General features: G+C 39.1%; 110 protein-coding genes, 1 tRNA gene, 1 riboswitch and 1 other annotated feature (2 of these 113 only partly in view). Of the genes, 16 read left to right on the top strand and 95 right to left on the bottom strand.

Annotated features, from left to right (window positions below):
- From dprA to IGI66_RS06120, 16 genes are all read right to left on the bottom strand, one after another.
- Positions 1 to 124, bottom strand: partial view of a DNA-processing protein DprA gene (gene dprA, locus IGI66_RS06195; protein WP_438848077.1) — the 5' end (the start) only. 731 nt of this gene lie to the left of the window's left edge; only the first 124 of its 855 coding nucleotides appear in the window; it begins with the start codon at positions 122 to 124; the stop codon falls past the left edge of the window.
- 56 nt (positions 125 to 180) lie between these two features.
- Positions 181 to 945 (bottom strand): ribonuclease HII, encoded by a 765-nt coding sequence (locus IGI66_RS06190; RefSeq protein ID WP_438848075.1) that lies wholly within the window; start codon positions 943 to 945, stop codon positions 181 to 183.
- A complete protein-coding gene (ylqF, locus tag IGI66_RS06185; protein ID WP_086304300.1) occupies positions 945 to 1,793 on the bottom strand; it encodes a ribosome biogenesis GTPase YlqF in 849 nt (282 codons plus the stop codon). Before ylqF ends, IGI66_RS06190 begins: the two co-directional genes overlap by 1 nt.
- Before the next feature lie 381 nt (positions 1,794 to 2,174).
- On the bottom strand, positions 2,175 to 2,723 hold the full coding sequence (lepB, locus tag IGI66_RS06180) for a signal peptidase I (RefSeq protein WP_010780942.1): 549 nt from the start codon (positions 2,721 to 2,723) through the stop codon (positions 2,175 to 2,177).
- A 45-nt stretch (positions 2,724 to 2,768) separates the two neighbouring features.
- Positions 2,769 to 4,187: a S41 family peptidase gene (locus IGI66_RS06175; RefSeq protein WP_010780943.1), complete on the bottom strand. Its 1,419-nt coding sequence runs from the start codon at positions 4,185 to 4,187 to the stop codon at positions 2,769 to 2,771.
- 81 nt (positions 4,188 to 4,268) lie between these two features.
- Positions 4,269 to 4,490, bottom strand: coding sequence for a YozE family protein (locus IGI66_RS06170; RefSeq protein ID WP_010780944.1), 222 nt, complete (start codon positions 4,488 to 4,490; stop codon positions 4,269 to 4,271).
- Between the two features lie 34 nt (positions 4,491 to 4,524).
- Entirely contained in the window at positions 4,525 to 5,139 is a 615-nt protein-coding gene (locus IGI66_RS06165; RefSeq protein WP_010780945.1) for a YpmS family protein, read from the bottom strand.
- Positions 5,139 to 5,990 carry an SGNH/GDSL hydrolase family protein gene (locus tag IGI66_RS06160; RefSeq protein ID WP_010780946.1) on the bottom strand — a complete coding sequence of 284 codons (852 nt, stop codon included), beginning with the start codon at positions 5,988 to 5,990 and terminating at the stop codon, positions 5,139 to 5,141. The genes IGI66_RS06165 and IGI66_RS06160 overlap by 1 nt, the downstream gene beginning before the upstream one ends.
- Before the next feature lie 50 nt (positions 5,991 to 6,040).
- On the bottom strand, positions 6,041 to 6,880 hold the full coding sequence (locus IGI66_RS06155; protein WP_438848071.1) for a DegV family protein: 840 nt from the start codon (positions 6,878 to 6,880) through the stop codon (positions 6,041 to 6,043).
- Positions 6,881 to 6,990: 110 nt separating this feature from the next.
- Positions 6,991 to 7,485, bottom strand: coding sequence for a dihydrofolate reductase (locus tag IGI66_RS06150; protein ID WP_010780948.1), 495 nt, complete (start codon positions 7,483 to 7,485; stop codon positions 6,991 to 6,993).
- Between the two features lie 98 nt (positions 7,486 to 7,583).
- Complete coding sequence (locus tag IGI66_RS06145) at positions 7,584 to 9,458, bottom strand: ABC-F family ATP-binding cassette domain-containing protein (protein WP_438848070.1); 1,875 nt, start codon at positions 9,456 to 9,458, stop codon at positions 7,584 to 7,586.
- An 80-nt stretch (positions 9,459 to 9,538) separates the two neighbouring features.
- Positions 9,539 to 10,123: a MarR family winged helix-turn-helix transcriptional regulator gene (locus IGI66_RS06140; RefSeq protein ID WP_316406152.1), complete on the bottom strand. Its 585-nt coding sequence runs from the start codon at positions 10,121 to 10,123 to the stop codon at positions 9,539 to 9,541.
- Positions 10,124 to 10,320: 197 nt separating this feature from the next.
- The gene (locus IGI66_RS06135; protein ID WP_010780951.1) at positions 10,321 to 10,773 is read right to left on the bottom strand and encodes a hypothetical protein; all 453 of its coding nucleotides are present in this window, start codon (positions 10,771 to 10,773) and stop codon (positions 10,321 to 10,323) included.
- A gap of 72 nt (positions 10,774 to 10,845) precedes the next feature.
- Positions 10,846 to 11,208, bottom strand: a complete 363-nt coding sequence (locus IGI66_RS06130; protein WP_314577858.1) for a thioesterase family protein — start codon at positions 11,206 to 11,208, stop codon at positions 10,846 to 10,848.
- On the bottom strand, positions 11,205 to 12,422 hold the full coding sequence (locus tag IGI66_RS06125; RefSeq protein ID WP_010780953.1) for a CCA tRNA nucleotidyltransferase: 1,218 nt from the start codon (positions 12,420 to 12,422) through the stop codon (positions 11,205 to 11,207). Before IGI66_RS06125 ends, IGI66_RS06130 begins: the two co-directional genes overlap by 4 nt.
- Entirely contained in the window at positions 12,419 to 12,769 is a 351-nt protein-coding gene (locus IGI66_RS06120; protein WP_086304311.1) for a nucleotide pyrophosphohydrolase, read from the bottom strand. Before IGI66_RS06120 ends, IGI66_RS06125 begins: the two co-directional genes overlap by 4 nt.
- Positions 12,770 to 12,932: 163 nt before the next feature.
- Between IGI66_RS06120 and IGI66_RS06115 the strand changes: the two genes are divergently transcribed.
- Positions 12,933 to 13,823 (top strand): YitT family protein, encoded by an 891-nt coding sequence (locus tag IGI66_RS06115; protein WP_010780955.1) that lies wholly within the window; start codon positions 12,933 to 12,935, stop codon positions 13,821 to 13,823.
- A 44-nt stretch (positions 13,824 to 13,867) separates the two neighbouring features.
- Here IGI66_RS06115 and IGI66_RS06110 read toward each other — a convergent pair whose 3' ends face one another.
- The 11 genes from IGI66_RS06110 to IGI66_RS06060 form a co-directional block, all read right to left on the bottom strand.
- A complete protein-coding gene (locus IGI66_RS06110; RefSeq protein WP_438848066.1) occupies positions 13,868 to 14,413 on the bottom strand; it encodes a YpiB family protein in 546 nt (181 codons plus the stop codon).
- A 13-nt stretch (positions 14,414 to 14,426) separates the two neighbouring features.
- On the bottom strand, positions 14,427 to 15,674 hold the full coding sequence (locus IGI66_RS06105) for a tetratricopeptide repeat protein (RefSeq protein ID WP_438848064.1): 1,248 nt from the start codon (positions 15,672 to 15,674) through the stop codon (positions 14,427 to 14,429).
- Positions 15,675 to 16,727 carry a hypothetical protein gene (locus IGI66_RS06100; RefSeq protein ID WP_438848062.1) on the bottom strand — a complete coding sequence of 351 codons (1,053 nt, stop codon included), beginning with the start codon at positions 16,725 to 16,727 and terminating at the stop codon, positions 15,675 to 15,677.
- A gap of 157 nt (positions 16,728 to 16,884) precedes the next feature.
- Positions 16,885 to 17,604: a hypothetical protein gene (locus IGI66_RS06095; protein WP_438848061.1), complete on the bottom strand. Its 720-nt coding sequence runs from the start codon at positions 17,602 to 17,604 to the stop codon at positions 16,885 to 16,887.
- A 186-nt stretch (positions 17,605 to 17,790) separates the two neighbouring features.
- On the bottom strand, positions 17,791 to 18,066 hold the full coding sequence (locus IGI66_RS06090) for an HU family DNA-binding protein (RefSeq protein ID WP_010780960.1): 276 nt from the start codon (positions 18,064 to 18,066) through the stop codon (positions 17,791 to 17,793).
- A gap of 228 nt (positions 18,067 to 18,294) precedes the next feature.
- Positions 18,295 to 19,605: a ribosome biogenesis GTPase Der gene (gene der / locus IGI66_RS06085; RefSeq protein WP_438848059.1), complete on the bottom strand. Its 1,311-nt coding sequence runs from the start codon at positions 19,603 to 19,605 to the stop codon at positions 18,295 to 18,297.
- A 265-nt stretch (positions 19,606 to 19,870) separates the two neighbouring features.
- Positions 19,871 to 21,094, bottom strand: coding sequence for a 30S ribosomal protein S1 (gene rpsA / locus IGI66_RS06080; protein ID WP_086304323.1), 1,224 nt, complete (start codon positions 21,092 to 21,094; stop codon positions 19,871 to 19,873).
- A gap of 146 nt (positions 21,095 to 21,240) precedes the next feature.
- Positions 21,241 to 21,912 carry a (d)CMP kinase gene (gene cmk, locus IGI66_RS06075; protein WP_086304325.1) on the bottom strand — a complete coding sequence of 224 codons (672 nt, stop codon included), beginning with the start codon at positions 21,910 to 21,912 and terminating at the stop codon, positions 21,241 to 21,243.
- Positions 21,913 to 21,972: 60 nt separating this feature from the next.
- Positions 21,973 to 22,638: a LysM peptidoglycan-binding domain-containing protein gene (locus IGI66_RS06070; protein ID WP_010780964.1), complete on the bottom strand. Its 666-nt coding sequence runs from the start codon at positions 22,636 to 22,638 to the stop codon at positions 21,973 to 21,975.
- A gap of 68 nt (positions 22,639 to 22,706) precedes the next feature.
- Positions 22,707 to 24,101 (bottom strand): RecQ family ATP-dependent DNA helicase, encoded by a 1,395-nt coding sequence (locus tag IGI66_RS06065; RefSeq protein ID WP_114524228.1) that lies wholly within the window; start codon positions 24,099 to 24,101, stop codon positions 22,707 to 22,709.
- Positions 24,092 to 25,078: a helix-turn-helix domain-containing protein gene (locus IGI66_RS06060; RefSeq protein ID WP_438848056.1), complete on the bottom strand. Its 987-nt coding sequence runs from the start codon at positions 25,076 to 25,078 to the stop codon at positions 24,092 to 24,094. The genes IGI66_RS06065 and IGI66_RS06060 overlap by 10 nt, the downstream gene beginning before the upstream one ends.
- Positions 25,079 to 25,108: 30 nt before the next feature.
- Between IGI66_RS06060 and IGI66_RS06055 the strand changes: the two genes are divergently transcribed.
- Complete coding sequence (locus IGI66_RS06055) at positions 25,109 to 25,321, top strand: ferredoxin (protein ID WP_086304331.1); 213 nt, start codon at positions 25,109 to 25,111, stop codon at positions 25,319 to 25,321.
- A gap of 57 nt (positions 25,322 to 25,378) precedes the next feature.
- Here the strand turns inward: IGI66_RS06055 and IGI66_RS06050 are convergent, their stop codons facing one another.
- From IGI66_RS06050 to IGI66_RS05995, 12 genes are all read right to left on the bottom strand, one after another.
- Positions 25,379 to 25,972: an ECF transporter S component gene (locus IGI66_RS06050; RefSeq protein WP_010780968.1), complete on the bottom strand. Its 594-nt coding sequence runs from the start codon at positions 25,970 to 25,972 to the stop codon at positions 25,379 to 25,381.
- Positions 25,973 to 26,093: 121 nt separating this feature from the next.
- Positions 26,094 to 26,212, bottom strand: a riboswitch (FMN riboswitch).
- 67 nt (positions 26,213 to 26,279) lie between these two features.
- Positions 26,280 to 26,996, bottom strand: a complete 717-nt coding sequence (locus tag IGI66_RS06045) for a pseudouridine synthase (protein ID WP_114524226.1) — start codon at positions 26,994 to 26,996, stop codon at positions 26,280 to 26,282.
- Between the two features lie 2 nt (positions 26,997 to 26,998).
- The gene (scpB, locus tag IGI66_RS06040; RefSeq protein WP_010780970.1) at positions 26,999 to 27,577 is read right to left on the bottom strand and encodes an SMC-Scp complex subunit ScpB; all 579 of its coding nucleotides are present in this window, start codon (positions 27,575 to 27,577) and stop codon (positions 26,999 to 27,001) included.
- Between the two features lie 74 nt (positions 27,578 to 27,651).
- Positions 27,652 to 28,404 carry a segregation/condensation protein A gene (locus IGI66_RS06035; RefSeq protein ID WP_438848051.1) on the bottom strand — a complete coding sequence of 251 codons (753 nt, stop codon included), beginning with the start codon at positions 28,402 to 28,404 and terminating at the stop codon, positions 27,652 to 27,654.
- Between the two features lies 1 nt (position 28,405).
- A complete protein-coding gene (locus IGI66_RS06030) occupies positions 28,406 to 28,771 on the bottom strand; it encodes a GNAT family N-acetyltransferase (protein ID WP_438848050.1) in 366 nt (121 codons plus the stop codon).
- A gap of 14 nt (positions 28,772 to 28,785) precedes the next feature.
- Positions 28,786 to 29,676 (bottom strand): site-specific tyrosine recombinase XerD, encoded by an 891-nt coding sequence (gene xerD / locus IGI66_RS06025; protein ID WP_010780973.1) that lies wholly within the window; start codon positions 29,674 to 29,676, stop codon positions 28,786 to 28,788.
- A gap of 113 nt (positions 29,677 to 29,789) precedes the next feature.
- Positions 29,790 to 30,245 carry a ferric iron uptake transcriptional regulator gene (gene fur, locus IGI66_RS06020; RefSeq protein WP_010780974.1) on the bottom strand — a complete coding sequence of 152 codons (456 nt, stop codon included), beginning with the start codon at positions 30,243 to 30,245 and terminating at the stop codon, positions 29,790 to 29,792.
- Positions 30,246 to 30,357: 112 nt separating this feature from the next.
- Positions 30,358 to 31,215, bottom strand: coding sequence for a CvfB family protein (locus tag IGI66_RS06015; protein WP_438848047.1), 858 nt, complete (start codon positions 31,213 to 31,215; stop codon positions 30,358 to 30,360).
- A gap of 127 nt (positions 31,216 to 31,342) precedes the next feature.
- Positions 31,343 to 33,043, bottom strand: a complete 1,701-nt coding sequence (locus IGI66_RS06010; RefSeq protein ID WP_438848045.1) for a cell division site-positioning protein MapZ family protein — start codon at positions 33,041 to 33,043, stop codon at positions 31,343 to 31,345.
- 267 nt (positions 33,044 to 33,310) lie between these two features.
- Positions 33,311 to 34,420, bottom strand: coding sequence for an RNA polymerase sigma factor RpoD (gene rpoD / locus IGI66_RS06005; RefSeq protein WP_010780977.1), 1,110 nt, complete (start codon positions 34,418 to 34,420; stop codon positions 33,311 to 33,313).
- Between the two features lie 22 nt (positions 34,421 to 34,442).
- Complete coding sequence (gene dnaG, locus IGI66_RS06000; RefSeq protein WP_086304339.1) at positions 34,443 to 36,263, bottom strand: DNA primase; 1,821 nt, start codon at positions 36,261 to 36,263, stop codon at positions 34,443 to 34,445.
- A 150-nt stretch (positions 36,264 to 36,413) separates the two neighbouring features.
- Positions 36,414 to 37,049, bottom strand: coding sequence for a lysozyme family protein (locus tag IGI66_RS05995; RefSeq protein WP_438848043.1), 636 nt, complete (start codon positions 37,047 to 37,049; stop codon positions 36,414 to 36,416).
- Between the two features lie 184 nt (positions 37,050 to 37,233).
- Here IGI66_RS05995 and IGI66_RS05990 point away from each other — a divergent pair, with 184 nt between their 5' ends.
- The 3 genes from IGI66_RS05990 to IGI66_RS05980 all read left to right on the top strand — a co-directional run bounded on the left by IGI66_RS05990 (position 37,234) and on the right by IGI66_RS05980 (position 41,726).
- Positions 37,234 to 37,956: an alpha/beta fold hydrolase gene (locus tag IGI66_RS05990; protein ID WP_367377840.1), complete on the top strand. Its 723-nt coding sequence runs from the start codon at positions 37,234 to 37,236 to the stop codon at positions 37,954 to 37,956.
- Between the two features lie 4 nt (positions 37,957 to 37,960).
- Positions 37,961 to 40,540 carry a bifunctional lysylphosphatidylglycerol flippase/synthetase MprF gene (gene mprF, locus IGI66_RS05985; RefSeq protein WP_086304341.1) on the top strand — a complete coding sequence of 860 codons (2,580 nt, stop codon included), beginning with the start codon at positions 37,961 to 37,963 and terminating at the stop codon, positions 40,538 to 40,540.
- 448 nt (positions 40,541 to 40,988) lie between these two features.
- Entirely contained in the window at positions 40,989 to 41,726 is a 738-nt protein-coding gene (locus IGI66_RS05980; protein WP_438848041.1) for a hypothetical protein, read from the top strand.
- Positions 41,727 to 41,804: 78 nt separating this feature from the next.
- On the opposite strand, the gene IGI66_RS05975 is transcribed toward IGI66_RS05980, so the two are convergent.
- The 9 genes from IGI66_RS05975 to IGI66_RS05935 form a co-directional block, all read right to left on the bottom strand.
- Positions 41,805 to 42,785, bottom strand: coding sequence for a plasmid pRiA4b ORF-3 family protein (locus tag IGI66_RS05975; protein WP_438848039.1), 981 nt, complete (start codon positions 42,783 to 42,785; stop codon positions 41,805 to 41,807).
- Between the two features lie 90 nt (positions 42,786 to 42,875).
- Positions 42,876 to 44,036 carry a molecular chaperone DnaJ gene (gene dnaJ, locus IGI66_RS05970; RefSeq protein WP_010780984.1) on the bottom strand — a complete coding sequence of 387 codons (1,161 nt, stop codon included), beginning with the start codon at positions 44,034 to 44,036 and terminating at the stop codon, positions 42,876 to 42,878.
- Between the two features lie 149 nt (positions 44,037 to 44,185).
- Positions 44,186 to 46,015 carry a molecular chaperone DnaK gene (gene dnaK / locus IGI66_RS05965; RefSeq protein WP_010780985.1) on the bottom strand — a complete coding sequence of 610 codons (1,830 nt, stop codon included), beginning with the start codon at positions 46,013 to 46,015 and terminating at the stop codon, positions 44,186 to 44,188.
- Between the two features lie 57 nt (positions 46,016 to 46,072).
- Complete coding sequence (grpE, locus tag IGI66_RS05960; RefSeq protein ID WP_010780986.1) at positions 46,073 to 46,609, bottom strand: nucleotide exchange factor GrpE; 537 nt, start codon at positions 46,607 to 46,609, stop codon at positions 46,073 to 46,075.
- A gap of 33 nt (positions 46,610 to 46,642) precedes the next feature.
- Entirely contained in the window at positions 46,643 to 47,683 is a 1,041-nt protein-coding gene (gene hrcA, locus IGI66_RS05955) for a heat-inducible transcriptional repressor HrcA (protein ID WP_010780987.1), read from the bottom strand.
- A gap of 121 nt (positions 47,684 to 47,804) precedes the next feature.
- Positions 47,805 to 48,953, bottom strand: a complete 1,149-nt coding sequence (gene hemW / locus IGI66_RS05950; RefSeq protein WP_438848036.1) for a radical SAM family heme chaperone HemW — start codon at positions 48,951 to 48,953, stop codon at positions 47,805 to 47,807.
- Positions 48,954 to 49,226: 273 nt separating this feature from the next.
- Positions 49,227 to 50,111, bottom strand: coding sequence for an LPXTG cell wall anchor domain-containing protein (locus IGI66_RS05945; protein WP_438848034.1), 885 nt, complete (start codon positions 50,109 to 50,111; stop codon positions 49,227 to 49,229).
- A 212-nt stretch (positions 50,112 to 50,323) separates the two neighbouring features.
- On the bottom strand, positions 50,324 to 51,217 hold the full coding sequence (locus IGI66_RS05940) for an LCP family protein (RefSeq protein WP_010781071.1): 894 nt from the start codon (positions 51,215 to 51,217) through the stop codon (positions 50,324 to 50,326).
- Between the two features lie 475 nt (positions 51,218 to 51,692).
- Entirely contained in the window at positions 51,693 to 51,968 is a 276-nt protein-coding gene (locus IGI66_RS05935; protein WP_438848032.1) for a hypothetical protein, read from the bottom strand.
- A gap of 254 nt (positions 51,969 to 52,222) precedes the next feature.
- Here IGI66_RS05935 and IGI66_RS05930 point away from each other — a divergent pair, with 254 nt between their 5' ends.
- Positions 52,223 to 52,903 carry a DUF1003 domain-containing protein gene (locus IGI66_RS05930; protein WP_438848030.1) on the top strand — a complete coding sequence of 227 codons (681 nt, stop codon included), beginning with the start codon at positions 52,223 to 52,225 and terminating at the stop codon, positions 52,901 to 52,903.
- Between the two features lie 87 nt (positions 52,904 to 52,990).
- On the opposite strand, the gene IGI66_RS05925 is transcribed toward IGI66_RS05930, so the two are convergent.
- Positions 52,991 to 53,524 (bottom strand): PadR family transcriptional regulator, encoded by a 534-nt coding sequence (locus IGI66_RS05925; RefSeq protein WP_086304355.1) that lies wholly within the window; start codon positions 53,522 to 53,524, stop codon positions 52,991 to 52,993.
- An 11-nt stretch (positions 53,525 to 53,535) separates the two neighbouring features.
- Positions 53,536 to 54,384, bottom strand: coding sequence for a sialate O-acetylesterase (locus tag IGI66_RS05920; protein WP_438848027.1), 849 nt, complete (start codon positions 54,382 to 54,384; stop codon positions 53,536 to 53,538).
- A 443-nt stretch (positions 54,385 to 54,827) separates the two neighbouring features.
- Between IGI66_RS05920 and IGI66_RS05915 the strand changes: the two genes are divergently transcribed.
- Positions 54,828 to 55,553 carry a MurR/RpiR family transcriptional regulator gene (locus IGI66_RS05915; RefSeq protein ID WP_438848026.1) on the top strand — a complete coding sequence of 242 codons (726 nt, stop codon included), beginning with the start codon at positions 54,828 to 54,830 and terminating at the stop codon, positions 55,551 to 55,553.
- Here IGI66_RS05915 and IGI66_RS05910 read toward each other — a convergent pair.
- The 11 genes from IGI66_RS05910 to IGI66_RS05860 all read right to left on the bottom strand — a co-directional run bounded on the left by IGI66_RS05910 (position 55,550) and on the right by IGI66_RS05860 (position 70,294).
- Positions 55,550 to 56,926 carry a gluconokinase gene (locus IGI66_RS05910; protein ID WP_438848024.1) on the bottom strand — a complete coding sequence of 459 codons (1,377 nt, stop codon included), beginning with the start codon at positions 56,924 to 56,926 and terminating at the stop codon, positions 55,550 to 55,552. The two genes, IGI66_RS05915 and IGI66_RS05910, sit on opposite strands and share 4 nt — an antisense overlap.
- Positions 56,927 to 57,133: 207 nt before the next feature.
- On the bottom strand, positions 57,134 to 58,465 hold the full coding sequence (locus IGI66_RS05905) for a 6-phospho-alpha-glucosidase (RefSeq protein WP_438848022.1): 1,332 nt from the start codon (positions 58,463 to 58,465) through the stop codon (positions 57,134 to 57,136).
- A gap of 2 nt (positions 58,466 to 58,467) precedes the next feature.
- Positions 58,468 to 60,081 carry a PTS transporter subunit EIIC gene (locus IGI66_RS05900; protein WP_114524209.1) on the bottom strand — a complete coding sequence of 538 codons (1,614 nt, stop codon included), beginning with the start codon at positions 60,079 to 60,081 and terminating at the stop codon, positions 58,468 to 58,470.
- A gap of 183 nt (positions 60,082 to 60,264) precedes the next feature.
- A complete protein-coding gene (locus IGI66_RS05895) occupies positions 60,265 to 61,353 on the bottom strand; it encodes a YncE family protein (RefSeq protein ID WP_438848020.1) in 1,089 nt (362 codons plus the stop codon).
- Positions 61,354 to 61,581: 228 nt separating this feature from the next.
- Positions 61,582 to 62,055: an IS200/IS605 family transposase gene (gene tnpA, locus IGI66_RS05890; RefSeq protein ID WP_438848018.1), complete on the bottom strand. Its 474-nt coding sequence runs from the start codon at positions 62,053 to 62,055 to the stop codon at positions 61,582 to 61,584.
- 627 nt (positions 62,056 to 62,682) lie between these two features.
- On the bottom strand, positions 62,683 to 64,518 hold the full coding sequence (locus IGI66_RS05885) for a hypothetical protein (protein WP_438848016.1): 1,836 nt from the start codon (positions 64,516 to 64,518) through the stop codon (positions 62,683 to 62,685).
- The gene (gene qatD, locus IGI66_RS05880; RefSeq protein WP_438848014.1) at positions 64,515 to 65,243 is read right to left on the bottom strand and encodes a Qat anti-phage system TatD family nuclease QatD; all 729 of its coding nucleotides are present in this window, start codon (positions 65,241 to 65,243) and stop codon (positions 64,515 to 64,517) included. The genes IGI66_RS05885 and qatD overlap by 4 nt, the downstream gene beginning before the upstream one ends.
- On the bottom strand, positions 65,230 to 66,516 hold the full coding sequence (gene qatC / locus IGI66_RS05875; RefSeq protein ID WP_438848013.1) for a Qat anti-phage system QueC-like protein QatC: 1,287 nt from the start codon (positions 66,514 to 66,516) through the stop codon (positions 65,230 to 65,232). The genes qatD and qatC overlap by 14 nt, the downstream gene beginning before the upstream one ends.
- The gene (locus IGI66_RS05870; protein ID WP_438848011.1) at positions 66,509 to 67,231 is read right to left on the bottom strand and encodes a hypothetical protein; all 723 of its coding nucleotides are present in this window, start codon (positions 67,229 to 67,231) and stop codon (positions 66,509 to 66,511) included. Before IGI66_RS05870 ends, qatC begins: the two co-directional genes overlap by 8 nt.
- Positions 67,232 to 67,233: 2 nt before the next feature.
- Positions 67,234 to 69,093, bottom strand: a complete 1,860-nt coding sequence (locus tag IGI66_RS05865; RefSeq protein WP_438848009.1) for a KAP family P-loop NTPase fold protein — start codon at positions 69,091 to 69,093, stop codon at positions 67,234 to 67,236.
- A 379-nt stretch (positions 69,094 to 69,472) separates the two neighbouring features.
- Positions 69,473 to 70,294, bottom strand: a complete 822-nt coding sequence (locus IGI66_RS05860) for a helix-turn-helix domain-containing protein (protein ID WP_438848007.1) — start codon at positions 70,292 to 70,294, stop codon at positions 69,473 to 69,475.
- Positions 70,295 to 70,481: 187 nt separating this feature from the next.
- On the opposite strand from IGI66_RS05860, the gene IGI66_RS05855 reads away from it, so the two are divergent.
- The 3 genes from IGI66_RS05855 (at position 70,482) to IGI66_RS05845 (ending at position 73,419) form a co-directional block, all read left to right on the top strand.
- Positions 70,482 to 71,774 (top strand): replication initiation factor domain-containing protein, encoded by a 1,293-nt coding sequence (locus tag IGI66_RS05855; protein WP_438848005.1) that lies wholly within the window; start codon positions 70,482 to 70,484, stop codon positions 71,772 to 71,774.
- Positions 71,775 to 71,827: 53 nt separating this feature from the next.
- A complete protein-coding gene (locus tag IGI66_RS05850) occupies positions 71,828 to 72,103 on the top strand; it encodes a DNA-binding protein (RefSeq protein WP_438848003.1) in 276 nt (91 codons plus the stop codon).
- Between the two features lie 95 nt (positions 72,104 to 72,198).
- A complete protein-coding gene (locus tag IGI66_RS05845; RefSeq protein ID WP_438848001.1) occupies positions 72,199 to 73,419 on the top strand; it encodes a tyrosine-type recombinase/integrase in 1,221 nt (406 codons plus the stop codon).
- A gap of 32 nt (positions 73,420 to 73,451) precedes the next feature.
- On the opposite strand, the gene IGI66_RS05840 is transcribed toward IGI66_RS05845, so the two are convergent.
- The 6 genes from IGI66_RS05840 to IGI66_RS05815 all read right to left on the bottom strand — a co-directional run bounded on the left by IGI66_RS05840 (position 73,452) and on the right by IGI66_RS05815 (position 79,919).
- A complete protein-coding gene (locus IGI66_RS05840) occupies positions 73,452 to 73,718 on the bottom strand; it encodes a type B 50S ribosomal protein L31 (RefSeq protein WP_010781083.1) in 267 nt (88 codons plus the stop codon).
- 99 nt (positions 73,719 to 73,817) lie between these two features.
- Positions 73,818 to 75,113 carry a transcription termination factor Rho gene (rho, locus tag IGI66_RS05835; RefSeq protein ID WP_010781084.1) on the bottom strand — a complete coding sequence of 432 codons (1,296 nt, stop codon included), beginning with the start codon at positions 75,111 to 75,113 and terminating at the stop codon, positions 73,818 to 73,820.
- Positions 75,113 to 76,384 (bottom strand): UDP-N-acetylglucosamine 1-carboxyvinyltransferase, encoded by a 1,272-nt coding sequence (locus IGI66_RS05830; RefSeq protein ID WP_438847998.1) that lies wholly within the window; start codon positions 76,382 to 76,384, stop codon positions 75,113 to 75,115. The genes rho and IGI66_RS05830 overlap by 1 nt, the downstream gene beginning before the upstream one ends.
- 236 nt (positions 76,385 to 76,620) lie before the next feature.
- Positions 76,621 to 77,490, bottom strand: coding sequence for a class II fructose-bisphosphate aldolase (locus tag IGI66_RS05825; protein ID WP_010781086.1), 870 nt, complete (start codon positions 77,488 to 77,490; stop codon positions 76,621 to 76,623).
- A gap of 178 nt (positions 77,491 to 77,668) precedes the next feature.
- Complete coding sequence (locus IGI66_RS05820; RefSeq protein ID WP_114524207.1) at positions 77,669 to 79,279, bottom strand: CTP synthase; 1,611 nt, start codon at positions 79,277 to 79,279, stop codon at positions 77,669 to 77,671.
- Between the two features lie 190 nt (positions 79,280 to 79,469).
- On the bottom strand, positions 79,470 to 79,919 hold the full coding sequence (locus IGI66_RS05815) for a YueI family protein (RefSeq protein WP_288226834.1): 450 nt from the start codon (positions 79,917 to 79,919) through the stop codon (positions 79,470 to 79,472).
- Between the two features lie 225 nt (positions 79,920 to 80,144).
- Between IGI66_RS05815 and IGI66_RS05810 the strand changes: the two genes are divergently transcribed.
- Entirely contained in the window at positions 80,145 to 81,764 is a 1,620-nt protein-coding gene (locus IGI66_RS05810) for a SulP family inorganic anion transporter (protein ID WP_438849279.1), read from the top strand.
- Positions 81,765 to 81,821: 57 nt separating this feature from the next.
- On the opposite strand, the gene eno is transcribed toward IGI66_RS05810, so the two are convergent.
- From eno to rpoN, 6 genes are all read right to left on the bottom strand, one after another.
- Positions 81,822 to 83,135 carry a phosphopyruvate hydratase gene (gene eno / locus IGI66_RS05805; RefSeq protein ID WP_086304371.1) on the bottom strand — a complete coding sequence of 438 codons (1,314 nt, stop codon included), beginning with the start codon at positions 83,133 to 83,135 and terminating at the stop codon, positions 81,822 to 81,824.
- Positions 83,136 to 83,247: 112 nt separating this feature from the next.
- A complete protein-coding gene (tpiA, locus tag IGI66_RS05800; RefSeq protein ID WP_086304373.1) occupies positions 83,248 to 84,003 on the bottom strand; it encodes a triose-phosphate isomerase in 756 nt (251 codons plus the stop codon).
- 107 nt (positions 84,004 to 84,110) lie between these two features.
- Positions 84,111 to 85,301 (bottom strand): phosphoglycerate kinase, encoded by a 1,191-nt coding sequence (locus IGI66_RS05795; protein ID WP_010781119.1) that lies wholly within the window; start codon positions 85,299 to 85,301, stop codon positions 84,111 to 84,113.
- 156 nt (positions 85,302 to 85,457) lie between these two features.
- The gene (gene gap / locus IGI66_RS05790) at positions 85,458 to 86,459 is read right to left on the bottom strand and encodes a type I glyceraldehyde-3-phosphate dehydrogenase (protein WP_010781120.1); all 1,002 of its coding nucleotides are present in this window, start codon (positions 86,457 to 86,459) and stop codon (positions 85,458 to 85,460) included.
- A gap of 35 nt (positions 86,460 to 86,494) precedes the next feature.
- A complete protein-coding gene (locus IGI66_RS05785; protein ID WP_010781121.1) occupies positions 86,495 to 87,538 on the bottom strand; it encodes a sugar-binding transcriptional regulator in 1,044 nt (347 codons plus the stop codon).
- A 175-nt stretch (positions 87,539 to 87,713) separates the two neighbouring features.
- Positions 87,714 to 89,021, bottom strand: coding sequence for an RNA polymerase factor sigma-54 (rpoN, locus tag IGI66_RS05780; protein WP_438847993.1), 1,308 nt, complete (start codon positions 89,019 to 89,021; stop codon positions 87,714 to 87,716).
- Positions 89,022 to 89,073: 52 nt separating this feature from the next.
- On the opposite strand from rpoN, the gene IGI66_RS05775 reads away from it, so the two are divergent.
- Positions 89,074 to 89,145: transfer RNA gene (locus tag IGI66_RS05775), tRNA-Arg, on the top strand.
- 423 nt (positions 89,146 to 89,568) lie between these two features.
- Here IGI66_RS05775 and IGI66_RS05770 read toward each other — a convergent pair.
- From IGI66_RS05770 to IGI66_RS05760, 3 genes are all read right to left on the bottom strand, one after another.
- Positions 89,569 to 90,828: a cytochrome P450 gene (locus tag IGI66_RS05770; protein WP_438847991.1), complete on the bottom strand. Its 1,260-nt coding sequence runs from the start codon at positions 90,826 to 90,828 to the stop codon at positions 89,569 to 89,571.
- Between the two features lie 117 nt (positions 90,829 to 90,945).
- The gene (rpoE, locus tag IGI66_RS05765; protein WP_010781124.1) at positions 90,946 to 91,554 is read right to left on the bottom strand and encodes a DNA-directed RNA polymerase subunit delta; all 609 of its coding nucleotides are present in this window, start codon (positions 91,552 to 91,554) and stop codon (positions 90,946 to 90,948) included.
- A 73-nt stretch (positions 91,555 to 91,627) separates the two neighbouring features.
- Entirely contained in the window at positions 91,628 to 92,062 is a 435-nt protein-coding gene (locus IGI66_RS05760; RefSeq protein ID WP_010781125.1) for a DUF1934 domain-containing protein, read from the bottom strand.
- Between the two features lie 144 nt (positions 92,063 to 92,206).
- Here IGI66_RS05760 and IGI66_RS05755 point away from each other — a divergent pair, with 144 nt between their 5' ends.
- Both IGI66_RS05755 and IGI66_RS05750 read left to right on the top strand, forming a co-directional pair.
- Positions 92,207 to 93,016, top strand: a complete 810-nt coding sequence (locus IGI66_RS05755; RefSeq protein WP_431388983.1) for a lipoate--protein ligase family protein — start codon at positions 92,207 to 92,209, stop codon at positions 93,014 to 93,016.
- On the top strand, positions 93,006 to 94,355 hold the full coding sequence (locus IGI66_RS05750; protein ID WP_010781127.1) for an HD domain-containing protein: 1,350 nt from the start codon (positions 93,006 to 93,008) through the stop codon (positions 94,353 to 94,355). Before IGI66_RS05755 ends, IGI66_RS05750 begins: the two co-directional genes overlap by 11 nt.
- 21 nt (positions 94,356 to 94,376) lie before the next feature.
- On the opposite strand, the gene IGI66_RS05745 is transcribed toward IGI66_RS05750, so the two are convergent.
- Positions 94,377 to 94,820, bottom strand: coding sequence for an NUDIX hydrolase (locus tag IGI66_RS05745; RefSeq protein ID WP_010781128.1), 444 nt, complete (start codon positions 94,818 to 94,820; stop codon positions 94,377 to 94,379).
- Between the two features lie 139 nt (positions 94,821 to 94,959).
- Between IGI66_RS05745 and gloA the strand changes: the two genes are divergently transcribed.
- Positions 94,960 to 95,328: a lactoylglutathione lyase gene (gloA, locus tag IGI66_RS05740; RefSeq protein ID WP_086304381.1), complete on the top strand. Its 369-nt coding sequence runs from the start codon at positions 94,960 to 94,962 to the stop codon at positions 95,326 to 95,328.
- Positions 95,329 to 95,377: 49 nt separating this feature from the next.
- On the opposite strand, the gene IGI66_RS05735 is transcribed toward gloA, so the two are convergent.
- The 9 genes from IGI66_RS05735 to IGI66_RS05695 form a co-directional block, all read right to left on the bottom strand.
- Positions 95,378 to 96,010 (bottom strand): V-type ATP synthase subunit D, encoded by a 633-nt coding sequence (locus IGI66_RS05735; protein ID WP_010781130.1) that lies wholly within the window; start codon positions 96,008 to 96,010, stop codon positions 95,378 to 95,380.
- A gap of 4 nt (positions 96,011 to 96,014) precedes the next feature.
- Positions 96,015 to 97,391 carry a V-type ATP synthase subunit B gene (locus IGI66_RS05730; protein ID WP_438847988.1) on the bottom strand — a complete coding sequence of 459 codons (1,377 nt, stop codon included), beginning with the start codon at positions 97,389 to 97,391 and terminating at the stop codon, positions 96,015 to 96,017.
- On the bottom strand, positions 97,384 to 99,165 hold the full coding sequence (locus IGI66_RS05725; protein WP_438847987.1) for a V-type ATP synthase subunit A: 1,782 nt from the start codon (positions 99,163 to 99,165) through the stop codon (positions 97,384 to 97,386). The genes IGI66_RS05730 and IGI66_RS05725 overlap by 8 nt, the downstream gene beginning before the upstream one ends.
- A gap of 13 nt (positions 99,166 to 99,178) precedes the next feature.
- Positions 99,179 to 99,490, bottom strand: coding sequence for a V-type ATP synthase subunit F (locus tag IGI66_RS05720; RefSeq protein WP_010781133.1), 312 nt, complete (start codon positions 99,488 to 99,490; stop codon positions 99,179 to 99,181).
- On the bottom strand, positions 99,480 to 100,475 hold the full coding sequence (locus IGI66_RS05715) for a V-type ATPase subunit (protein WP_438847986.1): 996 nt from the start codon (positions 100,473 to 100,475) through the stop codon (positions 99,480 to 99,482). Before IGI66_RS05715 ends, IGI66_RS05720 begins: the two co-directional genes overlap by 11 nt.
- 95 nt (positions 100,476 to 100,570) lie before the next feature.
- Positions 100,571 to 101,164, bottom strand: coding sequence for a hypothetical protein (locus tag IGI66_RS05710; protein WP_438847985.1), 594 nt, complete (start codon positions 101,162 to 101,164; stop codon positions 100,571 to 100,573).
- Positions 101,165 to 101,253: 89 nt separating this feature from the next.
- Complete coding sequence (locus IGI66_RS05705) at positions 101,254 to 101,724, bottom strand: V-type ATP synthase subunit K (protein WP_010781136.1); 471 nt, start codon at positions 101,722 to 101,724, stop codon at positions 101,254 to 101,256.
- A gap of 18 nt (positions 101,725 to 101,742) precedes the next feature.
- The gene (locus tag IGI66_RS05700; RefSeq protein WP_438847984.1) at positions 101,743 to 103,704 is read right to left on the bottom strand and encodes a V-type ATP synthase subunit I; all 1,962 of its coding nucleotides are present in this window, start codon (positions 103,702 to 103,704) and stop codon (positions 101,743 to 101,745) included.
- Positions 103,691 to 104,014: a hypothetical protein gene (locus IGI66_RS05695; protein WP_288227708.1), complete on the bottom strand. Its 324-nt coding sequence runs from the start codon at positions 104,012 to 104,014 to the stop codon at positions 103,691 to 103,693. Before IGI66_RS05695 ends, IGI66_RS05700 begins: the two co-directional genes overlap by 14 nt.
- A 45-nt stretch (positions 104,015 to 104,059) precedes the next feature.
- Positions 104,060 to 104,107: a sequence feature (sodium ion sensor (DUF1646 type); this cis-regulatory element may regulate processes involved in with the transportation of sodium ions), on the bottom strand.
- A 217-nt stretch (positions 104,108 to 104,324) separates the two neighbouring features.
- Here IGI66_RS05695 and IGI66_RS05690 point away from each other — a divergent pair.
- Positions 104,325 to 105,050, top strand: coding sequence for a gamma-glutamyl-gamma-aminobutyrate hydrolase family protein (locus IGI66_RS05690; RefSeq protein WP_087654084.1), 726 nt, complete (start codon positions 104,325 to 104,327; stop codon positions 105,048 to 105,050).
- Between the two features lie 394 nt (positions 105,051 to 105,444).
- Here IGI66_RS05690 and IGI66_RS05685 read toward each other — a convergent pair whose 3' ends face one another.
- From IGI66_RS05685 to IGI66_RS05645, 9 genes are all read right to left on the bottom strand, one after another.
- Positions 105,445 to 106,893, bottom strand: coding sequence for an alanine/glycine:cation symporter family protein (locus IGI66_RS05685; protein WP_010781140.1), 1,449 nt, complete (start codon positions 106,891 to 106,893; stop codon positions 105,445 to 105,447).
- A gap of 137 nt (positions 106,894 to 107,030) precedes the next feature.
- Complete coding sequence (locus tag IGI66_RS05680) at positions 107,031 to 107,846, bottom strand: aldo/keto reductase (protein WP_367377813.1); 816 nt, start codon at positions 107,844 to 107,846, stop codon at positions 107,031 to 107,033.
- Between the two features lie 98 nt (positions 107,847 to 107,944).
- A complete protein-coding gene (locus IGI66_RS05675; RefSeq protein ID WP_438847983.1) occupies positions 107,945 to 109,204 on the bottom strand; it encodes an ABC transporter permease in 1,260 nt (419 codons plus the stop codon).
- Positions 109,197 to 110,096 carry an ABC transporter ATP-binding protein gene (locus IGI66_RS05670; RefSeq protein WP_316407185.1) on the bottom strand — a complete coding sequence of 300 codons (900 nt, stop codon included), beginning with the start codon at positions 110,094 to 110,096 and terminating at the stop codon, positions 109,197 to 109,199. The genes IGI66_RS05675 and IGI66_RS05670 overlap by 8 nt, the downstream gene beginning before the upstream one ends.
- A gap of 88 nt (positions 110,097 to 110,184) precedes the next feature.
- Positions 110,185 to 110,652 (bottom strand): hypothetical protein, encoded by a 468-nt coding sequence (locus IGI66_RS05665; protein WP_086305752.1) that lies wholly within the window; start codon positions 110,650 to 110,652, stop codon positions 110,185 to 110,187.
- Positions 110,649 to 110,855, bottom strand: coding sequence for a helix-turn-helix transcriptional regulator (locus tag IGI66_RS05660; protein WP_010781146.1), 207 nt, complete (start codon positions 110,853 to 110,855; stop codon positions 110,649 to 110,651). Before IGI66_RS05660 ends, IGI66_RS05665 begins: the two co-directional genes overlap by 4 nt.
- An 87-nt stretch (positions 110,856 to 110,942) precedes the next feature.
- Positions 110,943 to 112,718, bottom strand: a complete 1,776-nt coding sequence (gene uvrC / locus IGI66_RS05655; RefSeq protein ID WP_438847981.1) for an excinuclease ABC subunit UvrC — start codon at positions 112,716 to 112,718, stop codon at positions 110,943 to 110,945.
- A 428-nt stretch (positions 112,719 to 113,146) separates the two neighbouring features.
- Positions 113,147 to 113,461, bottom strand: coding sequence for a thioredoxin (gene trxA, locus IGI66_RS05650; protein WP_010781148.1), 315 nt, complete (start codon positions 113,459 to 113,461; stop codon positions 113,147 to 113,149).
- Between the two features lie 113 nt (positions 113,462 to 113,574).
- On the bottom strand, positions 113,575 to 115,343 hold the 3' portion of the coding sequence (locus IGI66_RS05645) for an endonuclease MutS2 (RefSeq protein ID WP_086305751.1). It continues 592 nt past the right edge of the window; the window shows 1,769 of its 2,361 coding nt (coding positions 593–2,361); the start codon falls outside the window, past its right edge; it ends in the stop codon at positions 113,575 to 113,577.

Genomic DNA, 115,343 nt, shown 5'->3' with positions numbered 1-115,343 from the left:
GTCGAATCTCTAGTCCATCAAAATGCCAACGTTGATGACGCTTTGCGAATTGGTACACACGATGCTTGCCAAAAGCACCGATACCTTTTGTTAAACTCAAACGTAATAGAAAATTATTTTTCAAAAAAATCCCTCATTTCATATCTTTACTAAAAAGATACGAAAAAAAAGGGATATTCTTTATTTATTTTTAATTGGTGCAAAAGTTTTTCTATGGATGGGTAAAATTCCTTGTTCATCAATTGCCTTCAAATGTTCTTTGGTCCCGTAACCTGCATTTTTTGCAAATCCATATTCAGGATACCGCTCTCCGTAATTTGCCATCCACTCGTCTCGATAAACTTTGGCAATAATACTTGCAGCAGCTATTGATACTGAACGGGCATCACCTTTGATAATTTTTTCCTGTGGAAGGCCGTTATCTAAAACCATTGCGTCAATCAGTAAACAATCCGGAGCAATTTCCAAATGATCAATTGCTCGCTGCATAGCAACTTTAGTCGCCTGATAAATGTTTAGCTGATCAATTTCCTCAGCAGTTGCTTCACCAATTCCAATGGCACGAGCATTTTTTTCAATCTCTTTCACCAGCTCCTCTCTTTTATGAGAAGAAAGCTGCTTAGAATCATTTAAACCAAGTATTGCATGTTCATCATTCAAAATAACCGCTGCAGCGACTACCGGACCGGCCAGTGGACCACGTCCCACTTCATCAATACCACAAATCGCTCGAAAACCGGCGGCTTTTTTCTCTTCTTCAAAGAGAGACATTTCTTTATATTTTTTTTCCAGCGCTAGGTACTTATCTTTCTTTCTTTGCCATTGTGATACGGCAAGCTGTACGCCTTTTCGTGTATCCTTCTGAAACTCGATTAAACGTGGATCATCAGGAGTGGTGATTTCTTTCAGTATTTCCTTAATTTTACTTACTGCTATTTTTTCCATTAGTCATTATGCTCCTCAAAACGATCCAAAGTAAAGCGCCCTAATCTGCCTTGTCTCAATTCAAGAATCAACATCTCACTTGCTCGCTCATAATCTTCTTTGAAGCCACGCTTCTCAGAAATTAACATTAATAATTCAGGCAATTCCATAAATAAATCTTCCTGTGTTAATTTATAACGTTCTTTTAATTGCTCTGGGTAAAAACGGCAAAATATTTCTAGTTCATAAAGTGCTAAGTCATCTAAATGAAGAAGATCATCTTTAATCGCTCCAGTCAGAGCCAGCTTTTTCCCAACAGAAGGATCTTCAAACTTAGGCCATAAAATCCCTGGTGTATCCAATAATTCTAATTGTGATCCAAAACGAAGCCATTGTTGCCCTTTCGTAACACCTGGGCGATTTCCCGTACTCGCAACTTTTTTACCAGCCAGATGATTCAGTAACGTTGATTTGCCTACATTGGGGATTCCTAAAACCATTGCGCGAATCGCCCGCGGTTTTAGTCCTCTTTCCTTGTCACGCGTAATTTTATCTGCTAGAACCTTCTTACTAGCAGGAACTATTTGCTTTACACTTTTATCATCTTTTGCAGTTAAAGCAAGAACGTGATGTCCTTGCTCACGAAAATAATTCACCCATAAGTTGGTTTGGCTTAAATCAGCCAAATCTGATTTGTTTAGCAAGATCAATCGTGGTTTATTTTGTACAATTTGATCTAACATGGGATTGCGAGATGATAAAGGGAGTCTAGCATCAATTAATTCAAAAACGATATCGACAAATTTTAATTTTTCAGAGACCTCACGTCTCGCCTTGGCCATGTGACCAGGAAACCATTGAATGGTCATAAACAGTTCCTCCTTAGCACACTCTCACTGAGCGTATTGAATCTAAAACTTAAAAAGCAGGTATTATTTAATACTAAAAATAAGAGCCTGCATTCAATTGCACACAACAATCTTTTGTTTTTTTATTTCAACTATTATTCCACACGCTATTGTAACACAACTCTTCTTTTAATGTTTTTCTATAAAAACTTTTGAATAATCATTGATCAAAAATTATTATCCAAATTCCAGTGTTTTTGACAAACGGCTTCATTTTCTTTTGTTAACTTAAAGGGTATGATGCTCCCTTTTTTCACTGAATCTGCAATTTACTAATGTTTGAGAAGACGCGAATACTTTCTCAAATATATTCAAAATAAAAAGACGGTTCGAACCATCTTTTTACGAAATAATTTTAATATGTTTTATCGGATAGTAGACTGCCTGCGCTTTCCCTAAAATATCCTTACTTTGAACAGTTCCAAAAGAGCGGCTGTCTTTCGAAATTCTCCGATTGTCCCCTAAAACAAAATACTCATTGGGGGGCAACTTCTTTTCACCGATCAATTCTTCTAATTGAAAATCTGTCGTATACGGAGAAACTTGGTGGTCATGATTTCGATTGTTGGTAAGAAAAGACTCAGATATTTTATTTCCATTGATATAAAGTTGATCTTTTTCATATCGAATTTCATCACCAGGGAGTCCTATCACTCGTTTTATATAAATCGTCCCATCGGACTGTTGAAAAACAATAACATCAAATCGTCTTACCTTACTAAACTTTTCCATCAAGACCATGTCCCCTTGACTCAAGGTTTGATCCATTGAATTGCCTGTCACCGGAACAGGAATTAATAAAAATCCACGAATCACCACACCAATAAAGAGGGAAATTAATAAATATTTCACGGCCAACCATAAATGACCTTTGGTTAATAAAGATTTCAATTGTTTCCCTCCCTGTTCTCTAGAACACCAGAGTCCACTTTAAAGCTATTTTTTTAATGTTTCTAAAGCTTTTGCATAAGCAACATCATTGGTTTTAACAAGCTTGAAGACTTTTTCTTGCAAAACATCAACTGTTTTGTCATCCAACGCACCCGTAGCAGACAAATTGTTTTCTGTCTGAATTTTTAGGACAGCATCTCGTGTCGCTTCATTAAACACATTGCCCTCTGTTGGATACCCCAACGCGTTTAATATCGTATTGATATTCTTCACTACATCCCCAGTGTCCCCAATACGCCAATTAGATTGCTTAGAAATGGGTGGAAGTTTTGCATACTCAGGGTAATCTGCTTCTATCGTTGGAGCTACTCCTTTGCCTTCGACGGATGAACCATCTGGAGCAAACCACTTCATGATAGTTAACTGGACGTAATTATCCTTTCCAATGGGGCTAATACTTTGAACACTGCCTTTGCCAAAAGTATTTACCCCGATGATAGGATAGTTCTTATTTTTGACTGCTGCTGCTAAAAGCTCAGCACCATAGGAGCTCTCTTGATCAACCAGGAAAACGGTAGGTTCCTTTACTTTAAATCCTTGATCAATCTTTTTTCCTGCTTTATCAATGGAAATAATTTTTTTATTATTTGAAAACTGAGCGATCGTATCGCCATTTTCTAAAAAGTAACTTGCTACACGTTCGGCTTCAGCGATCAATCCACCAGAATTTTGGCGCAAGTCTATAATAAATGACTTCGCACCTTCTTTTCTTAGCTGTTCGATTATTGTTCGAAATTCAAGTGCAGTGGTTTCCCTAAAGTTATCAATTTGAATGGAACCAATTGATTTATCCTCTGGATCTAAATTGCCTTTGACTGTATCTTCTGGAACAATATCACGCTCTAACGTTACCTCAAAATCTTCATCACCGCGCTTAATAAGTAACTTGACCTGAGTCCCTTTGTTTCCGCGAATCATACTTGAAATTTGATCTAACGATTTATCTTTTGTTTTCTGCCCATTGACTTCTAAAATAACATCCTCTGCCTTCAATTTGGCTTTTTCAGCAGGAGAATTTTTTACAGGAACACGGTCAATAACTGGCAAACGATTTTCTAATTGCAAATTGGCTCCGATTCCTTCAAAGCTTCCAGCAACTTTTGCATTCAGTTCCTTTGTTTCTGTCGCCGTAAGAAACTCTGATTCAGGATCTTTTAAAGATTCCGTCATTCCATTTAAAGCACCTTGAATCAATTGTTCTTTATTCACTTTATCTACATAATTGGTACTAATCAAATCATATAAATCTTGGACATCGTCCAAATCATTTCTCGTGATTTTAACGACAGAGTCATTATCCATTGCCTGTTTCTGCTCAATAAAATGAGTAACAACAGCAGTGATCACGACAGTACATACGATCGATATTAAAAAAATCGATACTGGTAACGTTTTTTTCTGCAAGGCGCATTTTCCTTTCACCCTTTTTTTCATGATAGCATGCTAGAAAAAAAAGGAAAAGCCTTCTACAACTTTTCCTTTTTTTTATTTATTGTTTTCTAAATATTTATCCCAAAGTTGATCAAAAAGATCCATTGAGTCTAAATAATCCACACTTAGTTCCAAGTAATCCGTAATCTCATGATAGTCATCTGAATGTTTAGGAAACATGATGTCTTTTGCAACAGACTCTGCAAAAGCCTCAACAGGATCATTCGGACGATGACCACGCTGAGTCAAAATATAATGGTAAAAGCTTCTTCTCAATTTAATGCCACCTCAACGATCACTAGTAATTCTTTTAGTCATTTGCCTTTTTTTCTTTTGGTAAATACAAACTAAATTGAATGTCATCACCTACAAGATCAATATGATTTGCTTTGATAAACATTCCATTACTCATTTTAAATTCATTCAATTTCAGAACGATAGTTTGCTCTTCCGGATCAATTGCTACCCATTTGGGGAATTTATAGCCTCGCTTTACGGTAGCCATAACTTGACTCACGGGTAAGTTTAAAGATCCTATAGACAAATCTCGGGCTTTCAATTGGACATTGCCATTATCCATAACATACGGATCAAAGTAAAGATAAAAATCCACTTTCGCTCCTAATATTTTGAATTCACCTTTTAGCATGGCTTGATTTTCTAAATAAAACTCATACTTAATATCGGAACCCTTTTGAAGATCATTTAAAAAATATTCCATGACCGTATTCAATTTCTTTTTATTGGTGTTCATTGTTAAAACAGGAGAACCTTTCGGTACCGTCGTTTCAGCGCTTGAAGGCAGATTCGTTTCTCGAGCTGTAAATATACGGACAGTAGAAAAAATGACGCCTCCTAAAATAACACCGATCAACACGAGGAAGGCCACTTTCCAGCCGTTGATTTTTTTCATTTTTTCCTTCATTAATTGCTCTCCTTTATTAACCACAAATCTTTAGTCTCTACTATTTTTTCTTGAATTGCTGTAGCCATTAATTGATATCCTAAATTGTTAGGATGAAAATTGTCTTCATCGTATAAGGCATTGTTTTTAACCTCAGAATTTGAGCTTTCATTTGTTTGTCCACTGTCCTTTGTTGCAATCCCTTTGTAAAGAAGATCGTTAACGGGAACAAAAAAGCAGTTTTTCGTCTCTTTTGTTAAACTCTGAGTTTCGTCATTCCAATTATCAACGACAGTCTGCATGGCTTTTATATCTGGGAAATTCAAGAAATAGGGATTGTAAATTCCTATAATGTAAATAGGGGCGTTGGGATTTAATTCCCGCATCTCTTCTAAAATATTTTTGACATGCTCCCCATATTTTTTAATAGGCCGGTCAAATTGCTTCGCATTTTTCGCAGTAAGGTTTTTCTGAAACGCTTGAAAGAGATCGTTTCCCCCAACCGTCATCGTAATAAAATCTGCACTTGCTAAACTACTTCGCAAATCTGTATCTTTTTTTACACGCTTTAATATTTGATCACTGCGCTCGCCAGAAACACCATAATTATTTTTTTCGATTGAAGTTAATCCATATTTTTGTTGTAAGGCATCCGCTACTAAAGGTACATAGCCACCACGTTTTGTCTGGTCGCCGACTCCTTCTGTAAGTGAGTCTCCCACAGCTACAAAGTGAACAGATTTCTTATAATTTTGACTTTCATCCCGAACAACGCGGATTCTAGATTCGGCTTTCGGAATTGTTAAGAAGAGAATAAGCAAAGTAACTACTGCTGTAACTAAAGGAACCACTATTATTGAAAATCGTTTCATTCATCTACTCCTTTGTAAAAAAACGCCTCTATTTCTAGAGGCAAGTTCGACTACTCTGTATAATACATGATCGCAAATGCGCCCGGCCCCGTATGCGTGGCAACGATTGGATTCGTATGCAGCACAGGTATATGCATATCTGGGAACATTTCTTGAAGTGCTAGCTTGGCTTCTTCGATAAACTCAAGTTTGCCAGCATAAGAAATACCAATTTGTTTTACATTGACTTTTGTTAGCTCATCTTTAAATGCCGTGAACCATTTACTAAATGTTTTCTTCCCGCGGCCTTTCGTAATGGGTAATAATTCACCCTCTTCAAGCTCCATGACCACTCGCATATTCAATACACTTGAAATAACCCCTGCGACTCGACTAATGCGCCCGCCTTTCACTAAGTTATCAAGTGAAGAAATACCGATAAATAGTTTGCTGTGATTTTTTACTTGTTCGACACCTGCCAAGACCTCATCTAGACTTGCCCCTGACTGTGCCAATTTTGCAGCTTCGATCACTTGAAAAGCTTGGGATTGGTCAATAAATCCGCAATCAATAACTGTTACATTACTGCTACTTAAGAAAGTTGCTTGTCTAGCAGCTTCAGCGGTTCCGCTTAAAGTATGAGACATGTGGATCGAGACGATCGAGCTGCCATCTTTGCCTAATTCATCATAAAGTTCGGCAAAATATCCAATTGGAGGTTGGCTAGTCTTCGGTAAATTTTTAGCTTGTGCCATCATGGCCATAAACTTTTCACCGGTTAACTCATCATCGTCAGGATAGACCACGTCATCAATCATGACAGATAGTGGAATTACAGTAATATTTAATTCATCTCGCACCGATTTTTCAATCGTACAAGAAGAGTCGGTTACAATTTTAACATTTGGCATTCTGATCCTTCTTTCCATACCTAGTTTCAAATTAATTTTAGTATATCAAACCTTATGAAATAAATCATTCTTGAAACTATTTCTTTATAAATCTTGAAAAAACCGTGCCATTAAGACCCGGTTCTTTCATACGTTTCAAAATAATAGCGATAAGGATTTTTGTCATCTCTTTGTCCTTGTCTTCGCTCAGTCAGCTGCCACTCGTCCCAATTCGTATTAGGAAAATAGGCATCGCCTTCAAAACTAGCTTCGATGAACGTTCGATAGATTTTCTTACAATGGGGCATGAATTCGGTATAGATTGCAGACCCTCCTGCAATAAAAATGTTCCCATTATTTTTTTTATCGAAATCGAGCACTTCCTCTAGTGAGTGCATGATTAAAACATTTTCAGCATGATAGTCTTTATCATGAGTCAATACAATTGTCTTCCTACGTGGCAAGGGGCGTCCACCCATTCCCTCAAATGTTTTACGTCCCATCACTAAGGTGTGCTCTAATGTCATTTCCTTGAAGAAACGCAAATCATTTGGCAAATGCCAAGGCAAATGGTTATCCTTGCCAATCAAGCCATTTTTATCCTGTGCCCAAATCGCAATCAGCATTGTTTCCCTCCAAACTTAATAGCATCGTTTTTTTATAAATACAACGAGATACTCGTAAAAAATCTCTCTTGATTAAAATTAATATTAGAATCACAGAATTACTGATCTTCTAAAATCTCACTGAGATATTCCCAGCGATTCATCATCTCCTCAAGTAATTGTTCGTTTTTTTCAATTTCTTTTTGTACATCTTGCAGCTTCGTGAAGTCGTCCCCTTGATGGTTCATTTCTTCTGTTAAGTCTTCTATTCTGCTTTCTAGAATAGAAATGTCCTCTTCGATTGTATCCCACTCTTTTTGTTCATTATAGGAAAGCTTTTTCTTTCGTTCCTTTGTTTGACTTTTTTGTTTGACTTGCTTTTCTTCTTTTATTGGAGACTGCTGGGCCAAGAAATCCATAATGGAACCGAAGTAAGGACTGATCCTGCCGTTCCCTTCAAAAATAAGTAACTTTTCCGCAACTTTATCTAGGAAATAGCGATCATGCGAAACCGTAATAACCGCTCCTGAAAATTCTGCTAAATAATCCTCTAATACAGTCAACGTAGCAATGTCTAAGTCATTCGTCGGTTCATCTAAGAGCAATACATTCGGCTGTTGAATCAATAATTTTAGCAAATACAGCCGTCGTTTTTCCCCACCAGACAATTTTCCAATCAATGTCCCGTGCATAAAACGTGGGAATAAAAAACGCTCCAATAGTTCTGCTACGCTAATTTGAGAGCCGTCTCGCTGTTTCACTTCTTCCGCAGATTCTTGTAAATACGCAATCATACGCTTGTTCGGGTCTAATGTTTCATTTTGTTGTGTGTAATAAGCCAAACGAACCGTTTCCCCAACTTCAAATAAACCATCGTCTAATTGTAGACGTCCAGCTAGAATATTCAGCAGTGTTGATTTACCTGCACCGTTTTTCCCAGTGATACCTAACCGTTCTCTAGTTTGAATGAGCAAATCAAAATGGTTCAAAATTACGTTTTCACCAATGCTGTACTCTGCTTCCTTCAACTCTAAAACTTTTTTTCCAAGACGAGTAGTTGCTATATTCATTTCAAGCTGTCCGTCAGTCTTTACTTGATGAAGATTTTCTTTCAAATCTTCAAAACGGTTTATACGCGCCTGTTGCTTTGTCGTTCGCGCTTTTGCTCCAGCTCTCATCCAAGCGAGTTCTTGTTTATATAATTGCTTTCTTTTTCCCTCTTGCTCCATGTCCACGCGATCGCGCTCCGCTTTTTCCACTAAATAAGACTCATAATTTCCTTGATATTCAAATAGTTTCCCAAAAGAAAGCTCAAAAATGCGATTCGTCACATGATCCAAGAAATACCGATCATGGGTAACCATTAAAAGAGAACCTGTATACGCTTTTAAGTAACCCTCTAACCACTGAATGGCATCATAATCAAGATGATTTGTTGGTTCATCCAATAATAATAGATCGGGTGCATCGATTAGAACTTGAGCTAAGGCCACTCGCTTAATTTGACCACCAGAAAGCTCGCCAATCTTTTTCTCTAATTCATGGATTCCAAGTTTATTTAAAATCGCTTTTGCTTCGCTATCTGCAGTCCATGCATCCTGCTTATTCATTGCTTCTTCTGCCAGGGTAAATTGACGCTGTGATTCTCTATTATTCTCATACTCTAAACGTAACAACGCTTTCTCATAATCCCGAACAGTCTGCATTAATGGATTATCTCCCTGGAAAACAGCATCGAGAACTACTAACTCTTGAGAAAAATTTTGCTCTTGCGGCAAATAGCCAATTCGATAATCGCTCGCCTTGTCGATTGCTGAAACATCCCCATCGCCACTGTCTCTCCCAGAGAGTATTGTCAGTAAACTTGATTTCCCTGTTCCATTTACACCGATCAGACCGATTCTATCCTTTTCATGGATTAGAAAGGAAATACGATCAAATAAAGTTTTATCGCCAAATGTTTTATAAAGATCCGTAACTTTTAATTCTTTCATTCTGAACCATCCTCAAATTTCTCTCAGTTATTGTAACAAAAAAAAGCCATAAAGGAAATTTTTCCTTTACAGCTTTCTCATTACCAGTTAAATCCACTAAATTCATCAAAGTGGTGAGGATGTCCAGGCCCTCTACCATGAGGACCTCTGAAGCCATGGGGGCCATGTTCATGGGGGGAATGAGGACCGGCAAAATCGCCACCGCCGCCAAAGGACTCTTCTGAATCTTCTTCACCTAATTGATTCTTCAACGTTTCACTTAGTTTCTCAACTAAACGTGACCACTCTTCTTTTTCTTCATCTGTAAAATCTGCAAACAACTCTTCGCCAAAATCAGGTCTTTCTGAAATTTTTTCGGCTTCTTCTTTTCCGACATCTGTTAATCGAATAATCATGATTCGACGATCTTGGTCGGACGCTTTTCGAGTGATTAATTCTTTGTCCTCAAGTTTTTGTAGCAGCTCTCCGACAGATTGTGGTCTCATTCCTAAAACAAACGTAAGGTCTTTTTGACTGATCTCTGGATTCATCTTCAACAAAGTTAAGACGCGACCTTGACCTCGATGAGGACCAAATCCCTCCTTTTTCGCCATTTTACGATGATAATAACGTCGCAAATCATGTTGTAATCTCATAAATTGTTCATTCGTTTGATTTTCCATCATTCATCTCTCCTTTTTGATAAGGTACCTTATAAATACATAATACAGGTACCTTAGTAAAAAAGCAAGCGACTTCCTAAAATTATTCTGGTACCTTAATAATTGCTTTACAATTTTTCTTACAATCAAGAACAAGGATTTAATTCGCACAACTGTTTAATAAAAAAAGCATCCTAATTAGGATGCTCCGTAACAGATCTTTAAAATTGGTCACCGTAAACATCATCAACATTTTTTGTTGGATCAATCACGATGTATAAACTTTTCGTTTTTTCAGAGACCTTTGTTGATTGGTAAATATTGTCTAATCCTTCGTGGTCTTTATCCTTATAAGGGAAATAAACAGAATCAGGATGTCCCGCGCGATAGATGATTTCCATACGTTCAATGTCCTCGAATTTGCGAGCACGCTCAAACATTCCTAACTCTAAACCGCCCAGATTGATATCTGTTGTTTGGACATGGTCCCCTTCTTGATAAATTTCAATCTTGAAGCCAGCACATGGATGTATTTCCACGAACTCACTTCCATGAATTCTTCCGAAACTGGTCGTAATTTGTTTTATCCATAAATCGCCAATATAACGGCGATCGATGGTCCAAGTTTCGCCATTTCGAAAATAGAATTTTAACGCTGTCATTTCTCTTGCCATTCTGCATTCTCCTCACTGCTAATCTAAAAATAAGTTTAGCACACCTTGAGTAAACGGTCACATGTTGTGCTTCTACTTCAATTTTTCAAGAAAATTTGCGATTTCAACGACGACTCGTTGATGCGTTGCTTCACCAATCAACTGCTTATTATCGTAGGCTTTGATTGAAAAGCTGTATTTTTTATTATCAACTTCCACTAGCGTTGCTTCAATTCTAATTTCTTCACCAACAGATGTAGGATACAGATGCTTTACATTCATTTTAAAACCAACGCTGGTTTGCTCTGACGAAAGCTGTGATGACAGAAGGACCTTACAGCAATTTTCCATCATTGCTACCAATGCAGGGGTAGCTAAAACTTCTAAATCTCCTGATCCCATTTTAAGAGCGCTTTGTTCTTCTTTAACTAAATATTTTTTTGTTATCTCTTTCATAGCCTCTCCTTTTCTAAAAAATCCTGCGCAAAATCTAATAGTGCTTCCTTACTATTCTCGAGTCGGCCTTCAACAACTTCCTTTTCTAAAGTGCTTAATGTTTTGCTAATCCACGGACCGCGTGGGTAGTCAAAATGTTCCATTACTTCATTTCCTTTTAACTCTAAATCTTTTAAAGAATTTATTGGTAAATATTGATAGAGCAATCGAACTTTGGGTAAATTAGGCTCCCGATCAAAGTAATAGAGTAAGTATTCAACAGAAAGAGCTAACTCTCTTCCTAATTGATACAACGTCCAGTTATCCCATTCGTGTTCCAAGCGAAAGTTTAAAGCCGGAACCATCTCCGTTACTTCTCGGATCAGTTGATTCGAACATTTCCATTCCTTCATAAAATGACGAATGTCCTTAGCTTCCATATTTAGCATAGTCATTAATAGCGTCCAAGCTTGACGTTCTGTTGGAATTGCCGGACCTCGAAGCTCGGCAAAATTCAACAATGCCTCTCCATAATCACGTAACCCTGGACAATAGATATAACACTCCGATTCTACGAAAGAACGCAAGCCCGCTTCACGAAACGATCCCATCATCAACTTGACAAATTCAACGTTGATACGCTCAACAGATATTTTCGCTAATAGAGAATGGTATTCTTGAATCGCCTCAAAGGTATCTGGCTCTAATGTAAATCCTAAGTGACTGACGAATCGTAGTGCCCGCATCATGCGCAGCGCATCTTCATGAAATCGTTCATAAGGATTACCTACAGCACGTAATACTTTGTTTCTTAAATCCTCTAATCCATCAAAAAGATCAATAACAGTCCCATCAATCCCGACCGCTAACGCATTGATTGTAAAATCACGCCGTTTAAGATCTTCTTTTAATGAGCGAACAAATTCTACATGATCTGGACGCCGGTAATCTTGATACGTTGACTCCGTACGGAATGTTGTAACCTCATACGTTGCCTCTTTTGTAAGTACCATCACGGTTCCGTGATCTATTCCAACATCGATCGTACGATGGAACAATTCTTTTACTTCTGCAGGAAACGCACTAGTTGCAATATCCACATCATGAATAGGCTTATTCAACAAAATATCACGAACACTCCCACCGACATAATACGCCTCGTATCCAGCATTCTGCAATTTTCTTAAAATTGGCATTGCACCTTGAAACTCTAATGGAAAAGCCTCTAGTTTCATTGATGTTCCCCCTCTATCTCACCATCAATTCGCTCAAAACGAAAATGATCCCGTTGATTGAATTTGTCCATGTTTTGATTGAAGGCTTCAGTTAAATCTATTCCTAAAGAATTTGCCATAATAATCGTTACAAATAACACGTCTCCTAGTTCCTCTTCTACGGTCTTCGGCTTTTCAGAATTTTTTTTCTTTTTTTCACCATAGTAATGATTGACCTCGCGTGCTAATTCTCCAACTTCTTCGGTTAAACGAGCTAATTGTCCCAGCGGTGAAAAATAACCTGTTTTAAATTGTTTTATATAATCATCAACTTCTTGTTGCATGATTTTCATTGTCTTTTCATCCATCAAACCACCTCAAACCTATCTTATCAAAAAACAGATTTGTTTCCTATCATGTTGTTGTAACTAACTGAAATTCATGCTATGTTGATTGAGGATTGAATTTTAACTCAAATAAGTTATATCATTATTAAATTCGTTTCATTCATTAATAATCAGGAGGTGTCGTATGGAAACGACTTTGTCTACACGGATCAAGGAAATTACGTTCATTGTGGTGGGAACAGCCATTTACGCATTTGGTCTAGTTTATTTGAATATTGCGAATCATTTGGCAGAAGGCGGTGTCACGGGTATTACGTTGATTATTCGAGCCCTATTCGGTATTGACCCTGCTTATACTACACTAATCATTAATATTCCTTTGATTTTAATCGGTGGAAAAATATTGGGTAAACGTTCCTTCTACTATACAATTTTAGGGACCGTCTGCTTGTCTGTCTTTCTATGGATATGGCAAAGAATTCCGTTACAAATCAATTTAGATCATGATTTATTCATCGTCTCTATCTTAGCCGGACTATTTGCCGGATTTGGTAGCGGATTGGTCTATCGAAATGGTGGTACAACTGGCGGTGCAGACGTTATTGCTCGTATTTTAGAACAAAAAATTGGCTTTACTATGGGAAAATCGTTATTAGTTTTTGATATCATCGTTCTGATTTGTTCATTAACTTATCTTGATTTGAAGCGGATGATGTACACGCTGATTGTTTCATTCGTTTTTAGTAAAGTCGTAGATATGCTGTCTTCTGGCGGGTACGCTGCTAAAGGTGTGATGATCATTTCCAACGAAAGCAATGTCATCGCTGAACTGTTGATGGCGCATTTAGAGCGGGGCGTCACGTATCTTCATGGCGAAGGCGGTTTTTCTTCGGAGTTAAAGCGAATCGTTTATATCGTCGTTTCGCAGCAAGAAATCAATGAAGTGAAGAAACTTGTTCATTCTGTCGACGAAAAAGCATTTATTTTAATAAGTAATGTACACGATGTCGAAGGCGAAGGTTTTACTTATTTGAAGCCGCAACGGCGAAGATTTACTTTAAAAAGGACCAATTAAAAAAACACAGACACGCATGAAACCGTCATGCTGTCTGTGTTTTTTTATTCATGTAACGTTAACTTCAACCGATTCAGTTCATCGGATAACATGAGAAAAGCTTCTCTGTCACCGTCTTCAAGAGCCATGTCAATTTGTTTTTTTAATAGTTTGGCCTGTGCTTCTTGTTCTTCATATTTTAAATAATTTTCTACTTCCAAAACAATTTCCTCACTGACCGTATCGTTCCAAGAAAGTGCCGGATTGTCTTCAAGAACAGATAAGTATTGTGAATTTTGCCATGAATTTGGGAAAATACATTCCAAATATAGAGGCTGCTGCCAATGCAAACGAATTTCATGAAAAATTTGATCGCTGTTAGAAAACTGATGTCCTTCAATTGTAAACACCATTGGTTCATCCCGTTGAGTGATATCCCTAAATACTAAGCCTCGCTTTGTTTCAAGCGCTTGCTCTACTATATGGACATTTCTAAGGATTGCCTCATGATTAATTAAATAGTTCAAAATCCAAATCACTTCGCGCCGCTGAAAACTAACATTGTTTATCAGCCACACAAGAAACTCACGTTTTTCACTTACATCGATCATTTTCATCACCTCTCTACTCTTCTAATAATGATTGCACCTCTAAATCACCAGGTTCCATTTGTAAATAGTCGACCAAGACAGTACGCGCTAAATCAAGTTGACCATCTTCACGTAGGAAAATACCATAGGCTTTCAAGAAATCAGGTTCATGAGCCAAATCCTCATATGCCTGCTTGTAATAGGTCCGAGCTGCGCCAAAGTCTTCCAGCTCATTATATGCCTGTGCCAAATTCCACGCTGCATAAGGATTACCTTCTTCATCCATTTGGCTAATCGTCTCAATCGCTTTGTCTGGTTGGTCCTCATTTAGATAAAGATTACTCAACGTAAGTAAAGTTTCGTCTGTTTTTTCACCCGTTTCGAGCGCCTGTTTTAGCAGTTCTTCAGACTTTTTACTGTCTCGTAAGCGATACGCAATTTCAGAAGCCAGGTGTAGTAATTCAACCTGATAAGGGTTCTCTTTTATTCCTTCTTCAGCAGCGGATAAAGCTTCTTCAAGTAATTCTTCTTCTTTTAGACTATCTGCAAGATAATAGTAGCCGCTTTGATATTCTGGATCGAGAGTAATCAGTTCCTGTAAATAATTGATTGCCTTTTGATGATCATGTAATTGATAAAAAGTGAAGCCTAGTTGGAACAATCGATCCGACGTATGCTCTTTTTCTAATGCTTTTTCTAAAAAAGGAATCGCTTCTTCAAATCCCCCCATCATGCTATAAGCAGAACCAATTCGTTCATCAATAGAAATGTTTGCTACCTCATCGATTCCCTGTTTCTGAAGCTGGCCATAATCGTCAATAGCTTCTCCTAATTGATTGGCAGAAAAATGAAGCTCTGCTAAAGCAAAAGTTATTAAAGGCTCTTCTGGCGCTAGTGTTTTAGCTTGTAGTAATTTGGCTTCACTAACTTCTGGAATACCTAAAACTTGATAAAGATCAGCTGTCACTAATAAACTCTCTAAATAATTCTCACTGTCAGGTTGAATTTTTTCTAAATATTCAAAGGCACCATCAATATCGTCATCTTCAATCGCGATCTCTGCTAATGATAGATAGAAAACATCTTCCTCAGGGAAATCTGCTACCAGCTTTTCTAAAATACGTTTCGCTTCTTCTAAAAATCCTAATGTCTGCAACTCCTCCGACAAACTTGCCAAAACTTCTGGTTCATCTTTTTTTAAAGCCTCTTCAAACATTAGATTTGCTTCTGTTAATTCTTCATTTTTTAATGCTGTTAGCATCTTTTCACTATAACTAGACATTTATTCTCCCCTGATCTCTGTAACATTTTTTTGATATACTTCAAACATTTGAAGCAGCTCTTTTTGTGTTGGTATTTTTTCTTGTCCAACTTCGCCAATTTGGGTCAATCCTGTTAATGGTTTTTCCTCCGCCAAAAGAATTACTTGCTGACCATAATCGGAAAACGAGATCCCCTCAGGCATTACAATTGGAAATCCTAATCGCACCAACCATATCATAAAATTTTTGAAATTGAAATGAAGATCGCTTGCTATAACATTCCACGCAAATTCAAATAGTAAACCAAACATGGTCTTCATACTATTAGATAATAAGGACCCATTCTCTGTTTGGAAAAAAGCTTTCTCAAAAGTTTTGCCAAACCCCAGTAGCTGTTCACTATTCTCTTGATAATAATTAATGAGCGTCTCGCTAAAAGCTGAAAATGAATCTTGTAATAATGCTTCACGCGTTGAAAAATTTAAATATAAACTTTGTAAAAATGAATAGTCACAAACGATCCCACATCGAATCAACGTTAGCAAATCAACCATTTTCCCGGTTGTTTGCTGGTCGGTCAACGTATGATCATACAAAATACTTTGCGGAACCTCCTCAATCTCCATAATTGTCATCATCGTCTTATTTGAAACAACTTGATCGATAAAGGACAAGCTTTGGGCAAAGGACCGTAAAGAGACCGGCAAAAAGAATAACTCCCCTTTGAAATTTGTGACATGGTGCGTAAATCCTAAAAGTTCAACGACACCTTCATTTCCTATGCCAATAAACAACGTTTCTTTTTGTCGACTAAAACGATTTAAAAAGGAAATTAACTCCTGAAAGTTTTCCATTGTATTACAGTAACGATTATTGGGCGTGATAAACCAATCATGCGTACTCGTCTCAGGGATAAACTGTCGCAATTTTTCCGCAAATAAATCATAATAACGCTGGTTTCCACAGAAAAGAATTTGTTTGTTCTCCAAATCTTTCTTACGCATCATTGAAGCGACTGTCTCTCCATAAACGATCTGCGTCTTACTTTCCTGATTTTGATACGTTATTTCCATTCTGTTCACCCCGTTTCTTATATTTTATACTACAAAAAAACCTCTCGCAACAAATCTGCGAAAGGCAAATGAACATTTTGATTCTTTATTCAAAAAATTTTTATAATTTAATCATGCAACATTATAAACATGTCTTAATTATTCATAAACGATCGGCTTATGGTTGTTGTGGCGAGTGGTTATTTGTTTGCGGGGTTCCTTGCTCAGAAGGAGCCGGCTGCCCATTTGGTTGATTTGTCTGATCCCTGTGTTGTTCCTCAGCGGGTGTTTGCTGTTGATTATTCTGTTCTTGCTGAGGTACTACCTGCTGTTGCTGTTGCTGTTGCTGATTATTTTGAGCCCCTTGTGGCTGAAATTGCTGCTGATTTGCTTCTTCTTCCACTCGCGACAACTCTTCAAAGGTCAGCACTCCATCATTATTTAAATCAGAAGGAGAGGGTGATTCTTTGATGACACGTTCCCCATTAGGCAGCACGCGCAAAACAGTCACTTGTTCCCCCCACGGTGTAGTCAAGACTTGACCAACGCTAGAAGTATCCACCGTCTCCGAAGCTTCGGTGGCTATTGTTGAAGCCGAAGTAGAATCATTTAAACTGAGCTGCCTTTTCGGAACAACAGCTTCATCTGTTGACCCATAGAAATATAAACCTACCATACCAACTATTAAAACTAAAGGAACAGATATTACTAATATTATAAAATTGCGTCGTTTTCTTTTTTTATCTTCTTGCTCAAGTAATACATCTGCCTCTATAAAAGCCTGTCGCCATTTGGGATCGTTTTGTCTTTGCTCCAGAAATTCGTAAGAATGCCACGAATCATTCTTTTTTACATGAAATAAACGTTCCTTAGACATCAGGTCACCTTCTTTCTTCATTTTATTGCAAACTCCTTCCTCCATTTTATCCTATGTAAAACATTTCGTAAAATAAAAAATTATGTTACAAATCAACTGAAGAAACGGCTTATTTATAAAATACAATTATCATCTAATTAAATACATCTTCCGAAACAAAAAAACCGTTGCAACATTAACGTTGCAACGGTTTAAGCAGTCTAAATATTATTTAACTGCATCTTTTAGCGCTTTACCTGGTTTAAATGCAGGTACTTTGCTTGCTGGAATTTCGATTTCTTCACCAGTTTGTGGGTTACGTCCTTTGCGGGCCGCACGTTCACGTACTTCAAAGTTACCGAAGCCGATCAACTGAACTTTTTCACCTTCAGCTAATGCGTCTTGGATAGATGAAAATACAGCATCGACAGCAGCGGTAGCGTCTTTCTTAGTTAAGTCAGTAGCTGCTGCAACCTTTTCGATCAATTCTGCTTTGTTTGCCATGAATGAATTCACCTCCTGAGAAATGAGTAGTGATGAGTAAACATCAACTGATAACTGAGTGGTCCAGCTATCAGCAAAGAAATATTGATTCGGTCAATATTCTGTTATAACGATAGCATAAGAACCTTATGTTAGCAAGGTTTTTAGCGATTAATGGCATAAAATTCATGGTTGTTTTATCATTCAGTGAAATCTGTTGTCACCAAAATAAAAGTATGATAAAATACCTTATTTTCGTCTCCGAGCAATTATTTTTATCGGTGTTCCTTCAAATTCAAATGCTTTTCGAATTTGATTTTCTAGGAATCGCGCATAAGAGAAATGCATCAATTCTTCCTCATTTACGAAGACTACAAATGTTGGAGGTTTAACTGCCACTTGCGTTGCATAAAAAATCTTCAACCGTTTTCCTTTATCCGTTGGTGTTGGATTAATAGCTACTGCATCCATAATAATATCATTTAAGACAGATGAAGGAATCCGAAGATTTTGGTTCATGCTGACTTCTTCAATAATCGTTGGAATCTTGTTTAACCGTTGTTTGGTTGTTGCAGAAACAAACACAATTGGTGCGTAATCCAAATAGGCAAACTCTTCACGGATCTCCTGTTGAAATTCCTTCATTGTATTCGTATCTTTCTTAACTAGGTCCCATTTATTTACGACTATGATGACACCACGACCTGCTTCATGAGCATACCCGGCAATTCGTTTGTCTTGCTCCCGTATCCCCTCTTCGCCGTTTAGAACGACTAGAACGACGTCTGAGCGATCAATCGCCCGCATCGCCCGCATAACAGAATATTTTTCTGTGTTTTCGTAGACTTTCCCACGTTTTCGCATTCCAGCCGTATCGATCATTGTAAATTCTTGCCCATTTTCACTGACAAACTTCGTATCAATGGCATCCCGCGTTGTTCCTTCAATATCAGAAACAATAACTCGGTCTTCTCCTAAAATAGCATTGATCAACGAAGATTTCCCTACATTAGGGCGGCCAATCAAACTGAACTTAATTGATTGATCTTCTTCTTCTTCATTATCAGCAGGAAAATGCTTAACCGCTTCGTCCAATACATCACCTAAGCCAAGTCCATGACTTCCTGATACAGGATATGGTTCACCCAATCCTAATGAGTAAAATTCATAAATATCATTACGCATCTCAGGGTTGTCAACTTTATTCACCATCAGGATCACTGGCTTGTTGCTGCGGTAAAGGATCTTGGCAACTGCTTCATCCGCATCTGTGACCCCTTCTTTACCACTTGCCACAAGCAAAATCACATCTGCCTCTTCAATGGCAATCTGCGCTTGCTGTTTGATTTGTTCCATGAAAGGCTCATCGCCAATATCGATTCCGCCAGTATCAATGATTGAGAACTCATGATCCAACCATTCACCCTTTGCGTAAATTCGATCACGGGTAACACCCGGAATATCTTCGACGATCGAAATTCGCTCACCGGCAATCCGATTAAACAATGTTGATTTACCAACATTAGGGCGACCAACTATTGCAATTGTAGGATTTGACATAACTTAAACTCCTCGTTCCTATTAATATATTTACTTTTCTAAACAGAAAGAATAAATTTGACTTTCTTGACCTTTCCATCACTGGATAATAAGGTCCTCTAAGATTTCAGCTATCTTAAGTGAATCAGAGACAATCAGGATAACGGATTCTTTTCAAATTCTCTTTAGTTTAACTAAGAAAACTCCTTCTTGCAAGAGAAGGAGTCGTTTTCATACATGAAATTAATAAAAAAAGCAGACCATAAAGCAGGTCTGCTCGTAAATTCTACTCTTGTTCTTCTGAATCTTCCTCTTTCAATGCATCACCAAGAATATCACCCATGGTAAAGCCAGTATTTTCTTCTGGCAACTCGTAAGATTCTTCCTCTACGGGTTCCGCTTTAGCTTCTTCAGGTTTTTCTTCTAGTGCTTTGATTGATAAAGCAACACGATGGTCTTCAGGATGTACTTCTAAAACCTTCACTTGTACTTGATCACCTTCATGTAATACTTCATGAGGTGTTGCAATGTGCTTATGAGAAATTTGAGAAATGTGAACCAAACCTTCTACACCTGGGAATATTTCAACGAATGCACCAAAACTAGTGAGACGCTTCACTGTCCCTTCAAGAACAGAACCAGGTGCTGCTTTTTCTTCAATATCTGTCCAAGGTCCAGGTAAGTTCGCTTTAATAGACAATGAAATACGTTCTTTTTCTGGATCAACAGAAAGTACTTGAACTTCCACTTCGTCGCCAACACTTAAAACGTCCGATGGTTTTGCTACGTGACTGTGAGAAATTTCAGAGACATGGACTAAGCCGTCAATGCCACCTAGGTCAATAAACGCACCAAAATCTGTCAAACGTGCCACTTGCCCTTTGATTACTTGACCTTCATACAGGTCAGCCAAGATTTCTTTTTTCTTCTCAGCTTTTTCAGCTTCAACCACTGCTTTATGAGATAGAATCAAACGATTCTCAGAAGGTTCGATTTCAATAATTTTGAATTTCAATGTTTTCCCAGTATAAGCTGAAAAATCATCAACAAAATGATCATCAATCATTGATGCTGGTACAAAACCACGTACACCTACATCAACTACTAGTCCACCTTTAACGCTGCTAGTTACTGGTGCTTCGATGATTTTTCCATCTTGGAATTCCTTCTCAATATCTTCCCAAACCTTTTTCGCATCTAAGCGGCGTTTGGAAAGTAAGTAACTACCATTTTCTTTGTCTTTTCCGATAGAAGAGATAACGACTAAATCAAGAATATCGCCAACCTTGACTTCTTCATTGATATCTTCAACAGGTAATGTTGAAAGTTCTTTTGCAGGAACTACACCTTCTACTCCTGCACCTTCAATACCAACGATAACTTGTTTATCTTCTAAGGCGAGCACCTCACCTTTAACAATATCGCCAACTTGAACTTCATGCACACTTTCCATTGCTGCTTCCATGGAAACATTTTCGTTTTCCATCGAATTTTGTTCTAAATCTGTCATGTCGTTTGTCCTCCTAACCAACAATTCTGCGTAAAATACACTACATGTTCTATTTTAGAATAATCCACATGAAAAATAAAGCGATTTCTTCTTTTTTTCAAAAAAATTGAAAGAAATTCGCTTTATTTATCGAAATTTGCTAAATTTTAGAAACCTTTCGAGGATACAATGTCCTTAATCTTCGCAACTACCTGTTCAATAGACATCCCCGTAGTGTCGACCAATTCTGCGTCCGTCGCTTGGACAAGCGGTGACACCTCTCGATGTGAATCTAGATAATCACGTTTCGCGATTGCTTCTCTGATTGACTCAAAATCTATTTTTATGCCCTTTTCTTGATTTTCCTTGTACCGTCGTTGTGCGCGCTCATCGACACTTGCTACTAGAAAAATTTTAACTTCTGCTTTCGGCAACACGACGGTTCCAATGTCGCGACCATCCATGACAATCCCGCCAGATTTAGCTAGTTGACGTTGTGCTTCAACCAATTCTTCACGCACTTTGCTGTGGGCGGAGACTTCCGAGACAGCAGCCGTCACATCAGGCTGACGAATCGTCTGTGTAATCTCTTCATTGTCCGCAAACACTAACTGTCCATGAGAAGATTGTTTGAAAGTGATTGGATAGTGTGTTGTCAAGTCTGCTAGAGATTCTTCATCCGAAAACGAGACTCCGTGTTTAATCGCTAAAAAAGTTATGGCACGATACATTGCACCAGTATCTACATAAATAAAGCCAAATTCACTCGCTAAAATTTTGGCAACAGTACTTTTACCAGATGACGCGGGACCATCAATTGCAATTGAAATCTTTTCCATGTTCTGCCTCTTTTCAATAAATAAGCCGCAATCGAAATCGATTACGGCAAGGTATTCAAATTATTTGATGCGTACTTCTTGTCCAGGATTAAAATAGAAATTATCCATGTTCATACCATTTAAACGTAAAAACTCATCCACACTTAGCCCGTAACGACCAGCGATTTGGCGTGGACCTTCACCTGCTTGTACAGTACCGTATTGCGCATTGGCATCGCTTTGAGCATTGTCTTGATTTTGCTGTTGCTGATTATTTTGTTGTTGTTGATCTTGCTGTTGTTGCTGCTGTGCAGCTTGCTGTTCTTGTTGACGTTGTGCTGCCGCTTGTTGATCAGCTTGTTGTTGTGCTTGTTGATCTGCAGCTTGTTGGTTTTGTTGATTACTTTCTGATGCCGTTGAAGATGTACTTTCTTCTGTGCTGCTCTCTTCTGTGCTTGATTTTTCTGTTGACGATACTTTGGAAACCTGCGTAGTACTCTCAGGAGAGGCTGCTGGTTTGTCGTTTCCACGAGTGATCCAGAAAAAGGCACCAGCCGGAATCAAAATAAGGGCTAACAATAACGCGACTAGAATCGTTAAGAATTTCGTATTTCCGCCACCTTTATTACTTCCACCACCACGACGTGATTGGCTGCGTGAATAATTTTCTTCTTCACTATCAGATTCGTAAATATGTTGATCCCACGGTTCATTGTTCTTGTCGTTATAGCGATCTTTTCTACTCAATTTCTCTAACCTCCTAAATGCTATCGCCATGTATTATACCATAGCTCTTGAAAATGTGGTGCCAATTTTCAATCTTTCTCTGTATTTTTAAAAATTTTTTGAATAATTTTTTGCCAAGATATTTGGCCCATACTTGCTGTTTCTTGTACGCTGTATTTTTGCAATACAGCGCCATCGTTGTCGCAACATATTGGATTTTTTTCTGGTAAGCTTTCGTCAAAATAAGAAACTAAAAATTCCCGCCGGCATTTTGTAGTTGCAATATAATCAAGCATTTTTTGCAGTTGCTTCTTTTTTGTAACTCCACGTTGGCTTAATAAATCCATTAAATGAGAACTATCATTAGGAAAAAACTGTTCCCACTTTTTAATGAGCGGGTCTTCAAACACCAGATCACTCATTTTTTGTTTAATTTCAAACAATTTTTTTGATTGATTTGTTTGCTCTTGTAGAAAGTGATGAATAAATTCATCTCCTTCTTCATACAATAAAATTGCTTGGCTCAACTGTCCGTCTCTGCCAGCTCGGCCCACTTCTTGCAAATAATTCTCTGGTGAATCTGGCAAATCATAATGAATGACAAATCGAATATTCTCTTTATTGATTCCCATACCAAAAGCATTCGTGGCAACTAATATTCTTAACTCCCCGGATAAAAATTGTTGTTGAAGCATTCTTCGTTCTTGACCACTGAGACCACCATGATAATAAGCAATTTTTTGCCGATCTTTAAAAGAATGATAGAGTTCTTCTACTTTTTTTCGAGTCGCACAATAAATGATTCCTGATCCCTCTAAAGAAATCATAAGTTCTCTTAGTTTTTCAACTTTATTTTCTTGATAAACAAAAAAGCTGATATTAGGACGATCCACAGAAAAAACAACTTCTCTCGCCTTTTCTTTTTCGAATAATAAACGTTGAATATCTTTTCTTACCTCGTTTGTAGCGGTTGCTGTCAATGCTAGAATTAATGGACTTCCAACGAACTGAATCCCGTCTGCCAATTTTAAATACTCAGGCCGAAAATCAATTCCCCACTGAGAAATGCAGTGTGCCTCATCCACTACGATCATTGCCAACTTGATCCTCTTTAATACATTTTGTACATTCGGACTTAAAAACATTTCCGGACTCATAAAAATAAACTTGTAATGATGTGCTTCGTTAAGTATCCATTGTTTTTCCCACGATGAAAGTAGACTGTTTAGTGCCACAGCACGCTTTTCTCCTAATCCTTGCAGTTGTATTACTTGATCCTCCATCAAAGAAATTAGCGGGGAAATGACAACGACTGTCCCTTCTAATAAATAACCTGGTAATTGATAGCACAATGACTTTCCAGTTCCAGTGGGAAGCATTCCAAGAACAGAATGGCCTTCTAAGATAGTTTCAATTATTTCTTGTTGACCAGGTCGAAACTGGTCATAGTTAAATTTTTCCTTTAATACTTTTTTCAGTTCCATCCATGTTCCCTCAGATAATAGATTTGTGATAATCGAAAATTCAGGTATGATACCTCATACTCTTGGTAATGACTATTGATAACTTGCCCCTCATGTAAGCCATCAAAATCGAGTTGCTCGAATTTTTCAAAAGGAAACGCCTTATCTAATAATGCCCACTCAATGAAATGATCGTTGATAGTTCCTTGTTTTAAATGGCGCAAAGACAAAATCTCTGACACCGTTTTTCCAGCCAAGAAATAGTCTTTCGTTTTTAACATACTCTGATTCATATTTTGTTGATCCAGTACATATAACAGCCTCGAAAGTTCCCCCTCTTCTATCTGTTCAAGAAAAAGATCTATTGCACGCTGTTGGTAAAGATCACCCCAGGGATACTCCTGAAAGTTGTCAGGTAAAAGTTGAAAAACCGTTTTCCCTTGAAATCCATGTCCCGAAAATTGATTTGCTAAAAAATCAGCCTCTTTTGAGGGTATTTTATTTAAGATCATGGTCAACTCATCTTTAAACGCACTTAATAAATAAGGATTAGACTGTGCCAACCATTTCTTTACTTGCTGTAAATAGTATGGACGATTTTCAATCGGCAGATACTCCTTCTCATTAAAGGAAAGATAACTAGTCACCTGAATTGCAAATAAGATCAACTGCCAGCAATCTTCTCGCATGCGGCCAAAGCGCATATTGTTCAGACCCGTCATTTCCAAAGGTGTCTCTAATAAACGCGCTTTCCCAAGTGGGGTTAATTCGCCGAATTCATCATCTATAGTGATCAAATGATTCAATTTTAATTGATTTAGTGCTTCTTGAAAACTCTTTTCCTTCAAAGTAGGCAATGCACCTAAATAAGCTAAATTTTGATAGAAGAAACCATGGATCAAAACAGAGCTTGTCCTTTTTCCCACCAATAAATGATACAAGGTGGATGTTCTTAACTTGTAGCCTGTATGAAATAACGTTAAAATAAACAAAGTCATAATAAATACTCTCCTGTGGAAGGTGAAAAAATGAAATGCGAGATCATCCCTGAACGTTGTATCGCTTGCGGCCTGTGTCAAACCATCGCACCAGAAATTTTTGATTATACAGATGATGGATTGGTCCTCTTTGTTGGTGAGCCTGAGGCAACCCATGAATTCATTCCTGAGAGTCAACAGGACGCAGTTATACAATCTGCGAAGCGTTGTCCATCTCATGCTATCTTATATCAAAATTCATAATAACATATATCCTAAAAAAAAATCTCAGACTTTTTTGTCTGAGATTTTTTGAATAAATCAAATTGAATGATGTTGCGATGTCATTGTTTTTTTAGATAACCATGGCAGTAATTTAGCATGTAGTACTAAGAAAACTGCACTGACGATCATTCCTTTAAGTAAATTGAAAGGAACGATACCAACTAAAATATATCTTCCCAAGCCCATGCCTAACATTTGTCCAGCAGAAAGCCCGAATGCTTTTAAATAAAGAGGCGTAATTACAAAATAGTTTGCGATACTCATAAAGACCGTCATCGCTAGAATACCTAAACCTAGCCCCAACACACGTTTTGTCGTTGTTTTTTGTTTGAATAGTAAAAATATTGGCAAAGTATACAATGTTGACGCGAAAAAGCTTGCGAAGTCCCCAATCATATTATCAATAGAGAAGCCCGTCATCGTCAAATGAAGCAAGGATCGAATAAACGCAGTCGCAACACCTGTTAACGGTCCAAATATAAACATATTGATCAATACTGGAATATCACTAAAGTCCAACTTTAGAAACGGAAACATTGGAACAATTGGAAAAGCGATAAATTGTAGAATCAATCCCATTGCTGCTGCTACTGCCACTGCTGTCATTTTTTGTAATCTTAAGTTCTTCATATGAAATCCTCCGTTTCGGAATCATCTTCATCGAACTATTTGAGTGAAACTTTGCCACAAAAAAAACTCTATGCTTCAAAAAAAGCATAGAGTTACTTGAATACTGTCTTACTCAAATAAGCTCTATCTTCTTTATCCAGACTGTACTGTCGGTATCGGAATTACACCGATTCGGCTGCTTACGCAGTTCGCGGACTATCACCGCCGGTCGGGATTTTCACCCTGCCCCTGAAGACGAACCTTAATTATTTTATTTGTAAAACCACTATAACAATTTTACTATCAAAAAACAAGTAAATGATTTTGTTTATTTTGATTGATTCAATAACGTGTTGATTTCCTTTGTATTCAACCGACGATATTCCCCTGGACGTAACCCTTGCAATGTCAAATCACCATAACGTTCACGCTTTAATTTTTGTACTGGCAAACCAACCGCCGCCAACATATTCTTCACTTGATGATTGCGGCCTTCATGAATGGTTAATTCAACAATACTCGTCTCTGCTTTTTTATCTGTTGAGAGAATCTCAAAACGTGCAGGCGCAGTTTTCTTTCCTTCAATGCGAATCCCCTTTGTCAATGGCAACAAACTTCTTTTTTCCGCGTAACCTTTTACTTTTGCCACATAGACTTTATCAATTTGGTGTTTCGGATGCGCCAATCGTTGTGAAAAATCACCGTCATTTGTTAAAAGTAATATTCCAGACGTATCATAATCTAAACGTCCAACTGGATAAATTCGTTCAGGGACAGCGGCGAAGTAATCTGTTACCACTTTTCTATTTTTATCGTCAGAAACAGCCGAGATAACTCCCCGAGGTTTATAAAACAAATAGTAAACGGGCTCTTCTTGATAAATTGGCACACCGTCAACTTCGACGATGTCTTTTTTTCCAACTTTTGTACCTAATTCTTTTACAGTATTGCCATTCACTTTGACGCGTCCGCTAGTAATGTATTCTTCAGCCTTACGTCGGGAAGCTATCCCAGCATGGGCGATTATTTTCTGTAATCTTTCCATTATTACTCATCCTCTTCTTTAAAACGATCGTAAAACAAATCCAAAGGCTCTGCTTCGTCTGCTAGATCATCTTCCATTTTTTGAACGTCCGGCAATTCCTTCATATCTTTTAATCCAAAATAATCCATAAAATAGTCGCTTGTTCCATATAAAATTGCTCGTCCAGGCCCTTCGACACGGCCTTTCTCTTCTATTAATTGTCTGGCTACCAAGGTTTGCACAGCTCCGCTTGATTGAACACCACGAAGTTCATCAATTTCAGCACGTGTTACGGGTTGTCTGTAGGCGATAATCGAAAGTGTTTCCAATGCAGCTTGACTTAAGCGATTTGCCATAGGCGAACGCGCGAATTCTTTTAGCAATGAAGCAAATTCTTTTTTCGTGGTTAAAACAAAATGATTGCCCACTTCCAAAATAGTCAAGGCCGACTGCTCTTTATTTTCATATAATTCCTTCAAATCTAGGATGTTTTGATAAACTTCTGGTATGGGTCGATTTAAAGAAAAAGCTAATTCTTCTAAACCGATTCCCTCTTCCCCAACTACAAAAAGCATCGCTTCAATTTGACTTAATTGATTCATAGTACGGCTCCTTTTACATGATAATGGAACAAATCTCTGATTGAACAAGTTATTTCCCTCGTTAGACGCAACAATCATTCTTCGATTATTTCGCCTTTAAAAATGACTATAGGTGCGTAGGTCTCCTCTTGAGTTGCTACAGCCAATCCTTTTTTCATCAATTCTAATAATGCCATAAAAGTTGTAATCATTTCATCTTTAGTATATTGGACAAACAAGGATTCTAAAAACAGCCCTTTTCCTTCGGGTAGAACATTCAATCGATTACCAATCTCTACTACTTTTTGGTCAATGGTAATTGACTCCGTGGCAACTGTCGTTTCTATTGGTTGATTTCTTTTTTTTCGTTGCAAAACATCATGCAATGCCAGAAAAAGATCAATCGTATTTAATTGGTTTTTAGGCAGCGGAAGGATTTCTTCTTCATAGTCTGAAAGATCCATGGGCGCCTTTGTATAAAACAAACTACGCTCTTGTTCTTTTTCTGAAAGGACGGATGCCGCATACTTATATTTACGATATTCTAAAAGTTGCTGAACCAATGCCTCACGAGGGTCTTCGCCCTCTTCGTCTTCGTAATCAAAGTCTAGTTCTGGCTTTGGTAAAAGCATTTGGCTTTTAATAGACATGAGTGTTGCAGCCATAACCAGATACTCACCTGCTACTTCTAACTCTAAAGTTTTCATTGCATGGATGAAATTCATGTATTGCTCAGTCACTGCTGCAATAGGAATATCATAGATATCAATTTCCAACTGTTGGATTAGATGGAGCAGGAGATCTAAAGGACCTTCAAAAACATCTAATTTTAAACTTATTTCTTCCATTCTAACCTCTTTTATGTTCCTGCCATTTTGCCAAAAAGGCTGAAGTAGCAGGGGTTCCCATAATTTTTTGATCTGGATACATGGTTTGTAGTTCATCCATCATCGCAATACTTACCCCCTCACCACGATAAGAGGGGTTCAAACTAATGTCGTGTAAGACGATTTCTTGATCTTCTAACGAACTGATCCCGATCACCCCCTGTACGTTTTCGGAGCTTTCATCATAGTAGCAATAAAGCTGGTAGCGTTCGTCACCTTCATAGGCATCAATTTCTTTTAATAGATGGCGTTGATCTTTTAGGCTTTCGTGAAAACTCAAAAGTCCCATCGCGATCTTTCGTTGACTTTTTCGGTATTGAGTAAGCATTTTTTTCCTCCTAATTAAGCGCGTGGAAAAAACTCTTTATAAACTTCGGTCATTCTTCGCTTAGTGATATGGGTATAAATTTGTGTTGTAGATATGTCTGCGTGTCCTAGCAACTCTTGAACCGTTCGCAGATCAGCGCCATTTTCAAGTAAATGGGTCGCAAAACTGTGGCGCAATGTATGCGGAGTGACATCTTTTGTGATCTCAGCTTTAATGACATATTGCTTCAAGTTTTTCCATATTCCTTGACGACTCAGCCCGCGTCCGTGATTGTTCACAAAAAGAAACGTCTCATTTGGATTTTTTTTTGTCAGAATGGGACGAACTTCAGACAAATATCTCTCTAGCCAATGTATCGCGTAGTCTCCCAAAGGAACTATACGCTCCTTATCTCCTTTTCCAACCGTTTGTAACAAGCCCATTTCCAGATGGATATCTCCCAGCTTTAAGCCAATTAATTCACTGACACGCAAGCCTGTGGCATATAGGACTTCTAAAATCGCACGATCACGAATACCTAAATTCGTAGTTGTATCTGGAGTGGCTATCAACCGTTCGACTTCTGCTAAAGAGAGTGTTTGCGGCAACTTTTGAGCCTTTTTAGGGCTATCTATATGCTGCATAGGGTCATGATCAGTATAACGTTCTTGCCGCAAAAATTGATGAAAACGCCGAAGACTAGAAATCATTCGTGTAATTGTAGTAGACGCTTTTCCAGCATCTGATAAGCTCGCCAAAAAAGCCACAACAGTATAACGATCCACAGCTTCCCACGTGGATACACCCTGCGCGTCTAAAAATGACAAATATTGTTGTAGATCTCTTTGATAACTACTACGAGTATTCTCTGAAAGTCCACGCTCAATCGCTAAGTAATGCAAATACTCTGTTATTTGTTCATCCATGTTCTCACCACTTTCGCTTTATCATAACAAAAAGTCCCTTGAAATGATAGCACGTATCGTTGCAAGGGACTACATAATTTAATTATAACTTAATTCATTTTCATCTAGGTATTCTACGCTTCTTTTTTATCTTGACAGCTTTGACAAATTCCATGAAATGTCAGGCGATGATCTTTTACTAGAAAATGATAACGAGATTCTACGACTCTTTCTACATCTCCTAAAAGATCCTCTTCAATTTCTTCAATATTCCCGCATTCTAAACAAAGTAAATGATGATGAAAATGTTCTGCCCCTTCTTTACGAAGATCATATCTAGCGAGTCCATCATCAAAACTAATTTTATTAACAATGTGCAATTCCGTCAAAATTTCTAAGGTGCGATAGACTGTTGCCAAGCCGATTTCAGGACTTTTCTTTTTAACTAAGAAATAAATCTCTTCCGCTGACAAATGGTCTTTTTCATTTTCTAATAAAACGAGAACGGTCGCTTCACGCTGTGGTGTCAACTTAAATCCAGAATCGTGAAGTTGCTTTTTAGTTTTTTGCAGAGCTAAAATCGCGTTCAAGAGAACCCTCCTCTTCTACTTTATAATAACTATAAACAAGCAAGTGCTTCTTTACTGCTTTTCTTAGAATTATTATAGTTTATCACCTATATTTATGCAAGGACATTCTCAATTAGCTTTTTAAACGAATTTGGCCATCCTTTTGTTCAATTAATTTTTCCTTTAGCAAATGACCGATCGCGCGTTTGAATTGACCTTTGCTGATTCCAAAGGCAGCTTTAATTTCATCAGGATCTGATTTATCCCAATACGGTAACAAATGTTCTGCATTTCTTTGCAGCATTGTCAAAATCATCGCAGCATCATCGCTGATCATTTCATACCCGCGAGGCTTTAATGACATATTTAGAATACCATCTGGACGTACGCCAATCACTCGTGCTTCCACAACTTCTCCTAAACGTGGTTCCTGATAGCGTTCTGAAGGGTGAATAAATCCGATGTAAAAATCTTCAGTCAGCAGAAAAGAACCCGCGACTTTCAACCGATAAATCGTCCCTTTCTTATTTTCGTTTTGCATTTCTGCATTTCCGGCACGACTCAAAGAATGAAAGATCGTCTCGTCTGCTAACACACCCCACATGCGATCCTTTTCATCAACACGCATGCTGATCATCAAACGGTCCCCTTTTTTAGGCCAAAGTTCTTTCATGCTAGGCATCTCGTCTAAGGAAACCACCATATCTTTATCCGCAAGACCAATGTTTACGAAAACACCTAAATCCCGACGAACATCTGTGACTTCTCCAAATGCATAATGTCCGATACGAACTTGTGGGATAGCCGTTGTAAAAATCGCTTCTTTTTTCTGATTCACATAGCCGAAACCTTCAACAGATTCGCCAATTTGATATACTTCCTCTTGTTTTTTCTCAAAATGAAACGTCACGCCGTTCTTTTGAACCAGATACATGGTTTCATTTTCATCAATAATCAATCCTGTAAATACTTGTCCTAATAATTCATTCATATTTTTTCTCCTAACGCATATTCATAAAAGCAAAAGCATTGCTCTTAATAGTTTATACTATTTTTTTAACTCTTACATCAAACAATAAAACCGGGAAGAACGTTCTCCCCAGTCTCCATATTTTGATTTAGTTTGGTCCGTTCCCTTTGAACCATCCTGTCTTGCAGTTGATGGTTACTAAATACATCGGCAAATCAGAATTGGAATAGCCCTTCGTCAGTGACGCTCGGTTAGAAGTGGCATATAAATTGTAATACCCTTCTCCGTTCTCAACCTTTACAGGTTCCAAGCTATAACCGCCATCAACTATATAGCCACGTGAAATACAGGTTTGGATTACCTTTTCTTTCACTCCAGGTGCCCAAGCATAAGCATCACTGCTTGTATCTCCGGCTTGATTGGACGCGGATGAAAAATTGCTATTTTGAGCTTCTTGGGCAGCTTTTTCTTGTTCTGCCTTTTCTTGAGCGGCCTTTTCTGCTGCCGCTTTCTCTTCCGCTGCTTTTTTCTCTTTTTCTTTTAGCATCTGATCTACTTTTGCCAGTTCATCCTTTTGCGTCTGAACTAGTGACTGATTAGCCACGACTTTAACAGCGTCATTCGCCGAATTGTATTGATCACGATTTACTGAATCAATAACGTTTCCATCTTTAAGTAAACCATCGGCTGCTTTTTTTGCCGCTTCAATTTTCGTGTATTGATCTTTTGCATTATTGATTGCTTGGTTCATTAATTGATCAAATTCTTGATCTCCAGTATCAACAGTGAGAGTGACAGGTTCGGCAGATTTCAATAATGGCTTGTCAGTGACCTTATCTCCATTAATTGCTGCTTCTGTAAATAATTGATTCACAGATTTTTCAGCTTTCTGCTTTTCTACTAGCTCATTGTATTCTTTTTTCAACTTATCATAGCGCTTATTGTCTTTGTACCCAGCCAACTCTTCATCTATTTTACTAGTATTGAGGTCCAATTTATCAGCCGCAATAAATGTCTGCTTCTCATTGGTGTAATATCCTGCAATGCTCGCTTCAATTGAATCAAGCGCCTTATTTTCTTTTTTAACGGTAGCGATTTGTTGTGCTTCTACCTTTTTTTCATGCTGATAATAATACCCGCCACCAACACCTAGCACGACAATCGCTGCTAAAGTGATGTACCGCTTTTTTCTGCCTTTTTTTTGAGGATCATCATTAGAACGGGGTGCCTCTGGGGGAATATTACCTCCATTACCAGCTTCAGTTGACTCAACTGGAATCGTAGAATGTTTATCTGAATCGGTCTCAGTCTCAATCGTGCGTTCTTCTTCGATAGCTTCCGAAGATTCCTCAATTGAGGCATCCTCAGTTAAGGGCATCGCTTCGACTTCCTCATCGTCTTCTTCCGACTCTACATATTCTGAAACGGTATCTGGTGATAGGCTTGACTCAGAAGGTGTTTCTTCTGTTTCTTCATTAGAAAGCTGAGTCTCATCCGTATTTTCTTCATTGTCGACTACAGTATCTTCTGTCATCTCGTTGTTAGATTCGTCTTGTTCTTCCAGGCTATCTTTGTGCTCACGAATGTACTGTGCCAAAATCGGATTCAATTCAGGTGTTTCTTCAGTTTCTTTAGAATGTTCTTCTTTCATTTTTTCCTCGTTATCCTTAAACATTTTCTGCACAGATTCAATGGGCATATCCGCTAGTTCTGACCACTCTATCGTATCATTTTTATCAGTAATATTTTCAGTATTTAATTGATCGTTTAACTGTAATGAAAAGCCACACTTCGGACAAGTCGTGCATCCATCGACTTGTTCATGACCACAGTTAGGGCATTTTTGCAATGAAATCGGCTCCTTTTCAATCATATGCTTTAATCTATCATATGTTTAGGGATGTTCCAAGCGATTTTCGAGTGAATTAATCAAAAATAATAAATTCAATCAGGTTTTTGAAGCTTCCATGATTCGTTATTCACAAATAATTCATTAAGATAATCGAGTTTTTCCTTATGAAAAATAGTTTTATCCTAGCGTCTGGCATTACGGCGTAGATTGTCTTATAAAACAGAAAAACTCTGCGAGAAAGGTTCTCGCAGAGTTTAGTAATGACTATTCTAAAAAGTCTTTCAACTGTTTTGAACGTGATGGATGGCGTAACTTACGTAATGCTTTTGCTTCGATTTGTCGAATACGCTCACGTGTAACTCCAAATACGCGTCCAACTTCTTCCAAAGTTCGAGTTCTGCCATCATCTAAGCCAAAACGCAAACGCAATACGTTTTCTTCACGATCAGTCAATGTATCTAATACATCTTCTAATTGTTCTTTTAACATTTCTGATGCCGCATGCTCAGCAGGGCTTGTTGCTTCTTGGTCTTCGATAAAGTCTCCTAAATGCGAGTCATCTTCTTCACCAATCGGCGTTTCTAGAGAAACAGGCTCTTGAGCAATCTTTAGTATTTCGCGAACTTTTTCAGTCGGCAAGTCCATTTCGGCACCGATTTCCTCTGGTGTTGGTTCGCGTCCTAAATCCTGCAACAATTGACGTTGAACACGGATCAATTTATTGATAGTTTCAACCATGTGAACCGGGATACGAATCGTCCGAGCTTGGTCGGCAATCGCGCGAGTGATCGCCTGGCGAATCCACCAAGTAGCATAAGTTGAGAATTTGAATCCTTTACGGTAGTCAAATTTTTCAACAGCCTTCATCAGACCCATATTTCCTTCTTGAATCAAATCAAGAAATTGCATGCCACGACCAACATAACGTTTGGCAATACTTACAACTAAACGTAAGTTAGCTTCCGCTAGACGTTGTTTTGCTTCTTGATCTCCTTGTTCGATCAACAAAGCAAGTTCTACTTCTTCTTCAGCCGTCAATAACGATACACGACCAATTTCTTTCAAATACATACGAACTGGATCGTTAATTTTAACACCTGTTGGGGCTGATAAATCTTCTTTTTGAGCTTCTTTTACTGTTTTTTCGTTTCGTTTCAAACTCGCCTTAGAAGGTTCACCATTTTCATCTACAACGCTGATTCCAGCATCTTCGATTTTTTGAATCAATTCATCCATCGCTTCTGCACCTAACTCGTAAGGAGTCGCCATACGGTTAGTTAGTTCGTCATAAACTACCTGTCCTAGTGGTTTTTTCTCCTTAATGAAGGCTGTTAAAGCTTTTTGGTACTCTTTGTTATTTTTTACATCTGCCATAAAATAAATGCCCCTTTCACTTCTAGGCTTGTTTCAAGCGTTTTGTCAATTCGATAATTTGAATGGTTAGTTCTAGTTCCCGCTGTTGATTTCCGCTTTTCCTGGCCTCAAGCTGCTCTTTTTGTCGTTGTTTTATTTCTTCAGCAATGCCAGATTGAGAAATCACACGCATCAGATCATAAATTTCCCGTTCGTTACTATCTTCTGACATGGATATCATAGAGATGTCGATGGCTAACTGCTTCATCTCGTTCTCTTTCAAATAGTTCAGAAAATCCGCTAAAATAAAATTTCCATGAACCATCATATAACTATCTAAGTAAAGAAGCAATTCTTGATAATGATCATGAATGAATTGGAAATCCGTTTGGACTAGCTGCTCGCGAACTGAACTCTCATTCATACTACGGTATAGCAGCATCCTTTCGGCTTTTTCTTCTTTTGTTACGACTCTCCTAACCGATTGAACGGGTGCTGGAGAAGGAACTGTCTGTTGTTGCCGTCGTTCTGTACGAATCGTTTGCCGAACCATCTGCAATTGCTGCTTCAAACTCTCTCTTGTTAAATGAAAGTCGTTTGCCAACTGGCCTAGATATAAATCTTGTTCGACAGGTGATTGTACTTTTGCTAAATCCTGCATCACGACATCCAAGTAATTCAATCGATCCGCTTCATTCTCTAAGTTTAATCCTTTTTTTCGATAATGCATCTTGAATGCGAAGGGCGTTTGACGACCATGCTGCAATAAATTTTGCAATTCAGTCACACCGTATTTCCGCAAGTACTCATCCGGATCGAGTTTTTCTGGTACAGTGACGACTGAAAGTCCTAGTCTGCTGTGTGCATCTAAAATCGACAAGGCTCGGTCAGTGGCTGCCTGTCCGGGATCATCACCGTCATAACTGATCACTACTTGCCCTGTTATTCGTTCGATGGAGGCAATTTGTTGTTCAGTCAAGCTGGTTCCCATAGAGGCCAAACCAATTTTTATGTCCGCTTGCCAAGCCGCTAAGACATCCATGAACCCCTCGAATAAAATTGCTTCGCCCTGTTTCCGAATTTCATTTCGCGCTTTATCAAAGTTAAAAAGAACTTGACGTTTATTAAATAGTTCCGTTTCAGGGGAGTTTAAATATTTTGGCTGATCGTCCCCGGGATACTCCTCGGTTTTTAGTATCCGACCGGAAAATCCGATCGGCTTTCCGCGGAAATCATTCAATGGAAACATGACTCTTTGATAAAATCGATCACTGAAACTGCCGTCTTCACGTCGAATAAACAGCCCACTGCGTTCCATCAAATCAGCACTCACTTTATCCTGCTGCGCAATTTGTACGAGAAAATCTCTTTGGCTAGGTGCAAAACCGATTTTGAATTCATTGATCAACTCATCGCTTAATCCACGTTCATGGAGATAGCTCAACGCCGTTTCTCCTACTTTTGTGTTCACTAGTAAATGATGATACAAGTCGCGTGTCCGCTCATGCAAGGCAATCAGTTGCTGCTGTCCTGTTGAAGTTTGACTGATCGGTTCATTTGATATTTCAATACCTAACGGAATTTGTTCTAAGTCCGCAACTTTTTTTACAGCTTCCGGAAAACTGATGCCTTCCAGTTCTTGCAAAAAGGTATAAACATTTCCACCTTTACCGCACCCAAAACAATGAAAAATCTGCTTATCTTCTGCAACTGAAAATGATGGAGTCTTCTCTTCGTGAAATGGACAAAGGCCTAGATAATTTTTACCAGACTTTTTCAGCTGAACATATTGACCAATGACTTCGACAATATTTGTTTTTTCACGAACCTCATCAATAACATGTTGGGGAATTCTTTGCGCCAAAAAAACCTCACCCCAATTCCCAAAAATATGATAACAGCCGTAAAAAATCGCCCTAATTCATCTTTCGATCAGCGCGATTTTTTTAGACAAACTTATACGTCTATCATTTTAGCATATTTCTTTATTATTACAAGCTTTCCGCTCATTGTTTTAACTATTTTCAAACCTTTGAAAGAATGTAATGAATCGTTTGTTCATTTGCACAATTTCTGCGTAGAACATGTTTCCGCCATTTTGATATAAATAACCTCCATTGTACATTATCGACTGCATTTGCATGTAACGATACGTGTGTTGTTGGTCATTGCCATACCCCGGTGAAAGAACATCTCGCGAGTATTCTTCTGCAAGTTCAACGCTATTTTTCCCACCACGCTCTTTCACGAATTGAATGTATTTTGTTCCGAAATTGTACGCTTGAATCGCCGTATCCAAATCACAACCAGCCGCTTTTGCCTGTTGATAGCTTTCGGCAAAGTGTTTCACGCCGCTTTCGATACTTTCTTGCTGGCTCAAAATCTTTCCTCGGCTCCCATAGGCACTTTCAGAACTTTGCATCAAATCGGTTCCTTTTCCTTTAGATTCCGTGTACATGATTCCCAAAATAACATCCGTGTAGTTCCCTACACCTGTTTGATCAGCTAGAAGCTGCACATCTTCTCGATGGCTATTGATTGTCTTTGTTGTCGTATATGTTCGAAATGCAAATAGTCCAGCTATTGCAAGAGTAACAAGAATCGCAAATGTAAGAATTACTTTTAAAATTTTTCCAATTAATTTCAACATAAAATCTGCCCAACCATCTTCTTTTTTCTCTACTACATACTACAAGAGTCGGCTGAACTTTTGAAAGTCTTAATGGATAGTTTTATATTTAATTAATTATTCTGAAGTTTTCATTATGTCTGACAATTAAATTAATGTGCAAGAATTAAAAAAATCGGTATACTTGGTACTGGTAGGTGATGTTGTGAAGAATGAGAAAAAAATTGCTCACATGAGTGATGATACTGAAATTTATTATGAAAAATATGGCGAAGGTCCCGCACTTTTTCTACTGCATGGCAACGGCGGCAGCGGAAGGTATTTTTCTAAGCAATTAAATAGTTTCAGTAAACATTTCAATGTTTATGTTGTAGACAGCCGCGGCCATGGGCGCTCAACAAATACCCAAAAAGAAACAAGTTTTCATTTGATGGCAAACGATCTTGCTGAGATCATGGATCAGGAGGATCTGGACCACGCGGATTTCTTAGGTTTCAGTGATGGTGCAAATTTGGCGATGGTCTTTGCACGATTGTACCCGGAAAAAGTTGATCATCTAATTTTGAACGCAGGCAACACCGTACCCAGCGGCGTAAGGGCGATTCCTCATCTATTGAGCTATATTCAATACGCCATTGTTTGGATCGGTGCCTTTGTCGATTCTGGCATGCGGAATTTTTTGCCGATCTTGCGTTTGCTTTTCCGTGATATTGGGTTAACCACTGAAGACTTAAATCAAATCCAAGCTCCTACGTTGGTCATCGTTGGGAAGCACGATTCTATTAAAACACAGCATTCTATGTATATTGCTCGTTCGATTCCAAATGCAAGTTTTGCGATCGTCTCTGGGCAAGGACATATGTTTGCGCGCAGGAATCCGGGGCGATTTAATCAGGAAGTCTTACAATTTCTAATTGAAAAGGAGTGATTTGGTGGAAAAGTTAGTAGAATGGTTTAAAACACATTTAAGTAAATTTAAAATGATCTTTTTAATTTCAGTTATTATTATTGTCCTATTCGAATTATCAAATATCGCAAAAACAATTTCGTTTGACCAGCTCTCAACCATTTTCAGCAATATCAGCATATGGAATATTCTATTAATGGCTGTGATCGGGCTTGTCTCTGTGACACCCATGATCGGTTATGATTTTACTTTGAATAACATTTTGGAGCAGAAGCCGAAAAAGCTGTACATTTTTGAAACCAGTTGGCTCGTCAACACATTAAATAACATCGCGGGATTTGGTGGATTCGTTAGCGCGGGTCTTCGTTCAGAGTTCTATGGCAAACAGACCTCTGGAAAAAAAGTGGTTCAAGCGTTATCGAAAATTTTAGTCTTTACCATGTCCGGTTTATCGATCTATGCGCTGATCTCCTTCTTCTTGGTTATGTTTGATGATCATAATCAATACTTGCGTCAATATTGGATCTGGCTTATCGGCGGCGGATTATACTTCCCGATTGTTTTTTGCCTAAGTATTTTCGGAAAGGGAGAATATCTGGGGGATTTAAAAAGTTCTCACCGACTTGAGTTGATCGGAACTTCCTTCCTTGAATGGACCGGTGTATTAATCAGCTTCCTTTCAACAGGGTTCCTAATGGGGATTCAGGTTAGTATTCGTGATGTGGTACCGTTATTTATCGCTGCGACGGTAATCGGAATTGCTTCCATGATTCCAGGAGAATTGGGTAGTTTTGACTTAATGATGATCATTGGATTGTCTGCTTTAGGAACACCCAGAGAAACCGTCGTTGCATGGTTGTTGCTCTTCCGACTATTTTATTACTTGGTTCCTTTTGCCATTGGACTTATTTTATTTTTCAAAAACCTTGGGACTACGATCAATACACGCTACAAAGGAATTCCTGTTGGTCTATTACGAGAGCTGGCTCATAAGCTTGAAAGTTTCCTGCTTTACTTCACAGGGATCATGCTTGTTTTATCAGCAACTATTCCTGAAGCCTTTATAAGGCTGCCCTTTCTTCAAAAGCTTAATCCGATACACTCTCGAGTAATCGTTGTTTTTCCAGCAATTTTATTAGGATTCTTATTGATCGTTTCTGGTCGAGGAATTTCTGCACGGGTAAAACGTGCCTACTTCCCTACCATTATTATCGTGACATTGACCTTCTTGTATTCACTACTTGCAGGATTTCGTTTTTCTACCGGCTTCTTCCTTGCACTAGTTTTATTAGTTGTTATTTTTTCTAAGAATGAATTGTTCAGGGAGCAGCTTGTTTATTCTGCGGAGTGGATGACCATTGATGGCCTTATTATGGGTGGACTCACCTTCTTGTACATCATCATCGGTGTCTATAACAGTCCTAAAATCCATCATCGCCATCGTCTACCGGAATTTTTCCTATTCCCTAGTGAACAAATTTGGGTCGTAGGATTTGTGGCGATTTTGATTGTAGCGTTCATTATACTTTTATTGATTCGTTTCCTAAAAAATAAGCGCACGCAAATCGGCGAACCCTTAGATGAAGCACGTGTCCAGCATATTTTAGAAACCTACGGAGGCAATCCAGATAGTCAATTGGTCTTTTTAAAAGACAAAAAAGTTTTTTATTACAATGATGGCGAAGAGGATACTGTCTTCTTCCAATTATCGACTTTTAATAACAAAATTTTAGTCATGGGTGATCCTTCCGGAAAAAATGAGGATTTTGTTGCTGCGACAGAGGCCTTGATAAACGAGGTTGATCGGTTCAATTACTTACCTGTTTTTTATGAGAATAGCGAAGAGATGGTCATGATCCTTCACGAGTTTGGCTATGATTTTATTAAGTTCGGTGAGCGAGCACATGTTCATTTACCTGATTTTACTTTGAGCGGAAAGAAGATGAAGGGACAGCGCTCTGGTTTCAATAAGGTTCTTAAAGAGGGGTATCAATTTGATGTCCTTACTCCCCCGTTTTCGGATGAAACAATGAAGACGTTGCGGGCAATCTCCGATGAATGGCTCAATGGTCGTAAAGAAAAAGGATTCTCTTTAGGCTTCTTCTCAGAAGACTATTTGCAACGTGCCCCAATCGCGGTCATAAAAAATAGCGATGAAGAAATCGTAGCCTTTGCGAATTTTATGCCGACCTATACAGATTCTATCGGGACCATCGACTTAATGAGACACAGCCCTGAGAAAGCACCTGGCGGAACGATGGATTTTCTCTTTATCAATTTATTTCAATATATGCGTGATGAAATGGGGATCGAGTATTTTGATTTAGGCATGGCACCTTTAGCAAATGTCGGTACTTCTCGTAAAAGCTTCACGCAAGAACGGATCGCTTATTTAGTCTATAATTTCGGTTCGCGCTTCTATTCATTCGGCGGACTTAAAGAATACAAAGATAAATATGCGAACGAATGGATTCCAGAATATGTATTGTATTCACGTGATAGCTGGATCGGCTACGTAATGATTGCTCTACTAATTACGGATAATGCGCCTGTGCAAGAGGATAAAAAATATCGCGGATTCCGACGTTTTACTTTTAGAGATTAGCAGCTTCGATTTTGAAGTTGCTTTTTTTGTCTTGACAACTCGTAAGTTTGTGTCTAGAATAAGCAACAACATAGACGAAATCAGTTTGGAGTGTTTAGAATGACTCAATTAATCTCTGCACAACTGAATACTTTTTACTTTAGCTATTTTAGATGAGTTTGTATTCCTATTCGTGGATACAGACACCTACGTTTGTATCTATGATGGCTAAGGCATTTTACGCTGACTTATTGCCGCATAGATGAAAATCTATAGTGGCTTTTATTTTAGTACCGTTAACGCTCACTGTAGATTTTTATATCTGCAGTGAGCGTTTTTTCTTTAGCAAAGTAATAGAATGGCACCACGAGGACCAAATGTTTCTTATTGAACGAATGGACAACATGAAGAAAAAAATCGTTTATCGCAACGAATCGAGAGTAAGAAGAAAAACTTAGGAGGAAATTTTATGAATAATGTACCGAAAATCATGGTTAAATCAGAAGGTATAGCTGCAATCGGCAGTTACGCTGCTTCGTTGTGGTCAACTAGAAAAATCGTCTTATTAAGTGACAAAAAATCATTTGATGCGGAAGGTGCAAAAGTTCTTCAATACTTGACCATTATGGGGTTTGATGTGCAAACACTTGTATTGAACGAACCGCTGTACACTACCGCTATCGCAAATCTAGTATATCAATTTTTATCTGATCAAAAGATAACGAAAGAAAATGGAATTGTCGGATTAGGGGATGAATTTCTTTGCCAGTTGAGCGGTTATGTAGCAGAAAATTATCTTGGTGGTCTGCCGCTTATTCAGATTCCAACTACTTTACGCGGACAGCTCAGTCTCTGTACTGATAACTATGTGCATTTGCTGAATCTTGAAGCGAGAACGTTCCACTCTCTGCAATCAAAACCAGAAGGTATTTTGATTGATACGAACATGATCGATGCCTCTTCTAAGAACAGCTTGAAAGTGGCGCAGGAATTTCTGCTTGCGAAAGGATTCCCGCAGAGCCATATGTGCCAACACGAATTATGTAAAAAAAGACGCATCGAAGGACATCAAATAGACTATACAACTTTCTTTTCAGAATTAGCAGATAAAAATTTAATACCCAATCGCCTAACTACCCATGACATCCGAACATCTATTTTACGGGGCACCCATAAAAAATGGCTATCACTGATGAAAAGAAGATAAAAAAGGTGTTCCCCAAATACTGAATCATTTGGGGAACACCTAACTATTCTTTCACAGTGAAAACACGTTAAAGGGAACTTATCTCTTCTTTTTCAATTCTTTATTGATGTCGGCTATGTCAAAGGCCTTCCAGCTTTCATTTCCCCGTGAGTCCTCAGCTGGCGTCTCCCCTTTTGCCTTCATACATATTGCATACTCAACGGGAGCCTCCTCAAGGATCTTTTCAATAACCAGCTGGTGTTGCCAATCGCAACCAAAATCATAAAGATAACTGATTGTTTTCTTATTTTTAAAATCTTCATCGATCAATCGCTGCTCTTCCGCAAATTGCACCATCTCTAAATCACTAGGACCAATCATTATTTTCTTGTCTACAAAAAAGCTATGCAAATGACAATCTTCCCAACCAAATGCAATCTGCAAAATCTCATGTAACTGCTCATAAGAAATGCTCGCAGGAATTTTTAAGCGCCGCCAGATTCGAGGTCGATACCCTTTGAGATCTACACGTACGACATAACTAGTTTGTGTTTTAACAGCAGCACTTTGTCTGGGAAACTCTAAGATATTGTTCGGAACTTCTTTTTTTACCGTTTCATCTAAATTATAATTATCTAAATTGTAAGGCTCTTCCATATCGAAATTTCCTTCACGCCATTGATCCATGACTGCCAATTTGTTTTTTGACCAATAGTTAGGGTTGCTCATACGAGATAGAAACGCCGTTTTATTGAGATAAATAACGTATTGCATTTCTTTACATTCTTCTTTGGTAATAATTCTTTCATTATACAATGCGTAATAAAGGTCCAGCAGCATTTGATAAGCATAAAAATTTTCATCGATATATAGCGGCATATGGTTCGGCAAATGATGGATCAAAGCTTCTTTAACGAGTTCTTCATCTAGCAATTTCCCACTGAGCCTTCCTTTATCAACAAAGTTTAAAAAGAATTCTACTGTGCGAATAAGACCGTCCGGTTCAGCAAGTCCTCCAGCAATAAAATAGTACACCATATCTTTGGTCATTCGATCAAACAGCTTGTCCAATTTATCCATGCGAACCTCCCTTAAACACATTTTCTCTTTTCATTAAGGATAAAAGAAAAAAGAGGCCTAATCAATACTGAATTGATTAAGCCTCTAAACTTATTTTTTTCCACCAAAGGCATCTTTCACTTTGCCAAAGAAACCTTCTTCTTTTTGTTCGCTTACTGTTTGCCCGCCTGCTTCAGCAAATGCACGTAGCGCATCACGCTGCTTCTCATTCAAGTTTTTAGGTGTAATGATTTTCACCGTTACTTGTTGATCGCCATTCGTATTTCCACGAAGTCTCGGAGCGCCTTTTCCGCGGAGTCTAAATTTAGCACCTGTTTGTGTGCCCGCAGGTACTTTCAATTTAACATCTCCATGAACGGTAGGGACATTGACTTCATCCCCTAGAGCCGCTTGGACAAAACTCAACGGCAAGGTGTAGTAAATTTCTCCGCCATCACGGTCGAAGATGTCACTTTGTTTCACTTTAAAGACAACATACAAATCTCCGTATGGTCCACCGTTTACTCCAGCTTCGCCTTGATCCGCTAATCGCATTTGTTGGCCGTCTTCCACACCAGCAGGTACTTTCACCTTGACTGTATGAGGGCGCTTCTCATGACCGGAACCATGACACGTTGGACAAGGATCTTTGATTTCTTTCCCTGTTCCATGACACACATCACATGTTTGACGGCTCATTACACGTCCAAGTGGTGTTTGGTGTTCAACGTTAATTGAACCAGAACCATGACATTTATGACAAACTTCTGGTTGCGTGCCAGGTTTTGCCCCATTTCCGTGACACGTATGACACGTTTCTTCACGGTTGTATTTAATGTCTTTTTCTACACCGAAAATAGCTTCTTCGAATTCAAGGTTGATTGAGTATTGTAAATCTGCCCCTTGTCTTGGTGCTTTAGGATCTGCTTGACGTCCACCGCCACCACCAAAGAAAGATTCAAAAATATCCTCAAACCCAAAGCCGCCTGCTCCTCCGAAACCACCAGCACCGCCAAAACCGCCTGCTCCTCCAGCTCCAAAATTCGGATCTGTTCCCGCATGGCCGTATTGATCGTATGCCGCACGTTTTTGCGGATCGCTTAAAATCTCATAAGCTTCAGAAATCTCTTTAAACTTTTCCTCAGCATCGGCTTCTTTATTGATATCCGGATGGTATTGCTTGGAAAGCTTACGATATGCTTTTTTTATTTCATCATCCGAAGCACCTTTTTGTACCCCAAGGACTTCGTAATAATCCCGTTTTGTAGCCATTGGCTTCCCTCCATAATTTCATAGAATCGTTAGTATTGTATCACACTAAAAATCGATACGATACGTTTCTTAACGTTTTTCTAACGGACTTGCCAATCTTGAAAGAAAAAAGGCCAAAGCGATGACTTTGGCCTTTATCAACGAATCAATTATTTGTCGTCATCGTTAACTTCTTCAAAATCAGCATCTACGACATCATCCGCGCCGCCTTGAGCTGCGTTTGGATCAGCATCTGCTTGTTGTTGTGCCGCTTGTTCGTAAAGTTTAACTGTTAAGTTTTGTACGATTTCGTTCAATGCATCGCGTTTTTCTTTCATCAATTCGATGTCATTTGCTTCAACGGCAGCTTTTAGTTCATCGCGCGCGTCTTCTGCTTTTTTCACTTCGTCTGCATCTACTTTGCCTTCTAATTCTTTCAATGTTTTATCAACAGAGAATAGTAAAGCATCTACATCATTACGTAGGTCCACTTCTTCTTTACGAGCTTTATCAGCATCCGCATTTGCTTCTGCGTCTTTCACCATACGATCGATTTCATCGTCAGACAAACCTGATGAAGATTTGATCGTGATTTTTTGTTCTTTTTGTGTTCCTAGGTCTTTCGCAGAAACGTTTACGATACCGTTTTTGTCAATATCAAACGTTACTTCGATTTGAGGAATTCCGCGAGGTGCAGCTGGAATATCTGTCAATTGGAAACGACCTAATGTTTTGTTATCAGCAGCCATTGGACGTTCACCTTGCAAGACATGGATGTCTACTGCAGGTTGATTGTCAGCAGCTGTTGAGAATACTTGTGATTTACTTGTTGGGATCGTCGTATTGCGGTCGATCAATTTCGTGAACACGCCGCCCATTGTTTCGATACCCAATGATAATGGTGTTACGTCAAGTAATACGACATCTTTCACATCACCAGTGATGACCCCACCTTGGATCGCAGCACCCATTGCTACTACTTCATCTGGGTTAACTGATTTGTTTGGTTCTTTACCTGTTTCTTTACGAACAGCTTCTACAACTGCTGGAATACGAGTTGAACCACCGACTAAGATAACTTCGTCGACTTCTGATTGAGAAAGACCAGCATCTTTTAAGGCTTGACGAACAGGTGCTTTCGTACGTTCAACTAGATCAGCCGTAATTTCATCAAATTTTGCACGAGAAAGTGTTGTTTCTAAGTGCAACGGACCAGCATCGCCGGCTGTGATAAACGGTAAGCTGATTTGTGTTGAGCTGACACCTGATAAATCTTTTTTCGCTTTTTCAGCAGCATCTTTCAAACGTTGCATAGCCATTTTGTCTTTAGATAGATCAATGCCGTTTGCTTGTTTGAAATCAGCAACTAAGTAATCGATGATCTTGTTATCAAAGTCATCCCCACCAAGAGCGTTGTCTCCTGCTGTAGATAATACGTCAAAGACACCGTCGCCCAATTCAAGGATTGATACGTCGAACGTACCACCACCAAGGTCAAATACTAAGATTTTTTCATCTTTGTCTGTTTTGTCCAAACCGTAAGCCAATGCTGCAGCAGTTGGTTCATTCACGATACGTTCAACTTCTAAACCAGCAATTTTACCAGCGTCTTTTGTTGCTTGACGTTGAGAGTCATTGAAGTAAGCAGGAACTGTGATAACGGCTTTTTCAACCTTTTCGCCTAGGTAATCTTCTGCAAATCCTTTGATATATTGCAATACCATTGCAGAGATTTCTTGCGGAGTATATGATTTTCCGTCTGCTTCTACTTTGTATCCAGCTTCACCCATATGGCGTTTGATTGATGAAATTGTATCTGGGTTTGTAACTGCTTGACGTTTTGCGACTTCACCTACTTGGATCTCCCCATTTTTGAATGAGACAACAGATGGTGTTGTGCGGTTTCCTTCTGGATTTGTAATGATTTTAGCTTCTCCGCCTTCTAAAACAGCTACTGCGGAGTTTGTTGTACCTAAGTCAATACCGATAATTTTACTCATAATTGAAAATCTCCTTTTCATTTATCTTTTAAATTTACTAATTAATAGTAGAATACTTTATTGAGCGACAACGACCATTGCGGGACGCAATACTCGGTCGTGTAGTTGATACCCTTTTTGTAAAACATTGACGATCGTTTCGGGTGCTACGTCGTCTTCTGCTGGAACTGTTTGAACCGCTTGATGAAGATTCGGGTCGAAGGTTTCACCTTCAGCTTTGATCTCTGTGATCCCCTCTTCTTTCAATGCAACGGTCAAACTCTCAAGTACCATTTCTACCCCTTTTTTCAGGCTGGCACTTTGATCATCTGTCACTTCCGTTGCTAAGGCTCTCTCCAAATTGTCGATCGCTGGTAATAATTTTTTTCCAAGATCCTGCGAACGGTAACGGATTAACTGTTCCCGCTCATTTTTGTTACGGTTAGACATATTTGCAATCTCAGCACGAGCTCGCAAGAATTTATCTTCCATTTCACTGAACTTGTTTGTTAAGTCTTCTACTTCAGAAACTTCTGGGATATCGATTTCTTCAGTTTCCATTGTTTCTTCCGCTTCAACTTCTTCTTCAACTTCATGTTTCTTTTCTTTTGCCACTACGCGTACTTCCTTTCTTTTTAGGAATCGTTTCTAGTGATATAAATCCAAAGAACGATAATAATCATCCAATGCATTTGTCAACTCGTATCGGAATACATCCAATAATCCGAAGATTTTTGAATACGGCATCGAGGTCGGGCCTAACAATGCGATCGTTCCTCGGCCATGCCCGCGAATTTCATAATTTGCTTGGATCATACTTAAATGATCAAACAAATCATTGCCTAACTCCGTACCGATCCGTACATGGATATTGTCATCTGAGGGAAGCAATAATTGTGTCAATTCATCCGAATTCTGCATCAGTGAATACATTGACTTTACATGATCGAAGTCCTGATCGGGATTGAAATTTAAAATATTCATTCGCCCACTAACAAAGACTTTATCTTCAAACGCCTCATTTAAAATCACATCGAACAAATGTCTGATGCCATCAGTGGTTTGAAAATAGCGATGTAAAATCATTGGAATCTCTGTTCGCAATTTCTGATAGACACTCATTAAAGGCTGTCCCACTAAACGATCATTGATGATTCGAACCATCTTCTCCAAGTCCTGACTGTCAACATTCTCAGGAATACGAAAAACTTGGCTTTCAACGTTCCCTTTGTCAGTAACGATGATTGCTAAAATTTGGCGATCATTCAATGGAACGATCCTAAATCCTGTTAACGTCCGATCTTTCATTTCAGGGCCGAGTGAAAATGCCGTATAGCTGGTAACCTGCGAAAGTATTCTTGCGGATTGTTGAATAATATCATCGATCTCATGAATATCTTTCTTTAACGAACTGCGAATTTGATCTGCTTCTTGATTACTCACCTTTATCGGCGTTAGTAGATGATCCACATAATAGCGATACCCCAGAGCTGAAGGAATCCTTCCTGATGAGGAATGAGTCTTTTCTAACAAGCCTAATTCTTCTAAGGTCTTCATGTCGTTACGGATAGTCGCGGAACTTGCTTTTACGCCTTCTTCCATTAAACTTTTCGACCCAACTGGTTGTCCCGTATGGGTAAAGTTTTGGATGATCAAGCTGAGAATCAGTTTTTGTCTTTCCGTTAACATTCATCTCATCCTTTAGTTAGCACTCTTTCTTTTTAAGTGCTAACTCGATTATTAATATACCACATCTCCTATAGAAGTCAAGTGAAAAAAACAAAAAATTAGCACTCTGCAACAGAGAGTGCTAATCGTTTTTATTCAATAAAAATTCTTCAAAAACATCGTTGCCTCTAAACAATCCTGCCTTGGTCAGATGGATGCTGGTATCGGTCTCTGTAATGAGCTTTTGCTGCTTTAATTTTTCAAGCACGTCACCATAAACATCCGTTATTGACTGCTTAAAACGGGCTTTAAAAACCGCCTTTTCAACTCCTAAAATTTTTCTTAAGCCCAAGAACATTTCTTCTTCAATTTGCTCTCGTTCAGATAAGTGTTCTTCTTCAAGAATTGGAAGACGATCGTCATTCAAAGACTTCAGATAATGTTGAATCGGCCCGCGATTTTTATAGCGTCGATTTTCTAAGTAGCCGCTCGCGCCTGCCCCGATCCCAAAGTAATTTTGATTATTCCAGTAAACTAAATTATGCTTACTCTCAAATCCTGGCTTAGCAAAATTACTGATCTCATATTGCATTCGTCCAGCTTTCTCCATTGCTTCAATTGTTTCAGCATACATTTGGGCCTCTACTTCTTGTTCAGGCAAATGCATTTTTCCACGTCGCACCCAATTCATGAACATCGTTTGATTTTCTAAAATCAGGGAATAAAGTGCGTAATGCGGCAGATCTAAAGCCAAAGCCCGCTCCACGGTATCGCGGAAACTTTCTAAACTTTGACCTGGCAACGCATAAATCAAATCAATCGTTACATTTCTAAAATCCTTTTTTTCTAAAAGTTGAATAGTATCGTACACGTCTTGCGCATTATGCTTACGGCCAATTTTTTTAAGTAACCGATCATCAAACGTTTGGACGCCCATAGATATCCGATTGACGCCAAAATTACGCATCACATCTAATTTCTCTGCGGACAAATCCCCTGGATTGGCTTCCACAGTGAATTCTCCGTTCTCATAAGGAAGGATTTCTCTTAATCCACCGAATAGCCGGTCCAACTGTGCGGCATTCAAAGACGTTGGGGTTCCTCCGCCAATATAGAGTGTCTCCATCTTTTCGATCGGATGTTCACTCAGTGAAAGACGGGCTTCTTTCAATAAAGCTTCTATGTATTCATCTACCGGCTGACCTTCAAGAAAAACTTTGTTGAAGTCACAGTAGTAGCAAATGTGTTCGCAAAATGGAATGTGGATATATGCGGATGTAGAGTGTGTCATTATGTCCCTCTTTCTGCTTTTAGTAACACAGGTATTTTACCACAATTGACAGTATTTGAAGCATTTGACTCATTACTAAAGACAGTCATAGAAAAAATTTTAACGACTATCTCCTACCTATGAGCTTCAACACTAAAAAACGTCGCTTTCATATAAAAAGCCAAAAGCCTTAAAACTTTACATATTGAAAGTTTGAAGGCTTCTGACTTTACATTTGTTAAGTATTTTTCGGAATGACTTTACATTCGGTCGTTCCTTTAAAATCCGATATGATCACTGTCTGCGACGGATAACATACCATCCGAAAGTGCTGCTACTAGCCAGTCCGATTCCCACTAAAGAAAGAAGAACATTCGGTTGATCATTTGTCCTAGGGTATTCTTTTTGTTGTATCGGCTGCTTTTCCTTTGCGGCAGTACTCGTGGCTGCTTGTGCAGTTGACGCTGTAGAAGGAGCGATGGCCTTTGTATTAGCAGCAGAAAGATCGTTTTCGGCAGAATCAATGATCGATTTTATTCGATCGACGGAGTCTTTCACATCTTTCGTACGATTTTTTGCATCAGAAATGGTTGCTTGTGCTTGGTTCGCACCTTCTGTCAACTGTCCCTTCTGTTCTTGCGCACCATTTTTTACCGCTGCACTATTCTTTTCAATAGCTGCTCGATCCGCATCTAATTGTTGTTGTAATTTCTCAGCATCCGCAACTTTTTGCTGCCATTCTGCCCTCGCCTGATCTAAGCGTTTTTGGGCTTGCGACCATTGATTCTCAATGTTTCCATGGTCCTTTTGTATTTGATCATTTACTTCCTTCACATGTTTTTGAACATCGGCATGGTGTTGATCGAGTTGATCTTGGAGGTTTTCAAAATCAGTGTGATTCTCTTGATGTCGTTTTCCAGCCCGTTGCTGAGCATCAGCGAGATCCTGAGCGATCTGCTTTTGCCGCGCCTCAAATTGCTGTTGGGCTGCCTTTATCGCTTCTTCGATGGCTGCTTGGTTCTTTGCCAAATCCTCAGTAGACGGAGTACTTGTTGTCTCTGTCGTGTCCCTTGCAGTGTGTTGCTCTGACCCCATCGCATCGGCGAAAACAGCGCCATTAAATAGAAGCAACCCTGCGGCAACACCTGCAAAAGAAACGATCCGTGTAACGTGATTCATAGTTTACTCATTCCTCTCGAGAACCATTATAAACACTGTTATTGAAAAGTGTGAATAAACAAATCTTAGATTTTGTCTAAAAAACGAAATTTCATGATACTCAACTTGGACTATTTGAACCAATCTTCTCAAATTTTTTCCAGTTACATTCATACGCAAAAAAAACCAACAGCATGACCGTTGGTTTTAAAATTCTTACTATATAATATACTTTATTCAGTCAAAAACTTTTTGATAGCTTTTGCATTTGCTTCCGTATCCAGCTCTAAAACACTGCCACTTGGAGTATCATTATTGAATTCCCAAGATTTGTCAATCGGGACAGCCAGTGTCTCAACCTTTTCCGTATTTCCTAATGCAAAATCTTTTCCCACACTAAGAATGGTACTTTCAGGTAAATTCGTATCGACATAACCTAGCAGCTTCCCTGTGGTTTTCGGCAGCTTACTTAACGAAGTAACATCAGTCACCTGTTGAGAAATTGCGGAAATCACTTGCTGCTGTCTGCGGATTCGACCAAAATCGCTTTCCTCATCCTCGCGAAAACGGGAGTATTGCAACAGTGTATTGCCATCCATTTTTTGCTTGCCTGCTTTAATGAATACTTGGTCTAAATCCAAATCTTTCTCTGCGTCAATCGTTACACCCTTTGGAAAAAGACTATCAATCGCTTCTTTAAAATGATCGAAATCAATCGTGACGTAGTACTCGATCGGCATATCGAAATTTTCTTTCAGCGTTTTTCGAACTAGCTCAATGCCGCCGTAGGAATAAGCCGCATTTATCTTATCTTTCCCATGACCAGGTATATCGACATAGCTGTCTCGCATGATGGATACGAGCTTTGGTTGTTGCTTCTTCTGATCATAATGGGCGATCATTAAGGAATCCGACCGTCCGCGATCTTCCCCACGCGAGTCAGTTCCTATGATCAAGATATTCAAATCATTCTGGTCCGGTGCCTCTTCCCCATTAAAATGAATGTTATCCTTTGCTTGATGATGCTTTGTTGATTCATATCCCTGAACAAAGGAAAAAATGAGGTAACACTCAAAAATCAATAAAACACCTAAAACACCTAATAAGACACGTTTGAATACTTTCATAGAAACAGCCTCTCTTCACCATAAAAAATCAATCTTTCCTCTTACAAAAAGTCATAGAGGTTCGTTGATTTCTATCTATTGTTCTATCATTCACTCAGTGTAAACTAAAAATGATTTTGTTGCCATAATTTCTACTATTTTAAGAATTTTTGAAGAAACCTGTAGACTTCATAGCCCTTTCACATTCTTTCAATTTATACAATTGACTTAACAAATAGAAAGCGATTATCATTTTTTCTTTTCAAATGTAAAGTATTTATCGCTATTTCTTTTCATTTGAAAAGTGATTTAAACTATTTGTAGGTTCCTCATAGACATCGCCTGCTCGTTTTTACGGTGTCCTGATTCCTGTAGGAAGTAGAATACTTTTACATTTAGATAACTAAAAAAAGGACTACTCACTTAGTCCCTTTACTCATTTTGTTAATTCGGCGTTGGTCCGAATATGTTCGATCGATTATTTTAAAAAAAGAACTCATAAATAGATACTGCTGGCTTCTTCAAAATACTGTTTCTTTCTTTCTGGTCGAAAGATGAGTACTATTCCTTTCGAATCTGCTGACAGCACCATCTCTGTTCCGTCAACGGCACTTCCGTATTTTAAGGCATACTCATACAGCTCGCTCGCACCCCAACCCTTTGCCGCAAGCGTGACCAGCTCTAAACAGAGTGTATTCACTTTTCCTTCAACTTCCGCTGTCGCATACACCATTATGGGTGCAAAGCAACAGATATTTTTCAAGTGATCCATTACAATCACCCCTCTTTCAGTATAACAAAAAGAGAATGCTTATAAGATAAGATTACCAACCAACAACTTAAAAAAAAGAAAAGAAAATTCACGAGACGTATCTTCTCTGTGTTTTCTTAGGATTCTTTTTGTTTATAATTCTTGTTTTTTTGATCCTACATCCTAATTGATTGGTCAGTCAAAAGTTTCTCAAGCATCTATCACTCAATAACGTGTGACTCGTGCTATGATTTTAAAAAAAGCAGGTGATTCTTATGACTGACAATCCATCCGATCAACACTATAAGATTTCCGAGCTGGAAAAGGAACTTCAAACGTTTATTCTCAAGAAGGAGCCCACTCTGACCTCGCAAACATCGATTTCTTATTTAAGCTTATTGAACTATCGTTTTCAATCCCTTAATGAACAATTAAAAAATGAGGTCTCCACTTCAAAACAACTTGACCATGAGTTGAAACATAAAATCCGGACGCAGCAAGTACACATCAAAAATGTTAATGACGCCTTAAAAACAAAGGAAACTTTCGGGCAAAGAGTCGCGGATGGCATCGCAAAATTTGGCGGAAGCTGGACATTTATTATTCTTTTCATCGTTGTTCTAGCAGCTTGGATCGCGCTAAACACACTTCCTCTGTTTTTTGAACCTTTTGACAAGTTTCCTTATATTTTATTGAACTTAGCCTTATCTTGTCTGGCAGCTATTCAAGCGCCAATCATCTTAATGAGCCAAAATCGACAAACTGACCGTGATCGAGTAGAAGCAGACAATGATTATGAAGTAAATGTTAAATCTGAAGTGGAGATTCACCTTCTCCATGAAAAAATCGATTATTTAATGGCATCGAAATGGCAGCATCTTATTGAATTACAGCAACTGCAAATTGAACTTTTGCAAGAAATCACTCAACAAAATCAACAGACGCGTGAAATGTAGTCACAAATAAAGTAAGACAATTAACTAAACAGCCGAACAACTATCCTTCTGTCAAAGACGTTAGGAAATAGGTGTTCGGCTGTTTGATTATTCTGATGGTTCCTTTAGAGAATCAACCAGTTGTTCCTGAAACCATTCTAGATTGACTTCGTGGTGACGCTTAGAGTTTTCCATCATTTTAGCAAAATTAGAATGCAATTGCTTCGAAGAACTTAGGGCGTCGTCGATTAAACGAATTTTTTCTTTTGTTTGCTGAATTTGTGTTTGCAGCAATTGTTGGATCTCGTCGGGTCGACGTTGGTTCGCAAAAAGCATGGACGTATAAAAGGGAAACGTGATTGGTTCACTTTTACTCCCGTATTTATAAAATAGTCGCTTGAATTCATTCTTACCTAATTCTGTCAGCACATATCGATTCTTTTCTTTTTCTTCAGGGCGTTCCGTAGACTGCACTTTTTCGATCATTCGTTTCTCTTCAAGTTGTTGGATATTATAATAGAAGGAACCTTTTGTAAATCGAACAAAGTATTGAAAATAATTGGCCTTCATCTCAGCCAATAATTCATAGCCATAAGATTCCGGCATTTCTTGCAACAGTCCTAAAATCAACAGTGGTATCATTCGTTTTCCCCCTATGATTCGTTTGAGACCTCAGTGAACCTTTCGATAAATGTTGGATACGTTATTTCTCCAAGAGCAAAATCACGACTTAATAAATAAATTTTTTCATTTTTCGTGGTTTCTCGCCCATAAATTTTACTTAGTGTTTCGTCTTCAGTGTTTAACGAATGTTGGATATCCATTTGCTTGTCAAAGGCTTCGTAATACCGAATACCGAACTGTCGATGTGATTCAGCACTTATGTGGATACCGTCTAAATTGGCTTTTAACTTTTCAGCACTAACGATATAGCAATTATCTATTTCGCTTACGGCTTTCTTCATCTCCTGATTGATTTCCTTAAATTCTGTCGCGCTCAATCCAAAGCCGCTTTTGCCAAGAAAATTGGGCAGTTCACCAACAATGATTGGTAACATAGGCAATCCAAGTTCTTGCCGAAAATGAGCGAAAACAGCCTTCAATTTCTGCGCATACTCTTTGTAGAGACCATTCAGACTATCATTCTCGCCTTGATGCCACAAGATCCCAATCAATTCACTGGATTCCATCGCAAATTTTGCTTCAGACAACGCATGACGCGTCAAAATCTGATCTTCAGCCCACTCATCGATGGAACTGCCGCCCTCCGCACAAGGGATCAATCCTAATTTTTCATCTGGATGATCCAGTGACCAAGCAGCTGCAAACGAAGCCGCCGGTCCAATACCTGCTACCTCACGATCAAAATGAATGGGCTCTGCCATCATTTGCCACTGCCCATTACGCAACATTTGGATATTTTCGTTATAGATTGCTGGTACATCCTTTGCGTACCCGCGACCAGCCATGTTTGATTGTCCAATTAATAAAATGGATTTCATTTTCTGCACCTCAATTTCTATTTAGCTTACTATAGTCTAATTAGACTATAGTGTCAACTTTATAAATTAATTCGACTTTCTTTGGCAAAATATATTTGATTAGACAATTAAAGATACTAAAAAAGCTCTCTATCAAGAAAGCTTCTGTAACATAAATTTCTTCCCGTTTACTTCAAAATCGCCTCGGCTCACCGAATTTTAGTAACTGACCTCATAGAACCACGGAACTAAAGACATCCGCAGACTTTCTTACCAACTCTTCTCCATTAACAACGGGAGTGTAAATACTGCTTTTTTTCTAATCCCAATATTTTGAAAATTTTCTGATTGCAGCAACGAAAATAAAGCAGTTGAATTCGAATGATTGTGCTCCATATTTTTTTACGATCCTTAGTGTATAATACAAAAGGAAGCGTTTGTTTTTCAATTTAGGAGGTACAAGAATGGATTTAGAATTGGTTACAAAAGGAAAACAATTATCTGACAACGATCGAGCGATTTTGACTTATTTAGCCAAGCACGTCCATGAGCTCGACGGAGTCTCCTTAAGAAAGATTGCTGCAACACTGTATACATCCCCAGCGACAATCGTGCGGTTGGCACAGAAATTAGATTTTTCCGGATATTTAGAATTGTTTTTCTTTTTAAAAAATCAATACCGACCGCAAAATCAGTTTGTTGAAGCAACGGTCGATATTTCAATTCCTACTGATAAACTTGCCCCTTCCATCCAGGATATGAAACAAATTTATCGAAAAAATCAGGAGAAATTCATTACGATCTACGCCACCGGTTTTTCGAGTATCATCGCTGAGTATCTCTATAAAAAACTACTGGTGAATGGGATAAAAACACTTTTTGTTAACGCAGCAGATTCATCCGGCATCATTAATAACAATGCCGAAAATATCAATATGCTGATCGTGATCTCCAAATCTGGGGAGACTCAAAAGGTAATAGAAAAAATGCACTTTTCCAGCGAACACAACATTCCAACCATTTTATTTACAGGAAATAGTCACTCTCGTGGGACAGAAGCTGCCTCTATTATTTTTGAAGTTGCAGATGAACGCCCGATGGACAGCCAAAATATCAAATACAACAGCTTTTTTGGTAAGTTATTGTTGCTGATGGAATACATCGTCCAAGAGTTTACGGCTACAGACTAAAGAAAATAGGTCTGAGCGAGCTGTCGATAAATATCGTGGTTTTTCGGATCGGGATAGACGATCTGCTGACTCTCTTCAATCAGTAGCTCAGGCTCTTCTAACAAATAGTACAACCCAAAAATAGGTTCGTTTTCTTGCGCATAGTAACAGGTTGTCCCAAAAATGTCTGCGGCTAATTGTCCCAAAACCGAGGTTTGAAAAAAACCGCCGCTTACGGATAACTCTTCCCCAGGTGCTACTAAATCGATTAGTTGACGAACGTTCATTAACATTCCTTCGATCACACTTCGCAGCATTTCTTGTTTAGTGTGCTGCAACGTCAAATCGTAAAAGCCGCCTTTTATGTCATTGCTCCAATAGGGTGCCCGCTCACCATTCAAGAAAGGCCAAAAGCGCAGCCCCTTCGCGCCAGGCTCCGTCAACTCTAATAGTTGCGGCAACATCTCGAAAAAAGTCTTGGAATCTTCTGCCAACTGATCTGCCGCCCAAGCCAAAACAATCCCGCCATTATTGGAAGGCGCGCCGCTCACGAACACCTCTTCATTTAAGTAATAACAAAAATTTTGCTTTTTTTGATCCAAATATATCCTTTTAGTGATCTGACGGACCGCCGCACTGGTACCGATCGTCAAGCTCGCGGTTCTTCCAGTAGCATAATAACTGGCATACGCAGCCAAGGTCCCATCGCTTGCGCCGACAACTACGCGAATGGTGGAGGAAAAATCGAATAGCTCCCGCTTGCTCGCCACCATCTCAAATGACTCTGTCGTATCTGCCAATGTCGCAAGCTGATCTCTTTTAAGACCAAGATATGCCAAGATCTCTTTGCTCCATTGATTTTCTCGTAAATCGAATAGACCTGTGGCCGATGCTGTAGCATAATCAATAATGGGTTTCCCTGTAAAGTAATCCATGACCAGTTCCTTCAGTCCATACCAATGAATCTCCGCAGGATACAGGTTCATTTCTTTAAAGTACAGCAATTTAGCAAATGGAGACATGGCATGGATGGGTGTCCCGGATAGAGAATAGAAGCGAGCTGCTTCATCTGTCTTTCGAAAACGGGCAATAACTTTTGAAGCTTGCAGGTCTGACCATAAAAAAATCTGTTTTTTTCCGTCATCAGGCATTAGACTATGCATGGCGGTACTGAAACTAATCGTATCAACCTGCCTCCGAATCCAAGCAGGAATCGCCAAAAGACCGCTTTGCAAAATCGACAACAATTCTTCCCCTTTTTGATACTTGACCCGATCATTCCCATAGGTTTGAATAGGCAAATCGCTTGTATAAAGCAATTCGTTCTCTTGTATCACACCTAACTTGATCGCTGTTGTTCCTATATCTATTCCTAAAAATACTGACAAAATCATTCATCCTTTACAAAGGCGCAGCCGCCAAACTGAGTGCGCAATACTGCGCCACATTTCTCACCTATCTTATCACAATCCTCTGATGTAAAGCCCGTCATAAGCGACGGCGCGTGATGCTTCCTCCAGTCCCCACATTTCCCCTCCTGATGAAAAAAAAGAACCTAACAACAACGCATCTATCCCTCATTGCTGTTAGATCCTTTAAAATTAATGCAACTCCGGCCAAGTACCTGCATTTTCAATGATTAAATCATCCAGTAATTCCTTCGCTACTTGGGCACTAGGTACCGTCTTCGATAAAGTCAACGCTTGCCACATTTTTTGATAACTATTTTCTACATAAGCCTCAACGACTAATTTTTCAACCGTGACTTGCTGGACCATCATCGCTTGTTGAAAGGCTGGGATCTTACCCTGGGTCAATGCTTCGGGCCCGTCTGTTCCTACAATACATGGGACTTCCACCATCGCGTCATCAGGAAAATTGGCAATCGCACCATTATTCTCAACAATCATTACCATGCGCTCATGGGTGTTGAAGGCAATCGCACGGGCTAAATCTACGATAAATGTTGCGTGGGCATCGATGTCAAAGGCGATACCTTCTGCCGTTCCCTTCGCAATGATTTGTTGCGCGTGATCAAACACCGTTTTCTCTCGTCCTTGCATGACTTCATTTGCACGAGTAAATTCAGGATGATCCTTCATGTGTTCGAATACGTAATCGGGATACAAATAATATTTTAAATACGTGTTTGGTAAATAGTCTGGTGTTACCGCTAAGATATCTTTTGCTTTCTTATGGGTCTCTTGCCAGCTTGGATCGGTGTGTTGGGTGTCTACCTCGATTTGAGTCAAATACCCATGCTCAGAGACATAGTTCCGGATTTGGTCAATGTATTCATGGCCCTCCGTATCCTTAACACTGGTCCACCAGCCAAAATGATTTAAGCCAAAATAACGAACTTCTAATTCCTCGGGAGCCTTACCAATGATTTGCGACATCCGTCTCAGTGTTCCTACTGGCATATCACAAATATTAAGAACCTTTGATTCTGGTCTCATAACGCGGCAAGCTTCAGCTACGATAGCGGCTGGATTCGAATAATTCAGCATCCAGCAGTCTGGAGAATATTTTTCCATATAGTCGATGATCTCCAACATTCCCGTGATACTCCGCATACCATAGGCGATCCCTCCTGGTCCGCAGGTTTCTTGACCAAATACCCCGTGACGCAATGGGACCTTTTCATCTTTTTCCCGCATCGCATATTTCCCTACGCGAATATGAGCCATACAAAAGTCCACATCAGAAAATGCCGTTTCTGGATCTGTCGTATAGGAAAACTCAATTTCCGGTGCCTGTTCTTTTAATAGAATTTCTAACGCTTCCCCAAGTATCCCCTGGCGGTCGCCATCATTGTCATACAATTTTAATTTCTTTATTGGGAAGCGGTCTAAATTATCTAACATCATCATGACGATTCCTGGAGTAAAGGTGCTCCCTCCACCCGCAATCACTACTGAAAATTTTTTCATTATCACTCGTCTCCTTTATTTTCTCTGCCTAAGTATTTTTCAAGTTTTTCCCGAACCTGCGGAACGGTCAATCCATAAACTACATGCACATTCTCTCCGTTGCTGATCACACCTTTTGCCTGTGTCTGATTCTTCAATAAGCCTTCATCCACAAGTTCCGGTTTTGCCAGCTTCAATCGCAGGCGAGTATAACAATTATCGATCGTTTTGATGTTGTCCGCGCCGCCTAAACCTTCAACGATTTTTTCGGACAGTGCGTCCTCAGAAGCCGTAACAGCCATCGCACCATTTGCGGGTATAGCCGCTTTTTTATCGTTGTATTCCTTTTTCGAATACAGCTTTGTTTCTTGCTCATTGTCTTCCCGTCCAACAGTCTTGAAATTGAACTTAAGAATCAAGAAACGGAATAGGAAGTAATAGATAAAGAAAAAGGCGACTCCCACGAGAAGATAGATTGGCCAACGGGTTTTCTCTGTTCCTAAAGGAATGTTATATAGTAAAAAGTCAATAAAACCATTTGGACCGATTGCTCGAGAGCCAAAAATATTTAATGCTACCATGCTTAGACCGCTTAAAGCTGAATGGATCACAAATAATAATGGTGCGACAAACATAAACGAAAATTCAATCGGCTCTGTCACTCCAGCAATAAATGATGTGACTACGGCAGGAATCAGGATCGCTTTTACCTTAAATTTATTTTCTGGCTTCGCTGTTTGATACATGGCTAGACACGCGCCAATCAATCCAAACATTTTTGAAATACCCCGTGCATCCCAAATCACGCTTTGCGAAAGGACGCGAACCGCTGGATCAGCAATTTCAGCAAAATAAATATTCCGTGCCCCTTCGAATACTTGTCCGCCAACTTCCGCCACACCCCCAAGAGATGTATATAAAAATGGGGTATAGACTAAATGATGCAGTCCAGTCGGTATCAGCAAACGTTCCAAGGTTCCATAGAGGAAGATACCAAAGTTCCCTGTCCGTTGAATCACACCGCCTAATCCATCGATTCCTTGCTGAATGACAGGCCACACAAAGGAAAATACGATGGCAGCTACAACCAAGACGGGAATTAAAACAATAAAGACGAATCGCGCGCCGCCATATACTTGAAACGCATTATTGAATGTCGTATCAATAAATCGGTTGTGGATCAGCGCTACGACGATCCCAAGAATAATTCCAAGAAACACGCCCATGTCCAGCACCTGAACACCCAATACTAAAGCTTGCCCTGAACCCTGCAATTGATCCGGTGCCACGAGCATTTCCCGTAATTCCATAAATTTATTCATAGCGTAGAGAAACACTAAATAACCAAGTAATGCAGTAAACGCGGCTTCCGCTTTTTTCTTATTTGCCAACCCTAATGCGATTCCTACACAGAAAATGACACCAAGATTTGTCAATACAGGCAATAACGCCGCCGATAGAATACTTCCGAATCCCATAGTAATCGGATTATCTAAAAAACTAAACGTTTCAATCAGTCGCGGATTGGTAAAAACATTCCCAATGGCGATCAAAATACCCGCTATTGGCAAGATCAGAACTGGAACAAACATCGCTTTCGAAAATTTCTGCATGCTATCCATGATTTTCGCTTTCATTTTTTTATCTCCCTCTTTTTATGATGTGTTTAGTATACGAGGCACTTTTTTAAAATGAAATAGATACCGCTTACAACTCAACTCGTTTCACGATTTGAAACAGGTTTCATACTTCCAATATAAAAAGGGATTCCACCTTTAAGGAACCCCTTCAGCCTAGTATTCTAGAATGTGTCGACCCATTTATTCTTTCTTTGATAACAACTGAGGAATGTCCAACTGAATGACATGATCCACCAAGACCGGATTTCTTGTGCGATACGGCCACGCACCTCCCTCAAATACCGCAAAAAGCTGGTCCTTATTTGCCGTTATCTGTTCGATATACGGCGGTGTATCCATCTCAAATGCGGCATCCTTAATAGAGAAAAAATTATCTACCTTATCTAAGTTAAAAAAATATATTTTTCCAGGCCGATCCGGCCCCCACGATTGAGACATCACTAGATAATCTTTGTAAAAAGTCATTCCTTGAATCATATCCAGGGTTTTCCATGAACCCAACGAACGGGCAAACTCTGAGGAAGGAACAGGCGTTACTCCAGACTTCTTTTGATTTCCTTGGTCAAAACTAGAAACCTTCTCGTGAGAATCAATCGTCAATTCCCCTTGATTGTCCAAACGATACGTCGCCATCCGTCCATATTCATCTAGCGTAAAATAGCCAACAACCAATACCCCTGAAGTATAGGTGACTGCGGAAGCGTGAGATACCTCTTTTAACGAAATTTGCTGATGGTAAGAGACCACTTGCCCCGCTTGCATTCGATAGCCTTCTAATTCTTTTAAGTCAATAGAAGATAACCCTGCAAAAAGGCCGCCAGTCGTCACCCAAACACGCTGATGCTTTGGATCATACGTAATGCCCCCCAAATGAGGTTTTCCTGGCAAAACAACCGTTTTCAAATACTGATGCGTTTGACGATCCAACATATAGATAACTGAATGATTCTTATGATCATGACTATACGCCGAAATAAGAATATATTTTTCCGTCAAGGCGATCCCTTGTGGTGTCATCGTTCGGCTCTCAGAAAGATCATTCGTTTCCAAGCTAAGTGTTTTTGCACTGTACAAGCCAGGAATCTTATACATACCAAAATCAGTCGTCTCTTCCTTCCCTGAAAAGGCCGCTTGATAAAATTCATTGTATGATTCCAACTTCTCTTTTTGCTGGTCCACTGTCAGTCCATGATGTGAGGCATCCACCCTCACCGGAAATAAAACCATTAAAAGAAACCATAAAAGAACCCCGTATTTTTTCTTCTGCATACTAGAATCTCCTGACTACATGATTTATAAAAAAACCATAGCAGATATTCTCAGAAAGAACAATTAAAGCGTAGTTTCTGAAAAAATAAATATAATTAAAACTACCCGTGTGAACGGGTGGTTTGCTCTGCGACTGAAAGCCTCTATTACCGGCCATAGCCTAAAAGGCTTTCTGAAAGCTTTCCCTCTCGCACCACTTTTACTCGCTGATTCTAATAGAATCTCTCGTTACTTCTTTTTGTTTTTCTTTCCTGTGAACGGATCATATTCTTCAAACAATGTGAGTTGATCTGCTACATAATCTTCCTGTATTTGATTACGAATATATTCTGTTATCTGCGCCTTATTTCTTCCAACCGTATCCACGAAATATCCCTTACACCAAAATTTTCGGTTTCCATACCGATATTTCAGTTCTGCATGCCGATCAAAAATCATCAAGCTGCTTTTTCCTTTCAAATACCCGATAAATTGTGCCACGCTTAATTTTGGTGGAATACTAACTAACAGATGAATGTGATCTTTGCACGCATTTGCTTCCAAGATTTCTACTTTTTTTCTGTCACATAATTCTCGTAGAATCTCTCCAATACTTTGTTTATATTTTCCATAGATAATTTGTCTTCGATATTTCGGTGCAAACACGATGTGATACTTACATCTCCGTTTTGTATGTGCTAAACTTTCAGTATCCTTTTTCATAAGGGGTCCTCCTAAATTTGATTGTGATGCGGTCAGGAAACCAACATCAGTTTATCAATTTTGGGAGGTCTTTTTAATACCACGCTGGAAGCTCTCCGGAACCACTCGCAGAGCAAGTGGTTTTCAAAACATACAAAAAAACGAGCTTCCCATAATGGGAAACTCGCAAAGTCTGATTGAACAGAATTTATTTTTCTTCTGCGTTTTCGTCTTTGAGACCGTATTGTGTGTTTCATGAAAATCTCGTGGCACTTGATTCAACACAAATAGCTTTAAACCAACTTTTTAGATAAAAGTAAAACCTTGATAATTGTTAGTAAAACTTGTTCGAGAAGGTCAAAAGTATGGTCAAAAAATACTCGCCAGTATATCAAATTATTAGATTGCATTATTCAGGACTATTACCCTTAATATCAAAACTACTTTAAAGTAATAAGAAACTGCCTTCATTATCAATCACTATATTATTACATATTTCTAAAAGAATTAAGTAATAATTTAAATTTGAGTATAACTAATTAGAATTGAGAGAAACCGTTTTTAATCTTATCGAAAAAAATCGTTCATAAATCATATCTCACAATTTGTCCATCAACTATCTAAAATAAAAAATCTTTATACTTAATATTATAAGGTTTTTCTAATCAACCGCATCCTGAGGTACTCTTCAAAATGTAAATCAGCACGTCGAGCATCTTCATTATTTAACCCTAAACATTTCCAAATATTGTAATCTAAAGGGAAATACAAAAATCTTCCATCCATATTAGTATCGTAATTATATTCCCGACCTAATATTATGTCCGTTAAAGAATAATTATTAACTACATCATTATTTTTATCTGACCAATGGGTATTATTGTATGGTGCAAAAAATAAAGCTGCTGAGGCTTCAGGACTATCTGCAACAAACACTAGTTTATCAATATGGAAAAAGTGTTCATCAGAATAGTAGAAATGCAATAAAGCAACTATATACTCAAAAATTCCGAGATTTTTTTCACCTTCAATAATCTCAATATTAGGTTCGTCTAGCCAGAATGAACTTAAACGATAAAAGAATTCGCTTTGCTTAAGTTCATTCTTTTTATAGATAATAAAAAGATATTTGCTTGGGTCTTTTTCAGCAAGTAGAATATGCTCACTTATTAAATGGTGAAGATTAAATTTAGGCTCGGAGCAGTGGTTATATTTTTGAAAGGAAACCTTTTTTTGGTTAACCTCTTTCTCAAGATATTCAACATCGACAAAAACTATGTTTTCAAAAAACTGAATTTTTTTACTTAGGGCTTCATACTTTTCCTTGGTAGAGTTCTGTCCCCAAAAACTAAGATCCATTTCAAACGGTTGATCAAAGTACGTTTCTTCATCATTGAAAATGATATCATCTTCCAGAAAGTTTAAAACATCTTTTTCTTTGAGGGGTGGGTGTTCGATCAAATAACCTTCTGGAAAGTAAGTATCTTTTTGATATTTATCTTGAAGATAATTCAAATATCCGAGATTTTTTTTGATAAAGAACTTTGAGTTATAATGTGAAGTACGAATTTGCCTTATGAAAATAGTGGGAGTTAAACTGTTTCCAAATATTACATCAGCTTGCTTAACATTAAGTTTTTCATCATATGTTATAATTGTATCCGGAATTCTTGTATTGATAATTTTCATGAGTTTTTCCGAATCCCAAGTTCTATCAACATCTGAATAAATCGAAATTTTATTATTGTATGCTGAAGAAATCAAAACACTATCTTCAAAATCAAGAATAGAAACATTTTTAGGCTCAGCTTTTCCCTCACAAATACTATATAGTAAATCTGGAGGCCAGTTTAACTCTCCGTTTTTATCAATATATCCACCCCAGTAAAATCCTCCGACCCCCTCTAGTAAAAAATCATTGCTATATTTCATGGATGCACATTGAATACTAGTTAATATATCCAAAAAATAAAATCTATTTTTCAAATTAGTATTCATTCCTAAGATATAGTTTGAAAGATTGGTTTCAAAGTCCATAATATTAGTAGCACTTCCAACCATTTTTGCGGTATCAATCTCCTGCAAATCAAAATTATCGGACCTAATATAATAGATTTTATTATCTTCATTCTCACGACATATAATTAGCAATTCAAAAAAATCGTTCGATTCTGTATCAAAACTATCCTGAATCATTCTTACAATTTCTGACAATGTTTTGAAAGGTAGAAAATCCTTAATTGTTCTAATTGACTCTCTTGCTCTTTCTACATCTCCAGCAAATGAAATAAATCCAAAGTCACCAATTTTTATAATTTTTTTTGTAGTTTCTTTTATATAGAAGGTTTCACCATACCTCGTTTCCTTTTCTCCAAAAGAGGTCATTCCAGAATCAGTTACGCTTTTGCTTGATGTTACTGAATCGCATATTAAATACACATTATTTTCTTTTTTCCAAGCTATACTTAATGTCAGAATAATCACTCCAGTAATTTTTTTTGATTTATCAGTAATTGATTAACTAAATCACTTGTATCAATATTTCGTTTTCGTGCCATAATTTTAATGACATCTAATAAATAGTCAGATAGATTACCTGATTCACTACTATATGCAAACGGAAAATCAGATTCCAATAATATCCGTTTCAAAGGAAGCTTATTTACCAATAAAATACCTTTGGAGGATAGGAGCATTTGTTTATTGATTGAAAAATAGCAACCTGAATCTAGCAATCTTTCAATATATTTAATATCGCCACTAAACCAATGTAGTATTTTTTTACTTTTTGGATATTTCATTACCATCTCTGTAATCACTTGTTCCGAGTTTCTTGAGTGAATAGTCAAAATTTTGTTTGGTCTTTTATCACAAAGCATTAAAATATTTTCAAAAATTTCTATTTGACTTGGCAAACTATTCTTGTACCGACCACTTCCATCAATGCCTATCTCACCGACATATCTCGTTTTTCGTAACAGACTCTCAAATTTTTCCAACTGATTGGGAAACTGTCTAACCAACTCGGGATGGTACCCTAGAGCATGCTTTAAATATTTAGATTCAGGTATTATTACTTTGTTTTTTTCAAATAGAGAAGGGAGATTAGAAACAGCAATTGTATAAATTCGCTGATCATTGATATCTCTAATAAAATCCTTTCTATTTTTTGCTAAATCAACATGACAATGCGTATCAAGATAATTCATCGTTTTCAATCCCATCGACTAAATTTTCAATTTCAGACATTCCAACGGAATATACACGAGCAAATTGAGGAAGTTTTCTTGGTAAAGGTCCTGAATATTGGACTCTAGACATAGGATTGGTATTTCTATTTCTATGAATCGAAATTCTCAACGCATTCAGTGTTTCACTGCCTATTTTGTTTTGATATCTACTAAATTGATATGGTGTTTGATCCAATATATCAGATGAAAGAATCGATGCACGTCTTATCGTACATGGAAGACAGTACCCACAATGAATAGGTTCTTTGAAATGACTCCAACGTCCATTCACAGGATGAGAACAAGACATAGTATTCACGATATTTTGGTCTAGAAAGTTTTTATCCAAGCAATGCTGAATCATTTCACCTTTTGTTAAGAACTGATATGGATTCTCGACCAAGATATCTATACCTACGATTTCAAGCATCTGCCTTAATAAATCCATATAAAATGGATGGGTTGTTCTTGTACTACTACTTCCGATTCTTGAATCGAACAGTGGAATATTGAGTGACACAAATCCATTTTCTGGAATTATCAAACGCCCACCATTTGGAACTAATGCGATTGCATGAGAAAAAAACATGAACGATCTACTTCGAGTCGTTGCTTCGTCATACTTTGTCAGCGACTTCATAGCAGCTGAATAAAAAGAAACAAAACTCTGTTCTGTCAGATAATCAAACTTATCCATTAAATTTGATTTCAGAATCTCTTGATAGTCTTTCGTCCCTTTGCTCCCACCACCATAGTGACTAATAAAGAGTGGAGTGGAAGTGTTAGGCGAGGTCAAAATATCAATAGCACCTATAAATGAGTCTAAACCGCCGGAAAACATGCAAACATCCAGCGGAATGTCTCTTTCTTCTTCAGAGTGATTCAAAAGATGAACCTCCTTCTCAGTGAGGTTTCTTGACTGGAAAGTGATTGTCCAAATATCTCCTGTAAGAAATGATAACATCTTCTCTAATATTTCTTTACTCTTCTTCCATAGGTCTAGGCATAGAACCGAAATAGTTAATTTTAGTTCTCGTGTCCAACCGTCTTTTGCGCTTAATCTTGGTACACGCTTATCGGCAGCATATACAAAATTGGAAATTGATAACAAATCTATCCGAATCTCATCAACAGTTGTTAACAGATGATCATCAACTTTCGAATAGAAATTATCACGATACATGGATGAAGATTCCAAATCGATCTCAAACGCAAGTAAAGGACTCTTAATCTCCGCTTTATTACTACTCATAGTTTCCACCTACTATCTCCAGTGCTGCATCAAATACTGTATTCACGATAGTATCAGTCGGCTGATCAAGTTGCGAATTTTTTAGCATCACATAAATTTTACTGTCAACAAAATCTCGTAACTCCTGTTCTTTTTGAACGAGAACCTCAGGATCGTTAATATACTTCTCTACACCATAACCTAAGTCTTTCAAGAGTAGACCTGTAATATAGTTTTTTAGATACTCACAGAGTAAATCATCGAAATTTTCACCTGTGATATTATCAACTTCGTCAATCTCTAGATCCTGATCAGCAACCATATCGTAAAAAGCTACCATGGTCTCCATAATTGCGTCTCGAGCAACTGCCTCTTCTTTAGAGCTACCTATTGGAGCGATGTTTCCAGCCAACTCTGCTAAAATTTCGTCTAAGGACTTACCTTCCACTGAAATACGAAAGGCGTCAAGAGTAGAATGTAACCCATTCGTATTAACTTGATTCATAAAATCAGCTAAGCTTATAAGTCCAGCCTTTCCGCCAACAGCTGCTTTTGCTAATGTACTTGACCCACCACTGGCCTTAACATATTTGCCAAATAGCGATGACGCGCTACCCGCAGTGCCATTTACATATTTTCCAAACGCAGCTTTAGCATTTTTCCAACTATCATCATTAAAATCATCTGGTAGCAATGGATTATTTCCTGGACCGTGAAAAGCAGATGAAGTCCCCATATCTAATTCACTCCCGTTTTCTTGAATACTACGTCTAACTTGTCATTTTGTTCTCTCCATACCTCAATCAGGCTAACTACTTTTCCATCGGTAACGCTTTGGGAAATATAGTTTTGGATTAGGACTCCGGAAGCTGGAGGGATTTTCTCTCCCTCTATCGAGCGTAAAAAGTAAATGGTTTCATCCAAAACATCGCGATTACTAACGACCCAATCGAACAAACTTTGAAAGTCTGCTGATTTATATATTTTGCTACTTGCTTGAATATTCTCGGATAAGATTCTTGATATTTCAATTTTATCGAATCTTTGTAGAGTATCTTTTTGTGCAATCGCCGATTTCCGACTAGATATTCCATTTCCCTGTAAAAGTTTCAATACTTTTTGTCCAGGTGCACTTAGGCTGAGTGTACCAACATTGGCTTGATTTCTTTTTGTATCCCGCGAAAAGAACAAGTATCCACGAAGATCAATCCCGCTTAAAGAAGGTGTGCTTGTTAGCCAGTTCATCCCCCACTCATTTTGCAGTACTACCGAGAGTGGATTCTGATCATTTGTAATATCTTTCTCTAAATCAGCCAAATCTTGTACCACTCCCGACTTAGACTTGTTAGCGAGAATGCTAATCTGCTCATAAGCTGGGGAGTTAAAGTACTCAAGTAACATAATCTTTGTTAAGATTATTCGTTTAATATCGATTCCATAAGACTTAGCCATGATTTCACGCATTTTCATCGTATTCAGAAATCTTTTACATTGTCGTGGATTGCCGTTCAAACTTACTGCTAACAAATTAGAAAGCTGAGAAGCTATAATATGTACTTCTTCAAGTTTCTCTGCCTCTGCTTTTTGCTTTAACGCTTCAACTCTATCTTGAATTACAAGTTCACTTATTGCTTCCTTCAGATTGAAATCCAGATGAGTTTCTTTGCGATTTTTATTGATTGACTCAAAAATCGTATTTGCAACTTCCTCTTCAAAGGTATCCTCCAAAAGTAAACAAAAAATGTAGAACTCTACTTCATTTGCATCAAGCTGAGGTATTATAATTGGGTATTGAACGAGTTTCTCTAGATATTCCTTGCCAATGTTTATTTGCTTTCCTTGGATTTCAGCAAACTTCCTCTCAACGGAGTATGAAATATGACGCTCATCCGCACCGATAATAAAAACAGTGTTTCCAGTGAATACAAAAAGACGCATTGCTTCAAGCGTTTCAATAATAGTGTCTGGACTACAACGATCCAACTCATCAATAAAAACAACTAACTTGTCTATTTTACTTGCTTCCAAAAGTTCAGCAAACTCACCTTGAAACTTACGCAAGTCATCGCGTAGATCTGAATAATTCAATTCGTCCTTCACGTTACTAACAATAGTCTCTAATTGAGTTTCTTCAATTTCCCCACCCGTTACTTGTTCTATTTGCTTAGCTGTTTCACTAATAATCGAACCCAAACCTCCAGTTGTCACGATATCGGTAGCCACAACTATTCCTTTTTTGAAGAGTTTGATTTTATCGACACTTTGATAAAGCCCTCTAAGAAGTTTCTTCACTTTAGTCGTCTTCTTGGCATTGGCCGTTATCGTGTCCAAAATACTTTCTAGCAAGACGGTCTTAGCATCTTCATACCCTTCGAACATCCACCCGTTAAAGTTCAATACGACGATTTTTTCATCTGAATTTTGATTATTCAAATTATTGATTGCCATCTTAATTAAACTTGACTTACCCGATCCCCAGTTACCATAGACACCTATCGTTGCTGGTAACAGATTTCTGTTATCAATCAATTCGGTAAGAAGGTCAGTTAAATGGCCAAAGTTCAAATAGTCAATCTCAGTTTCACTATCTTTCCACATCGTTTGTACCACCCTTTAAATTAATTAATAACAATTATATCACTAACTTTTAATTTCATTAAAAACCAGAAAAAACTTTAAAATATAAGCATATAAGCCTAATTTAATATTTAACGGAAATTTTTTAAAACAAATTTAGGAGTCGCTTTTCAAATATTACTAGGCAAGCGCCACGATGGGTTTCGCCTCAAGGCGAACTACCCTTCGTGGGGATTTTGCCTGTTGCATAGCGGCGCGCCGCTATGCATGCCCCGTTCTAACAGGGGGCTAACTATAAGCGATAAAAGCTTAAAAATATCCGAGTACAGGCTAATTTGACAACGTTTTTGACTGTCTCATTAGATTTAATTTGTCACAAAAATACTTGAACTATCACTTATTAATTATGACTTAGATACGCAACAGTTTTTTCTATCTCAATTTTGAACGGCTCATAAATACGAAAATTACTTGTTGTTTTCTCGACTTCGAATATTTTCTCTTCATTGTTATAACGATATTCGATGATATTCGTTGTGTTCTCTTTTTCTTTGATTCCATAATAGACAATCGTAGATTGATTTAACTCAATGTCTAACAGTGGGAATTGACGTGTGAAATAATCTATATTTAGTTGCTTATTCAATTCTGGCACGTTATAAAACAATTCAGACTGGTTTTCGGCAAATATATAAGGTAAGTAGTGAACACTATTCTTTTCTTTCTCAACATGAACAAAAAAGACTGGTTTCGTTACTTCCCCATTTCTCGTTATTGTCGCTAAGTATAAACCATCAGAACCGAGAATAGGTGTATAACTCAAGTACATACTTTCCTGCTCTACTAGCGAACCAGAATCAACGATTCCTTGAATGAATTCGATGATCGCCATCTCGTCATATAAATCAATTTTCTGCTTTTCTAAAAAGGTGATGATTTGTTTTAGAAAAAGTGGATTCAATTGTAAGCGAAAATGTTCAACAATAATTGTTGAAATAAATTCTTCTGGCGTTCCATAAAGTAACTCATTCGTTGTAACCTTCCCCAAAAGAGCTATCTTCTTCAGTTTATCCTCTTTAGGCAGATTGATTCCACGCTCCCAATTATTTACAGTCGTTTTTGGAGAGTCGCTAATTAATTCTCCAAATTGTGACATACTGTATCCTAAATCCGTTCTTATTTTCTTGATTCTTTTACCTACTTCAATCGCATCTGGTTTCATATTTATGACCTCTCCAAACTTTTTGCTATCAAAATCATAACAGAATACTGAATAAACCACAAACAAATTTTGTACTTATTTTCGTACTTTTTATATTGACGCGTGCTTATTCGCGCGGTAATATAAACATGTACTTAAATTCGTACTTTATCGTTCTTTGAAAACTAAATATGGAATGGAGGTCACTATGAATGGATTAAACCAAGAGGAATTAGGAAAACCTGTAAAGAAGACTCGTCTTGCCAAAGGTTGGACACAACAGCAAGTAGCAGACAAAGTGGGAATCTCTCGCTCACTCCTCGCTAAATTCGAGACTGGAAACAGAAAATTATCAGATGAAAAAGTCGAACAAATCTTTGATTTCCTACTTACGAAGAAAAAGAAAGATCATCTCGATGGAATTGTGGATTACTTGACCATTCATTTTTTCTCGACAGATTATGAAATGTTGATTGAGAAAGTTTTAGGCATCAGCATGCGTCACATGGTTTATCATGATTCAACAACTTTAGGATACACCGGTCGCTATAATTTACTGAAGGCAATCGATATTAGAGTCTCGAAAGATAAAGCGAAAGGAACACTCTTCGAATTAAAAGGAGCGGGATGTCGCTTATTAGCTGGCTGGTTAAAGGGAAAAAAGCAATCGTGGAATGATTTTTTCGAACGTGTTTTTGAGTACGATGGAAATTTTACTCGAATCGACTTAGCCATCAATGACCATTACGGCTACTTAGATATTCCCGAACTAGCAAAGAAAATCGAACGCAATGAATTTCACTCCACTTTCCGAATAGGAGATGTTTATCAATCAAAAGATTTTTCTAATCAAGGATCGCATGGGACGACGCTCTACTTTGGCTCTCGTAAAAGTCTCATGCACTTCTGTTTTTATCAAAAAGATCATGAACAGCGAAGAAAAAGAGGCATCCCATTAGAGGAAGCACCGATCATTAATCGATATGAAGTTAGAACAAGACATGAGAAAGCGCAAGAACTGGTACATCAACTTTTGAAGATTGAAAACTTTGAACCGCTAGTCTTTGGCTTGATCAATCAGACCGTCTGCTTCTACGATCGTCCCCCAGACGATCCAAATGCCAAAATCGATAAACGATGGAATGAGTTTGTCGGCAATCATGAAGAAGTGACACTAAGCCTAGAGAACGATCCAATGACACTAGAAAAAAGTTTCAACTGGATATTGAACAATGTTGCGCCCTCGCTAAAATTAATCAGAGAATTTGGCGCTATTTATCGTGTGAACTTACTTGGACTTATTCTACAATCCACAGAAATAAATAAAGAAGGTGTAAAAATGCTAGAGGTTGTTCGAGAAAATCCGGAATTATTTAAAGGAGAGATAAAAGTTTACAGAAGAGTCATTGAAAGGAAATTGGAAAAACTAAGAAAAGAAAAAAAGGAAAAGCAGAGCACTGCAAACAATAATGTTCACCGTACTCCACCCTCGACAAGTTGAGTATATCATATTTTTTTGTGGTTAGTTTGCTTTAAAAGAAGGAAGGAAATTGATTGACCCTAAAAATACCAATTGAATTAGATAATGAGCTGATTGAAATAATTGCACAACTGGTTCTGGATACTCTTGATGAACAAACACCAAATCCAGAACCTATAAATGATCTACCTCCGTATCCAACTAGGAAGCAAGTCAAAAAAGTTTTGCGTATTGGCGACGAACGTCTGAATCAATGGATCTCTGGTGGTTTAAAAGTGATCCCATTCGGCAAAGAGACACGTTTTGATCGAGAGGATATCAGAGCATTTTTATCCCAATTGAAAATTTAGCATTGACCAGAGTTTTTCAGCACTCTATGATTACTACAATGAAAGGAGAACATTTTGACCTTTGATATACTGGCGAGTTATCTAAGGAGAAATTTATGATAAAGAAATATCAAAAGAAAAATGGCACGACTGCCTATATGTTCAAAGCGTATCTTGGAATTGATCCTTCGACTGGAAAAAAGAGATACACCACGAAACGTGGGTTTAAAACGCAACGAGCTGCAAAACAAGCCTATGCGCGATTACAAGTCCAAGTACAGGAAAATGATGTTCTAACAGATTCTAATCGCCTATTTTCTGAGCTGGCAGATGAATGGCTGGAACAATATAGAAATACCGTCAAAGAAAGTACCTACGTGGCACAACGGTTGGCATTGAGGAAGCACGTGCTTCCTCTTTTTGGAAAGATGAAGATTTCAAAAATTACGATCCCGTTTTGCCAAAGGCAAGTGAATCACTGGTACTCCTATTACAAGAAATATTCAAATTTGATGGGTCTAACCTCTTCCATTTTAAAATATGCGCTCAGTTTACGATTGATTCGTAGTAATCCGATGGATGGTGTCATACGTCCTAAACGCAGAAAAAGAGTTGATGAGGAAAAATTTGTGGCTCCTTATTATTCAAAAGACGAACTACTAGATTTTATTGAAATCACGAAGTCCTACCCTGATCCACTTTATCCAATATTTCGTATACTTGCTTTCACTGGATTGCGTAAAGGCGAATTGCTTGGTCTGCGTTGGAAAGATATCGATTTTAGAAATAAGACATTATCTGTTAAACAAACGTTAGCTACAGTTGAAAATTGGCGGTTAGAATTTCAAGTCCCAAAAACCGAGAAAAGTTTACGGACCATCTCACTGGATGATGAGACACTGCAAGTTATTAAACGTTGGCAATTGAAACAAAAAGAACTTTTCTTACAGTTCGGGATCAAAGCATTAAAAAAAGGGGATCAATTGTTATTCACTACTGAAGAAAACAAACCCTACTACTTGGATTTTATCAATCACAATTTGAAACTGATCGTAAAAGAACATAATTTAAAATATATCACGCCACATGGTTTTCGACACACTCATTGTAGTTTGCTTTTCGAATCTGGTGCTTCACTGAAAGAAGTCCAAATTCGTTTAGGTCACACCGACATCAAAACGACGATGGATATTTACGCCCATGTTAGCAAATGGCAGACTGAAGAAACAGCCAGTCGCTTCGCTGATTTTATGAAAGAAACTGATCAAAAAACAGATGAGTTTCGGTATGGTCAAAAGTATGGTCAAAACGCAAAAAAAGCAGATTATCCCTATTAGATAGTCTGCTAAACGTTGATTTATCAATGTTTTTATTTTTCTTCTGCGTTTTCGTCTTTGAGACCGTATTTTTTGTTGAAACGATCGACACGTCCATCTGCTTGAGTGAACTTTTGACGTCCAGTGTAGAATGGATGAGAGTCAGAAGTAACTTCGACACGGATTACAGGGTAAGTGTTTCCGTCTTCCCATTCAACTGTTTCTTGTGAAGATTTAGTAGAACCTGACAAGAATTTGAAACCTGTAGTTGAGTCCATAAACACAACTGGATGATATTCTGGATGAATTCCTTGTTTCATAGTTTTTTTCGCTCCTTTGCCCTGAATCATTTGCTGGTTCAGAGTTATTTTTGCAATTTGCAACATGAATATACTATCATGAATGATTCGACAATGCAATTATCTTTTTTGATTTCTACGCGGTGTTTTCCCACCAAAGGAAACATCTTTGAATGCTTTGAAAACATCCTCGTTCGTCTTTGTCTTCTTCATAAAATTCACGAATTGAGACGTATATTCCAATGAATCTCCGGTCATATTGTTACGCAGCTTGAAGATCTCTTCTAAACGATCCGGACTCATCAATAATTCTTCTTTACGAGTACCAGATTTCTTGATGTCGATGGCTGGGAAGATACGGCGCTCGGACAACTCACGTGATAATTGTAGTTCTAAGTTCCCTGTTCCTTTAAATTCTTCATAAATGACATCGTCCATACGACTGCCGGTATCTACCAATGCTGTCGCTAGGATAGTGAGGCTGCCGCCTTCTTCAATATTACGTGCTGCACCAAAGAACTTCTTCGGCTTGTACAATGCAGCCGGATCAATCCCTCCGCTTAAGGTCCGACCACTCGGTGGAACGACTAAGTTATACGCACGTGCTAAACGCGTGATACTGTCCATCAGGATCACTACATCTCGTTTGTCTTCTACTAAGCGCATTGCCCGTTCTAATACCAATTCAGACACACGCGTATGATTTTGCGGCTGCTGATCAAAGGTCGAATAAACCACATCTCCCTTTACGCTGCGTTCCAAGTCGGTTACTTCTTCTGGGCGTTCATCAATTAGTAAGACGATCAATTCCACGTCAGGATGATTATCTGTAATACCATTCGCTATTTCTTTCAGAATCGTTGTTTTCCCCGCTTTTGGAGGCGCTACGATCAATCCACGTTGACCAAATCCAACGGGAGAGAAGATATCGATCATTCGGGTAGAAAGTCGACCAGGAGTCGTTTCTAAAACCAATTGTTTTTCAGGATAAAGTGCTGTCAACGCAGGAAAATGCGGGCGTTCTTTGGCTTCTTCTGGATCTTTGCCATTCACGCTTTCTACATGCATCAACCCATAATAACGTTCGGATTCTTTCGGCGGACGGGCTTTACCAGCCACTTTATCACCATTTCTCAAGCCGAAACGACGGATTTGTGAAGAAGAAATATAGATATCCTCCGCACTAGATCCATAGTTGATTGGGCGCAAGAAGCCATAGCCGTCTTGACCGATGATATCTAAGACTCCCTCCATGTAAAAGAAGCCTTGTTTTTCTGCCTGTGCCCGGATAACCGCTAAAGACAATTCCTTTTTATTCATCTGACTATAATAAGGAATTTTAAAGTCTTTTGCATAAGCATAAATTTCTTTTAGCGTCTTATTGTCCAGTTCCGCCATTGTTAAATAATCGCTCATTATTCCGCCTCTTCCTCGTCGATCATTTCGATAGTTGCACCAAGAGCCGTCAGTTTCTCAATAATATGATCATATCCTCGCAAAATGTATTCTACATTGAAGATCGTAGTTTTTCCTTCGGCCATTAATCCAGCGATAACTAAACAAGCCCCCGCACGCAAATCAGAAGCAACAACTTCTGCACCGTGCAGCTTACTAGGTCCATTTAAAACAATTAAGTTGCCTTCCACACGGGCATCTGCGCCCATGCGTACTAATTCTGGAATATGATTCACTCGTTTTGAATAAATCGTATCGATAATTTCAGAAGTCCCTTTTGCTTTCAACAATAGAGGCGTCAACGGCTGCTGTAAATCCGTTGCGAAACCAGGATATGGCGAAGTCGTCACATCCACCGTTTTTAAATTTTTAGAGGGAAGCACATCAATGCTATCCTCAGAAATATTCATTTCAACGCCGATTTCTTCCAATTTAGCAATAAAACTTTCGATATGTTCATAAATAACGTTATGAACCGTTACACCTTCACCCATTGCAGCTGCTAAAGCTAAATAGGTACCCGCTTCGATTCGGTCAGGAATAATTGAATGGACGCAGCCATGTAATTCTCCGACGCCTTCTATCCGAATTTCATCCGTACCTGCACCACGAATTTTCGCACCCATATTGTTCAATAATGTCGCTACATCAATGATCTCTGGTTCTTTCGCTGCATTTTCAATGATTGTTTTTCCTTTTGCTTTCACTGCGGCTAACATCACATTGATTGTCGCACCAATAGAAACCACATCCATAAAGATGCGATCTCCCTTCAATCCTTCGTCATCAGTCCGCAAGTAGATAACGCCATGCTCATTCGAAACATCCGCTCCCAAGCTTTCAAACCCTTTGATATGCAGATCAATCGGACGGGGGCCTAAGAAGCATCCCCCTGGAAGACCAACCACTGCTTCGCCAAATTTACCTACCAACGCTCCCATAAAATAATAAGAAGCGCGCAAAGAATTGATTTTTCCACTTGGCATTGGAATGGAAACAACATTACTTGGATCAATGACCATTCGATTGTCTTCAAAAGAAACCGTTGCTCCCATAATTTCTAAGATTTCAATCAATGAGTGTACATCTTGAATATCTGGCACGCCTTCCAATGTTACTGGCGAGTCCGCCATAATTGCTGCTGGAATAAGTGCTACTGCACTGTTTTTTGCACCGCTGATCGTTATATTACCTGATAATGGCTTTCCGCCATGGATTTCGATTTTTTTCATGTATTTTCACCTAATTAATTATTTTGAAGTTTATAGACCATTATCCATTCTAGCATATTATTGACTGTATAAAAAGGAAGCATTCTCAAAATTCAACAGAAAATAATCAGGCCCGCCTTCCGCCGAGAAAATACGTTATAAAATAACTATTTTACTTAAAATATCGACTTTCTACATGGTTTCTTTCACACAAAAAAACCTCGAAGCAGATGCTTCGAGGTCATAAGAATCAAAAATTAAGCTTTGTTAGCTGAACCGAACCAGTCGATATGTTCTTCAGCGTCTTTAACGATTGCAGCAACACCTGGTGCCAACAATTTACGAGGGTCAAAGCCTTTTCCTTCTTTATCTTTACCAGCTTCGATATATTCACGAGTTGCTTTAGCAAATGATAATTGGAATTCAGTGTTAACGTTCACTTTAGAAACACCCATTGAGATTGCTTTTTGGATTTGTTCTTGAGGAATACCTGATCCACCATGTAATACTAAAGGAACATCAGAACCTACAGCATTCGCGATTTCTTGTAAGTGGTCAAATGCTAACCCTTTCCAGTTTTCAGGGTATACACCATGGATATTACCGATACCACATGCTAAATAGTCGATACCTGTAGCAACCATTTGTACACATTCGTCCACGTCAGCTAATTCGCCAGCGCCGATGATTCCGTCTTCTTCACCACCGATTGAACCAACTTCACATTCTACAGAGATTCCTTTAGCGTGAGCTTTTTCAACAACGTCTTTAGCCAATTTCAAGTTTTCTTCAAATGGAAGATGAGAACCATCAAACATGATTGAAGTATAGCCAACTTCGATACATTCCAAAGCAGCTTCGTAGTCACCATGGTCTAAGTGGATTGCAACTGGTACAGTGATACCCATTGAATCTACTAAGTTACAGATGATGTCTTTAGCAACTTTGTAGCCACCCATGTATTTTGCAGCGCCCATTGAAGTTTGGATAAGAACGGGTGCTTTTTTAGCTTCTGCAGCTTTTAGAATAGCTTGTGTCCATTCTAAGTTATTCGTGTTAAATCCACCAACTGCATATCCGCCTTTACGTGCTGCTTTCAAGAATTCTGCTCCTGATACTACTGGCATAAAAAATTCCTCCTAGTGTTTTTACTATTTTACATTTGGTTAAGCCATGCTTAACTAACGTGTTAATTCTATCAAAGTTTCGTCATCTTTGCTACTGCAAACCTTCCGATAAAACCTTTACATTTCAACTTTTTTGTAAAAAAGACTGAAAAGCGCAACCACTTTTCAGTCAAATTTACTATTTTGCTTCTTTGCTTTCCAATGATGCCCCAACGAACGCTTTGATTAATGGTTGAGGACGATTTGGACGAGAGATTAATTCTGGATGGAATTGACATCCAACAAAGAATTTATTTTCAGGTATTTCAACGATTTCAACTAAACGATTGTCAGGAGAAACACCTGAGAAAACAAGTCCTTTATCCTCGAATAATTGACGGTATTGATTGTTAAATTCATAACGGTGACGGTGACGCTCTTGGATCACTTCTTCATTTGCATATGCTGCTGCCGTCGTTGTTCCTTTTTTTAGTTTGCAAGGATATAAGCCAAGACGCAGTGTGCCACCCAAGTTTTCGATATTTTCTTGGTCTGCCATCAAATCAATAATATTATTTGCTGTGTCAGGGACAGTTTCCGCTGAATTCGCATCTTCCAAGCCAGCAACATTCCGACCAAATTCAACACAGGCCATTTGCATTCCTAAACAAATACCCAAGAAAGGCACATCATTTTCACGAGCGTATCGGATGGCTTCGATTTTCCCTTCGATTCCGCGATCGCCAAAGCCGCCAGGAACTAAGATCCCATCTGCATCCCCAATTTTTTCTGCTACGTTTTCGCGGGTCACTTCTTGTGATTGGATCCACTCGATCTCGATATCTGAATCAAATGCAAAACCGGAATGCTTCAATGCTTCTACGACAGAGATATACGCATCTGGTAATTCCACGTATTTTCCGACTAAAGCAATCTTGACTTTTTTCTTGAGATTCAACACTTTTTCTTCTAAAGCACGCCATTCTGTCATATCTGCAACAGGTGCATCAATTTTCAGATGATCGCAAACGATTTGATCCATGCCTTGTGCCTGCAAAGCAAGTGGAATGGAATAAAGTGTTTCAACGTCACGCGATTCAATGACTGCTTCTGGTGCCACGTCACAGAATTGAGCTAATTTATTTTTCGTTCCTTGAGAAACAGGTTGTTCGGTACGTACAACTAAAATATTTGGTTGAATTCCTAATCCACGTAGTTCCTTCACACTGTGTTGTGTTGGTTTAGTTTTCATTTCACCAGCAGCTTTTAAGTATGGGATCAACGTTGTATGGATATACATGACATTGTCTGCTCCGACATCCGCCTTCATTTGACGTAAGGCTTCTAAGAATGGCAAGGACTCGATGTCTCCGACCGTTCCGCCGACTTCTGTAATGATCACATCGGAATCTGTCATCTTCGCTGCACGCATGATCTTTGATTTGATTTCATTGGTGATATGCGGAATTACTTGGACAGTCGCACCTAGATATTCGCCTTTACGTTCCTTACGAATAACTTCTGAATAGATTTTTCCTGTCGTTACGTTGGAGTATTGATTCAAGTTGATGTCGATAAAACGTTCATAGTGACCCAAGTCCAAGTCCGTTTCAGCACCATCATCTGTTACAAAAACTTCTCCGTGTTGGTAAGGACTCATCGTACCTGGATCGACATTGATATAAGGATCAAATTTTTGAATCGTAACCTTCAATCCTCGATTTTTAAGCAAACGACCCAATGATGCTGCCACGATCCCTTTGCCGATTGATGAAACCACGCCGCCAGTTACAAAAATATACTTTGTCATAAATGAAAAAACTCCTTCATATACTAATTTGCAGGAAACGTCTAGAAAAAACAAAGAAAGCTCCCTATCCAATCTGAATAGGGAGCTATGAATTCACTAAACACTTGACCCTACTAAAAGGGTGCCCAAGCAGTATAATACCGACACTTTCGAAAAATGTCAACTGTAATTATTAGTTGCTTAATTTTCTTTAATCAAATAAGCGCCCAAAAAAGCTTTTCTTTTGCTTAGGTTCAGCAGATTCAGGCGCTGTCTCTGAAGGATATTTTTTTTCGATATCGATGATCTCTTCGTTCACCGCATGATCCGTGACCAATAAAACACCAATACTTTCTTCATCCTCAACAGTCGCATCATTGATAATTGTAAAATCTGCTGCGTTTTTTGAAGCCAAACCGATAAACTCACTTTGGAGTGTATCTGGTACAGCCCCGTTGATTAGCAATTTACCTTCGGGATGCTTTTTAATTTCTTCAATTAAATAGTGCCGGTCTTGATTATTCTTCATCTCACGGATCGTCATACTTACAAAGCAACGCTCTCTAAAAGTTCCAAGATATTTACGTTGTTCTTCTGGATTAATTCGTGGAGAGCCATATCTTCCCTTGTCTAGATGCTGCTGCAATTCATCTTTTGCCATTTTATTCACTTCCTCATGTGCCTATTTTTGATTTAAGTATATCAAAAGTGGTGAAAAAAAGCTGAATCTCTGCTAAAAGCCTTTAATGGAATGATTATTTCATAGAAATTTTAAGAAAACCATTGTGCTTTTATCCCTTCTCTTTTATAGTAAAAGATGGTTTTACTTATTCTTTGAAAGCCCGTTTTTTACGGGCTTTTGTCGTATCTAAAAAAGGAGTGTTTTATAATCAAACGTTATACGAATTTATTGCGATCAGAGTTTAGACATTATTCTAGAGAAAAGTTCCAAAAGGACCTATTGGCAGGATTAACTGTAGCCGCTGTAGCTCTGCCGCTTGCTCTGGCTTTCGGTGTTTCCAGCGGAGCTGATGCAGCAGCCGGAATGATCACTGCCATCATCGCAGGAACTGTTATAGGAAATCTTTCAGGTGGGTTTTATCAAATTTCTGGACCGACAGGCGCAATGGCAGCAATTCTTACTGGTATCATAGCTGTTCAAGGTTTATCCGGCGTTTTGGTCGCTACTTTTATTGCTGGAGCTATTTTATTATTGGCCGGATTATTTAAGCTCGGGAACCTCACCTCATTTATCCCGGCACCAGTGATTACAGGTTTCACATCCGGCATTGCGATCATTATTGCCTTAGGACAAATCGATAACTTCTTCGGAACCACTTCTGTAGGAGAGAATGCCTTAACGAGATTATTCAGCTATCATTCCAACTTCAATCCCGATTTACCAACATTTCTGTTAGGTCTTCTTATCTTATTGTTATTGATCTTCTACCCTAAAAAGTGGGCTCACGTTTTACCTGCCTCATTAGTCGCTATCATTTTGGCTACCCTAGCTTCGATCATCTTTAAATTGCCCGTCGCAAAAGTTGGAAAAATACCAACTTCTTTAATCACCGGAGAGCGCCTGCATTTCTCTACACTAAATTTTGCATTACTCAAACAATTATTTTTACCGGCTGTCAGTATCGCAATGCTGGGAATGATCGAAAGTTTACTTTGCGGCGCCTCGGCTGGACGTATGACCGGAAAAGATTTAGATAGTAATCAGGAATTAGTGGCTCAAGGAATCGGTAATATGATTTTACCTTTTTTTGGCGGTATTCCCGCAACAGCTGCAATTGCACGAACAAGCGTCGCTATCAAATCGGGGGCCCAAACCCGTTTAGCCGGCATTTTTCATGCGTTCTTCTTATTTTTATCAATGATACTCTTTGCCCCAATCATGTCTCAGATACCTATGACGGCTTTAGCAAGTGTTTTACTTGTGACAAGCTGGCGTATGCACGAATGGTCAACTATAAAAACGATGCTCCATCAAAAAAACCGAACCGCCATCCTGCTTTTCTTTGCGACTATGCTTAGTACGATCATTTTTGATTTAAGCATTGCTATCGTACTGGGAATTATATTAGGCTGTATTTTCTTCATCGCCAAAAGCGCTAAAATTTCTATTACTACAGAAGAAGTTGATTGGCGCAGAATGGATCTTCCCTACTCTGAAGCTGGCACAGATTGGGCAGTTATTTATATTACCGGCCCTTTGTTCTTTATGTCAGCAAACCAGTTAAAGAAGGAACTCGATCAAGCTATCGGTAGAAAAGGTATTATTTTTTCACTCCGTGGTGTCCCTAGTATCGATTTGACTGCCAGAGATATCTTTGCTGATTATTTATCCGTTGCACGTTTAAATGATCAAAGAGTCATATTCACCTCTATGCAACCCGAAGTGAAAGCACAACTCAACCATTTATGGGAAAAAGATGCGCATTCACCTGTCCATCATCCCACAGTTGCTCATGCACTAACCACACTTCATCAAGAATTCTAGAAATATATGTAAAAAGAGCTGCGAGGAAAATCCTCGCAGCTCTTTTAGTATCCGTAATTATTTACCGATGAATGGGTTGTTTTTTAAGTTGTAGAAAGATTTGATTCCTTTGTATTCTGCAACATCACCCAATTGGTCTTCGATACGTAATAATTGATTGTATTTAGCAATACGGTCAGTACGTGAAAGAGAACCAGTTTTGATTTGACCAGCGTTTGTTGCTACAGCGATATCAGAGATTGTTGAATCTTCTGTTTCACCAGAACGGTGAGATACAACTGCAGTGTAGCCAGCTTCTTTAGCCATTTCGATAGCATTGAAAGTTTCAGTTAATGTACCGATTTGGTTAACTTTGATAAGGATTGAGTTCGCAACACCCATATCAATTGCTTTAGCTAATTTTTCAGTGTTTGTAACGAACAAGTCGTCACCAACTAATTGAACTTTATCGCCTAAAGCTTCAGTTAATTTCTTAGTACCTTCCCAATCGTTTTCGTCTAAGCCGTCTTCGATTGAGATGATTGGGTATTTAGCAACTAATGATTCGTAGAATGCGATCATTTCTTCAGTTGTTTTTTCGCCTTCGCCTGAGTCAGCTAAAACGTAAACACCTTTTTCTTTGTCGTAGAATTCAGAAGAAGCAGCATCCATAGCAAGAACGATGTCTTTACCAGGTACATAGCCAGCTTTTTCAATCGCTTCGATGATTACTTCGAAACCTTCTTCATTAGAACCAAGGTTAGGAGCGAATCCACCTTCGTCACCAACTGAAGTAGCAAGACCTTTAGCTTTTAAGATTGAAGCTAAAGCGTGGAATACTTCTGCACCATAACGTAACGCTTCTTTGAATGTAGGAGCGCCAACTGGCATGATCATAAATTCTTGGAAGTCGATAGAGTTATCAGCATGTGATCCACCATTGATGATATTCATCATAGGAGTAGGCAAAACTTTAGTATTGAATCCGCCAAGGTAGTTGTACAATGGGATTTCTAAGAAGTCAGCAGCTGCACGGGCAACGGCGATAGAAACACCAAGAATAGCGTTCGCACCTAATTTACCTTTGTTAGGAGTGCCATCTAATTCGATCATAGCAGCATCAATAGCAGCTTGGTCACGTACGTCGTATCCGATGATTGCTTCAGCGATAACATTGTTTACATTATCAACTGCTTTAGTAACACCTTTACCGCCGTAACGAGCTTTGTCGCCATCACGTAATTCAACGGCTTCGTATTCACCAGTTGAAGCACCTGAAGGAACCATACCGCGGCCGAATGCGCCGTCTTCTGTATAAACTTCTACTTCGATTGTTGGGTTACCACGTGAGTCTAGGACTTCGCGTGCGTAAACGTCTGAGATAATTGACATGTTTTGTCTCTCCTTTAAAATTTGTTTTATTAAAGGGCTAAAAGCCCTTATAACCAATATTAGTGAAAATTGCTGACAGTTGCAAACAAAAGCAGCAATTTTCTATAAAAAATTATTTTGCGCCTTCTAATAATGCTAAGAATGAATCAGCTTTTAAGCTGGCTCCGCCAACTAAAGCGCCGTCAACGTTTTCTTTAGCCATGTATTCCGCAATGTTTTCTGGTTTCACAGAACCGCCGTATTGGATACGAACAGCTTCAGAAACTTCTTTGCCGTAGATACCTTCAACTGTTGAACGAACAACGCCGCAGATTTCGTCAGCGATTTGTGCGTCAGCAGATTTACCAGTACCGATCGCCCAGATTGGTTCATAAGCAATAACCATGCTTGAAACTTGTTCAGCAGAAAGATCAGCTAAACCAGCTTTGATTTGTCCTTCGATCCATTCAGCTGTTTTGCCAGCTTCATACGTTTCTAAAGACTCGCCACAGCAAAGGATTGGCAACATGCCGTTTGCGAAGATCGCTTTGGCTTTTTTGTTGATTTCTTCGTCTGTTTCGTGGAAGTATTCACGACGTTCTGAATGGCCGATGATGACATATTCCACACCAAGATCCGCCAAAGCAGCAGGTGAAGTTTCACCAGTGAACGCTCCAGCATTTTCCCAGTAGCAGTTTTGAGCAGAGATTTTTAAGTCAGTGCCTTTTGCTGCTTCAACTAATTCTTGCAAGAATAAAGCAGGTGATCCAATGACTGAATCTACTTTATCGTTCGCAGGAACATTGTTTTTTACTGCTTCAGCAAAGTCTTTTGCTTCTGAAGCAGTTAGGTTCATTTTCCAGTTACCAGCAATAATGGGTTTACGCATTTAGAAAAGCTCCTTTTTCATTTTCTTGCCACTCGTTATCAAATCAAAAAGATAAAACATTCTTTTCAATTGATTACGAAAAAGCAGTGTAGCCTGTTTCGCTCAGATTATTTATCGTTGATTGCTGCAAGACCAGGTAATTCTTTACCTTCTAATAACTCAAGACTTGCACCGCCACCAGTTGAAATGTGAGTGAATTTGTCAGCAAAGCCAAGTTGTTCAGCTGCAGCTGCAGAATCCCCACCACCGATGATTGTAGTTGCGTCTTTTAAGTTAGCGATGGCTTCACAAACACCGATTGTTCCACGAGCAAAGTTGCTCATTTCGAACACACCCATAGGTCCGTTCCATACAACTGTTTTCGCGCCTTCTAATGTTTGAGCAAACAAAGCGATTGATTCTGGCCCAATGTCAAGACCCATTTGTCCAACAGGAACATCACCAGTGTGTTCTTCAGTTGGTACATCGTTTGAAAATTCAGCCGCTGTGATTGAGTCAACTGGCAATACTAATTTGTCGCCAGCAGCTTCGATCAATTCTTTTGCTAAGTCCACTTTGTCAGCTTCTACTAATGAGTTACCGATTTCCATGCCTTTAGCTTTGTAGAATGTATACGTCATTCCGCCACCGATCAAAATTTTGTCAGCTTTAGGAATCAAGTTTTTGATTACGCCGATTTTGTCAGAAACTTTCGCGCCGCCTAGGATAGCTACCATAGGACGTTTAGGTTCTTCAACAGCCTCGCCGATGAATTTGATTTCTTTTTCCATCAAGAATCCAGCAACAGTTGGAATTCCAGTAGAAGCGATACCTACGTTAGAGGCATGTGCACGGTGAGCAGTACCAAATGCGTCGTTGACAAATACATCGCCTAATGAAGCCCAGTATTTACCAAGTTCAGCATCATTTCCGCTTTCTTTTTTGCCGTCGATATCTTCGAAACGAGTGTTTTCAAAGACAACTACGTCTCCGTCTTTCATGTCTGCGATTGCTGTTTCCAAATCAGAACCACGAGTTTCAGGTACAAATGTTACATTTTTACCTAATAATTCGCTTAAACGTTCAGCAACAGGTTTTAATGATTTGCCTGCTTTGTCTTCTTCTGTTTTCACACGACCAAGGTGAGAGAACAAAATTGCTTTTCCGCCTTGTTCTAAAATGTAGTTGATTGTTGGCAACGCCGCTTTAATACGAGTGTCATCAGTAATCACGCCATCTTTAACAGGAACGTTGAAGTCCACACGAACTAAAACTTTCTTGTCTTTCAAGTCAAGATCTTTAACTGTCATTTTTGCCATGAAAGAAAACCTCCAAAATATTTTTTTTGAATCTTTATTATTATACAACTCTTTCTAATAAAAGAGCCAATGATAACTTTTACATCGAAAAAAACGGAGAAGCGCGTTGCTTCCCCGCCTTTTTTCAGACAATGTTGTTTTCGTTTAAAATAAATCTTAAAGTTTAGCGAAGTATTCTAAAGTACGAACTAATTGAGCAGTGTATGACATTTCATTGTCATACCAAGCAACAGTTTTAACTAATTGTTGGTCGCCAACTGTCATTACTTTAGTTTGAGTTTCGTCAAATAATGAACCGTAAGTCATGCCTACGATATCTGAAGAAACGATTTCGTCAGTGTTGTAACCGAATGATTCAGTTTCTGCTGCTTTCATCGCTGCATTTACTTCGTCAACAGTCACTTTTTTGTTAAGAACAGTTACTAATTCAGTTAATGAACCAGTTGCGATAGGAACACGTTGAGCTGCTCCGTCTAATTTACCGTTCAAGTCAGGGATAACTAAACCGATAGCTTTAGCAGCACCAGTTGAGTTAGGCACGATGTTTGCTGCAGCAGCACGCGCACGACGGAAGTCGCCTTTAGGGTGAGGTCCATCAAGAGTCATTTGGTCACCTGTGTAAGCATGGATAGTTGTCATTAATCCTTCAACAACACCAAATTCGTCATTTAAAGTTTTAGCCATAGGAGCTAAACAGTTAGTAGTACATGAAGCACCAGAGATAACTGTTTCGTCACCAGTTAAAGTTTCATGGTTAGTGTTATAAACGATTGTTGGAACATCGTTACCACCAGGAGCTGAGATAACAACACGTTTAGCACCAGCTGTTAAGTGTTTTTCAGCAGCAGATTTAGAAGTGAAGAATCCAGTACATTCTAAAACGATATCTACTCCTAGTTCTCCCCAAGGTAATTCTTCAGGGTTGCGGTTAGCAAGAACTTTAACTTCTTTGCCGTTCACGTTGAATGAACCTTCATGAACTTCAACAGTTCCGTTAAAGCGACCTTGAGTTGTATCATATTTTAACAAGTGAGCCAACATTTTAGCGTCTGTTAGGTCGTTGATAGCTACAACTTCCAATCCTTCTACATCTTGGATACGGCGGAATGCTAAGCGTCCGATACGTCCAAATCCGTTAATTCCAACTTTTACTGTCATTTAAGATTTCCTCCTTATGGAATCAAAAAATATATTTATTTTAAAGGGGATATCCCTTTTAAAATCTCATTTGCGGCGGCTTCATCTGTGATGAGCCACGTTTGTTTGGGAGCATTTTTCATATACGCGGTGATGGCTTTTACTTTACTTTTTCCACCAGCCACGGCGAGAACCGTAGGCATCTTTTGAATGTCTTCTAATGACAAACCGATGCGTGGCACTTTATGAACGATTGCTCCATTTTCGTCAAAAAAGTAACCAAATGATTCTGCGACAGCATTTTTTTGCTTCAAACGAATAATTTCGTCTTCAGACATTTTTCTTCTGGCTGCCATGTGCAAAGCACGACCAATACTGTGTACAACACAGTTGGCCTCCTTGATCATCGCTAAAACACTTCTAATTGAAGGCTCTTTTAGCAATGTGTGATAAGCTTCTTCACTGAGTTGTTCTGGAACATACAACGCACGGTGTTCCCCATGAGCATTTGCTGCCATCAAGGCGCTCACTGAGTTGGCTTGGATCGATACCGCTTCACCGATACCTCCTCTAGCTGGAACAAAAAGATTGTGACGTTTTGCTGTTTCTAACGGGCTGACATGTCTGGCAACTTCGGCCATCGTTGTACCACCCATTACGGCAATAATATTTCGGCCATCTGGAAGTTGACGCTGTAGTGCCTCATCAACCAACTCGCCAAATTCCCCGATTACTTTCCCCTGTTCATCACTGTTACCAGAAACAATCAAACATCGCTCAATGCTAAAAAGTGAAGCAAGCTGCTTTTCCAACTGATCCATGCCGGTGAATTGTTCCATCAAAAGTTCTAGATGTTGTAATAACCCTTCGCCCTTTTCAGTTAGTAACATGCCGCTCTTTGTTGCATCAATCAAACGCTGATCTCGAAGATACTCTGTCTCACTTCTTAATACACGCTCAGTGAGACCTAATGAATCAGCCAAGTTTCTCCGACCGATGGGTTGCATCCAAAAAATATTTTGCATAATGCGGTATCTCTTTTTAACAACCTCTAAGACATCAGGGGCGATTGCTTCAAGTACTCTTAATTCACTTAACAAAGGAATTCCTCCGTTGGACTTAAGTAGTCCCTCATAGACTTTTAGCGACCCATGAATTTTAAAAAAAAGGTAAGAAATTCAAATTATTTTTTGAAATTTGTTCATTTCTTACATGACAAAGTGTATCAGTTTTAAGCCTTTTACGCAAGGAAAAAGCCAAGTTTTTTTACCTGGCTTAATCAAAACGTTTTCTTTTCGATGAGCTGGGAATTTTCAATGCATCCCGATATTTTGCGACGGTCCGCCGGGATACTTTTTGATCCTTCTCAGCAAGTAATTCAACAATTTTCTGATCGGACAACGGCTTGCGCTTATCCTCATCATCAACTAATGAAGCAATCAACTGTTTGACCCCATCCGCTGACGTGTCCTCATCGTTGACCTTATTGACGAAGAAGCTTCTTAATTCAAACACACCGAAGTCTGTTTCAATATATTTTCCGTTGACGGCGCGACTGATTGTTGACTCGTGTACTTCCAGTTGTTTCGCGATGTCCTTTAGCATCAATGGCTTTAGCGCCCCTTGTTTTTCTTCAAAGAACGATGCTTGATGCTGCACGATGATTTTTCCAACTTCTAATATGGTGTCCTTACGCTGACCCAGCGTTTTATTCAACCATTCAAATTGTTGCAGCTTCTCTTTTAAGTAAGCTGCCGTTTCTTCATCTGCTTGTTGTTTCAACCGGTTGAAGTAATTCTCTTGGAAATTCAAACGCAGCTGCCCACGTTTATTGGACAATACCACCAGGCGGTCTTCTCTTCTAACTAATGTGAGATCAGGAATGATGAAATTGGAATCTTGTCCGCCAAAGCTTGCTCCCGGAAATGGATTCAAGCTACGAATATAGTCTAAAATTTCTTGAACTTGCGGTAAACTAATACGATATTTTTTTGCGATTTGTTCAAACTTTCTTTTAGCAATTTCATCAAACGATTCTTCCAAAAGCAGATACGCTAAATCAGGAGCGTAGTTGTCCTGTTCGGTTTGCAACATCAAGCATTCCTGTAGATTCCTAGCACCCACACCCGGAGGATCTAACTGCTGCAAAAGGGTCAGCGCATCGAGGTATTGGATGTCTGTCGCCTTTAGTTCCTTTTTGATTTCTTCTTCATCAATTTTTAAATACCCATTCACATCAATAGACTCTACCAGTACGAGCATGATTTCACGAATGAAGGTATCACGATAATTCAAATGAATCTGATTGATCAAATGCTCAAACAAAGAAAATGGATGATCTGCGATCTGAAAGAAAGACTCTTCTTTGATCACTCCGCCTCCGTTATGCATCTGCATCAAGTCACTTTGGATTTTGGGAGGAATTACTTCAATCAGCGGATTCTCTAAAGAGACTGTTTCAACGTAGTCCTGCAGCTCTTCAGTATTAAATTGTAGTATTCGAATGGCTTGCTGCAACTCTTGAGTCATCGCCAATTTTTGCGTTTGTTGTTGTTTTTGCGAATAACCTTGTTGAAACTTCATATACTTTCCCCTTGTTTTTTTAAAATAGTATGCTAAACTAATAATCGTGCTTGCGCCCTTAGTGTAGTGGATATCACGTAAGATTCCGGTTCTTGAGACGGGGGTTCGATTCCCTCAGGGCGCATACATTTCAGACACTTCTTTTTTAAGAGGTGTCTCTTTTTTTGCAAATTTCCATTACACAATTTGCCCTCTATAACATTCATTATACGTTTTTACCTAATACATATCAATTTTATCCCTTTTATCTTTTCTAAAAAGTGCCTTCCTTGAACAACGAAAAACTCACAATAGAGCTTACTCAAATGGAAAGCTAAAAGACTTTTGACTTTTCATTTAGAAAGTATTTTATCGATAGACTTTATATTCGAAAAGTTTTTTTCAAAAAGACTTTCCATTTACCCAGGATCTCAATCTTCGCTTGCTTAGTAAAAATTAGCTGAATTACTATTTTTCAAAGCAGGTGTAGGTGTTGCCCTTTGTAAATCTTTTTTAAAGGGTCCAAAATAAATAGGACCTCTCTGATAAAACAAAGAGGTCCTAACGTTTATTTCTTCAGCACTAATGCTTTACTGTTTGGAAATGTCGGAAACTGATTCATAGGGATCGACCAGTCTTGATCGGGAACTGAAAATTCGTATTTATTAACGAGTTGATCAGAAAAAACACGCAATGTATGAAGCGTGATCCATTCTCCCGCACAGCGATGCATCGCCTCAAATTTACCCCCGCCTTGAGCAATCATCTCATATTCCTCATCATAAGAAATGTGCTTTTCTTTACCCAAATAACGAGAGATACGAAATACTTCAGGAGATTCCATGGAACGTTCATCATGATTTGTCCCGTAGAGATCCAAAACTACCCAACTGTCTTTCGGTATCCTATACCCATCGATTTCCACATCCTTCGTTGCAAAAGCTGGCAGCATCGGAAAGAACGGATAGTAACGCCGCATCTCCTGTATAAAGGAATCTTGCAATTGAGTGAATTCTGCTCGGAGCCGTTGATAGATATCTGGACGGCTAAATAGCGCATGGCCCATCAAAGCAATCCAGACGGTCAACGCGACGGTCGGACGAATCACATTCAGTAATTCCACAGCAGCTACATTGATTGGTAATAATTCACCCTGCTCATCTGTAGCATTCGCAAAAGCATAAAGAGCCACTTCTTCTTTATTGGCAACTGGATGGATGCGTGCGTCCTCAATCAACGATTGGGCCCATTTTTCTGATTTTTTCCGATTTTCAACGCCTTTAATGTGTGTTGCCGGATTTGTTACTGCCGAACTAATCATTGAAATTTGATAGTCTGCAAGTTGTTCTACCTCTTCTTTTGGTATTTTTGACAAATCGATGCCTGCCCATTCACAGATGGATCGGAACAAAACATCTTTCGATAGATCGAATAGGTCGAATTCCCCGTGTTGTTGATCGAACTTCTCTGATAAATTCTTATCTACTATTTGATGATAGTCTTCCATCCGTTTTGGTGTCATCAAATTCATAAAAATCGTCTTTCTATGTTCGTGAGACTGTCCATCCATTGTTTGGACACCTTCTTCACCAAACAACGTTTTCAGCACCAGCTTGGGCATTGCACCTTCACGTTTAAAATTATTTGGGTCATAAAACTTCTTTGCTGCTTCTTGACCGTAAACTGCTATGACTTCTTTGTTTAATAAGCGCGCTTTTACAACCGGCGCTTTTGCTTCTTCTCGTAAGGTTGAAAATAATAAATAGCCTTCATCCAATCGTTCCGTTACGTCTGTTAATTTGATTTTTATTTCAGGCACTTTTTCCATAGTCATCCTCTTTTCCTATTATTCATGATTTTATAGTATCGTCTTTTTCATAAAAGGACAAAAAGAAGCGCTCGCGAACATGAATTTAAAACAAAAAAAAGAGTAGATCAATTTGATCTACTCTTCATCCTCTTCATCATCAAAGTCGTCATCATCGTCATCGTCAATCACGCTTAGATCATCTTCGATTCCGCCAGGGACAACTTCTTCGTCATCCTCATTAGCATCTGCTCCGATTTCTTGCAAGTCAGAGTTGTATGCTGCGATTTCGTCATCATCGTCATCGTCATCGTCGTCGATTTCGTCTTCTTCATCTTCAGCCAATAAATCGGTATCCTCTGGATCGTCATCATTGTAATCAATCGCATCTTCATCCCCATTGATAAAGGCATTGACTTTTTTACGTTTCTTACGACGCGGTGTGTCCTCTTCGTCGTCTTCTAAGCCGTGGTTCACTTCCTCGTTAATCGAGTCGATCGCGTACCATGAGCGTAATCCCCAGCGATTGTCGCCAAGAGAAATAAAACTTCCATCAATATTCAAATCGGTATAAAATTGTGCTAATGCATCACGAATCTCACTGTCTGATTTGCCAAGATAGTTTTGGATTTGGTTTACTAGATCCGAAAAATCCATTACATCTGCGCGTTCTTCCAGAATTGCGTGTGCCACTTCAATCATTGACAATTCATCTTTGTTCAAACCATCAAAAATACTAAGTTCCAAGTATGACACGTCCTTTCAAAGTCTACTCCTTATCATACAAAATCAAAAGATAAAAAGCAAACCTTTCTTGTAATTAGGTGGTAAATTCTAAGACCATCTGATAGTCGCCGACTTTTTCTTCCTTCATATATAGAGCGTAATCAATCGTGATGACACCGGAAAACGGGCGGTCTTTCAAACTAATGTGTAATTTCGTCGCAAACGTCGTGATAACGAACATTCCAAACGGAGTTTTATAGTTGGTCTCCATTTTTTCACGATACGCAAAACGCATCCGCATGCGCGCTTCGCCTGCACGTGTTAATTGAACTTGTGAATCAGGGGTGACTTTCACTGTTACTGGAACTTCTTTGCCATCCGGTTGGATTTCCTTATAGCGAATGTACAACTTATCTCCCATCTTAACCACTTGTCCGGGGAGATCAAATACGAAATCTTCTGTCTCATTGTTTTGAGTGACTTTCGTTTGAATGTTTATTTTTGCGGGAATGCCTTCATTAATATTCACAGAGCTTCCACTCCTTCCAGTATATATTTTTGTCGGTTTTACTTTTTTTGTCAACTACTTCTGCTTTTTAAGCGACTTGATTACCTGTTTTTGCAAATTATTGTTTATAATAAGAAGAAAAATATGGTAGGAGAGGAAGATTTGATGAAAGAAGCATTGCTTTTTGACCAAGGAATGCTGCCGGAAAATGATTTGTTCAACCCATTTGCTTTGACTGATGTTCTCACAGAATTCAGCGGCGAACAAGTTCAGCCGATCATTCATTTTTGGCAATTACCAAAGACACTCATTTTAGGAATGAAAGATAGCCGTGTCACCTATCTCGAGGATGCCTTAAAAACAGTTCAACAAAAAGAGTATCGCTTGCTTTTGCGAAACGCTGGCGGATTAGGGGTTATCAGTGATGAAGGGATTTTGAATGTCTCTTTGATTCTTCCCAAAGAGTCTATTGCCGCGTCATCGATTGACGATGGGTATCAGACCATGGCTGATTGGTTGAGTCGCACCGCCTTTGGAAAATTGGGCATTGAGATTGGCGAGGTGTTCGATTCTTATTGTCCAGGTAACTATGATCTCTCCATCAATGGAAAAAAAATTGCTGGGATCGCACAGCGCCGCGTCAAAGAAGGTGTAGCTATCATGATGTATTTGAGTGTTAACGGAAATCAACGCATCCGAGGAGAAGTAGTTCGAGCCTTTTATCAAAGCGGCTTAAAAGAGCAGTTTGGTGTGGATTATCCTCCCGTTGAACCGAATAGCATGACCACGCTGAATGATGTTTTTCCGTCAGAGGTTTCCATCGCTTCAGTCAAAAAGGAACTATTAGAAGTGATGCCCCATAGAGACCAGACAACTGCTCTGGGCGATTTTTATTTGTTGGAGGATTACCAGCGCCGTATCCAACACATGCAACAACGCAATAAAATTATTCAGGAGGTACTCCATGAGTTATAAAAATCAAATGCTGCCGCTGGAAAAAGTTTTCCGTGATCCAGTTCATAATTATATTCACGTTCAACACCAAGTAATTTTAGATTTGATCAATTCAAAAGAAGTACAACGACTGCGACGAATCAAGCAGCTTGGCACAACTTCTTACACCTTCCATGGTGCCGAACACAGTCGCTTTTCCCATTCTTTAGGAGTATACGATATTACACGTCGAATTTGTGACATTTTTCAGCGTAATTATTCTCAAGAGAAATATGGAAAAGACGGCTGGGATGATTCCCATCGACTGGTCGCCTTGTGTGCAGCTTTACTCCATGATGTCGGACATGGCCCATATTCTCACACCTTTGAGCATATTTTCCACACGGATCATGAAGCGTTGACGGTAGCCATCATTACTTCACCAGAAACAGAAGTTTTTCAAATTTTGAATAACGTCGAAGAAGGCTTCCCGGAAAAAGTCGCCAGTGTTATCACAAAAACTTACGAAAATCCGCAGGTGGTACAAATGATCTCCAGTCAAATTGATGCTGATCGAATGGATTATCTATTGAGAGACGCCTATTACACAGGAACAGAGTACGGAACCTTTGATCTTACTAGAATCCTTCGGGTCATTCGTCCGTATGAAGGCGGAATCGCCTTTTCAATGAATGGGATGCACGCCGTCGAGGATTACATCGTTAGCCGTTATCAAATGTATGTCCAAGTGTATTTTCACCCTGTTTCTCGTGCAATGGAAGTCTTGCTTGAGCATCTATTGGATCGCGCGCACGAACTCTATCAAGAGGATGCTGAAATTTTTACTTTTCATTCTCAACTGTTGATTCCCTTTTTAAAGGCAGATTTCTCCTTAGAAGATTACCTGAAACTAGATGATGGCGTGTTGAATACGTATTTTGCTCAGTGGATCGATGAGCAAGATTTGATTTTAAGTGATTTGGCTTATCGTTTTTTGAATCGCAAACCCTTAAAATCCATCACTGTTGATTCCAGTGACAATCCTTTGTTAGTAGAAATGAAGGCCTTAGTCGAAAAAGCAGGGTTCAATCCCCGTTACTATACAGCAATCAATTCAAGCTATGACTTACCCTACGATCTGTACCATCCTGAAAAGGGCAGCCATCGTACACAGATAGAATTGATGCAAAAAGACGGCTCATTAATTGAATTATCCAGAGCGAGTCAACTGGTCTCAGCATTGACTGGTCAAGGACAAGGGGATATTCGTTTTTACTACCCAAAAGAAATGACCCAACAAGATAGTAATAATTCTGATCTTTTTGATGATTATTACCAAGAATTTGCTAAACATATCCATAATGGCGCGCTAGTCAATTAAAGAAGAACCCTTTCTGATTTTTCAGAAAGGGTTCTTCTTTAACCATTCTTCTACTGCCCACTTATGGCTGCCGCGCTTAAGTAACGCCATTGCTTTTTCCGGTGACTCCCAACTGCTGTTGTTTCCTTCTTCTAAAGGCTCAGAAACTCTTTCCCAACTCTTCGTGGAATAGAAATAGCCTGGATTATAATAAAAGGTTTCCCGATGACGCGAATAGAAATACTCGTCCGCTTGTCCTAAATAGTCAGATAATACGACTGTAAAACCTAATTCCTCTAACATTTCACGGGCAATCGCTTCTTCTTTCGTTTCCTTTCCTTCGATTTCTCCGCCAGGTAAAAAATATGCGCCATTAGGAGCTTGAATAAGTGCAATTTCCTTTTCCTCATTCATTAAAATTGCATAAGCTGCATAACGTGCTTGATAGTTTTTTTCGACGTCCTTCACGCCAAATACTGGGATCATCGGTGTCCTCCTACAAAATGTATTTACTAGATAGTGTACATTAAAAAAAACTCATAAACAACTGCTGAGCATAATTGCTGGCAAATAATTGATTTATGTTATGATGAAATTACTACTTAATTTAGGAGGGTATTTATTTATGAAAATGGCACATACATGTGTTCGCGTTAAGGACTTGGAAGCTTCAGTGAAATTCTATCAAGAGGCCTTTGGTTTTGAAGAATCTCGTCGCCGTGATTTTCCTGATTCAAAATTTACTTTGGTTTATTTAACTTTACCAGGGGATGACTATGAATTAGAATTAACCTACAACTATGATCATGCAGCTTATGATTTAGGAGACGGCTATGGTCATATCGCGATTCGTTCAGAAGATATCGAAGGGCTTCATGCTGAGCATAAAGACAAAGGATTTACCATTACTGACATGAAAGGCTTACCTGGAACAGATCCATCTTATTACTTTATTACTGATCCTGACGGCTACAAAATAGAAGTGATCCGCTAGAAAAAAAGACCAACTTTCTGATATACAGAGTTGGTCTTTTTTGTGTTTTTTACTTATTACCCATATTTTTCACTTTGATCATACGTGTGACTTCGGCACGTTCGTTTTCTTCCAATTTCATTTGAATAAAGTAAATCGTTTCTTCCAGTTGCGGGATGGTCATATACTCTAACGCATTGACCCGTCGACGCGTTTTTTCGATTTCTTTCGCCATCAATTGACAGGTTTTTTCAATCTCCGTCAGTTCCAACAGCTTCGGCAACACTTCAGTGAACTTTTGAATACTTTGATCTAACTCGTCATTGGAATTCAAAAATCCATATTCTAGCGGGCCATCCGACAATTCTGATTCATGCTGGAAATTCATGATTGGCACTTTCACGCTCATAACATCTTTTTCAATAACGTCGAGGGAAACGCGTTCTTTTGGAACCGCCAATAATTCATCAATGTATTTGTCATTTAATAAAGCATCTGCTAATGAAAAGTTCTTCATTGCTTGCTGCAATGCTTCTTCAACTTCCACACGCATCTGATTATTTTTTTTGACCAATAAAATGAATCGACGCATCAGCTCATCTTGCTTGTCTTTCAAAAGCTTGTGACCGCGACTGGCAGTGGTTAACTGCTTCTTCAATCGTGTTAGTTCCATCCGCGTTGGATTCACATTTAATTTCACCATAGGATCAATCTCCCTTTGTTAAATAGGCATCCAACATTTCGTCCTTGATCCGCTTCAATTCTGTACGCGGCAGCATCGCAAGAAGTTCCCATCCCAAATCCAATGTTTCTTCAATCGAACGATTCTCATAGAACCCTTGATTGACGTACTCCTCTTCAAATCGCTCTGCAAATTTCGCGTAAATCTTATCAACATCAGACAATGCAGAATCTCCCAAAACAACAGCAAGTTCTTTTGCTTGTTTGCCTTGAGCATAAGCGGCGAACAGTTGATTCATAGTAGGCGCATGATCCTCTCGTGTCTTTTCTTCACCGGTCCCCTTATCCTTCAAACGTGATAATGACGGCAATACATCGATTGGCGGTTGAATGCCGTTTTTATCTAATTCTCGAGATAAAATGATTTGACCCTCCGTGATATAACCCGTCAAGTCTGGTATCGGATGCGTTTTGTCATCCTCTGGCATTGTTAGGATCGGAATCTGGGTGACCGATCCTTTCAGACCACGAATCCGTCCAGCACGTTCATATAGAGTAGCCAAGTTCGTATAGAGGTAACCTGGGTAGCCTCGACGCCCGGGGACCTCCCGTCTGGCAGCAGAGATTTCACGCAGCGCTTCGCAATAATTTGTCATATCGGTCATGATGACCAATACGTGCATTCCTTTTTCATATGCCAGATATTCAGCGGCAGTTAATGCCATACGAGGGGTCGCGATCCGTTCGATCGCTGGATCATTTGCCAAATTCATAAAGACGACTGAACGATCAATCGCTCCAGTTTGCCGAAAATCTTCCATGAAAAATTCTGCCTCTTCAAACGTAATCCCAATCCCAGCAAATACTACGGCAAAATCGTCTTCCTTGTTCAATACTGTCGCTTGTCGAGCGATTTGAGCCGCCAACTCTTTGTGGGGCAATCCAAAACCTGAAAATACAGGTAATTTTTGTCCGCGAACCAACGTATTCAAGTGGTCGATCGCAGAAATCCCCGTTTGGATAAATTCATCTGGATAGTCGCGAGAAACGGGATTGATGACCTCACCGTTAATGTCGACATTTTTTTCTGCCAAAATCTCTGGTCCGCCATCCTTTGGTCGACCAAGTCCATCAAATACACGTCCGACCATATCTTCAGATACCCCTAGCTCCAACGGATGTCCAAGGAATCGAGCGGTGGATTCCTTCAAATTAATCCCACTTGTTCCTTCGAAGATTTGAACGAGTGCCTTGTCTTCATGAATTTCCAGCACTTGACCCCGACGCAATTCTCCATTATTCAAACGGATCTCTAACAATTCCTCGTATTTTATTCCTTCTACCTTATCAATCGCCATCAAAGGTCCGACCACTTCATTGATCGTTTGATACTCCTTAATCACTGGTCATTCCTCCTTTAGCAACGATCGCTTGGATTTCTGATACGATATCTAGCTTTATCTGATCCAATTTTTCCAATTCTGTTTCGGCAATATATTTGCTTCGCGCAATTCGATCACGTAAAACAATCGTGCCCTCCATAATTTCTTTTAGATAGGTCCCTAATTCCAAAGCTCGTTGACCCTCTTTATTAAAAGCCAGGATATTTTGGATCATTTTAAATTGCTTCTCTCGCGAAGTAAAAGTGTCCATATCATCGTACGCATTCTGTTGCAAATAATCTTCTCTTAAAGATTTTGCGACTTCCAAAGTTAAGCGGTCTTTTTCTGAAAGAGAATCGATTCCCACCAAACGAACGATTTCATTCAGTTCAGATTCTTTTTGAAGCATACGCATCCCTTCCGCAACCAGTTGCGACCAATTCCCCTGCAAATCATTATCTAAATATTTTCCTACTTCGGAAGAATAAAGAGAATAGCTCTGCAACCAGTCGATAGATGGAAAATGGCGTTGTTGCGCCAACGTAGCGCTTAGCCCCCAAAATACTTTTACAACACGCAAGGTATTTTGCGTCACGGGTTCAGAAGTGTCCCCACCTGAAGGAGAAACGGCACTGATTGCTGTGATTGATCCTTCACGCCCTTCACTGCCTAAGGCAATGACGCGTCCTGAACGTTCATAATATTCCGCTAATCGACTGCCTAAGTAGGCAGGATAGCCTTCATCGCCAGGCATTTCTTCTAAACGCCCGCTCATTTCACGCAGCGCTTCTGCCCACCTAGAAGTTGAATCAGCCATAATAGCAACGTTATACCCCATATCTCGAAAATACTCAGCGATAGTAATTCCTGTATAGATGGAGGCTTCTCGTGCGGCCACTGGCATATTTGAGGTGTTGGCAATCAGAATCGTCCGTTCCATCAAAGATTCTCCAGTCATCGGATCAATCAATTCTGGAAATTCATTCAATACATCGGTCATCTCATTTCCACGCTCTCCGCAACCGACATACACCACAATATCAACGTCTGCCCATTTAGCAATTTGATGTTGAACAACGGTTTTACCTGCACCGAAAGGACCAGGAACAGCCGCGGCCCCTCCTTTAACTACTGGAAAAAATGTGTCGATCACTCGTTGCCCGGTAATCATAGGGGCTTCGGGATTCAGTTTTTCCGCTACAGGTCGTCCGCGTCGTACGGGCCATTTCTGAAGCATCGAAAATTCTTGCAGACCATTAGAGGTTTCAATCGCATACACCCCCTCATCAATCGTGAATTCACCAGATGAGATTCGTTTCAAGGTGCCGCTGATTCCATTTGGAACCATGATTTTGTGCGTAATGATTTTTGTCTCTTTGACAATTCCAACAATATCCCCCGCCGATAAAGCAACGCCTTCTTCCACAATTGGTTCGAAAAGCCATTTTTTCGAATGATCCAATGCTGGAATCTGAATTCCCCGACTCAAAAAGTTGCTCTTTGTTTGTTCTTTAAAGGTGTCCAATGGTCGTTGGATACCATCAAACATTTGAGAAACGATCCCCGGTCCTAACTCAACTGAAAGTGCTTCTCCCGTCGTTTTTACTGGTTCTCCCGGTCCTATTCCTGCCGTCTCTTCATACACTTGAATGGACGCGACATCGCCGCGCATTTCGATGATCTCCCCGATAACGCCGAGGTCACCTACATAACAAATATCTTGAATCGCTGCCTGTTCCATTTTTTCTGCCAGCACTAATGGACCAGATACTTTTATTATTCTACCTTCTTGCAAGTCATTAGCTCCTTTATAAAATATTCTGTCCGACTGCTCGCTCAACCTGTCCTTGAATCATGGCTCTGCCGATACCTAGTGTTCCCTCGTGGTTCGGAATCAGTACGATCGCAGGAATCATCTGCTCTTCATATCTTTTGATAGTATCCGGAACAAGTTGCGCAAATTCTTCAGTGATATAAATAATGCCATACTCATTTTTAGCCATTTCATCAATTTGTTGTCGGATGATCTGCTTATCTTTCGACGTTCGAGTATCAAAGTCAAAGAGTTTGAAAGGCAAGATCGAGTCTTTATCGCCGATCGCACCGATTTTATGTGCCATATACCTCACGCATCCTTTCTCTGATTTGTTCCTCTGTCAAGCCGATCCTCTTTCCTGTAATGATCAAACGCAGATTTTTAATCTCAATAGCCTTCGCATTCAACAAAGCCAAAACCGGTAACGGTCCAAAAGCTTGAGTTTGAGCTATTTCGTAAAAGCCTGTCAAATAATTGTCAAAAATCCGTTCCAGATCGCCTAAATCAAGTTTGTCTTCGTCAATGATGGGGATAATCGTTTCACCATAAGAAGTAGTTCTTAAGTAAACGAGAAAGTTTTCAAAGCTATTTTCGACACAGTCCAACAATTCTTCTTTAGCGACACTTCCGTGACTAGATAAAGCTGTGGACATAAAATTCCGACTTCGCTTCTGTTTGATCCCTCTTGCGATCATCATAATATTGGTGAAATCAATGAAACTAGTCACTTCTTTTATAAGTTCCGGTTCCTTTATTTTTTCAGCAATCTTCCATTGACAATAGAGATATTTGCGATCGAGAATAATATCGATTCCCTGTAGACTGTTTGACTCTTCAAAGTGTTCGCGAACCTCTCGAATCCCTTCAAGTAAAATCTCGGGTAACCCGCTTGCTTGTCCTGTGCGTATCGCTGTTTTTATTTGTTCTAAGGAGTAGAAACCATCATAAACATAGAGAGCATCAAAATTTTTGTCTAATAACTCTGATTTAATCAGCGCCTTAAGATTATGGAAAGTATCGCGCATGGTGTACATCCAGATCACCTTTGGATCAGGTACACGATCTACGAACTCTTTTATTAAGCTTTCTTGTGACTGAGCAATCGCTTCTTCAAAACTGTCATAAAAACTGCCCGTCACATAGTCCCCATAGATTGTCGTTTTAAAAAGCGTTTCGAGTTCCATGACATTTTCAGCTTTTAACATTCGCGTCAAGAGTTCGGGGGGGAGCAGTTCTAATTCTTTCAAACGAACCAGCGGATTCAATTCATGATACGATGCTTGTTTCATTCAATGCCTCCTAATTTTTGGTTAAATGTTTGTCCGTCTCCAAGCCTTTGTTAAGGCTAACTGCATTGAGACTAGGCGGAACGAGAAAAAGCCTGTCATCGTTCTTCTTCAAAAATCATTTGAGCGATTTTAAACCCTTCTCGTTGTTGAATTTCCCTCACTAAGCGTTGATAAAGAAAGTTATATTGAACACCTTCTTTATCCAAAATGAAGCCTGCCTGATTCGTGATAGGCGCTTTTCCCATGACCAACTCGCAATGAAGTAGTTGATTCTTTTCCTCTAACCATTTCGCGGTGAAAATAGTACTCGATTTTTCTCCTGGAATAAAAGTAAACGGTTCTTGTAAAGACATTTTTTCCAGAGCATTATGAGCAAAATCTAACTGATCCGCTACTGACCAGTTTTCCATCTTTGTGACTGCCTCAGAAAATACGCGCTCCAAAATCGCTTGTTTTTGATTTAAAATTGTTTGCTTTTGAACCATGTGTTGCCTATTTTTTGTCTGCTTATAGTTGTTTTCTAGATTTTCTAAGTTCTTCTCTAACTGTTTCTTATGTTCGGCTTTCATTTCTTCTAGCTCCGCATGAACTTCTTGATTGATCCGTGCAAACTCTTTTTCTTCTAGCAGGAGCCGTTCTTCTTGAGCCTGTTGATTCAATTGCTCAACGATCTTTTCAATTGCTTCCATTAAAAAACTCCTTATTTGTACAAAGGTATTTATTTTTATATACATTTGCGAGAGCACCTTTCTCTGCTTTGTATCCTATCTATCAAAGCTTATACTTGTCCGACTAACAGGAATGAAATAACAAAGCCTAAAATTGCATAAGTTTCAACCATAGCGGCATAAATAATCCCTTTTGTAGAATGCTCTGGTTTTTTTGCTAGGATTTGAATCCCTGCTGCTGCTACCTTTCCTTGTGCAATACCGGAAAACAATCCCGTGAAGGCAATCGGCAAAGCTGCACCAAGATAGCCAAACCCTTGTGCCAAAGTCAAATCGTGAGACAAATTGGTAAAAATCAGGAAGGCAATTACGAAGCCATATAGGCCTTGTGTACCTGGTAGTAACTGTAAAATCAGCGCTTGTCCAAAGCGTTCTGGTTGGCTAGTAGTCAATGCCGCTGCTGCTTCACCGGTCATACCGACACCCTTAGATGAACCAATTCCAGAAAAAATCGTCGCTGTTGCCATTCCTAAAACTGCAAAAATAAAGCCACCGCTGTTGTTAATCAAATAATCCATCATTGTTTAAAATTCCTCCAGTTATTTTTCTTTTTCAATATTTATATACTTTTCTTCTGTTTTTAAAGGACGAAACGCACGTCCGCCGCCTTCATAAAATTTCCCAAAGAATTCTACATATTGCAGCCTTGCTCCATGGACATAAGCCGACAGTAGGGACAAGAAAATGTTCAGGCCGTGTAAGGCCACCATTAGCAATATTCCAACTGTAAAACGGGCAACCGGCGGCATATAGCTCACCAGCATATTGAACGCGGCAGCAATACTTCCTCCAGATATCCCTAACGCCATCAGTCGAGTGTAACTAACCAGATCACCGATATAGCCGCTGATTCCATAAAGGTCATACGCCCCTTTTGCCAACCCTTTGATTTTCGATTTTGATTGCATCATTGGCGTTACTACCACGAGCAGCGCACTAGCTATCGCTAAGCCGACACCGATTTTAAATAGCGCTTGGCTATCCAAGATCATCATACCTAGACCAGCGACCACCGCACCAATCATCATTCCTTGCCAGGCAAACCCGTTCGAGACAGCTCCTAAATAATTTTTGGCTCGGATATTTTCTCTTGCAGCTAACCCTAAACCAATAAAAATTTGAATGACTCCAAAAACAATCGACAAAATCAAAATGCTGATAACATCTTCACTCGTTGATAGAATTGGCGGATAGCCTAATGAAAAGCCGAAGAACGAATTATAGACTAGCCCCCAGATTATTGTAGGTATTGCCAATACTTGGAAAAAGCGCATAAAGCGTTCCATTCCCCTCGGCAAAATTTTTAGTAAAGCTATCGTTGTTCCTGCTAGCATTAGTATGCCGTAACCGGCATCAGCAACCATCATTCCAAAAAAGACAAAATAAAATGGCATGAACCAAGGTGTAGGATCCACCTCCTCGTATTTCGGCAGGCTGTACATCTCTGTGAGCATCTCGAAAGGGCGAACGAGTTTAGGATTTTTTAATTTTGTCGGAATTTCTTCAGTGATTTCGATTTCTGTTGGCTCTTCACTCTCAATATAAAGATTCTCTTCGCCGATCAGGTGACTCACAAATTCCTTGAAGTCGGGAAAAGAGGCTGTCTCGATCCATCCTTGAAGCAGAAATAATTTGTCATCTTTGACAAAGCGATTCTGGACCAGCCATCGGTTTTTTCGTGCTAGCAAGACTTCTTCTGCTATTTCAAATCGCTCTACTATAGCCTTTTTTTGACCGATCTTCTTTACCAGCGCTTTTTCTTCTTCGACTAATTCAAGTTGCTTTCGCTGGATTACAGCCAGCTCAGCTTTTGGCAATCTTTCTTTACTGTACGTAAAAGCGGAAACGCCGAATTGACGAATTAGCTCTTGGACTATGGAGTGCCCTTTGCGCAAATACAACAATGCAAAATTTACAATGCGGTCGTCACTATACATGAGTTCGTAATAGATTTGTTCCTCTTTTATTTGTTCTTCCAGCAATTCCCATACGTTCACATCGGTCGTTCCCAGAAAAATCTGAGTAGTATGCAAAGTCGTCTTTTGGGGCAAGATGTCCAACGAATACCATTTTTGCAGAAGCGCTTCTTGCTCCTCAGCCTCTTGTTTTTTGGCATGGACGTCTAAGAAACGCTTTTGTAATTCTTGAACATTCATTAATTCTATCTGCAATTCTCTTTCTTGAAAGTCCGCTTCTAAACTGCGAAGCGTCGTTTTTTGACGTTTAAGGTGCCGTACTTTTTCGTGACTGCTGCCATGGTGCTCTATAAATCGAATCGCATTTTCTATCTGTTCCAATTGACTATCTATTTTTGACAGCCCATCTTGACTAGACAAGGGCTCTACATCGTCAAAAAACTGCCTCATCCAGTCATTGCTGACTGTCCTTTCGAAAAGATTCCGAACTTCCAATCCTTGAAATCCCTGAATCGCAGACATTATTTGTTCGCTATATTCTTGTTGCGCAATCAAAGTGAGCTTGCTCATTTTACTGACTGCCATATTCTGAGATCACCCTTTCAATAATACGTTGAATCGTTTGCTCTTTCTTTTTCAGATAGTTATCTTCCATAGTAGTTAACGTTCCTTTGGCATTTGACGCTAGCTCTTGTTCTTCTGCAGCCAGTTTCTCCGCTAATTCATGTTCCCTTTCTGATAGCGCCTTTGAGAAGTCCTTTTTTAGAGCCTCTCGTTTCTCTTGCAGCATTTTTCTTTGGCTCGATTCATAATCAGCCAATTTCGACATTAGCGTTTCCTTTTCTTTCTCATTTTGCTTCTCAGTGCTTTTTATTTTTTCTAAAGCTTCTAACACACAACCCCTCCTCTGTATAAAAAAAGAGCGCAAGACTCCAAGCTGTTCTTCTCACCCCTTGAAGAACACGATCCTTGAAGCTTACGCCCAACCATTTTTGTCTTTATTTATTAAACATAGTATATCAAATAAAGATATACCCGTAACCATTTTTCAATAAAAAGTATAAAAAATTCTTCTAAAAATCTCACAGAGGCGCATGATATTATAGAAGTATTTCGTTTAAAAAAATAAATAGAAACTTAATAATCGAATTACTTGCTTTTTAAGAATTGATTATGGTATCAAAAGATAGAGAGGATGGTTGTCTATGGAAAGAAAAATAATCGGTATCGCAGCAAATCAGCATTATCAAAACAATCAGGATTTTTTTGATCAACAATTTACGTATAGTCCGCAGGGGTTTATCGATGGCGTACATCAAGCTGGGGGTGTCCCCCTTTTATTACCTATCAGTGATCCTGAATTAGCTAGCACGTATGTTGAAACGATTGATAAATTATTGTTAGCTGGCGGGCAGGATGTAACGCCTTTTCTGTATGGAGAAGAGCCGCATCCTAAATTAGGGCCAACGAGCATCGAACGGGATTCTTTTGAAATGGCTTTAGTGAAAGAAGCGATCAAACAAAACAAGCCTATTTTTACAGTTTGTCGAGGAACACAGCTCTTGAACGTAACGTTGGGCGGAACTTTGTATCAGGATTTGTCGCAATATCCTGACTGGGAGGTCAAGCATGACATGTTCCCTACTGTTCCTGATTTTGGTTTGCATTCCATTACTGTAAAATCAGATTCATCAATCGCTGGTCTATTCGGTCAACGAGCGCAAGTAAATTCGTACCATCATCAAGCAATTAAGGAATTAGCCGAGAGCTTAGTGCCCATCGCCTGGTCTTCCGATGGAATTATCGAGGCTGTCGAAAGTCGAGAGAAAAATACAAAAATCCTCGGTGTTCAATGGCATCCTGAACTCACACGGAAAAACGATCCTAAAGAACAAAATTTATTTGATTACTTTGTTCAAGAATTTGAATAAATTGAACGTGCTTCTATTTTCTAATCCAAAATAAAAAGTATCGATCAATGTGTTCTTTTCATACGATAGTCAGCAGAAGGATAATGGCCTGATTTTGCTATAATTTGTTGATAGTGTAAAAAATAGCTTTCATTTTTTACACTATCAATTACTTTATTGTTTAAACCTATTGGTTCTTTTTGTATGTAGACGTTATCTTAAGGTGTTCCTTTGCGGGCTATGCTTTAGGTAGCGTTTCTTTATATGACGAATACACCGTATTGCTTTGATGGCTGTTTTGACAAAACAAAAACACCTGCAGATTTATTTTACTAAATTTGCAGGTGCTCTTTTTTGATTGTTCCTTATTATAGTGTCAGTTCAAAAATGCTATAGCTCTCTTTTTACGAATCAATTAATCCTCATCCAATGAGGCTTCGGCTAACGAAGCGGTAGGGTATTCATCGATCTCCCCTGCCGCCAATCGCGCGAAATAGGATTTTGTTTCTTTGAATACAACTGGACTGAGTAAAATCAAAGCGATAATGTTTGGGAATGCCATCAATCCGTTAAAAATATCCGCAATCGTCCAAACCGCTGAAACAGTTAGATAGGGCCCAATAAAGACTGCAAAGATATATACCCATCGAAAGATTGCTGAAAATTTTGTGTTTCCTCCGGTCAAATAGCTCAAGCAGCGTTCTGAATAGTAATTCCAGCCCAAAATAGTCGTGAAGGCAAAGAAAGCTAAACAGATCATCAATAAAAGAGAAGCGACAGTCTGAGAGAGCGGCAAAGCCTCAGTAAAGGCATAGATCGTTACTGCTGATCCATCAAGACCTGTTTTCCATGCATCCGTCAATATGATCGCCATACCGGTCATATTACATACGATCAACGTGTCGATAAATGTACCCGTCATCGAAACAAGCCCTTGCCGAACTGGCTCTTTAGACTGAGCAGCCGCAGCCGCGATCGGCGCACTTCCCAATCCAGACTCATTCGAGAAGATGCCTCGCGCAATTCCTTTTTGCATGGCGATCATCATTGCACCCAGCGCGCCACCCGAAACTGCACGCAGCCCGAAAGCACTTTGGAAAATCTCCACAATAACACTTGGTAATTTTGTAATATTCAATGCAATCATGAATAAGCATAATCCGACATAGACAACGATCATCAAGGGAACGATAACTTCTGATACCCGTGCGATCCGTTGCACACCACCGACCAATACAATTGCTACTAAGATCGTCACTACTGTACCGGTAATGATCACTGCCCAGGAGTATTCATTGCCAAAAAGCGCAATGGTATTTACTTTTTCCGGATCAAAAAAGGTTTCTGCCGCAGACGTGATCCCATTGATCTGAGCAATAGTCCCAATACCGATCAACCCTGCGATGGCACCAAAAAAGGCAAACATTTTCGCTAACCATTTCCATTTTTGACCCAGTCCGTTCTCGATATAATAGAATGGACCACCAAGAGCTTTGCCATGATCGTCAAATGTCCGATATTTTACAGCTAATAACCCTTCTGCGTATTTTGTCGCCATTCCTAATAATCCAGCAAACTCCAGCCAAAAGAGAGCGCCTGGACCTCCGGCGACGATCGCTGTCGCAACACCTACGATATTCCCAGTTCCTATCGTGGCTGACAATGCTGTACACAGTGCCTGAAAGCTGGTTACGTCTCCTTGCCCACCTTCCTCATTTTTTACCATGTACTTTAATGATAACGGTAATCGACGAATTTGGATCGCTCGGCAGCCAACTGTTAAAATAATGCCAATTCCTAAAATAAGTAGGATCATTGGAGCTCCCCAAATCACAGAATTAATTTTTGATAATATATCACCCATCGAATTCCTCCTTTTTTATTATCATTTTATCATATAAAGTTACTAAACGGATTTCCTTTCAAATAAATAATTCTTTTGAGAATAAAAGAACCTGCTACACCCTCGTCTCCATACGAGGGTATAACAGGTTCTTCTTATTAAAAATCAAAATTATCCGGGTCAGCACCAAGGCGTTCATTGATGTTCAATCCATCAATCAAGGCCATCTCATCCTCACTTAGCGTAAAGTCAAACACATCGAAGTTTTCTTGGATACGTTCTTCGTGAACAGATTTAGGAATCACAATAATGTCACTTTGAAGATGCCAGCGAATGATTACTTGTGCGGCTGATTTTTGATGTTTCTTTCCAAGCTCAATAAGTGTCGGATGTTGCAAGATTTTCCCTTGTCCAAGAGGTGACCATGCCTCGACAGCAATATTTTCCTTCGCCAAATAGTTTCGCAAGTCAACCTGTGTCAACGTTGGATGAAGTTCAATCTGATTCACCATAGGCTTGATCTTCGCAGTCGTCAGCAGCTCTTCAATGTGATGTTTATGAAAATTGGATACACCGATCGCTTTCGCTCGTCCACTCTCATAGATTTCCTCCATCGCGCGCCACGAATCATTAAACTTTCCTTCTACCGGCCAATGGATCAAATAAAGGTCTACAGTCTCCAATCCCAAGCGCTCTAAACTGTCATTGAACGCCTGATGAGCAGAATCATACCCTTGATCTGCATTCCAAAGCTTTGTCGTTACGAAAAGTTTTTCTCGTTGGATACCTGATTGTCGAATGCCTTCGCCAACCCCTTTTTCATTTTTGTAAATTGCCGCCGTATCAATTAATTGATACCCTGCTTCAATTGCCCATCTGACAGAGTTTCTTGCGTCCTGCTCTTCTACTCGCCAAACACCCAATCCTAATCGCGGCATCTCAATACCGTTGGATAAACGCTTCATTTTATCCATCAAAGTCCCTCCTTGATTGCCATGACAACTGCTTTTTTCTCAATAGAATCGTTCCTACACGTTTATTTTGAAAGAGTTTTCGCTACTGGTCAACTGTTTTATTTCTTTTTACGGTCATTTTTCATGATCGAGATGGATTGTTTCAGCGCACTGAACGTACCACCTTCGCTGTATACTAAAACATTTGATTTGTACAATTGAGCAGAAAAAATCGTCAGCAATACTGTAAAGAGAACCAAGATGCCCAATGAAACGAAGGCACTTGTCAGCGTCGTAGTGTTCGAAGCCAATCGTAACGGCATACTGTAGGAAGATAAAAACGGAATATACGAGGTCACCTTGATGATCACATTTGTTGGATCAGACGTTCCCAAGATCAATCCCAACATATACCCAATCATAGATAAATACATCACAGGCTGGATCGCTTTTGCCGTATCCTCAGGTTTGCTTACGAGCGAGCCGCAAAGAGCGGAGAGTACCGCGTAAAGGAACAATCCTACAAGCATAAAGGCAACAATGATCAGTGCGCCGCTGCCCATTAATGATTTAATAGAGACATTATTGACGAATTCTTTCACCATACCCACATCTTTAAATTGTCTGTACCCGAAAACAAGCGCTACGCCATAGATCAACAATTGTGTCAGCGCCACTAATAACACGCCGAGTAATTTTCCGTAATAGTGGGTTTTTGCTTTCATACTCGATAAAAGAACTTCCATGATACGCGTTCCTTTTTCCGAAGCGATCTCTTGAGCAATGATGGAGGAATAGCTGATGATAAAGACAAACATAATAATGGTCGTCAAGAAACTGAGAACGAACTGCGTCCCAGAATCTCCTTCGTCAGCCTGCATCTTGCCTTTTTCAAAGGTCACTTTTTCAGACTTGAATTCCGCCGGTGCCATAACTTCTTGTACCTGTGCCGTCGTTAAATTCAACTGACTCGCCCGGATATTCGCCTGCATTGAATTCAAAATCTGCTGCAATTGCATCTCCGTTGAAGTCCCTAGCGACGCTTTGCTATAGAGCCTTCCGGAAACCTGATCCTCTCCCATTTTGAGGTCTAGATAGGCATCGATTTTCTTGTCATCCAATTGCTTTTGAGCTTTCTCATCACTAGTCACTACTTCAAAGGTGTAGTCCTTGTTCTTTGTTTTCGCTAATTCCTCTGCAACTTCTGGTCGGTCACTGACGATACCAATTTTGTTGATATCGTTCGCGTCTCCAAAAAAGTGCTGCGACAAATAGAAGATTCCCATTACTAAAAATGGTGCCAAAATCATGATTAGAAAAGCGGCTGATTTCACATTTTTCTTGTAGACGTCTTTGATTATAATCCCCATTTTATTCATTTATCGCACCTGCTTTCCATTTGAAGATTTCTTCCAACGTTGGTGGCTGCTGATTAAACATTGGGATATACCCATTCATTGTTGCCCGTTCAAAAATATCTTTACCAACAGCTGGGTCGTCCAAGGTGAGTTCGAAACTGCCATCTTCATTTTGTATCACCGATCGAACACCCGCAAAATTTTCTAGTTCTTCTTTAGACAAATGTGCATCTAAATAAAGCTTACTACGTCCAAAAGATTCGCGGATTTCGTGAACTTTGCCGTTCAAGACTGTTTCTCCATTGCGAAGCATGATCAAATGGTCGCAAATCTTCTCCACGTTGTCCATATTATGACTAGAAAAAATGACACAAGACCCTTTTTCTTTTAATTCGATGATCCCATTTTTTAATAATTCCGCATTCACGGGATCTAATCCGCTAAAAGGTTCATCTAAAATAACTAATTTCGGTTCGTGGATCAACGTTGAAATCAGCTGAACTTTTTGCTGATTCCCTTTGGAAAGGGTCTTAACTTTATCCGTTTTCTTCCCCTTTACTTGGAACTTATCCATCCACTCATCGATTTTCGGTAAGATTTCTTGTTTACTTTTTCCTCGTAAAGAAGCAAAGAAAAGCAATTGGTTTTCAATCGTCACCTTTGGATATAGGCCGCGTTCTTCCGGCAAATACCCGATTGTATTATAATCTTTCCCAGACAAAACATGACCATTCCATAAAACATCCCCTGAATCTTTTGATAAAAAATCTAAAATCAGGCGGAATGTGGTGGTTTTACCGGCACCATTTTGACCAATCAATCCTAAAATTTTTCCGTCTTCAATCGTGAAGCTCATATCATCCAATGCTTTGTACGATCCGAAGCTCTTGCTTAAATGCGTAACCTTTAACATTTTCTCACTCCTTATTTAAAAATATATAAATGACCTCACTTGTTTAAGTGAATCCATTACAATCCGTTTTTCCTCAAAATAAGAGGCTTTATAGCTTTCTTCTAAAATAAACATACCCGATCAGATAACTAATAAAGAAAACATAAATCAATCCAGCAGACACCATCATCATCATCTGGGAAACAAAACTTCCCACAACGCTCAATATCACGAGTGTGACGATCAGCACATAGCAAGTGACAAACAGTGCTTTATTAGTGATTTCAATATTCCGTTCATCGGTTTTTGCAATTCTTTGCTGCTTTAATTTTTCAGGATCCTTCATGAGCCTTCGATTTCTAAAAATGGCAAGTGTAAATAAAAGAATAATAGACAAGAAAAATCCGCTAAGGTACCCAAGTGCATGATCGCTTATCTTCAACGCGTACTCTTTTGTCCCAATGAAAAGAATGATTGAACAAACGGCAAGAAAGACTACCGTAATCCTATAGTAATTGTTTTTCATTTTTAATTTCTTGTAATACTGCTGGTCCGGCTTAGAAAGCTTGTCTATCATTCTTCATCCTCCTCCTCAAAAATAAAAACGTCCTCAATCATCAGATCAAAAAAATGTGCGATTTTGTGTGCAAGAATCAATGACGCATTGTAGCGTCCGTTTTCCAAAGAAATGATCGTCTGTCTAGTAACTTCTAGATTATTGGCTAATTCATTTTGAGTTAGTTTACGTTCTTTGCGCAATTCCTGAATTCTATTTTGCAAATGATCAACTCCTCAATGTATAGTACCCTTTACATTCAATAAAAAAAGTATAGCACCCTTTACATTACGTGTAAAGGGTGCTATACATTATTTTTTTTGTAATTGTTCAAGCGTACTCTCAGCTACTGCTTTCGGCAGACCAGCTTTTTGTAGTTCTTCAATCGAAGCCGCTTGGATATTTTTCAATGATTTGAATTCTTTAAGCAGAATTTTCTTTCGTTTTGGCCCTAATCCATCGATATTATCTAGTTTTGAAGCAAAGCTGTTCTTACTTCGCAACTGACGATGGAAGGTGATCGCAAAACGATGGACCTCATCTTGGATGCGCTGCAGCAAGAAAAATTCTTGTGAGTTGCGTTCTAACGGAACCACTGTCAATTCTGGGCCAAAGAGCAATTCACTGGTTTTGTGTTTGTCATCTTTGGCTAATCCAGCAATCGGGATATCTATCCCCAATTGGTTAGCCAACACATCTTTCGCGACATCCACTTGCCCTTTCCCGCCATCTATCACAATCAAATCTGGGAATGGCAATCCCTCTTTTAATACACGGGAATACCGACGATAGATAACTTCACGCATAGAGGCATAATCGTCAGGGCCTTTAACGGTTTTTATTTTATATTTTCGGTATTCTTTTTTTGCTGGTTTCCCATCAATAAAAACGACCATTGCTGAAACAGGAGCGGTTCCCATAATATTCGAGTTATCGAAAGCTTCGATACGGATAGGTGCTGGAATATTCATCGCATCGCCTAATTTTTCCACGGCACCGATCGTTCGAGCCTCGCTGCGTCCGATGAGGTCAAATTTTTCATTTAATGCCACTTGTGCATTTTTTCCAGCCAATCGTACCAATTTTTTCTTTTCACCGCGCTGCGGCTGTAGGACTCTCGTTTCTAGCATCGCTTCAACACTGGGCTTATCGATGCTGTCAGGGATCAACACTTCTTTAGGAATGAAATGCTCATTTTCCTGATAGAATTGACCAATATAGGTCAGGAAATCTTCTTCCGCGTCATTGTAAAATGGAAACATCGAAACATCTCGTTCGATCAATTTTCCCTGACGAACAAAAAAGACTTGGACACACATCCATCCTTTATCTGTTGCATAGCCAAAGATGTCACGATCGACCAAATCAGTATTGGTCATTTTTTGTTTCGTCATCACTGTTTCGATTGCTCTGATCTGATCTCGATACTCTGCAGCTTTTTCAAACTCCATGTCTAAAGCAGCTTGGTTCATTTTTTCTTTTAACTGCTCTTGAATCTCCGTGTGACCACCGTTCAAAAATTGTTTGATCTCTTCTACCATGTCCTTATAAACTTGCGGGTCGACATGGAAAGCATATGGACACAGGCATTGCCCTAAATGGTAATAAAGACAAGGTGTTTTTTGCGAAGGTTTGCACTTCCGTAATGGGAATAAACGATCCAACAACTTTTTCGTCTCATTCGCCGCATTGACGTCTGGATAAGGACCGAAATAATTCGCTTTGTCCTTCAAGACTTTTCGGGTGATCATCAAACGTGGATACTTTTCATTTGTAATTTTCAAAAAAGGATACGTCTTGTCATCCTTCAGCATAATATTGTATTTAGGATCGTTTTTCTTGATCAGGTTGATTTCAAGTAACAACGCCTCGATATTTGACTCTGTTACGATATATTCAAAGTCCACGATCTCGCTTACTAGTCGCTCCGTCTTTGTATTATGGCTACCAGTGAAATAAGAACGGACTCTATTTTTTAATATTTTGGCCTTTCCTACATAAATAATCGTGCCGTTTTTATCCTTCATCAGGTAACAGCCCGGCTGATCTGGCAGGAGTGCCAATTTGTTTTTGATTCGTTCGTTCATACGCTGCTTCCCTTCAATGCTATCTCTTTCAAATCACAGCTGGTTTAATCCATGACTGTCCAATTGTAATTGTGAAAGCTTGGACTGACAGCTACTTCGACTTAAGGTGTTCATTTTTCTTCAAAAAATGAGTTGCATTCTCACCACGCATATCCTCTAAGTAAACATTGCGATCACTAAGATAAATACTAAGCAGAAACTACCTTAACTTCAAAGTAAACTGTGAAAACTAAGACTGACAGCTATCTTTTATTAAAGGATTCATTTTTTCAAAAATCGGAAAATGAGTCCTATTTCGTTTCGCATACGATTAGGCTAAACAGCCTGTCCATGAATTGGCTAAAAATCCATAACTACTTTTCAAACTTGGTAAACTGCCAAAAGCCTAACTCGCAAAAAAAGCTGGACAAAATGCCCAGCTCATTTTCTTACATGTGAGCTTGGATAAGCTCTTTTAATTGATCCTTTGTATGAACACCGATTACTTTATCAACGACTTGTCCATCTTTTTTCAAAACAAGTGTTGGGATGCTCATGATCCCGAATGATGCGGGTGTTTCTGGATTTTCATCGACATCCATTTTTACGATTCTGAATTCATCTTCGTCGTATTCTTCGGATAATTGATCTAAGATCGGTGCTTGCATCCGACAAGGGCCACACCAAGTTGCCCAAAAGTCGATCAAAACAAGCCCGTTATCTGTTTCTTCACTAAATGTTTTATCAGTAACTACTTGTGACATTTGAATTCCTCCTATTATAAAATGGATACTTATAAGTAGGTACCCTTTTTCTTACTAAAAGTAGTATATCACGGTCGCGTGGTCTAGGCTACTGTTCTGCTTACACTTGTAAACTATTTAAAGGTAACCACCGTCGCACCGCTCCCGCCTTGATTTGCTGGGGCAAATTCAAAGCTTTTGACGTTACGATGGTTTTTTAAATAATCTGTGATCCCCTTACGCAACGCACCCGTTCCTTTTCCGTGAATGATCCGAACCTGAGCGAAATTCGCTAACAACGCCGCATCGATATAGTGATCGACTTCGGCAAGGGCCTCTTCATAACGTTTTCCACGTAAATCTAACTCTGGTTTTACTTGCGCACCTGCTCCACGTTGGATTCCAGTTATAACCTGTTGTTTCGGCTCTTCGATCGGCGTTGTCAGTGTCATGTCTTCCTCTGAGACCGTCATTTTCAGAATCCCTAATTGGACTTGCCAATCATTATTGCCCACTTTTTGGATCAAGGTTCCCCGCTGTCCATAGGTTTCTACGATGACTTCATCATTCGGTTTAAACTGCTTCTTCGCCTTCGCTTTTTGCAGCACTTTATTTTTCTTTAACTGCTCGTCTTGTTTTAAATCAGCTAATTGCGATCGTGCATCGATCAATTGATGCTCTTTTACACTGCCTTGGCCTTCTAATTGCATCTGGCGAATGTCTTTGATGATTTTCTCCGCATTCTCCTCAGCTTCGCCAATGATTTTATTCGCTTCTTTGCGTGCTTTCTCCATTTCTTTTTCACGTTCATCAAAGAAATAAGAATAGGCATTTTTTAGATCACGATACAGTTTTTCCGATTCGTCCACATAATGACGAATTTCTAAGTATTCGGTTTCTGTTGCTTTACGTTGATTTTCCAAATCTGAGATCATATCATTTAAGTCTTGACTTTCCTCATCAATGATCTGTTTGGCACTGTCGATGACGGTCGAATCCAATCCTAATCGTCTAGAGATCTCAAAGGCATTGCTTCGTCCTGGTACACCAATCAACAAACGGTAAGTGGGGCTCAAGGTGTCCACATCGAATTCCATGCTGGCATTGATGGTATTCGGACGGTTATAACCATAAATCTTCAGCTCTGGGTAGTGGGTCGTCGCCATGACGTAAGAAGATTTTGCACCCACTGCATCTAAGATCGCGATCGCTAATGCGGCCCCTTCTTGAGGGTCCGTCCCGGCACCTAGTTCATCAAACAAAACCAAGCTGTGTTCATCAATTTTATCTAAAATAGAGACGATATTGGTCATATGGGAAGAAAAGGTCGAGAGACTTTGCTCGATCGATTGTTCGTCTCCGATATCCGCAAAAACTTCATCGAAGATCCCCATCTCACTTTCTTCTCCCACCGGCAACGGAAAACCTGCTTGTCCCATTAATTGGAGCAATCCCAATGTTTTTAAAGAAATCGTCTTACCACCGGTGTTTGGTCCCGTGATAACGACCGCTTGAAAGTCTTGACCGATCATCAAATCATTCGCCACTGCCTTGTCTTGATCCAAGAGAGGGTGGCGTGCTTGTTTGAAATAAACATGATTGTCTTGATTGATCGCAGGTACCACAGCTTTTAAATTTTTAGCAAACCGTGCTTTGGCATTCATTAAATCAAAACGTCCTAGTACGTAGGCGTTATGCAAAATGTCTTTTCTAGGTGCGACTAATTCCGCTGATAATTCTGCCAAGATGCGTTCAATTTCTGTACGCTCCGCGATTTGCTGCTGACGTAACCGGTTATTTAATTCTACGATCTGTTTGGGCTCCATAAATAGAGTCTGCCCCGAGGCACTCTGGTCATGGACCACACCCCCGAAAATACCACGGTATTCTTGCTTCACGGGAA

It is taken from the genome of Enterococcus sp. AZ048, from assembly GCF_051715125.1.
GTDB lineage: Bacteria > Bacillota > Bacilli > Lactobacillales > Enterococcaceae > Enterococcus_A > Enterococcus_A gilvus.
Note: the sequence above shows the minus strand (reverse complement) of the source record. Positions and strands in the feature narration are given on the sequence as shown.

Excerpts from the sequence above, each read along its gene's own strand:
- scpB (WP_010780970.1), bottom strand. The coding sequence starts at position 27,577 with ATGAATCAATTAAGTCAAATTGAAGCGATGCTTTTTGTAGTTGGGGAA.
- IGI66_RS05820 (WP_114524207.1), bottom strand. The coding sequence starts at position 79,279 with ATGACAAAGTATATTTTTGTAACTGGCGGCGTGGTTTCATCAATCGGC.
- IGI66_RS06015 (WP_438848047.1), bottom strand. The coding sequence starts at position 31,215 with ATGAATGAATTATTAGGACAAGTATTTACAGGATTGATTATTGATGAA.
- IGI66_RS05860 (WP_438848007.1), bottom strand. The coding sequence starts at position 70,294 with ATGAAACCAGATGCGATTGAAGTAGGTAAAAGAATCAAGAAAATAAGA.
- IGI66_RS06140 (WP_316406152.1), bottom strand. The coding sequence starts at position 10,123 with ATGATGGAAAATCAAACGAATGAACAATTTATGAGATTACAACATGAT.
- IGI66_RS05925 (WP_086304355.1), bottom strand. The coding sequence starts at position 53,524 with ATGATACCACTGTTGATTTTAGGACTGTTGCAAGAAATGCCGGAATCT.
- IGI66_RS05900 (WP_114524209.1), bottom strand. The coding sequence starts at position 60,081 with ATGAAAGCGAAAATCATGGATAGCATGCAGAAATTTTCGAAAGCGATG.
- IGI66_RS05735 (WP_010781130.1), bottom strand. The coding sequence starts at position 96,010 with ATGGTGAAATTAAATGTGAATCCAACGCGGATGGAACTAACACGATTG.
- IGI66_RS06100 (WP_438848062.1), bottom strand. The coding sequence starts at position 16,727 with ATGGAAATAACGTATCAAAATCAGGAAAGTAAGACGCAGATCGTTTAT.
- IGI66_RS05685 (WP_010781140.1), bottom strand. The coding sequence starts at position 106,893 with ATGGGTGATATATTATCAAAAATTAATTCTGTGATTTGGGGAGCTCCA.
- IGI66_RS05845 (WP_438848001.1), top strand. The coding sequence starts at position 72,199 with ATGATAAAGAAATATCAAAAGAAAAATGGCACGACTGCCTATATGTTC.
- IGI66_RS06055 (WP_086304331.1), top strand. The coding sequence starts at position 25,109 with ATGAAATGCGAGATCATCCCTGAACGTTGTATCGCTTGCGGCCTGTGT.
- IGI66_RS06125 (WP_010780953.1), bottom strand. The coding sequence starts at position 12,422 with ATGAAACTAGAGGCTTTTCCATTAGAGTTTCAAGGTGCAATGCCAATT.
- rpoN (WP_438847993.1), bottom strand. The coding sequence starts at position 89,021 with ATGAAGTTTCAACAAGGTTATTCGCAAAAACAACAACAAACGCAAAAA.
- qatD (WP_438848014.1), bottom strand. The coding sequence starts at position 65,243 with ATGAATTATCTTGATACGCATTGTCATGTTGATTTAGCAAAAAATAGA.
- IGI66_RS05995 (WP_438848043.1), bottom strand. The coding sequence starts at position 37,049 with ATGTTGAAATTAATTGGAAAAATTTTAAAAGTAATTCTTACATTTGCG.
- IGI66_RS05770 (WP_438847991.1), bottom strand. The coding sequence starts at position 90,828 with ATGGAAAAAGTGCCTGAAATAAAAATCAAATTAACAGACGTAACGGAA.
- IGI66_RS05945 (WP_438848034.1), bottom strand. The coding sequence starts at position 50,111 with ATGAATCACGTTACACGGATCGTTTCTTTTGCAGGTGTTGCCGCAGGG.
- IGI66_RS05910 (WP_438848024.1), bottom strand. The coding sequence starts at position 56,926 with ATGATTTTGTCAGTATTTTTAGGAATAGATATAGGAACAACAGCGATC.
- hemW (WP_438848036.1), bottom strand. The coding sequence starts at position 48,953 with ATGACACACTCTACATCCGCATATATCCACATTCCATTTTGCGAACAC.
- ylqF (WP_086304300.1), bottom strand. The coding sequence starts at position 1,793 with ATGACCATTCAATGGTTTCCTGGTCACATGGCCAAGGCGAGACGTGAG.
- IGI66_RS06155 (WP_438848071.1), bottom strand. The coding sequence starts at position 6,880 with ATGCCAAATGTTAAAATTGTAACCGACTCTTCTTGTACGATTGAAAAA.
- dnaJ (WP_010780984.1), bottom strand. The coding sequence starts at position 44,036 with ATGGCTACAAAACGGGATTATTACGAAGTCCTTGGGGTACAAAAAGGT.
- gap (WP_010781120.1), bottom strand. The coding sequence starts at position 86,459 with ATGACAGTAAAAGTTGGAATTAACGGATTTGGACGTATCGGACGCTTA.
- IGI66_RS05975 (WP_438848039.1), bottom strand. The coding sequence starts at position 42,785 with ATGGATAAATTGGACAAGCTGTTTGATCGAATGACCAAAGATATGGTG.
- IGI66_RS05870 (WP_438848011.1), bottom strand. The coding sequence starts at position 67,231 with ATGGGGACTTCATCTGCTTTTCACGGTCCAGGAAATAATCCATTGCTA.
- xerD (WP_010780973.1), bottom strand. The coding sequence starts at position 29,676 with ATGGATGAACAAATAACAGAGTATTTGCATTACTTAGCGATTGAGCGT.
- IGI66_RS05915 (WP_438848026.1), top strand. The coding sequence starts at position 54,828 with ATGGATTTAGAATTGGTTACAAAAGGAAAACAATTATCTGACAACGAT.
- cmk (WP_086304325.1), bottom strand. The coding sequence starts at position 21,912 with ATGGAAAAGATTTCAATTGCAATTGATGGTCCCGCGTCATCTGGTAAA.
- IGI66_RS05840 (WP_010781083.1), bottom strand. The coding sequence starts at position 73,718 with ATGAAACAAGGAATTCATCCAGAATATCATCCAGTTGTGTTTATGGAC.
- IGI66_RS05830 (WP_438847998.1), bottom strand. The coding sequence starts at position 76,384 with ATGAAAAAAATCGAAATCCATGGCGGAAAGCCATTATCAGGTAATATA.
- tnpA (WP_438848018.1), bottom strand. The coding sequence starts at position 62,055 with ATGAAAAAGGATACTGAAAGTTTAGCACATACAAAACGGAGATGTAAG.
- IGI66_RS06060 (WP_438848056.1), bottom strand. The coding sequence starts at position 25,078 with ATGACTTTGTTTATTTTAACGTTATTTCATACAGGCTACAAGTTAAGA.
- IGI66_RS06035 (WP_438848051.1), bottom strand. The coding sequence starts at position 28,404 with ATGGAAGAAATAAGTTTAAAATTAGATGTTTTTGAAGGTCCTTTAGAT.
- rpsA (WP_086304323.1), bottom strand. The coding sequence starts at position 21,094 with ATGACAGATTTAGAACAAAATTCGATGGAAAACGAAAATGTTTCCATG.
- IGI66_RS06030 (WP_438848050.1), bottom strand. The coding sequence starts at position 28,771 with ATGCTTACTCAATACCGAAAAAGTCAACGAAAGATCGCGATGGGACTT.
- IGI66_RS06145 (WP_438848070.1), bottom strand. The coding sequence starts at position 9,458 with ATGAAAGAATTAAAAGTTACGGATCTTTATAAAACATTTGGCGATAAA.
- IGI66_RS05930 (WP_438848030.1), top strand. The coding sequence starts at position 52,223 with ATGACTGACAATCCATCCGATCAACACTATAAGATTTCCGAGCTGGAA.
- IGI66_RS05720 (WP_010781133.1), bottom strand. The coding sequence starts at position 99,490 with ATGGCACATAAAATCGGTGCGATCGGCGATAAAGACTCGATCTTGCCT.
- IGI66_RS06160 (WP_010780946.1), bottom strand. The coding sequence starts at position 5,990 with ATGAAACGATTTTCAATAATAGTGGTTCCTTTAGTTACAGCAGTAGTT.
- IGI66_RS05935 (WP_438848032.1), bottom strand. The coding sequence starts at position 51,968 with ATGGATCACTTGAAAAATATCTGTTGCTTTGCACCCATAATGGTGTAT.
- IGI66_RS05705 (WP_010781136.1), bottom strand. The coding sequence starts at position 101,724 with ATGATGGATTATTTGATTAACAACAGCGGTGGCTTTATTTTTGCAGTT.
- IGI66_RS05895 (WP_438848020.1), bottom strand. The coding sequence starts at position 61,353 with ATGCAGAAGAAAAAATACGGGGTTCTTTTATGGTTTCTTTTAATGGTT.
- IGI66_RS05700 (WP_438847984.1), bottom strand. The coding sequence starts at position 103,704 with ATGGCAGTCAGTAAAATGAGCAAGCTCACTTTGATTGCGCAACAAGAA.
- IGI66_RS06190 (WP_438848075.1), bottom strand. The coding sequence starts at position 945 with ATGGAAAAAATAGCAGTAAGTAAAATTAAGGAAATACTGAAAGAAATC.
- IGI66_RS06095 (WP_438848061.1), bottom strand. The coding sequence starts at position 17,604 with ATGAAGAAAGAAGGTGACCTGATGTCTAAGGAACGTTTATTTCATGTA.
- IGI66_RS05855 (WP_438848005.1), top strand. The coding sequence starts at position 70,482 with ATGAATGGATTAAACCAAGAGGAATTAGGAAAACCTGTAAAGAAGACT.
- IGI66_RS06105 (WP_438848064.1), bottom strand. The coding sequence starts at position 15,674 with ATGTCTAGTTATAGTGAAAAGATGCTAACAGCATTAAAAAATGAAGAA.
- rpoD (WP_010780977.1), bottom strand. The coding sequence starts at position 34,420 with ATGGCAGATGTAAAAAATAACAAAGAGTACCAAAAAGCTTTAACAGCC.
- IGI66_RS06045 (WP_114524226.1), bottom strand. The coding sequence starts at position 26,996 with ATGGAAAGATTACAGAAAATAATCGCCCATGCTGGGATAGCTTCCCGA.
- IGI66_RS06110 (WP_438848066.1), bottom strand. The coding sequence starts at position 14,413 with ATGATCGATGTAAGTGAAAAACGTGAGTTTCTTGTGTGGCTGATAAAC.
- IGI66_RS05940 (WP_010781071.1), bottom strand. The coding sequence starts at position 51,217 with ATGAAAGTATTCAAACGTGTCTTATTAGGTGTTTTAGGTGTTTTATTG.
- IGI66_RS06135 (WP_010780951.1), bottom strand. The coding sequence starts at position 10,773 with ATGGCAAGAGAAATGACAGCGTTAAAATTCTATTTTCGAAATGGCGAA.
- IGI66_RS05690 (WP_087654084.1), top strand. The coding sequence starts at position 104,325 with ATGGAAAGAAAAATAATCGGTATCGCAGCAAATCAGCATTATCAAAAC.
- IGI66_RS05815 (WP_288226834.1), bottom strand. The coding sequence starts at position 79,919 with ATGGCAAAAGATGAATTGCAGCAGCATCTAGACAAGGGAAGATATGGC.
- IGI66_RS06165 (WP_010780945.1), bottom strand. The coding sequence starts at position 5,139 with ATGAAGGAAAAAATGAAAAAAATCAACGGCTGGAAAGTGGCCTTCCTC.
- der (WP_438848059.1), bottom strand. The coding sequence starts at position 19,605 with ATGTCAAATCCTACAATTGCAATAGTTGGTCGCCCTAATGTTGGTAAA.
- IGI66_RS06120 (WP_086304311.1), bottom strand. The coding sequence starts at position 12,769 with ATGGATGAAAAGACAATGAAAATCATGCAACAAGAAGTTGATGATTAT.
- uvrC (WP_438847981.1), bottom strand. The coding sequence starts at position 112,718 with ATGAACGAACGAATCAAAAACAAATTGGCACTCCTGCCAGATCAGCCG.
- dnaK (WP_010780985.1), bottom strand. The coding sequence starts at position 46,015 with ATGAGTAAAATTATCGGTATTGACTTAGGTACAACAAACTCCGCAGTA.
- IGI66_RS05980 (WP_438848041.1), top strand. The coding sequence starts at position 40,989 with ATGAATAATGTACCGAAAATCATGGTTAAATCAGAAGGTATAGCTGCA.
- IGI66_RS06050 (WP_010780968.1), bottom strand. The coding sequence starts at position 25,972 with ATGAAGAACTTAAGATTACAAAAAATGACAGCAGTGGCAGTAGCAGCA.
- IGI66_RS05750 (WP_010781127.1), top strand. The coding sequence starts at position 93,006 with ATGAGTTATAAAAATCAAATGCTGCCGCTGGAAAAAGTTTTCCGTGAT.
- IGI66_RS05665 (WP_086305752.1), bottom strand. The coding sequence starts at position 110,652 with ATGATAGACAAGCTTTCTAAGCCGGACCAGCAGTATTACAAGAAATTA.
- IGI66_RS05715 (WP_438847986.1), bottom strand. The coding sequence starts at position 100,475 with ATGAAACAAGCATCGTATCATGAATTGAATCCGCTGGTTCGTTTGAAA.
- IGI66_RS05745 (WP_010781128.1), bottom strand. The coding sequence starts at position 94,820 with ATGATCCCAGTATTTGGCGTGAAGGACGTCGAAAAAAACTATCAAGCA.
- IGI66_RS06115 (WP_010780955.1), top strand. The coding sequence starts at position 12,933 with ATGGAAACGACTTTGTCTACACGGATCAAGGAAATTACGTTCATTGTG.
- IGI66_RS05680 (WP_367377813.1), bottom strand. The coding sequence starts at position 107,846 with ATGGATAAAATGAAGCGTTTATCCAACGGTATTGAGATGCCGCGATTA.
- IGI66_RS05710 (WP_438847985.1), bottom strand. The coding sequence starts at position 101,164 with ATGGAAGCAATTGAAAAGATCGTTGAGCAATTGAATCAACAGGCTCAA.
- IGI66_RS06090 (WP_010780960.1), bottom strand. The coding sequence starts at position 18,066 with ATGGCAAACAAAGCAGAATTGATCGAAAAGGTTGCAGCAGCTACTGAC.
- IGI66_RS05755 (WP_431388983.1), top strand. The coding sequence starts at position 92,207 with ATGAAAGAAGCATTGCTTTTTGACCAAGGAATGCTGCCGGAAAATGAT.
- IGI66_RS05795 (WP_010781119.1), bottom strand. The coding sequence starts at position 85,301 with ATGGCAAAAATGACAGTTAAAGATCTTGACTTGAAAGACAAGAAAGTT.
- IGI66_RS05670 (WP_316407185.1), bottom strand. The coding sequence starts at position 110,096 with ATGTTAAAGGTTACGCATTTAAGCAAGAGCTTCGGATCGTACAAAGCA.
- gloA (WP_086304381.1), top strand. The coding sequence starts at position 94,960 with ATGAAAATGGCACATACATGTGTTCGCGTTAAGGACTTGGAAGCTTCA.
- IGI66_RS05675 (WP_438847983.1), bottom strand. The coding sequence starts at position 109,204 with ATGAATAAAATGGGGATTATAATCAAAGACGTCTACAAGAAAAATGTG.
- IGI66_RS05825 (WP_010781086.1), bottom strand. The coding sequence starts at position 77,490 with ATGCCAGTAGTATCAGGAGCAGAATTCTTGAAAGCAGCACGTAAAGGC.
- qatC (WP_438848013.1), bottom strand. The coding sequence starts at position 66,516 with ATGAGTAGTAATAAAGCGGAGATTAAGAGTCCTTTACTTGCGTTTGAG.
- IGI66_RS06130 (WP_314577858.1), bottom strand. The coding sequence starts at position 11,208 with ATGAAAGAGATAACAAAAAAATATTTAGTTAAAGAAGAACAAAGCGCT.
- IGI66_RS06150 (WP_010780948.1), bottom strand. The coding sequence starts at position 7,485 with ATGCTGATTGCGATTTGGGCACAGGATAAAAATGGCTTGATTGGCAAG.
- IGI66_RS06065 (WP_114524228.1), bottom strand. The coding sequence starts at position 24,101 with ATGGAACTGAAAAAAGTATTAAAGGAAAAATTTAACTATGACCAGTTT.
- rho (WP_010781084.1), bottom strand. The coding sequence starts at position 75,113 with ATGAGCGATTATTTAACAATGGCGGAACTGGACAATAAGACGCTAAAA.
- tpiA (WP_086304373.1), bottom strand. The coding sequence starts at position 84,003 with ATGCGTAAACCCATTATTGCTGGTAACTGGAAAATGAACCTAACTGCT.
- IGI66_RS05920 (WP_438848027.1), bottom strand. The coding sequence starts at position 54,384 with ATGAAATCCATTTTATTAATTGGACAATCAAACATGGCTGGTCGCGGG.
- trxA (WP_010781148.1), bottom strand. The coding sequence starts at position 113,461 with ATGTCACAAGTAGTTACTGATAAAACATTTAGTGAAGAAACAGATAAC.
- hrcA (WP_010780987.1), bottom strand. The coding sequence starts at position 47,683 with ATGTTAACGGAAAGACAAAAACTGATTCTCAGCTTGATCATCCAAAAC.
- eno (WP_086304371.1), bottom strand. The coding sequence starts at position 83,135 with ATGTCAATTATCTCAGACGTTTACGCACGCGAAGTCCTAGACTCACGT.
- IGI66_RS05865 (WP_438848009.1), bottom strand. The coding sequence starts at position 69,093 with ATGTGGAAAGATAGTGAAACTGAGATTGACTATTTGAACTTTGGCCAT.
- IGI66_RS05905 (WP_438848022.1), bottom strand. The coding sequence starts at position 58,465 with ATGAAAAAATTTTCAGTAGTGATTGCGGGTGGAGGGAGCACCTTTACT.